This window comes from Streptosporangium sp. NPDC000239 (assembly GCF_040300765.1).
Taxonomy (GTDB): Bacteria; Actinomycetota; Actinomycetes; order Streptosporangiales; family Streptosporangiaceae; genus Streptosporangium.
The window spans coordinates 54,939-158,108 of sequence record NZ_JBEPEI010000015.1 but is presented as its reverse complement, the minus strand read 5'-3'; the positions used below and the strand labels follow the sequence as shown (position 1 = coordinate 158,108).

Annotated in this window: 93 protein-coding genes; 43 read left to right on the top strand and 50 right to left on the bottom strand. The window is 69.8% G+C overall.

Annotation, left to right across the window (positions count from 1 at the left end; translation table 11 throughout):
- Positions 1-1,964 (bottom strand): hypothetical protein (locus ABT340_RS30485; RefSeq protein ID WP_352014302.1); only part of this gene is annotated, 1,964 nt, incomplete at its 3' end.
- Positions 1,965-2,733: 769 nt separating this feature from the next.
- Here ABT340_RS30485 and ABT340_RS30480 point away from each other — a divergent pair.
- From ABT340_RS30480 to thpR, 3 genes are read left to right on the top strand one after another with little or no spacing between them, the layout of a single operon-like run.
- The gene (locus tag ABT340_RS30480) at positions 2,734-3,195 is read left to right on the top strand and encodes a MarR family winged helix-turn-helix transcriptional regulator (RefSeq protein ID WP_352014301.1); all 462 of its coding nucleotides are present in this window, start codon (positions 2,734-2,736) and stop codon (positions 3,193-3,195) included.
- Positions 3,102-4,715, top strand: a complete 1,614-nt coding sequence (locus tag ABT340_RS30475) for an MFS transporter (RefSeq protein ID WP_352014300.1) — start codon at positions 3,102-3,104, stop codon at positions 4,713-4,715. Before ABT340_RS30480 ends, ABT340_RS30475 begins: the two co-directional genes overlap by 94 nt.
- Positions 4,672-5,247, top strand: coding sequence for an RNA 2',3'-cyclic phosphodiesterase (gene thpR / locus ABT340_RS30470; RefSeq protein WP_352014299.1), 576 nt, complete (start codon positions 4,672-4,674; stop codon positions 5,245-5,247). Before ABT340_RS30475 ends, thpR begins: the two co-directional genes overlap by 44 nt.
- Before the next feature lie 141 nt (positions 5,248-5,388).
- On the opposite strand, the gene ABT340_RS30465 is transcribed toward thpR, so the two are convergent.
- The 3 genes from ABT340_RS30465 to ABT340_RS30455 form a co-directional block, all read right to left on the bottom strand.
- Entirely contained in the window at positions 5,389-5,667 is a 279-nt protein-coding gene (locus tag ABT340_RS30465) for a hypothetical protein (RefSeq protein WP_352014298.1), read from the bottom strand.
- A 371-nt stretch (positions 5,668-6,038) separates the two neighbouring features.
- Positions 6,039-6,356 (bottom strand): hypothetical protein, encoded by a 318-nt coding sequence (locus ABT340_RS30460; RefSeq protein WP_352014297.1) that lies wholly within the window; start codon positions 6,354-6,356, stop codon positions 6,039-6,041.
- A gap of 71 nt (positions 6,357-6,427) precedes the next feature.
- Positions 6,428-6,925 (bottom strand): hypothetical protein, encoded by a 498-nt coding sequence (locus ABT340_RS30455; RefSeq protein WP_352014296.1) that lies wholly within the window; start codon positions 6,923-6,925, stop codon positions 6,428-6,430.
- 99 nt (positions 6,926-7,024) lie between these two features.
- On the opposite strand from ABT340_RS30455, the gene ABT340_RS30450 reads away from it, so the two are divergent.
- Complete coding sequence (locus ABT340_RS30450) at positions 7,025-8,332, top strand: tetratricopeptide repeat protein (protein ID WP_352014295.1); 1,308 nt, start codon at positions 7,025-7,027, stop codon at positions 8,330-8,332.
- Between the two features lie 59 nt (positions 8,333-8,391).
- Here ABT340_RS30450 and ABT340_RS30445 read toward each other — a convergent pair whose 3' ends face one another.
- On the bottom strand, positions 8,392-9,360 hold the full coding sequence (locus ABT340_RS30445; RefSeq protein WP_352014294.1) for an aldo/keto reductase: 969 nt from the start codon (positions 9,358-9,360) through the stop codon (positions 8,392-8,394).
- 91 nt (positions 9,361-9,451) lie between these two features.
- Between ABT340_RS30445 and ABT340_RS30440 the strand changes: the two genes are divergently transcribed.
- Positions 9,452-10,498: a hypothetical protein gene (locus ABT340_RS30440; protein WP_352014293.1), complete on the top strand. Its 1,047-nt coding sequence runs from the start codon at positions 9,452-9,454 to the stop codon at positions 10,496-10,498.
- Positions 10,499-10,565: 67 nt separating this feature from the next.
- On the top strand, positions 10,566-13,931 hold the full coding sequence (locus ABT340_RS30435) for an SCO7613 C-terminal domain-containing membrane protein (RefSeq protein ID WP_352014292.1): 3,366 nt from the start codon (positions 10,566-10,568) through the stop codon (positions 13,929-13,931).
- 16 nt (positions 13,932-13,947) lie between these two features.
- Here the strand turns inward: ABT340_RS30435 and ABT340_RS30430 are convergent, their stop codons facing one another.
- Positions 13,948-15,204 (bottom strand): hypothetical protein, encoded by a 1,257-nt coding sequence (locus tag ABT340_RS30430; protein ID WP_352014291.1) that lies wholly within the window; start codon positions 15,202-15,204, stop codon positions 13,948-13,950.
- A 298-nt stretch (positions 15,205-15,502) separates the two neighbouring features.
- Here ABT340_RS30430 and lhgD point away from each other — a divergent pair, with 298 nt between their 5' ends.
- Genes lhgD through ABT340_RS30415 form a run of 3 tightly spaced genes read left to right on the top strand, consistent with a single transcriptional unit; the run spans position 15,503 to position 18,832 of the window.
- Positions 15,503-16,693, top strand: a complete 1,191-nt coding sequence (gene lhgD / locus ABT340_RS30425) for an L-2-hydroxyglutarate dehydrogenase (RefSeq protein WP_352014290.1) — start codon at positions 15,503-15,505, stop codon at positions 16,691-16,693.
- Between the two features lie 34 nt (positions 16,694-16,727).
- Positions 16,728-17,435 (top strand): response regulator transcription factor, encoded by a 708-nt coding sequence (locus ABT340_RS30420; RefSeq protein WP_352014289.1) that lies wholly within the window; start codon positions 16,728-16,730, stop codon positions 17,433-17,435.
- Positions 17,436-17,443: 8 nt separating this feature from the next.
- The gene (locus ABT340_RS30415; protein WP_352014288.1) at positions 17,444-18,832 is read left to right on the top strand and encodes a sensor histidine kinase; all 1,389 of its coding nucleotides are present in this window, start codon (positions 17,444-17,446) and stop codon (positions 18,830-18,832) included.
- A gap of 111 nt (positions 18,833-18,943) precedes the next feature.
- Here the strand turns inward: ABT340_RS30415 and ABT340_RS30410 are convergent, their stop codons facing one another.
- The gene (locus ABT340_RS30410; RefSeq protein WP_352014287.1) at positions 18,944-20,812 is read right to left on the bottom strand and encodes an efflux RND transporter periplasmic adaptor subunit; all 1,869 of its coding nucleotides are present in this window, start codon (positions 20,810-20,812) and stop codon (positions 18,944-18,946) included.
- A 178-nt stretch (positions 20,813-20,990) separates the two neighbouring features.
- Here ABT340_RS30410 and ABT340_RS30405 point away from each other — a divergent pair, with 178 nt between their 5' ends.
- The 7 genes from ABT340_RS30405 to ABT340_RS30375 all read left to right on the top strand — a co-directional run bounded on the left by ABT340_RS30405 (position 20,991) and on the right by ABT340_RS30375 (position 29,260).
- Complete coding sequence (locus ABT340_RS30405) at positions 20,991-22,136, top strand: efflux RND transporter periplasmic adaptor subunit (protein WP_352014286.1); 1,146 nt, start codon at positions 20,991-20,993, stop codon at positions 22,134-22,136.
- A complete protein-coding gene (locus ABT340_RS30400) occupies positions 22,133-22,885 on the top strand; it encodes an ABC transporter ATP-binding protein (protein ID WP_352014285.1) in 753 nt (250 codons plus the stop codon). The genes ABT340_RS30405 and ABT340_RS30400 overlap by 4 nt, the downstream gene beginning before the upstream one ends.
- Positions 22,882-24,141 (top strand): ABC transporter permease, encoded by a 1,260-nt coding sequence (locus tag ABT340_RS30395; protein ID WP_352014284.1) that lies wholly within the window; start codon positions 22,882-22,884, stop codon positions 24,139-24,141. The genes ABT340_RS30400 and ABT340_RS30395 overlap by 4 nt, the downstream gene beginning before the upstream one ends.
- A gap of 38 nt (positions 24,142-24,179) precedes the next feature.
- Positions 24,180-24,782 (top strand): hypothetical protein, encoded by a 603-nt coding sequence (locus tag ABT340_RS30390; protein WP_352014283.1) that lies wholly within the window; start codon positions 24,180-24,182, stop codon positions 24,780-24,782.
- 53 nt (positions 24,783-24,835) lie between these two features.
- Entirely contained in the window at positions 24,836-25,552 is a 717-nt protein-coding gene (locus ABT340_RS30385; RefSeq protein WP_352014282.1) for a response regulator transcription factor, read from the top strand.
- A gap of 262 nt (positions 25,553-25,814) precedes the next feature.
- Positions 25,815-27,608: a GTPase family protein gene (locus ABT340_RS30380; protein ID WP_352014281.1), complete on the top strand. Its 1,794-nt coding sequence runs from the start codon at positions 25,815-25,817 to the stop codon at positions 27,606-27,608.
- Complete coding sequence (locus ABT340_RS30375; RefSeq protein WP_352014280.1) at positions 27,602-29,260, top strand: GTPase; 1,659 nt, start codon at positions 27,602-27,604, stop codon at positions 29,258-29,260. Before ABT340_RS30380 ends, ABT340_RS30375 begins: the two co-directional genes overlap by 7 nt.
- A 46-nt stretch (positions 29,261-29,306) precedes the next feature.
- On the opposite strand, the gene ABT340_RS30370 is transcribed toward ABT340_RS30375, so the two are convergent.
- Positions 29,307-29,573 (bottom strand): hypothetical protein, encoded by a 267-nt coding sequence (locus ABT340_RS30370; protein WP_352014279.1) that lies wholly within the window; start codon positions 29,571-29,573, stop codon positions 29,307-29,309.
- A gap of 304 nt (positions 29,574-29,877) precedes the next feature.
- On the opposite strand from ABT340_RS30370, the gene ABT340_RS30365 reads away from it, so the two are divergent.
- Both ABT340_RS30365 and ABT340_RS30360 read left to right on the top strand, forming a co-directional pair.
- Complete coding sequence (locus ABT340_RS30365) at positions 29,878-30,399, top strand: hemerythrin domain-containing protein (RefSeq protein ID WP_352014278.1); 522 nt, start codon at positions 29,878-29,880, stop codon at positions 30,397-30,399.
- Between the two features lie 57 nt (positions 30,400-30,456).
- The gene (locus ABT340_RS30360; protein ID WP_352014277.1) at positions 30,457-31,365 is read left to right on the top strand and encodes a hypothetical protein; all 909 of its coding nucleotides are present in this window, start codon (positions 30,457-30,459) and stop codon (positions 31,363-31,365) included.
- On the opposite strand, the gene ABT340_RS30355 is transcribed toward ABT340_RS30360, so the two are convergent.
- Complete coding sequence (locus tag ABT340_RS30355) at positions 31,349-32,473, bottom strand: methyltransferase (protein WP_352014276.1); 1,125 nt, start codon at positions 32,471-32,473, stop codon at positions 31,349-31,351. The genes ABT340_RS30360 and ABT340_RS30355 overlap by 17 nt on opposite strands.
- Positions 32,474-32,765: 292 nt before the next feature.
- Positions 32,766-33,839: a hypothetical protein gene (locus ABT340_RS30350; protein WP_352014275.1), complete on the bottom strand. Its 1,074-nt coding sequence runs from the start codon at positions 33,837-33,839 to the stop codon at positions 32,766-32,768.
- A gap of 357 nt (positions 33,840-34,196) precedes the next feature.
- Between ABT340_RS30350 and ABT340_RS30345 the strand changes: the two genes are divergently transcribed.
- A complete protein-coding gene (locus ABT340_RS30345) occupies positions 34,197-34,718 on the top strand; it encodes a hypothetical protein (RefSeq protein WP_352014274.1) in 522 nt (173 codons plus the stop codon).
- A gap of 155 nt (positions 34,719-34,873) precedes the next feature.
- On the opposite strand, the gene ABT340_RS30340 is transcribed toward ABT340_RS30345, so the two are convergent.
- On the bottom strand, positions 34,874-35,722 hold the full coding sequence (locus ABT340_RS30340; protein ID WP_352014273.1) for an SDR family oxidoreductase: 849 nt from the start codon (positions 35,720-35,722) through the stop codon (positions 34,874-34,876).
- 122 nt (positions 35,723-35,844) lie between these two features.
- Here ABT340_RS30340 and ABT340_RS30335 point away from each other — a divergent pair, with 122 nt between their 5' ends.
- Both ABT340_RS30335 and ABT340_RS30330 read left to right on the top strand, forming a co-directional pair.
- Positions 35,845-36,453: a TetR/AcrR family transcriptional regulator gene (locus ABT340_RS30335; RefSeq protein WP_352014272.1), complete on the top strand. Its 609-nt coding sequence runs from the start codon at positions 35,845-35,847 to the stop codon at positions 36,451-36,453.
- A 103-nt stretch (positions 36,454-36,556) separates the two neighbouring features.
- The gene (locus ABT340_RS30330; RefSeq protein ID WP_352014271.1) at positions 36,557-36,844 is read left to right on the top strand and encodes a helix-turn-helix transcriptional regulator; all 288 of its coding nucleotides are present in this window, start codon (positions 36,557-36,559) and stop codon (positions 36,842-36,844) included.
- Positions 36,845-36,863: 19 nt separating this feature from the next.
- Here the strand turns inward: ABT340_RS30330 and ABT340_RS30325 are convergent, their stop codons facing one another.
- Together ABT340_RS30325 and ABT340_RS30320 are read right to left on the bottom strand one after the other, a co-directional pair.
- Positions 36,864-37,076, bottom strand: a complete 213-nt coding sequence (locus ABT340_RS30325; RefSeq protein ID WP_352014270.1) for a DUF397 domain-containing protein — start codon at positions 37,074-37,076, stop codon at positions 36,864-36,866.
- On the bottom strand, positions 37,064-37,942 hold the full coding sequence (locus ABT340_RS30320; protein ID WP_352014269.1) for a helix-turn-helix domain-containing protein: 879 nt from the start codon (positions 37,940-37,942) through the stop codon (positions 37,064-37,066). The genes ABT340_RS30325 and ABT340_RS30320 overlap by 13 nt, the downstream gene beginning before the upstream one ends.
- A 227-nt stretch (positions 37,943-38,169) precedes the next feature.
- Here ABT340_RS30320 and ABT340_RS30315 point away from each other — a divergent pair, with 227 nt between their 5' ends.
- The 3 genes from ABT340_RS30315 to ABT340_RS30305 all read left to right on the top strand — a co-directional run bounded on the left by ABT340_RS30315 (position 38,170) and on the right by ABT340_RS30305 (position 40,989).
- On the top strand, positions 38,170-38,649 hold the full coding sequence (locus ABT340_RS30315) for an ATP-binding protein (protein ID WP_352014268.1): 480 nt from the start codon (positions 38,170-38,172) through the stop codon (positions 38,647-38,649).
- A gap of 442 nt (positions 38,650-39,091) precedes the next feature.
- A complete protein-coding gene (locus tag ABT340_RS30310) occupies positions 39,092-40,069 on the top strand; it encodes an AraC-like ligand-binding domain-containing protein (protein WP_352014267.1) in 978 nt (325 codons plus the stop codon).
- Positions 40,070-40,308: 239 nt separating this feature from the next.
- The gene (locus ABT340_RS30305) at positions 40,309-40,989 is read left to right on the top strand and encodes a hypothetical protein (RefSeq protein WP_352014266.1); all 681 of its coding nucleotides are present in this window, start codon (positions 40,309-40,311) and stop codon (positions 40,987-40,989) included.
- On the opposite strand, the gene ABT340_RS30300 is transcribed toward ABT340_RS30305, so the two are convergent.
- Positions 40,976-41,893: a LysR family transcriptional regulator gene (locus tag ABT340_RS30300; protein ID WP_352014265.1), complete on the bottom strand. Its 918-nt coding sequence runs from the start codon at positions 41,891-41,893 to the stop codon at positions 40,976-40,978. The genes ABT340_RS30305 and ABT340_RS30300 overlap by 14 nt on opposite strands.
- 128 nt (positions 41,894-42,021) lie before the next feature.
- Here ABT340_RS30300 and ABT340_RS30295 point away from each other — a divergent pair, with 128 nt between their 5' ends.
- Entirely contained in the window at positions 42,022-43,728 is a 1,707-nt protein-coding gene (locus tag ABT340_RS30295) for a sensor histidine kinase (RefSeq protein ID WP_352014264.1), read from the top strand.
- 158 nt (positions 43,729-43,886) lie between these two features.
- Entirely contained in the window at positions 43,887-44,543 is a 657-nt protein-coding gene (locus ABT340_RS30290) for a response regulator (RefSeq protein WP_352014263.1), read from the top strand.
- A gap of 114 nt (positions 44,544-44,657) precedes the next feature.
- Here ABT340_RS30290 and ABT340_RS30285 read toward each other — a convergent pair whose 3' ends face one another.
- From ABT340_RS30285 to ABT340_RS30255, 7 genes are all read right to left on the bottom strand, one after another.
- Positions 44,658-45,311 (bottom strand): phosphatase PAP2 family protein, encoded by a 654-nt coding sequence (locus ABT340_RS30285; protein WP_352014262.1) that lies wholly within the window; start codon positions 45,309-45,311, stop codon positions 44,658-44,660.
- Between the two features lie 153 nt (positions 45,312-45,464).
- The gene (locus ABT340_RS30280; protein ID WP_352014261.1) at positions 45,465-46,637 is read right to left on the bottom strand and encodes a glycine C-acetyltransferase; all 1,173 of its coding nucleotides are present in this window, start codon (positions 46,635-46,637) and stop codon (positions 45,465-45,467) included.
- Complete coding sequence (tdh, locus tag ABT340_RS30275; RefSeq protein ID WP_352014260.1) at positions 46,637-47,665, bottom strand: L-threonine 3-dehydrogenase; 1,029 nt, start codon at positions 47,663-47,665, stop codon at positions 46,637-46,639. Before tdh ends, ABT340_RS30280 begins: the two co-directional genes overlap by 1 nt.
- A gap of 152 nt (positions 47,666-47,817) precedes the next feature.
- On the bottom strand, positions 47,818-48,897 hold the full coding sequence (locus ABT340_RS30270; RefSeq protein ID WP_352014259.1) for an SPFH domain-containing protein: 1,080 nt from the start codon (positions 48,895-48,897) through the stop codon (positions 47,818-47,820).
- 176 nt (positions 48,898-49,073) lie between these two features.
- The gene (locus ABT340_RS30265) at positions 49,074-49,508 is read right to left on the bottom strand and encodes an NfeD family protein (RefSeq protein WP_352014258.1); all 435 of its coding nucleotides are present in this window, start codon (positions 49,506-49,508) and stop codon (positions 49,074-49,076) included.
- A gap of 83 nt (positions 49,509-49,591) precedes the next feature.
- Entirely contained in the window at positions 49,592-50,314 is a 723-nt protein-coding gene (locus ABT340_RS30260; protein WP_352014257.1) for a TetR/AcrR family transcriptional regulator C-terminal domain-containing protein, read from the bottom strand.
- A gap of 52 nt (positions 50,315-50,366) precedes the next feature.
- Entirely contained in the window at positions 50,367-52,283 is a 1,917-nt protein-coding gene (locus ABT340_RS30255) for an ATP-binding protein (RefSeq protein WP_352014256.1), read from the bottom strand.
- Positions 52,284-52,413: 130 nt separating this feature from the next.
- Between ABT340_RS30255 and ABT340_RS30250 the strand changes: the two genes are divergently transcribed.
- Positions 52,414-54,030 (top strand): ABC-F family ATP-binding cassette domain-containing protein, encoded by a 1,617-nt coding sequence (locus tag ABT340_RS30250; protein WP_352014255.1) that lies wholly within the window; start codon positions 52,414-52,416, stop codon positions 54,028-54,030.
- Positions 54,031-54,139: 109 nt separating this feature from the next.
- Positions 54,140-54,448 (top strand): hypothetical protein, encoded by a 309-nt coding sequence (locus ABT340_RS30245; protein WP_352014254.1) that lies wholly within the window; start codon positions 54,140-54,142, stop codon positions 54,446-54,448.
- Between the two features lie 86 nt (positions 54,449-54,534).
- Here the strand turns inward: ABT340_RS30245 and fahA are convergent, their stop codons facing one another.
- The 3 genes from fahA to ABT340_RS30230 are packed head-to-tail and all read right to left on the bottom strand — an operon-like array spanning position 54,535 to position 57,589.
- Positions 54,535-55,671: a fumarylacetoacetase gene (gene fahA / locus ABT340_RS30240; protein ID WP_352014253.1), complete on the bottom strand. Its 1,137-nt coding sequence runs from the start codon at positions 55,669-55,671 to the stop codon at positions 54,535-54,537.
- Positions 55,671-56,423: a hypothetical protein gene (locus tag ABT340_RS30235; RefSeq protein ID WP_352014252.1), complete on the bottom strand. Its 753-nt coding sequence runs from the start codon at positions 56,421-56,423 to the stop codon at positions 55,671-55,673. The genes fahA and ABT340_RS30235 overlap by 1 nt, the downstream gene beginning before the upstream one ends.
- Positions 56,420-57,589 carry a homogentisate 1,2-dioxygenase gene (locus ABT340_RS30230; protein WP_352014251.1) on the bottom strand — a complete coding sequence of 390 codons (1,170 nt, stop codon included), beginning with the start codon at positions 57,587-57,589 and terminating at the stop codon, positions 56,420-56,422. Before ABT340_RS30230 ends, ABT340_RS30235 begins: the two co-directional genes overlap by 4 nt.
- A gap of 141 nt (positions 57,590-57,730) precedes the next feature.
- Between ABT340_RS30230 and ABT340_RS30225 the strand changes: the two genes are divergently transcribed.
- Complete coding sequence (locus ABT340_RS30225; RefSeq protein WP_352014250.1) at positions 57,731-58,093, top strand: VOC family protein; 363 nt, start codon at positions 57,731-57,733, stop codon at positions 58,091-58,093.
- Here the strand turns inward: ABT340_RS30225 and ABT340_RS30220 are convergent.
- Complete coding sequence (locus tag ABT340_RS30220) at positions 58,070-59,413, bottom strand: MFS transporter (RefSeq protein ID WP_352014249.1); 1,344 nt, start codon at positions 59,411-59,413, stop codon at positions 58,070-58,072. The two genes, ABT340_RS30225 and ABT340_RS30220, sit on opposite strands and share 24 nt — an antisense overlap.
- A 95-nt stretch (positions 59,414-59,508) precedes the next feature.
- Between ABT340_RS30220 and ABT340_RS30215 the strand changes: the two genes are divergently transcribed.
- Genes ABT340_RS30215 through ABT340_RS30205 form a run of 3 tightly spaced genes read left to right on the top strand, consistent with a single transcriptional unit; the run spans position 59,509 to position 61,610 of the window.
- Positions 59,509-60,408, top strand: a complete 900-nt coding sequence (locus ABT340_RS30215) for a LysR family transcriptional regulator (RefSeq protein WP_352014248.1) — start codon at positions 59,509-59,511, stop codon at positions 60,406-60,408.
- The gene (locus tag ABT340_RS30210) at positions 60,405-60,848 is read left to right on the top strand and encodes a MarR family winged helix-turn-helix transcriptional regulator (protein WP_352014247.1); all 444 of its coding nucleotides are present in this window, start codon (positions 60,405-60,407) and stop codon (positions 60,846-60,848) included. The genes ABT340_RS30215 and ABT340_RS30210 overlap by 4 nt, the downstream gene beginning before the upstream one ends.
- Positions 60,849-60,893: 45 nt before the next feature.
- Positions 60,894-61,610: a DUF981 family protein gene (locus ABT340_RS30205; RefSeq protein WP_352014246.1), complete on the top strand. Its 717-nt coding sequence runs from the start codon at positions 60,894-60,896 to the stop codon at positions 61,608-61,610.
- Between the two features lie 7 nt (positions 61,611-61,617).
- On the opposite strand, the gene ABT340_RS30200 is transcribed toward ABT340_RS30205, so the two are convergent.
- Positions 61,618-62,250, bottom strand: coding sequence for an IclR family transcriptional regulator (locus tag ABT340_RS30200; RefSeq protein ID WP_352014245.1), 633 nt, complete (start codon positions 62,248-62,250; stop codon positions 61,618-61,620).
- 232 nt (positions 62,251-62,482) lie between these two features.
- On the opposite strand from ABT340_RS30200, the gene ABT340_RS30195 reads away from it, so the two are divergent.
- On the top strand, positions 62,483-63,856 hold the full coding sequence (locus tag ABT340_RS30195) for a hypothetical protein (protein WP_352014244.1): 1,374 nt from the start codon (positions 62,483-62,485) through the stop codon (positions 63,854-63,856).
- Positions 63,857-63,952: 96 nt separating this feature from the next.
- Here ABT340_RS30195 and ABT340_RS30190 read toward each other — a convergent pair whose 3' ends face one another.
- The 7 genes from ABT340_RS30190 to ABT340_RS30160 form a co-directional block, all read right to left on the bottom strand.
- Positions 63,953-64,366, bottom strand: a complete 414-nt coding sequence (locus ABT340_RS30190; RefSeq protein ID WP_352014243.1) for a nuclear transport factor 2 family protein — start codon at positions 64,364-64,366, stop codon at positions 63,953-63,955.
- Complete coding sequence (locus ABT340_RS30185; protein WP_352014242.1) at positions 64,363-65,883, bottom strand: tRNA ligase subunit PheS family protein; 1,521 nt, start codon at positions 65,881-65,883, stop codon at positions 64,363-64,365. The genes ABT340_RS30190 and ABT340_RS30185 overlap by 4 nt, the downstream gene beginning before the upstream one ends.
- Entirely contained in the window at positions 65,880-66,941 is a 1,062-nt protein-coding gene (locus ABT340_RS30180) for a cupin domain-containing protein (RefSeq protein ID WP_352014241.1), read from the bottom strand. The genes ABT340_RS30185 and ABT340_RS30180 overlap by 4 nt, the downstream gene beginning before the upstream one ends.
- Positions 66,938-68,053, bottom strand: coding sequence for an aminotransferase class I/II-fold pyridoxal phosphate-dependent enzyme (locus ABT340_RS30175; protein ID WP_352014240.1), 1,116 nt, complete (start codon positions 68,051-68,053; stop codon positions 66,938-66,940). Before ABT340_RS30175 ends, ABT340_RS30180 begins: the two co-directional genes overlap by 4 nt.
- 596 nt (positions 68,054-68,649) lie before the next feature.
- Positions 68,650-68,850, bottom strand: coding sequence for an EF-hand domain-containing protein (locus ABT340_RS30170; protein WP_352014239.1), 201 nt, complete (start codon positions 68,848-68,850; stop codon positions 68,650-68,652).
- Between the two features lie 124 nt (positions 68,851-68,974).
- Positions 68,975-71,242, bottom strand: a complete 2,268-nt coding sequence (gene secD / locus ABT340_RS30165) for a protein translocase subunit SecD (RefSeq protein ID WP_352014238.1) — start codon at positions 71,240-71,242, stop codon at positions 68,975-68,977.
- 321 nt (positions 71,243-71,563) lie between these two features.
- On the bottom strand, positions 71,564-71,971 hold the full coding sequence (locus ABT340_RS30160; protein WP_352014237.1) for a hypothetical protein: 408 nt from the start codon (positions 71,969-71,971) through the stop codon (positions 71,564-71,566).
- Between the two features lie 107 nt (positions 71,972-72,078).
- Here ABT340_RS30160 and ABT340_RS30155 point away from each other — a divergent pair, with 107 nt between their 5' ends.
- On the top strand, positions 72,079-73,740 hold the full coding sequence (locus ABT340_RS30155) for an alpha-amylase family protein (protein WP_352014236.1): 1,662 nt from the start codon (positions 72,079-72,081) through the stop codon (positions 73,738-73,740).
- A 467-nt stretch (positions 73,741-74,207) separates the two neighbouring features.
- Here the strand turns inward: ABT340_RS30155 and ABT340_RS30150 are convergent, their stop codons facing one another.
- The 3 genes from ABT340_RS30150 to ABT340_RS30140 all read right to left on the bottom strand — a co-directional run bounded on the left by ABT340_RS30150 (position 74,208) and on the right by ABT340_RS30140 (position 76,981).
- Positions 74,208-76,073 (bottom strand): CASTOR/POLLUX-related putative ion channel, encoded by a 1,866-nt coding sequence (locus ABT340_RS30150; RefSeq protein ID WP_352014235.1) that lies wholly within the window; start codon positions 76,071-76,073, stop codon positions 74,208-74,210.
- Between the two features lie 132 nt (positions 76,074-76,205).
- Complete coding sequence (locus ABT340_RS30145) at positions 76,206-76,460, bottom strand: Rossmann-fold NAD(P)-binding domain-containing protein (protein WP_352014234.1); 255 nt, start codon at positions 76,458-76,460, stop codon at positions 76,206-76,208.
- Complete coding sequence (locus ABT340_RS30140) at positions 76,436-76,981, bottom strand: DUF4262 domain-containing protein (RefSeq protein WP_352014233.1); 546 nt, start codon at positions 76,979-76,981, stop codon at positions 76,436-76,438. Before ABT340_RS30140 ends, ABT340_RS30145 begins: the two co-directional genes overlap by 25 nt.
- 159 nt (positions 76,982-77,140) lie before the next feature.
- On the opposite strand from ABT340_RS30140, the gene ABT340_RS30135 reads away from it, so the two are divergent.
- Positions 77,141-77,647 (top strand): DinB family protein, encoded by a 507-nt coding sequence (locus ABT340_RS30135; RefSeq protein ID WP_352014232.1) that lies wholly within the window; start codon positions 77,141-77,143, stop codon positions 77,645-77,647.
- Positions 77,648-77,712: 65 nt separating this feature from the next.
- On the opposite strand, the gene ABT340_RS30130 is transcribed toward ABT340_RS30135, so the two are convergent.
- Positions 77,713-78,378 (bottom strand): TetR/AcrR family transcriptional regulator, encoded by a 666-nt coding sequence (locus ABT340_RS30130; RefSeq protein WP_352014231.1) that lies wholly within the window; start codon positions 78,376-78,378, stop codon positions 77,713-77,715.
- A 171-nt stretch (positions 78,379-78,549) separates the two neighbouring features.
- Here ABT340_RS30130 and ABT340_RS30125 point away from each other — a divergent pair, with 171 nt between their 5' ends.
- Complete coding sequence (locus tag ABT340_RS30125) at positions 78,550-79,362, top strand: alpha/beta fold hydrolase (protein ID WP_352014230.1); 813 nt, start codon at positions 78,550-78,552, stop codon at positions 79,360-79,362.
- Here the strand turns inward: ABT340_RS30125 and ABT340_RS30120 are convergent.
- Together ABT340_RS30120 and ABT340_RS30115 are read right to left on the bottom strand one after the other, a co-directional pair.
- Positions 79,359-80,609 carry an RNA polymerase sigma factor gene (locus tag ABT340_RS30120; RefSeq protein WP_352014229.1) on the bottom strand — a complete coding sequence of 417 codons (1,251 nt, stop codon included), beginning with the start codon at positions 80,607-80,609 and terminating at the stop codon, positions 79,359-79,361. The genes ABT340_RS30125 and ABT340_RS30120 overlap by 4 nt on opposite strands.
- A 38-nt stretch (positions 80,610-80,647) precedes the next feature.
- Positions 80,648-81,016 carry a YciI family protein gene (locus ABT340_RS30115; protein WP_352014228.1) on the bottom strand — a complete coding sequence of 123 codons (369 nt, stop codon included), beginning with the start codon at positions 81,014-81,016 and terminating at the stop codon, positions 80,648-80,650.
- 169 nt (positions 81,017-81,185) lie between these two features.
- On the opposite strand from ABT340_RS30115, the gene ABT340_RS30110 reads away from it, so the two are divergent.
- Positions 81,186-82,724: an MFS transporter gene (locus tag ABT340_RS30110; RefSeq protein ID WP_352014227.1), complete on the top strand. Its 1,539-nt coding sequence runs from the start codon at positions 81,186-81,188 to the stop codon at positions 82,722-82,724.
- 57 nt (positions 82,725-82,781) lie between these two features.
- Here the strand turns inward: ABT340_RS30110 and ABT340_RS30105 are convergent, their stop codons facing one another.
- On the bottom strand, positions 82,782-83,879 hold the full coding sequence (locus tag ABT340_RS30105; protein ID WP_352014226.1) for an acyltransferase family protein: 1,098 nt from the start codon (positions 83,877-83,879) through the stop codon (positions 82,782-82,784).
- A 593-nt stretch (positions 83,880-84,472) separates the two neighbouring features.
- Here ABT340_RS30105 and ABT340_RS30100 point away from each other — a divergent pair.
- On the top strand, positions 84,473-85,666 hold the full coding sequence (locus tag ABT340_RS30100) for an acyltransferase family protein (protein WP_352014225.1): 1,194 nt from the start codon (positions 84,473-84,475) through the stop codon (positions 85,664-85,666).
- Positions 85,667-85,701: 35 nt separating this feature from the next.
- Positions 85,702-86,904, top strand: a complete 1,203-nt coding sequence (locus ABT340_RS30095) for a cytochrome P450 (RefSeq protein WP_352014224.1) — start codon at positions 85,702-85,704, stop codon at positions 86,902-86,904.
- Here the strand turns inward: ABT340_RS30095 and ABT340_RS30090 are convergent.
- A complete protein-coding gene (locus tag ABT340_RS30090) occupies positions 86,894-87,742 on the bottom strand; it encodes an AraC family transcriptional regulator (protein ID WP_352014223.1) in 849 nt (282 codons plus the stop codon). The genes ABT340_RS30095 and ABT340_RS30090 overlap by 11 nt on opposite strands.
- Before the next feature lie 110 nt (positions 87,743-87,852).
- Here ABT340_RS30090 and ABT340_RS30085 point away from each other — a divergent pair, with 110 nt between their 5' ends.
- A complete protein-coding gene (locus tag ABT340_RS30085) occupies positions 87,853-88,221 on the top strand; it encodes a VOC family protein (RefSeq protein WP_352014222.1) in 369 nt (122 codons plus the stop codon).
- A 7-nt stretch (positions 88,222-88,228) separates the two neighbouring features.
- On the opposite strand, the gene ABT340_RS30080 is transcribed toward ABT340_RS30085, so the two are convergent.
- Complete coding sequence (locus ABT340_RS30080) at positions 88,229-88,663, bottom strand: MarR family winged helix-turn-helix transcriptional regulator (RefSeq protein WP_352014221.1); 435 nt, start codon at positions 88,661-88,663, stop codon at positions 88,229-88,231.
- Positions 88,664-88,716: 53 nt separating this feature from the next.
- On the opposite strand from ABT340_RS30080, the gene ABT340_RS30075 reads away from it, so the two are divergent.
- The gene (locus ABT340_RS30075) at positions 88,717-89,592 is read left to right on the top strand and encodes an alpha/beta fold hydrolase (RefSeq protein WP_352014220.1); all 876 of its coding nucleotides are present in this window, start codon (positions 88,717-88,719) and stop codon (positions 89,590-89,592) included.
- On the opposite strand, the gene ABT340_RS30070 is transcribed toward ABT340_RS30075, so the two are convergent.
- The 3 genes from ABT340_RS30070 to ABT340_RS30060 all read right to left on the bottom strand — a co-directional run bounded on the left by ABT340_RS30070 (position 89,559) and on the right by ABT340_RS30060 (position 91,822).
- A complete protein-coding gene (locus ABT340_RS30070; protein ID WP_352014219.1) occupies positions 89,559-90,740 on the bottom strand; it encodes a cytochrome P450 in 1,182 nt (393 codons plus the stop codon). The genes ABT340_RS30075 and ABT340_RS30070 overlap by 34 nt on opposite strands.
- 234 nt (positions 90,741-90,974) lie before the next feature.
- Positions 90,975-91,511 carry an SRPBCC family protein gene (locus tag ABT340_RS30065; RefSeq protein WP_352014218.1) on the bottom strand — a complete coding sequence of 179 codons (537 nt, stop codon included), beginning with the start codon at positions 91,509-91,511 and terminating at the stop codon, positions 90,975-90,977.
- On the bottom strand, positions 91,508-91,822 hold the full coding sequence (locus ABT340_RS30060; protein WP_352014217.1) for an ArsR/SmtB family transcription factor: 315 nt from the start codon (positions 91,820-91,822) through the stop codon (positions 91,508-91,510). The genes ABT340_RS30065 and ABT340_RS30060 overlap by 4 nt, the downstream gene beginning before the upstream one ends.
- 167 nt (positions 91,823-91,989) lie before the next feature.
- On the opposite strand from ABT340_RS30060, the gene ABT340_RS30055 reads away from it, so the two are divergent.
- Positions 91,990-95,031, top strand: coding sequence for a DEAD/DEAH box helicase (locus ABT340_RS30055; RefSeq protein WP_352014216.1), 3,042 nt, complete (start codon positions 91,990-91,992; stop codon positions 95,029-95,031).
- A gap of 74 nt (positions 95,032-95,105) precedes the next feature.
- Here the strand turns inward: ABT340_RS30055 and ABT340_RS30050 are convergent, their stop codons facing one another.
- The 5 genes from ABT340_RS30050 to ABT340_RS30030 all read right to left on the bottom strand — a co-directional run bounded on the left by ABT340_RS30050 (position 95,106) and on the right by ABT340_RS30030 (position 101,862).
- Positions 95,106-95,930: an NAD-dependent protein deacetylase gene (locus ABT340_RS30050; protein WP_352014215.1), complete on the bottom strand. Its 825-nt coding sequence runs from the start codon at positions 95,928-95,930 to the stop codon at positions 95,106-95,108.
- Positions 95,931-96,406: 476 nt separating this feature from the next.
- Positions 96,407-98,404: an ABC transporter ATP-binding protein gene (locus tag ABT340_RS30045; RefSeq protein ID WP_352014214.1), complete on the bottom strand. Its 1,998-nt coding sequence runs from the start codon at positions 98,402-98,404 to the stop codon at positions 96,407-96,409.
- Complete coding sequence (locus ABT340_RS30040) at positions 98,401-100,134, bottom strand: ABC transporter ATP-binding protein (RefSeq protein ID WP_352014213.1); 1,734 nt, start codon at positions 100,132-100,134, stop codon at positions 98,401-98,403. The genes ABT340_RS30045 and ABT340_RS30040 overlap by 4 nt, the downstream gene beginning before the upstream one ends.
- Positions 100,128-100,808: a TetR family transcriptional regulator gene (locus tag ABT340_RS30035; protein WP_352014212.1), complete on the bottom strand. Its 681-nt coding sequence runs from the start codon at positions 100,806-100,808 to the stop codon at positions 100,128-100,130. The genes ABT340_RS30040 and ABT340_RS30035 overlap by 7 nt, the downstream gene beginning before the upstream one ends.
- Positions 100,809-100,878: 70 nt before the next feature.
- Positions 100,879-101,862 carry an NAD-dependent epimerase/dehydratase family protein gene (locus tag ABT340_RS30030; protein WP_352014211.1) on the bottom strand — a complete coding sequence of 328 codons (984 nt, stop codon included), beginning with the start codon at positions 101,860-101,862 and terminating at the stop codon, positions 100,879-100,881.
- Positions 101,863-102,155: 293 nt separating this feature from the next.
- On the opposite strand from ABT340_RS30030, the gene ABT340_RS30025 reads away from it, so the two are divergent.
- On the top strand, positions 102,156-103,088 hold the full coding sequence (locus ABT340_RS30025) for an anti-sigma factor RsbA family regulatory protein (RefSeq protein WP_352014210.1): 933 nt from the start codon (positions 102,156-102,158) through the stop codon (positions 103,086-103,088).
- Positions 103,089-103,170 lie beyond the last annotated feature (82 nt).

The following is a 103,170-nucleotide window of genomic DNA, read 5'->3' as shown; positions in this document are numbered from 1 at the left end:
AGTGGGTCTGACTGTGCTGTTTGTACGGTGGTGCCTGAGGTGCCTGTCCATCCGGTGCCGTAGCTCCAGATGTATCCCGTGCCTTGTGCGGGTACGGAGGGGTCGTGCTCCACCTGGACGCTCAGTCCGACTTTGCGGCCGTCGGGGTCGGTGACCTTGGCCTCGAACGCCGGTGTCGGTGATGAGATCACGGTCAGTCCACCGCCCTGGTAGGTCCCGGGGGTGGCGCGCAGCGAGGTCACCGCAGGCCTGCTGACTTCTATCCTTGCCGTCTGCCATTCCGACCATGGGCCGTTCACGGCGGTGCTGCTACCGGTGTAGGTGGTGCCTCTGACGCGCCAGCGGATGAGCCAGCCGTCGGTGAGTGGGTCTGACTGTGCTGTTTGTACGGTGGTGCCTGAGGTGCCTGTCCATCCGGTGCCGTAGCTCCAGATGCGTCCCGTGCCTTGTGCGGGTACCGAGGGGTCGTGCTCCACTTCGACGCTCAGTCCGACCTTGCGGCCTTCGGGGTCGGTGACCTTGGCCTCGAACGCCGGTGTCGGTGATGAGATCACGGTCAGTCCACCGCCCTGGTAGGTCCCGGGGGTGGCGCGCAGCGAGGTCACCGAGGGTTTGCTGATGTCGACCCTTGCCGTCTGCCATCCTGACCATGGGCCGTTCACGGTGGCGCTGCCGGTGGTGTATGTGGTGCCTCTGACGCGCCAGCGGATGAGCCAGCCGTCGGTGAGTGGGTCTGACTGTGCTGTTTGTACGGTGGTGCCTGAGGTGCCTGTCCATCCGGTGCCGTAGCTCCAGATGCGTCCCGTGCCTTGTGCGGGTACCGAGGGGTCGTGCTCCACCTGGACGTCCAGCCCGACGTTACGGCCTTCGGGGTCGGTCACCTTCGCCTCGAACCACGGCCTGGGCGAGGAGAGCGTCCACAGACCCGCCCCTTGGTTGGTCCCGGGCCCGGCGTTCGGAAAGGTCACCGTGGGTTTGCTGATGTCCACTTTCGCCGTCTGCCACAGCGACCATGCGCCGTACAGACTTCCATGGTCGGCTGTCATGACCGATCCCCGGACACGCCAGCGGATCAGCCAGCCGTCCTTCAACTCGTCCGAGGGCATTTCCGCCCAGACGTAGGAGCCAGAAGGATCCGACACCCCGGTTCCGTAACTCCAGATCCGCCCCGTTCCCTGGCCTGCCGCCGAGGGATCGTGTTCCACCTCGACGCTCAGCCCGACGTTACGGCCGTCGGGGTCGGTCACCTTGGCCTCGAACCACGGCTCCAGCGACGAGAGCGTCCACAGGCCGTCGCCCTCGGTCCCCGGGCCCGCGTCCAGGGACGACACCGAGGGTTTGCTGACGTCGACCTTCGCTGTCTGCCATTCCGACCATGGTCCGTTCACGGTGGTGGCGCTACCGGTGTAGGTGGTGCCTCTGACGCGCCAGCGGATGAGCCAGCCGTCGGTGAGTGGGTCTGACTGTGCTGTTTGTACGGTGGTGCCTGAGGTGCCTGTCCATCCGGTGCCGTAGCTCCAGATGTATCCCGTGCCTTGTGCGGGTACCGAGGGGTCGTGCTCCACCTGGACGTCCAGTCCGACTTTGCGGCCGTCGGGGTCGGTGACCTTGGCCTCGAACCACGGCGTCGGTGAGGAGAGGATCCATACTCCCGAACTCTGCGTACCAGGTCCGGCTCTCAGGGCTGAAACGGTCGGTACCGACGCCGTCGCGGACGTCGTCGGAATTCGCGTTTTCCTCGCACCGGCGGTCAGCGCGCGTACGGGGGATCCAGCGGCTGGAGCGTGTCCTTTCGAGGGCGCTTGCTTCTTGAAGCCGGCACTCTGGGCATGAGTTTCCGACCGTTTCTTACCTTCGGTTTTCCTGCTTTTCTGCTCGGGTGCTTTTGACGCCCACGGCAAGGGCGGTGGGGATTTCAGCCCACCGGTGGCCGGTTCGTCCGTCATTTGATAAGGCTTCTGCACCGGTAGCGCACCCTTGGGGCGCTTCCATTTGCTCGTGGCGGGGCCACGGGCGGTCTTGAGCGGGCGCGTCGCCTCCGGGCCGACAAGATGGGGGAGTCCTCTGGCGGTTCCCGAGGACTGAACGGGAAGTTTGTCAGCTGCGCCTGAGCCTGGTGGGGCGGGAACATTCAGATGGTGCGGAACGGGGTCCGCCGCCACGGGCCGTCCCTGCAGCTGGATGAGTCCTGGGATCGCCGCGATCAGGAAGACCAGTGCCATGCGAACCATCCAGCGACCTGGCCCGGATGCTCCCATGCCGAATCTGCTGCTACGTATTACGCCGGCCTTGCGAATCCGTGCAGCCCGCATCGCCACGCCTGACCACTCCCGCCCGGTTAAGGGCATGCGGGGGAGACCGGCTTGCCCTGGTTATGGATATAAGGAGGAAATAAATATCCTCCGCCATCTAACTCGGCGAGTGATCACTTGGATAGATCGCCTGTGGGGCGACTTTTCTGATGGGATTGGCGGGTTTGTCATAACCTGGTATTCCGTCTGGTTAAATTGGTATGTTTGAGGCTTTCGTTGGCCTATGTGATGTAAGTCATACTTTTTCTTGCTACGGAGCGTGTTGCCGGGGTCGCGTTGCGGGGTCGGGGTGATCATCTGTGACCGGTCGGTCGGTGTCGCGACCGAGGGGCTCTGGCAGGCTCTGTACGGCTCACATCGAGAAAAGTTCGCGCGGAGGGAATCACATGAGCGGGTATATAGTTAGCAAAGGTAATGACTTATGCTAACGAACCCTCCCAGGAAGGACCCCGTCGCGAGCCTGCGCAGCGACGCCGGTCTGGCTTCGGCACTGCGCGTGTCGCTGGCACGCTTGAACAGACGCCTTCGCAGGCAGGCAGGGGGACACTCGTTGACCCCCACCCAGGTCGCGACGCTCGTCGCGGTGGAACGGCATTCCGGGATAACCCCCGGCGAGTTGGCCGAGCACGAGAAGGTGCAACCGCCCTCGATGACGCGCGTGATCGCCGCACTGGAAGAGCGGGGGCTGGTGTCACGCACACCGCACCCGTCCGACCGGCGGCAGGTGAGCGTGAGCGTGACCGAGCGGGGCTCGGCCCTGCTGAGGGAGGAACGCCGCCGCAAGGAGGCGTGGCTGACGCAGCGGCTGAAGGAGCTGTCACCGGAGGAGAGAGCCGTGCTCAGGCAGGCGGCTCCGATTCTGGAGAAGCTCAGCCGGAACTAGGCGACCCCGAGGAACCCAGGGCCTCGGCCGTCCGGCAGGACGCCGAGGCAGCCCCCGCGGCGACCCCCGAGGTCGCCGCTGAGACCACTCAGGAAGAGGCCGCCGGGACGGTCTCCAGGCCCTCTCCCCGCAGGCGCCTCGTCGGGGTGCTCGCCGTACCCGTGCGGAAGCTCGGCACGCGGGCCCGCCGCGGGCGGATCGCGCGGGCGGCGGCGGCCAGCGAGGTGCAGGCCGTCGAGACCGGGTCCGCGCAGGAGGTCCCCGAGACGCGGGGCGGGATGTTCCGCTCGCTGCGCGTCTACAACTACCGGCTCTTCGCCATGGGCGGCGTGGTCTCCAACGTCGGCGGCTGGATGCAGCGCACCGCGCAGGACTGGCTGGTGCTCGACCTGACGAAGGGCAGCGCCACCGCGCTCGGCGTGACCACCGCGCTGCAGTTCCTGCCGCAGCTGCTGTTCGGGCTGTGGGGCGGGATGATCGCCGACCGCTACCCGAAGCGGCCGGTGCTGATCGCCGCCCAGTCGATCATGGGTCTGCTCGCGCTCACGCTGGGCGTGCTGACCCTGACGGGGAACGCGCAGGTCTGGCACGTCTACGTGATGGCCTTCGCGCTCGGTCTCGTGCTGTGCGTCGAGGTGCCGACCAGGCAGTCGTTCGTGGTCGAGATGGTCGGCCGCAAGGACCTGCCGAACGCCATCGCGCTGAACGCCTCCAGCTTCAACCTGGCCCGCGTGGTCGGCCCCGCCCTCGCGGGTGTGCTGATCTACGCGCTCGGCGGCACCGGCCCGATCTTCGTGCTCAACGCCCTGTCCTTCCTCGCCGTGCTCGGCGGGCTGGCGCTGATGCGGACCTCGGAGCTGACCACGCCGGAACCGGTGGCCAGGGCCAAGGGGCAACTCCGTGAGGGGCTGCGCTACGTCATGGAACGCCCTGACCTGCTGTTGCCCGTCCTGCTCGTCGGGTTCGTCTCGCTGTGCGCACAGTCGTTCTCGATGTCGATAGCGCTGATGGCCCGCGAGGTCTTCGGCGCCGGTGCCTCGTCCTTCGGGCTGGCCTCCAGCATGTTCGCCGTCGGCGCGCTCGTCGGCGCCCTCATGGCGGCCCGGCGCGTACGGCCGAGCAGGAAACTGCTGATCGGCGGCGCGCTGTCGTTCGGCCTGTTCCAGGTCGTCACCGGACTGGCCCCGTGGTACCCGCTCTACCTGCTCCTGCTCGTCCCCGCGGGCGTCGCGCTGATCTCGGTCAACACGACCGCGAACACCAGCGTGCAGCTCGCGGCCTCTCCCGAGATGCGCGGCCGGGTGATGGGCATCTACGTACTGGTGTTCACCGGAGGCGCCCCGATCGGCGCCCCCGTGCTCGGCTGGATCGCCGAACTGGGCGGCCCCCGCACGGGCGTCGCGGTCGGCGGGGTCCTCACGATGCTCGGTGTCGGCGCGGCGATAATGCTGACCAAGGCGATCGGCAGGAGGTCCCGTGCGGTTGTTCGTGGGGGTGCTGCCGCCCCGGCGGGCGTGTGACGAACTGGCCCGCGCGCTGCGTCCCTTCAGGGGGGCGTGGCCCGAGCTGCGCTGGGTCGACCCCGCCAACTGGCACCTGACCCTGGCGTTCCTGGGCGAGGTGCCGCCGGAGGTGCTGCCGGAGCTGGAGACGAGGCTCGCCCGCGCCGCCTCGCGCCACGCGTCGATGACGCTGGCGCTGACCGGCGCGGGCGCCTTTCCCTCCGTCCGCCGTGCCAGGATCCTCTGGTCCGGACTGTCCGGCGCCCACCTCCCGCTCACCCGCCTGGCCGACTCCGTGGCGGCGGGGGCGCGGCGGGCGGGAGCCGTACGGGTCGACGACCGCAAGCGCTTCAGAGCGCACCTGACCCTGGCCAGGACACGCGCGGAGACCGACGTGAGCGACCTGGTCGAGGCACTCGGACCCTTCGCCGGAACCCCGTGGGAGGTGGGCACCGTGCACCTGGTGAGAAGCCACCTGGGATCCCCGGTCCGCTACGAGACACTCGCGGAGTACGCCCTGGCATCCCCGGCACCCGGTGAGCGGAGCTGAGCGCCGGAGCCTGGCTCGTTCCCGTCGCCGGCTCCTGCCCGTGGTGCCCGTGGTGCTCGTGCTTCTCGGGACCCCGCTCTTCTGAGGTCCCCGCGTGCCCGGCTCAGCACCCCTGGGAAAGGGGTGCTCCGCCCGCCATGACTAACAGCTCAGGCCCTGAATGAAGCCGTCCGCCTGGCCGACGCCGTGACCGGCGGCCCAGCCGCCGGCGTTCCACCAGTAGTCCAGGTAGAAGCCTCCGCCCGCGGGGACCAGGTAGAGGGCCGTTCGTCCGGGGGCTGAGTAGACCCACGTGTCCTGCTGCACGTGGCAGAGCATCTGCGCGTGCGCCGGCGTGACGCCGACCAGGGTGGCCGCGGCGACGGCGGCCGCGAGAGTGAGGGCGATCCGCTTCGGGGTGGAGATCATCGCGGTGCGCAAGGTGAGAGCCTCCGGGGTTCCGAAAAAGAGAGCCTGGCCAGGGCTTTTATTTAGGAAACTTTCCTGTCTGGAACATACCTGACCAGTCGCGCACGTCAAGGGATCCCGGACCGGTGATCCTTCCGGCACTCCGGGGCGTCGACCTCCCGCCGCGCTTCGCCGCCTTCTCCACGGGAATCCCGGGCCCGTGGTCCGCTACGAGACGCGTGAGGTACGCCCTGGCGGCGTCGGCACCCGGTGGGCGGAGCTAAGCTCCAGAGCGTGGACCGTCCCCGTCGCTGGCTCCTGCCCGTGGTGCTCACCCTGCTCGTACTCCTCGTGGTGATCGGCGCCCTCGTCACCTGACCTCGTGCCCTCCTACATGAGGGCCGCTAATGGCTGCCGTAGTTGATGGTGAGGATGGCCACCACCCTGTGCTCGTCGCCGTCGGACGATGTCTTGTAGCTGTCCGAGTACTGATAGTCGATGCGACCGGCGCCGCTTATCTCGTAGTGCACGGTCCTGGACCACCCTTCACCCTGCGGCTTCCCGGCCTTGCCTCGCAGGAAACAGGTCGAGGCGATCGGGTCGGACTCGCCAGGGGTCCGGCTCACGTGGTCCCAGAACTGCTGAGCGGCTTTGAGGCCCACGTTCGCCACGAGTTGTTCCCAGTGGCCGAGGAACTTGCGATGGACCAGGACCCTGTACACAGGACGCGCTTCTGGTCTGCCGCCTGGCCGCCTGGCGGGTGTGTACGGCCGGTAGGCGCTACCGCTGCCTGTCATCCACCTGTCCCGGTCTCTGAACCGTTCATGGCGTCCGGGCTCTCGGCTGGAACGTACTCATCGGAACGGTGCGCTCCCAGGAGAACCGATCGGCGTAGGGGGTCCGAGAGTTGACGCGCTGTCGCCTTCCACGCGCGAACGCACTCATCCAGGATCGCTGTGTCCTCATCGGCCTTGGCCGCGACGATGGCGTCCTGTAGTTCGGTCAGGAACTCCTCCATGTCCTCCCGGTCGAGCGACCGTAGCCATGCCAGTTCGCCGAGCTCGGACGTGCTGGGGATGCCTGTGTTTCTCCGTAGAAGAGTGCTGAGTTTGGCGTAGGCTCCGCCCCATTTGGCGAGGGCTTCGAGGCGGGACAGCGTACGCTCCGGCAGCATCACCAGACTTGTGCCGTCCGTGGCCCGTAGACGGGCGCGATCGCGCCGCGCCTCGTTGAGGAATTCCACTCGTTTGCTGCCTGTCAGGTCGGTCGCCTGGTAGATGATCTCGCTCATCGTGATGCACCTGCCTTTTGCGTACCTGCATTCATGCCCACGATCGTACCTACGATCCTACTAGGATGTCGCCTCGGAAGTGGTGGTCTGAGGTAAAGCATGGGGGAACTTCGAGTGCCCGACCGATGGCCTTTCGACGCTCAGGAGATCTATCTCTCCGACCGATCCAAGGAAACAGGTGGATGGCGGACGGTCAGCCTTGTCGTGGCCCTGCGCGAGATGCTGAAGGACGACCGGTTCAGGGGCGTGGCAACCGTGGAGAGGGCCGAGGTCTTCGAAGGGGCCGCACGAGAACTCACCCGACGAGGCCTGGATGCTGTCGCCCTGGTCCGCCATGGGCTGTACAGGGAGGTGGCCGGTGCCCTGATCGCGGGTATCGCCGCGACGAGCCTGGCCTCGGAGCGGTACGAGGGCTTCGATCATGAGTCCTGGGCGGAAGTCCTGAGGCTGCCGAACCGCATCCCGACCATCGCGGGACAGAGCCCGAGCGAAGCGGCCGACGCCTTCGGACACGTGATCGCCCCGCTTTTCCCTCAGATCATCTCCTGGATCTCAACCGCCTCGCTGCGGGACATGGTCGAGCTGAGGGCGCCCGAAACCATACGGGAGATCTCGGACAACGAGATAAATCAGTTCTTCGAGCTCCACACTCCCTATCGGTGGATGATCGACTACTTCTCCAAGACGTTCTACCGTGAGTGGACGACGGAGTCGCTCCACCTGACGCATCGCTGGCTGCAGGGATTCGAAGGACCGCCGTGCTCCCCTGAGCTGATGGATGATCGGCGGATCGATCCCGGGACTCTGGCGTTCGAGATCGCCGATCGTGCCGCTTCCAAGGATGATCGCGGATCTCACAAGGTGTCGCTCCGGAGAGTGTCACCGGCGCGCGGCAAGGAGGCGGCCGCCCTGGTGATGGGGAGCCTCGCGGGGGAGATGAGAAGGCACGCCGTGGGTCTGCTGCGCCAGGGGCGGACGAAAGAGGCGGCGGCGCTGTTCGAGTTCGGCGTGAAGGGAGCACCTGACAACGCCGAACTGTACAACGACTGGGGTTTCTGTCTTATCCCGGTGGAGCCGCACAGAGCGCTGAAGCTGCTCATCGAGGCGCAGGCGCTGGGGTACTTCTTCAAGCCCCTCAACATCTACAACCAGATGTGCTGCCTGGTTTCGCTTGGACGGCATCAAGCCGCGCTTTCCTTGGCGGCGAACAGCTGGGACTCGGTAAGGGCATGCCCACCGAGGTGCGGAAACATATGGCGCCTGGACGGGTTCTCCTGGGCGTTGGAGCACACGAAGAACGTATGTCGAGAAGTTGCCGATCTCGCCGTCTCGGTCGCCACCCGTCATGGTCGGCACGACCAGGTGAAGATCTGGAGCGAACGGATCGTCGCTCTGGGTGCCTCTTGAGGGGCGGGCGCCGACCGCCGGGGAGGGGTGAGAAACCCCTCGCCCGGGGTCAGGGGTTTCTACCAGGCGTAGTCCTCCGGGGCCGTCTTGTGGCCGGGGAAGATCTCGTTGAGGGTGGCCAGGGCCTTGTCGTCGAGGTTGATCTCCAGGGCCCTCGTGGTGCCGTCGAGCTGCTCGTGGGTGCGCGGGCCGATGATCGGGGCGGTGACGACCTTCTGGTGGAGCAGCCAGGCCAGGCCGACGTTGGCCGGGTCCTCGCCGAGCTCCTCGCAGAACGCCTCGTAGCGCTCGATCTTGGCGCGGTGCTTGTTCAGCTCCTCGACCATGCGCTCCGACGCGGAACGTCCCTTGTCGATCTTCTTGAGGATGCCGCCGAGCAGGCCGCCCGCCAGCGGGCTCCACGGGATCAGGCCCAGGCCGTAGTCCTCGCACGCGGGGATGACCTCAAGCTCGGGGGCGCGGACGATCAGGTTGTAGTGCGACTGCTCGGAGACGAGGCCGAGCGTGTTACGGCGGGCGGCGGCCTCCTGGGCCTTGGCGATGTGCCAGCCCGCGAAGTTGGACGACCCGACATACAGGATCTTGCCCTGCTGCTTCAGGACGTCCATCGCCTCCCAGAACTCCTCGAAGGGGGTGTTCCTGTCGATGTGGTGGGCCTGGTAGACGTCGATGTAGTCGGTCTGGAGCCGCTTCAGCGACGCCTCGGCCGCGCGGCGGATGTTCAGCGCGGAGAGCAGGTTCTCGTTGGGCCAGTCGCCCATCGCGCCGTAGAGCTTGGTGGCGATGACCGTCTTCTCACGACGGCCACCTCCCCGGGCGAACCACCGGCCGATGATGTTCTCGGTGATGCCCTCGCCCTGCTTCCAGCCGTAGACGTTGGCTGTGTCGAAGAAGTTGACACCCAGCTCGTGGGCGTGATCCATGATCGCGAAGGAGTCTTCCTCCGAGGTCAGGGGACCGAAGTTCATGGTGCCCAGGCAGAGGCGGCTGACCTTCAGGCCGGTACGGCCAAGCTGCGTGTATTCCATATGTCCACCCTAGGCACCTGGAGTGCGCTCCAGGCGAGACCTTGATCCGTGTCTCCCCCCGATCCGGTGCCCCACAGGGCATGATGGCGGGATGGGGAGTAGACCGGGGTATGTCGTGATTCGCGTGCTGGCCGCCGCCGTCCTGGCCGGGGCGACGCTGGCGCCGGGACTCGCGGCGGCGGACACGGACGAGGAGGGGCACCGGCTGTTCACCTTCAAGGACAGCCGGATCACCGAGTCGAGCGGGCTGGCCGTCTCGCCGACGCACCCGGACATCTACTACACCCACAACGACAGCTCCGACGGGCCGATCTTCTTCGCGGTCGGCGCGGACGGGCGCACCAGGGCGAAGTTCACCCTCCAGGGCGGGTCGGCCCGTGACTGGGAGGCGATGGCGGTCTCCAAGGACCCGAAGACCGGGCGGGGGGTGCTCTGGTTCGCCGACATCGGCGACAACTTCGACGGGGCGTGGCCCGACGTCTCGGTGTACCGGGTCCCCGAGCCGGCCACGATGCGCGACGCGGTGATCCCCGCGACGCGCTACCGGTTCAAGTACGAGGACGGCGGCCACAACGCGGAAGGGATCATGGTCAATCCGACCACCGGCCGCCTGTACGTGGTGAGCAAGGCGTTCGTCGGGGCGGTCTACGCGGCGCCGAAACGGCTGCGCACCGACAGGACCAACGTGCTGCGCAAGGTCGGCTCCGCCCCCATCATGGCCACCGACGCCGCCTACGCGCCCGACGGGTCGAGCTACGTGATCCGCACCTACTTCTCGGCGACCGTGTACCGCCCGTCGGGGGACCAGATCGCCCGGTTGTCGATGCCGCAGCTCGAACAGGCCGAGTCGATCACCTACACGCCGGACGGCAAGGCGGTGCTGACCGGCAGCGAGGGCAGGAACAGCCCTGTCTACCGGGTGCCGCTGCCCGAACGTGTCCTGCGGGAGACGGCACCCTCCCCGGCGCCGACCCCGACCGGTCAGGCCGCCCAGGCTGTGAAGCCCACGCTCGTCGCCGACGCGCGGGAGGCCGACGACCGTGAGGCGGGGGTGCCGAGCACGGCCGTGGCGCTCTGGCTGGCGGCGGCGGCCGGCGCGACCGGTCTGATCACCTTCATCGCGCGCCGCGTCCGATAAGTACCTAAACGAGATTGAGTACGGCTCCGCAAGCGGTTCGCAACCTGGGCTGGGCATCCTTCGTGTCATGCACGACCAGACAAGGCCCGGCTGCCCCGGGTGCGGCCTGCCCGTCACGGGAGCCTTCGAGCGCTGCCCGCGCTGCGCGCTGACGCTGAAAGGGCCCGCGGCGGCCGAACTGTGGCGGCTCGATGTGGAGTTGGCCGGGCTGCGGGCCAGGCAGACGACCCTGCTGGCCCGCAGGAACCACCTGCTCACCCTGCTGCGCGCGGAGAGCGCCCGCCCCGCGGCTCCGGTGGGACCCGGGGTCCCGGCGGGGCCCGCCGCTCCCGTGGGGCCCGCCGCTCCCGTGGGGCCCGCGGCTCCCGTGGGGCTCGCGGCTCCCGTGGGGCTCGCGGGGGAGGCCGCTCCCCGCAGGGACTTCTCCCCCAAGGCGGTGCAGAACCTGCTGCTCACCCTCGGCGGGCTGCTGCTGATCGTCGCGGCCGTGGTGTTCACCGTGGTCAGCTGGGGGCACATCGGCATCGGCGGACGAGCCGCCATCCTGGCCGGGGTCACCGCCCTCACCCTCGCCGCGCCGAGGTTCCTCACGAGCAGGAAACTGGACGCGACCGCAGAGACGATCGCGATGTTCGGCGTCGCGCTGCTCCTGCTGGACGGCTATGCGGCCCGGCAGGCGGGGCTGTTCGGCGCGGACGGCCCGCAGGCGCGCCACTACGCCGCCGCGCTGGTCGGACTGGTCGCGTTGTCCATGGCCGGATACTCCCGGCTGCTGCCGTTGCGGCTGCCGCTCCCCGTGGCCGTCGTGTTCGCCCAGATCCCGCTGCCGTTGCTCGCGTTCGACACGACGGCGCCGTGGTTCACCGCCTCCCTGGCGGCGGACGCCGCACTCGACGCCGCCCTCCTGCTGCTGCTCAGGACATCGGAGGGGAAGACGAAGAACGGGTGGGCGACGGCCAGGGTCTGCTTCGGAGTGACGTGGACGCTGGGCGTGCTCTACGGGCTCCTGGACTCGGTGCTGGAGTTCACCGGTGGGGGACCGGCCGTCGCCCTGGTCAGGGGCGTGCTGCTCGTCGCCCTGGCCGCCCTCGGACTCGTCGTCGCCGGACGGGCCGGACGGATCTCGCTCGGGTTCCTCACCGCCGGGTCGGCGCTCGCGCTGACCATGGGTCTGGCCGCCCCGGTCTGGCCGTCGCTGCCCTCCGGGTGGCGGGGCGTGCCGTACACCCTGGGGGCGCTCGTGGCCGTCGCGGTCGCGCTGTACCTGCCGGGCCTGAACGCGCGGATCCGGCGGGCCGGTGCCGTCTCGGCGGGGGCCGTGGCAGGGCTCACGGCGCTGCCCGTCGTGCCCTGGGTCGCCGCCGAGGTGCTCATGCCGTTCGGGCTGCTGGAGCGGGTGTGGGCGTGGCCCGCCGTCCTCGACGACGGGTGGGCCGGGCCGCTCGCCTCCGCCGCGGTCGTTCCCGCCCTGCTGGCCACGGCCCTGGCGGTCGCGGCCGTGCGGTGGCCGGTCACCGGTCCTCGCGGGGAGAGCACCCGGCGGTCGCTGGGCCTGTGCGCCGTGGTGACGGGTGCGGTCGCGGTGCTCGCCGTTCCCGGTGCCTTCGCGCTCGGCCGCCCGGCCGCCCTCGTCGTCCCGTCGGCCCTGGCCGTGGCGCTCGTGGCCCGCATGACCCTGACGGGCGGGGCGTGGTGGGCGCGGGCCCTCGCGGCGACAGCCGTACCGGTGACGCTGATCGGTGTCGTCACCGCGCTCGCCGGGCGGACCGAGACGTACGCCGCACTGGCCGTGGCGCTGGTGGCGTGGGCCGTGGCGACGGTCGCGGGCCGGGAGCCGGGGGTACGGGCCGTCGCGCTGGTCATGGCGGTGCTCTCGGCGACCGGCCTGATCTGGGCGGTCGCGGTGGGGACGGGCCTGCAGCCGGCGGCCGAGGGCCTCGCGCTCGCCCTGGCGGCCGGCTCCGTGCTCGCGGTGGCCGCCTGCCTGGTGTACGGCGCCGCCGTCACTCCGGAGGCCGCCACTTCGGAAGCCGTCGAGGAGGCGCCTTCCGACTCCGAGGAGGACGGCGCCAAGGAGGAGCCCAAGGGCGGGAGTCCGGTGGTCCGGCGTGACCCCAGGTGGGGGGCCGGGCTGGGGCTGGGGGCGACACTCGGCGCGTGCGCGGTGTCGTCGATCGCCGCTCCCCTCGCCGGGATCGTCGGCTTCTACCGGCCGTTGTTCTTCCCGTGGACGGGGCAGCGGTTCCTGCCGGCTCACCTTCCGATCCTCGTGGTGGTCGCGGCCCTGCTCACGGTCACGGCGGTCACGGTCTCCTGGCAGGTGGCGGGGCGCGGGACGGCGTCCAAGGCGGCCCTGGTCGCACTGCCGGTGCTCCTGGCGACGCTGCCGCTCTCGGTCGGTCTGCCGTACCCGGTGGAGGTCGGGCTGTTCGTCGTGGGGCTGGGGCCCGCGGCGTGGGCGGCGGCGCGTGGCCGTACCGGGTGGAGGTTCGGCGCGGTGACCGGACTGTGGACGGCGTCGCTGGCGCTCTCCTGGTCGCTCGTCGCCCAGACCGCCACGCTGGTCACGCTGCCGGTCGTGGCACTGGTCGCGGCGGCGACCGCGTTCCTCGGGCGGGAGCGGTGGGTGCGGGCAGGGGGCGCCTGTACGGCGACGCTGCTCGCCGGGGCGCAGGCGCTGGCCGTGGGCCTGGCGCTCGACTGGCCCGCGCGGACGGCGGCGTTCGGCGTGCTCGCCGTGACCTGCGTCGCGGCGGCCGTCGCGGGCCGCTTCAGAAAGGAGACGTTCGCGGCCGGGACGGAGGCGGCCGGATACGCCCTGGCCCTGGCCGGTCTGGCGCTCGCCGCCGACGGCCTCGCGACGGCCTCGCTGGCCTGCGCCGTCGCCGGGGTGATGATGACCGGTACGGCGTTGCGTCCCGACCGGCGCCGGGCGGGATACGTGGGGACGGCCCTGCTGCTCACAGCCTCCTGGCTGCGGCTGCTGGCCTCGGACATCACGGTGGTCGAGGCCTACACGGTGCCGTTCTCGCTGGTCCTGCTGGGGTTCGGCTGGTGGCGGGCGCGTGGGAGGGCCCGTTCCTCCTGGCTCTCGTACGGCCCGGCCCTCGGCTCAAGCCTGCTGCCCAGCGCGGTCGCGACGCTCAACGGGACGGGATGGGTCAGGCCGTTGCTGCTCGGCACGGTCTGCCTGGTCGTTCTGCTGGTCGGGGCGCGGGCACGGCTACAGGCTCCCGCGCTGCTCGGCGGCCTCACCCTGGCCGTCGTCGTCCTGCACGAACTCTCGCCGTGGATCGCGCGGGCCATGGTGACCGTGCCGCGCTGGGTGCCGATGGCGCTGGGCGGGCTGCTGCTCGTGGTGGTCGGCGCGACCTACGAGGCACGGCTACGGGACGTGCGCAGGCTGCGGGCGATGGTCGGCCGGATGCGTTGACCCGGCCGACCGTCGATCACCCCCCGGCGGGGGGTACGGCGAGCGCGGCCGGGGTCGTGACGGTGTCAGCGGTGGTGGCCTGGGTGATTCCGGTGGCCTCGGTGGTCTCGGTGGTCTCGGCGCGCTCGGCTGGATCGCCGGTGGTCCCGGGGGCCGAAGCGGCCGGGGCCGTGGAGGCCGGAGTCGTGGCGGTGCCAGTGGTGGCCGGGGTGGTCGAGGTCGTGGAGGCGGGAGTGGAGACGGCCGGGCCGGTCGGGGTGGAGACGGCCGGAGCGGAGACGGCGGGGGTGGCCGGGGCGGAGATGACCGCGACGATCCGGCCCTTCGTGCACGAACCGTCCCGGTCACAGGCCTTGACCGGCACCTCCCAGATCGCCGGGGCCGTCGGCCTGAGCGTCACCCGGCCCTCCGAGGTGATCGACACCTGGGGGCTCGCGGCGCCGTCCAGGAGGTAGGTGATCTCGCCGCCCTCCGGGTCGGAGGAGGAGAGGCCGCCGGTCAGTTCGCTGTTCGCCGGGCCGGTCAGCAACAGGTAGGGCGAGGTCGGCGGCACGTTTCGCACGCACGGGGGCTCGCACGAGATCTCCACCGAGTCGAGAAGATTGCCCTGGTCCGGCTGGTCGCCGGCCGTGGAGATGGAGACGAACTCGAACCGGGTGACGGTCTGGCCCGGCGGGACCGAGTACCTGCCCGTGTAGTGGCCCCACCCCGCGTTGTCGTCGGCTATGTCCGAGGTGTTCTGGCCCATGGGGACCTGGGTGACCCCGCCGATCCTGAGCTGGAGGACGTCCTCGCCCGCGGAACGCCCCCGGTGCGCGAGGTGCCAGGTCAGCGTCGCGCCGGGCACGGTCCTGACGTCCTGGGAGAGGGTGGCGGTCGCCGTACCGTTGACCTCGGCGAACTGCCTGCCCGTGTCGGGCCGTACGGAGGGCACGTCCGGGCCCCAGATCTCGATGAGACCGTCATCGGCCGAGGTGCTCCACCCGGGCAGACCGGAGCGCAGGTTGCCCTGTCCGTGCAGACTGCCGGGCTCCTCGAACCCACCGTTGACCAGCTTGCACGCGGGAGCGGACCCCGGTTCCGGGGCCGGAGCCGCTGAGCCCGGTCCCGGAACCGGGCCTGCGGCCGGAGTCGAGATGGCCGAGCCCGAGACCGACCCTGAGGCCGAATCCGAGGCGGGGACCGAGGCCGGAGTCGGGACGGGCGCCGGGGACGCCGAGGCCGGGGGGACGTCGACGGCGGCCCAGGCGGTCGCACAGGTCCATGTGGTCACGCAGAGGAGGGCGGCACTCAGGCACGCCCGGGAACGCGGTCTCTCCATCTGTTCTCCCCCGATCCGAAGGACACCTGGCCGGGGGGATCAGGCGCTGAGCGGGGAAAATGCTACAGCGATCATCGCGGCCTCCCACTGAGGGACGCGCGGGTCGCGGTGCCCCGACTGGAGCGCCGCGAACGTATGGTTACGATCCCCAGCAAGGCCCAATAAGGCGCGGTAAGTCCTTCACGTCAGGAGAAGGATGGCGCTAGCTTTCGCACATGGGCGTTCCGGCGGCGATCAGGGAGGTAGGGACGTGAAGGTCGGGGTCGTCGGTGCGGGGATCGTTGGCCTGGCCGTCGCCAGGGAGCTGGCGCTGACGCACGGGGCCACGGTGACCGTCCTCGAAAAGGAGGACCGCGTCGGGGCGCACCAGACCGGCCACAACAGCGGAGTGGTCCACGCGGGCATCTACTACAAGCCGGGCTCGCTCAAGGCCGAACTCTGCCGGGACGGGATGGCCCTGCTCAGGGAGTACTGCGCCGAGCACGCCATCGCCTACGACGAGGTCGGCAAGCTCGTGATCGCCTCGACCCCCTCGGAACGCGCCGGGCTGAACGCCATCGCCGAACGGGCCCGCGAGAACGGGGTCCCCGGAATCGCCGAACTGGACGCGCTCGGGCTGCGCGAGATCGAGCCGCACGCCGTCGGGGTGGCCGCGGTGCACTCCCCGCGCACCGCCATCGCCGACTTCCCCGCGGTCGCCCGCCGTCTGGCCAAGGACGTGGAGGAGACGGGCGGCTCGGTGCTGCTGTCCCACCCGGTGCGCGCGCTGCGGGAGACCGCCCGGGGCGTCGAGGTGATCGCGGGACGGCGCAGGCTCGCCTTCGACCGCCTGGTCGTCTGCGCCGGGCTCGGCACCGACAACGTCGCCAGGATGGCGAAGGCGACGGGGAACGTGCGGATCGTGCCCTTCCGCGGTGAGTACTACGCACTGGCCGGGGCCTCGAAGGACCTGGTCAGGGGCCTGATCTATCCGGTTCCCGACCCCCGCTACCCCTTCCTGGGCGTGCACCTGACCCGCAGGATCGACGGTGAGGTGCTGGTCGGCCCCAACGCGGTCATGGCGCTGGCGCTTGAGGGCTACTCCTGGCGTGACATCGATCTCACCGACCTGCGCAGGATCCTGACCTGGAAGGGCACCAGGAAACTGGCCGCCCGCCACTGGCGCACCGGGGTCAGGGAGGTGACCGGCTCGATGCTCAAGAGCTCGTTCCTGACGGCGGCGCGCCGCTACGTCCCCGAACTGACCGGTTCCGACCTGGTCAGGACGACCGGCGGCGTACGGGCCCAGGCCGTGGCAGGGGACGGGAGCATGCTGGACGACTTCGCCGTCGACGTGCACGGCCGGGTGGCGCTGGTGAGAAACGCCCCCTCACCGGCCGCGACCTCCAGTCTTGCGATCGCCAGGCACATCGTGGGGTTAACCTCAGTATTGACCAATTAACTCCTTTTTCATGTGGGCGAGTGAAGATAAACCCGTGACCGATTCTCCCGAGGCTCGCCTCCTGATCGTCGAGGACGAGCCCAACATCCTCGAACTGCTGGCCGCCAGCCTGCGGTTCGCCGGATTCGGGGTGAACACGGCGGGCAGCGGCACCGAGGCCGTCGCCGCGGTTCAGCGTTATCGTCCCGACCTCATCGTGCTCGACGTCATGCTTCCCGACATGGACGGCTTCGACGTCGTACGGCGGTTGCGCGGCGGCGGCAGCGACACGCCCGTGCTCTTCCTGACCGCTCGCGACGCCACCGAGGACAAGATCCGTGGGCTGACGGCGGGCGGGGACGACTACGTGACCAAGCCGTTCAGCCTTGAGGAGGTCGTGGCACGCATCAGGGCGGTGCTGCGCCGTACGGGGGCGGGGGACCTGTTCGCCAGGCCGCCCCGGCTCACCTTCGCCGACATCGAGCTCGACGAGGAGAGCCACGAGGTGTGGCGCGGAGGCAAGCCGGTCTCGCTGTCGCCGACGGAGTTCAAACTGCTGCGCTACTTCATGGTCAACGCGGGACGGGTGCTGTCGAAGGCGCAGATCCTGGACCACGTGTGGGACTACGACTTCCGGGGGGACGTCGGGATCGTCGAGTCCTACGTCTCGGTGCTCCGCAGGAAGATCGACAACGCCGATCCCCGGTTGATCCACACCCTGCGCGGCGTCGGGTACGTGCTCCGGCTGCCCCCGGGACACTGATGAGGCCGATGATCGGAGCCGCTCCGCTCAGGGTCAAACTGATCGCCGTCGTCCTCGTCCTGCTCACCATCGCGCTGGCGTTGATCGGCTTCGGCAGTGTCTCGATCATGCGGGGCTATCTCATCGACCGGGTGGACAGCCAGGCGCAGCTGAACGCGGACAGCGTGATACGCCGTCTGCACCGCAACGGCCCCTCCACACTGGTCGGCAGGCCGGTGCCGTCCGACACCCGGGTGGAGATCCGCGACCCGCACGGTGAGATCGACCTGCTGCTCCAGGGCACCGACGTGGAGAACAAACGGGGCCCCCACCTGCCGGCCTTCGTGAGGAGCTACCCGTTCGAGATCGACGAGTGGCGGGTCCACCGCTTCCCCCTCGACGACGGCGGAAGCGTCGTGGTGGCCGTGGACATGTCCGAGGTCAGGCAGATCGTCGGCCAGCTCGCCCTGGTCGAACTGCTCGGCGGGGGCGGCCTCATGCTGACGCTCGCCGGGGTCGGCGTGGTGATCATCAGGCGGAGCATGCGCCCGCTTGAGGAGATCGAGCGCACCGCCCAGGCCATCGCGGCCGGTGACCTGAGCCGTCGTGTCCCCGCGGCCAACCCGGCGACCGAGGTCGGCAGGCTCGGCCAGTCACTGAACAGCATGCTCGCCCAGATCGAGTCCGCCTTCGAGGCCAGGTCGGAGTCGGAGCTGTCGGCCCGCCGCTCGGAGGAGCGCATGCGCAGGTTCGTCGCCGACGCCTCCCACGAGCTCCGCACGCCGCTGACGTCGATCAGGGGGTTCGCCGAGTTCTACCGGCAGGCCCCCGAGGTCGATCCCGCGCCGCTGATGCGCCGGGTCGAGTCGGAGGCGGTCAGGATGGGCCTGCTCGTGGACGACCTGTTGATGCTGGCCAGACTCGACCAGCAGCGGCCCATGGCCATGCGCCCCGTCGACCTGCTCGCCATCGCCGCCGACGCCACTCACGACGCCCGCATCCTCGCGCCCTCCCGTGAGGTCACGCTCACCGTGGACGGCGCCGCCCTCATCGTCTCCGGCGACGAGGTACGGCTGCGCCAGGTCGTCGGCAACCTGATGAACAACGCCCTGACCCACACCCCGGACGGCACCCCGGTCCGCATGACGCTGTCGGCGCAGGGTTCCATGGCGGTCGTCGAGGTGACCGACGAGGGGCCCGGGCTCAGCGCGGAGCAGTGCGAGCGGGTCTTCGAACGGTTCTACCGGGTCGACTCCTCCCGGGGCCGTCGCGCCCCGGAGGACGGCGGCAGCGGCCTCGGCCTGGCCATCGTGGCCGCTATCGTGGACGCTCACGGCGGCGCCGTCGCCGTGGACTCCGACCTCGGCAAGGGCTCGACCTTCCGGGTGACCCTCCCCCTCGCCCCCGACTCGGCCTGACGACCACGGCGGGACAGAAAGCCGGACACGTCGGGCCGGACGGGGGCGGTACGGGATGAGCCGGCGGCCGGACGGTGGGACAGCATGGCCCCTCCGCCCGGCCGGGTTAGGTTACGAGAGGCCGCCGGGCCAGGTGCCGTCGGGGAAGCCGCCGGCGGTGGCTCCGGTGGGCAGGACCACCCGGTCGTTCTCCGCGAGGCCCGAGGTGATCTCGACGTACTGGTCGCTCCGCACGCCCGTCGTCACCACACGCTCGCCGCCGCCCTGCACGGTGACCCGCGAGACGCCGTCCTTGGTCCGTACGGCCTGCGCGGGCAGGTAGAGGGCGGCCTGGGACTGGGCGACGGTGACGGTGACCGTGGCGGTCTGGCCCACCAGGAGGTCGGCGGGGGCCTCGTCGAAGGCGATCGTGACGCCGTACCTCACGAGCTGGCCGGTGGTCGTCGCGGTCGGCGCGATGTGGGTGACCGTGCCGTCGTACTTCTTGCCGTCCCGGGTGGCCAGGGTGATCGTGGCGCGCTGCCCCAGCTTGAGGCTGCCGATGTCCGACTCGGTGAACAGTGCCTCGATCTGGAGTTCGTCGAGGTCGCCGAGGGTGACGAAGGCGCCGGTGCCCGCCTCGTCCCCGACGGCGCCCGCGACGGACATCACGGTTCCTGCGGCGGGGGCGGTGATCCGGACCCCGTTCAGCTCCTCGCGGGCGTCGGTCAGCTCGGCCTGCGCCCGCTTGACCTGGGCCTGTGCCTGGTCGACGCTGAGTGCCCCCTGCCCGCCGCCGATGCCGTCCGTGCCTTTTGCGCCGCCGTTCCGAAGGCGGGAGGCGTCCTGGCCCTGGGCGTTCTGACCGGTGCCGCGCTTGGCGCCCTGCCCGGTGCCCTGGCCGTTTCCGTTGCCGTTTCCTGTGCCGGTGCCGGTGCACGTGGTGGGGCCGGGGGTGGGCTTTCCTGTGGGCCTCGCGGTGGGCTTTCCACCGGGCTTCTCACCGGGCTTGGTGGTGGGCCTCGGGGTGGGCTTCGCGGTGGGGGTCGCCTCCGGGGCCGTGGGGGCCGGGTTCGAGGGGCCGGAGCGGGTCGGGGTGACCTCGGGGATCGCGGTGACCGTGACCGTCGCGGTCACGGTGACGGTGACCGTGGGGACGGGCGCGGGGTGGCCCGACCCCCCGCCGTGCCGCCTCGCCCTGGTGGTCGGCGTCGATGTCGGTGTCGGTACGGCGGTGGGCCCGGTCTTGACGAGGTATCCGGCGGGCACGACCGCACCCGCCCCGGCCCGGCCCGCTCCGCCACTGGGCAGGGCGGTCGGGGTGACGGCCGGGGCCTCGGTGGGGGTCACGGTGGGGGTCACGGTGGAGGGCACAGTGGGGGAGGGGGTGCCGCCCGGCACCAGTGTCCGGCCGGGCTCGGCCGTACGGCTGCGCCCGGGTGAGGGGTTCGGCGTGGCCGTACCGGTCGGGGACGGGGCTGGGGAGGCCGGTGGACACTGCGCCCCACCGGCCGTGCCGGAACCGGCCTGGCCCTGACCCTGACTTTGGCCCTGGGACTGCCCTTGGGACTGGCCCTGGCCCTGGGACTGCCCTTGGGGCTGGGCCGGGGTGGGGGAGGCGGCTCTATCCTCGGCGGCGTCCAGGGCCTCCTGGGCCGCCGCGAGCTGTGCCTTGGCCGCGCTGTACCGTTCGCGGGCCGGTGCCGAGCCGATGGCGGCGAGCACCTCGCCCCTGCGCACCTTGTCCCCGGCCTTGACGTAGACCTTCCTGACCGTTCCCGAACCGCCGAAGGCCAGTTCCCTGGTCCGTTCGTCCACGGTGTTGCCCGCCGCCGAGACCGCGGCGGTCACGGTTCCGCGCCGGGTGGCGACGAGTTCGGCCCGGGGAGCCCGCTCGGCGCCGTCGTCGAGGGCGTAGAACACGCCCGCGCCCACGAGGACGAGGGCGGCCAGGGCGAGTCCTCCTACGCGCGCGGGTTTCGGGAGGTTGGTCGGTCTCATGGCGGACCATCTTGGCGTGCCCGATTCACTACCTGCTCACAAAAACCTGAATATTTCCTGTATGTCCATATCGGTGGAAGGCTTGCAGGAAACACTCAGCAAGAGTTGGGTTTAGCCCAAGACTGATACGCCAGGGTCGAGCGCTGTGAAGCTGTCGACCAGGCGTAGGACGCTGCTCGTGAACGGGACCCTGGCGGTCCTGTTGCTGGGCGGCGTGGGAATCGCCTTCTCCTCTCTCGGGGGATCCACCTCCTCCTCCGCGGACGCCACCTCGGCCGCGGGCGGTGCGGCACGGGCCGTCACGGTGACCCGGAGTACGGTGACCGCCTCGGTCTCCGCGTCGGGCGCCGTGGAGAGCGCCCAGGCCCGCTCGCTGGGCTTCGGGACGAACGGCACCGTCAAGAAGATCTACGTCGAGGTGGGGGACAAGGTCAGGAAGGGGCAGATCCTGGCCAGGCTGGACGACAGCGCGGCGCGGGAGAGCCTGGACGCCGCCGCGGCGGCACTCGACTCCGCGGACGACGACACCTCGACCGCCGCCCTCTACGCCCAGTACGTCAACGCCAGGAACACCTACCGGGCGGCCGAACGCACGGTGGCGGCGACCGTCATCAAGGCGCCGTTCGCCGGTACGGTCACCGCCGTCAACGGCACGGTCGGCGGCCCCGCGAGCGGCGGCTCCGCGAGCTCCTCGGGTTCCTCCGGCTTCTCGGGTTCCTCGGCGGGCTCCTCGGGAGGTTCGTCGAGGACGGCGAGCGGCTCGACCGGAACGAGTTCGACCGGGTTCGTCGAGCTGGCCGACACCCGAAAACTCCAGCTCGTCGGCACCTTCACCGAGTCGGACATCACCAAGCTCAAGATCGGTCAGAGCGCCGCCGTCACGTTCGACGCGCTGCCCGGCGTCACCGCGACCGGCAAGGTCACCCAGATCCAGCCGACCGCCGCGACCAGCAACAACGTCGTCCAGTATCCGGTGACGATCTCCTTCGTCCAGGTGCCCGCCGAGATCAGGCTCGGCCAGACGGCCACGGTCAAGGTCGCCGTGGGACAGGCGGAGAACGTGCTGGCCGTCCCCTCGACCGTGGTCACCACGACGGGCGGACGCAGCACCGTGACCGTCCTGCGCAACGGCGCCCAGACCCCCGTACAGGTCGAGGTCGGGGTCAGGGGCGACACGCTCACCGAGATCACCTCCGGACTCGCCGAGGGCGACCAGGTCGTCCGCCCGGCCGCGACCGGGACCAACCAGCAGGGCGGCTTCCCCGGCCTCGGCGGCGGTGGAGGCGGCGGCAACCGTGGCGGCGGGCTCGGGGGCGTCAGATGACCGCCCCCGTCCTGGCGCTCACCGACATCACCAAGGTGTACGGCAGGGGCGACGCCGAGGTCAGGGCCCTGCGCGGGGTCTCGCTCACCGTCGAGCGGGGTGACTACGTGGCCGTCATGGGCGCCTCGGGCTCGGGCAAGTCCACGCTCATGAACATCCTGGGCTGCCTGGACGTCCCCTCCTCCGGCAGTTACCTCATCGACGGCGTGGACGTCGGGAGCCTGGACGAACGCAGGCTCGCCATCCTGCGCAACCGCAAGATCGGGTTCGTCTTCCAGTCGTTCAACCTCATCCCGAGGATGAGCGCGCTGGCCAACGTCGAACTGCCCATGGCCTACGGCGGGGTCACCGCCCAGGAGCGCCGGGCCCGCGCGCTGGCCGCCCTGGAGCAGGTCGGCCTGTCCGACCGGGTACGGCACGAGCCCAACGAACTGTCCGGCGGCCAGCAGCAGCGCGTCGCCGTGGCCAGGGCGCTGGTCACCTCCCCGGCCCTGCTGCTCGCCGACGAGCCGACCGGCAACCTCGACACCAAGGCGACCGGGGATGTGCTGGAGATCCTCGACGGACTGAGCGAGTCCGGCCGTACGATCGTGCTCATCACCCACGAGGACGACGTCGCCGCGCACGCCAAGCGGGTCATCCGCCTGGTGGACGGGCTGATCGTGGACGACCGCCGCCAGGCGCCGGTCGGCGGCCCCCCGCCCCGTTCGGCCGTCAGGCTCCAGTCCACGCCGGGAGGCGCCTCGTGAGCAGGCTGGAGATCCTGCGCTTCGCGCTGCGCGGCCTCGCCGCCAACAAGCTGCGCAGCTTCCTGACCACCCTGGGCATCCTGATCGGGGTCGCCGCGGTGATCCTGCTGGTCGCCTTCGGCGAGGGCGCCTCGCAGAGCATCCAGAAGAGCATCCAGCGGCTCGGGGCCAACACCCTGACCGTCTCCGCCTCCTTCGCCGGGGGCGGGATCGGCGGCCCCGTCGGGGTCGGGTCCTCCCGGCAGGGCAACGGCCCCCGTACCCAGGCCAGGCAGCTCACCCTCGACGACGCCAAGGCGCTGGCCGACCCCGAGCAGGTGCCCTCGGCCAGGAGCGTCTCCCCGGTGGTGAGCACCGGTTCGGCGACCGCCGTACGGGACGGGGCCAGTCACACGATCTCCCAGCTCGTCGGCACCTACCCCAGCTACTTCGAGGCGATGAACAAGCCCGTCGAGACCGGTTCCTACTTCGTCAACGACGACGTGCTCGCGGCGCGGAAGGTCATGGTGATCGGCAAGACGGTCGCCGACGAGCTGTTCGGCACGACCAGCCCGGTCGGCGAGCAGGTCAGCGTCTCCGGGGTGCCGTTCACGGTGATCGGGGTGCTGAAGACGTCGGGTTCCTCCGGCTTCGGCTTCCAGGACGCCGACGACGTGGCCATCGTGCCGCTGCCGGCCGTACAGCAGAGCCTGACGGGCTTCGGCGCGCTCAGCTCGATCGTGGTGCAGGCGACCGGGTCCGACACGACCACCTCGGCGCAGAACGAGGTGACCGCGGTGCTCAACCAGCGCCACGGCATCACCCCGACGGGTGGCGCGGACTACCGCATCCTGAACCAGGCGACCCTGCAGGAGACGGTCAGTTCGACCGTGGGGATCTTCACCAGCCTGCTCGGCGCGGTCGCCGCGATCTCGCTGCTCGTCGGCGGCATCGGCATCACGAACATCATGCTGGTCACCGTGACCGAGCGGACCAGGGAGATCGGCATCAGGAAGGCGATCGGCGCGCCCAGGAGCGCCATCCTCGGCCAGTTCCTGCTTGAGGCGACGGTGCTGAGCCTGCTCGGCGGGCTGACGGGTGTCGCGATCGCCTTCGTCGGCACCCGCTTCACGATCGCCGGCATCGAACCGGTGCTCGTGCCGTCGTCGATCGTGCTGGCCCTGGGTGTCTCCGTGGGCATCGGGCTGTTCTTCGGCGGTTATCCGGCGAACCGGGCGGCCAAGCTCAGGCCCATCGAGGCACTGCGCCACGAGTGAGCCACAGACGACCTGTACGACCTACGCGAGGAGAAGAGATGGGCGACGGCGCGGACGACAGGACCCCGGCGCGGGAGTTGCTTGAGACCTCCCCGTTCAAGGGCGACCTGGACGGTGAGCTCGCGGCCGGGCGTAAGCGTGGGATCTCCAGACTCACGCTGGTGCTCGGCGCGGCCCTCGCGCTCGTCGTCGGGGTGATCGTGGGCATCCAGGCGCAGAAGGCGTTCGGCGGGCCGACCGGCGACCGGACCGCCGCGATGCGGCAGGGCCCCGGTGGTTACGGGGTTCCCGGCGGTTACGGCGGACGCGGTGGGTTCGGCGGCCAAGGCAGTGGCCAAGGCAGCGGCCAAAGCAGTGGCCAGGGGAACGGCCAGGGCGGGTTCGGCAACGGACAGCGGGGCGGGCAGGGGGGTGTGACCGTCGGCACCGTGCAGAAGGTCGAGGGCGGCAAGGTCTACCTTCAGCAGCAGGACGGGACCGTCGTCACCGTGAACACCACCGACCAGACGAACGTGCGGATCTCCAAGCAGGGCAAGGTAGGCGACCTGACCACGGGCGGCACGGTCGTCGTGCAGGGCGCCAAGGGCGCGGACGGCTCCGTGACCGCGACCGCGATCAACGAGGGCGGGGTCCGACGATGACGATCTCCTCTCTCAGGAAACGTTCAGCCGGACCTGAGCTGCGTTCCAGGGGGGTGAGCAAGCCTCGTGATGTGCTGGACAAGGTCGAAGCCAGGTTGCTGATCGTCGACGACGAGCCGAACATCCGCGAGCTGCTCTCCGTCAGCCTGCGCAGATCCGGCTTCGAGGTGGTGACGGCGGCGGACGGCAGGGAGGCCGTGCACTTCGCCGAGCGGATCCGCCCCGACCTGGTCGTGCTGGACGTGATGCTGCCGGACATGGACGGGTTCACGGTCGCCGGGCGGCTGCGGGCGATGGGCGGGCAGATCCCCGTCCTCTTCCTGACCGCCAGGGACGCGACCGACGACAAGGTCACCGGCCTGCGGGTCGCCGACGACTACGTGACCAAGCCGTTCAGTCTTGAGGAGGTCCTGGCCCGCATCCGGGCCGTGCTGCGCCGTACGAGGGGGGATCTGGACCTTCCTGTCCGGTTGAAGGTCGCCGACCTGGAGCTGGACGAGGAGGCGCACCAGGTCTGGCGCGCGGGCAAGGCCGTACGGCTCTCGCCGACGGAGTTCAAGCTGCTGCACTACTTCATGGTCAACACGGGCAGGGTGCTGTCCAAGGCGCAGATCCTCGACCACGTCTGGAACTACGACTTCGGGGGAGACGCCGGGGTTGTCGAGTCCTATGTCTCCTATCTCCGTCGAAAGGTGGATATGGCCGAACCGAGGCTCATACACACCTTGCGGGGGGTTGGGTATGTCCTTCGGCCGCCTCAGAGTGGTTGAATATTCAGCGGACATTCAGCTTCGGCTCAAGTGACGCTGAGCTTCGGGTGTTCCAATGAACAGCGAGTGACCCCCGATCACCCCGCGGTCGCGCGGAAGGGTCGGGCTCGCCTCCAGCTGCGGGGGAGACGAGCTCGGACGTAGCCCTCACGCGGACTTCGGGGTTAAGGCCCCACCGCTCTACCGGGTTCGCCCCCGTGATCCGGTCGAGCGGTGGGGCAAAACCATGTCTAGGGGGCATTTACCGGGGAAAACCGCTCCTATGAGCCGGAGCGACGGGTTGCTCGCGGCGCTGCGCGAGCTGCGGCGCCATCTCGACCGCGACCTGTTCCCCCTGGCGGCCGGAGACGCGCGGGCCGGGCGCGCCGCCCAGAAGGAACTGGCCGGTCAGCTCGACGACTACCTGATCCCCCGGCTCACCGCGCTCGACGCCCCGCTGCTGGCCGTCGTCGGCGGCTCGACCGGGGCGGGCAAGTCCACCCTGGTCAACTCCGTCGTCGGCGCCGACGTCACCGAACCCGGCGTGCTGCGGCCGACCACACTCGCGCCCACCCTGGTGACCAGCCCCGCCGACGAGGCGTGGTTCACCGCCCAGCACGTCCTGCCGGGCCTGCCACGGGTGACCGGAGCCCGAGGGCAGCCGGGCACACTGCGCGTGGTCACCGCGCCCTCCCTGCCCGCGGGCCTGGCCCTGCTCGACGCGCCGGACATCGACTCGGTCGTGGCCGCCAACCGCGAACTCGCCGCCCAGTTGCTCGCCGCGGCCGACCTGTGGCTGTTCACGACCACCGCCGCCCGCTACGCGGACGAGGTGCCGTGGGGCTTCCTGCGCGCGGCCAGGGAACGCAGCACCGCGCTCGCGGTCGTGCTGTCACGGGTGCCCCCCGAGGCCATGGGCGTCGTCAGGAAGGACCTGGCCAGGCTCCTCGAAGAGAACGGCCTCGGCGGGACCCGGCTGTTCGAGGTGCCCGAGCTGACCCTGCCCGAGGAGAACGGCCGCCTGCCGCGCCCCGCCGTACGGGAGGTCGCCGACTGGCTGACCGGTATCGCCGCCGACTCGCGGGCCCGCGCCGAGGTGGTGCGCCAGACCCTGTCCGGGGCGCTGGAGAGCCTCGCCGTACGGGTGCCCGCCCTGGCCGACGCCGTCGACCACCAGCACGCCGCCGCCAGGGAACTGCGCTCGCTGACGGCCGACGCCTACACCTTCGGCCTGACCGCCTTCGACGAGGGCATGCTCGACGGGTCGCTGCTGCGCGGCGAGGTGCTGGCCCGCTGGCAGGACTTCATCGGCACCGGAGACCTGATGCGCTCCCTGGAGAGCAGGGTCGGCCGGTTCAGGGACCGCCTGGTCGCACTGGTCACCGGCCGTCCCGCTCCGGAGAACGACCTGCGGATCGCGTTGGAGAGCGGGGTCGAGGCACTGATCAGGGCCTCGGCCGACGGCGCCGCGGAACGCGCGCTCGACGCCTGGACCGCGCGTCCCACGGGCCGTGCCCTGCTTGAGGAGGCGGGGGTCGTGACGGCGGGACGCCTCGGCAGGGCCTCGGCCGACCTGCCCGCCAGGGCCGAGGCGGCGGTCAGGGGCTGGCAGGGGTACGTGCTCGACCTGGTCCGTGAGGAGGGCGCCGACCGGCGGAGCGTGGCGAGGTTCACCTCCTACGGCGTCAACGGCGCCGGGCTGCTGCTGATGCTCGCGGTGTTCGCCTCGACGGGCGGCCTGACCGGGATCGAGGTCGGCATCGCCGGAGGCACCAGCGTGCTCAGCCAGAAGCTCCTTGAGGCGGTCTTCGGGGACCAGGCCGTGCGCACCCTCACCGTCAAGGCCCGCACCGACCTGCGTGCCAGGGTGGCCATCCTGCTCAACGAGGAGGCCGACCGGTTCACCGGCCTCCTGGACGCCGTCGAACCACCGGGGGAGGCCGGTCCCGCGCTACGGGAGGTGGCGCGGGCCGTACAGGACCGCCGAGGGGAGCTTCCGGCGACCGGGGACGGACCCGGAGACGGGCCGCCGCGTGAGGTTCCCGGGGGCGGACCTGGGGAGGTGGAGGGGTGGTGAAGCTGCTGCGCCGTAAGGAGTCCGCCTCCCTCGACGACCGGCTCGACGCGCTGGCCAGGGCGGCGGACCTGGCCGACGGGCGACTGGACGAGGACGCGGTCGCCGGGGCGCGTTCCGTGGTCACCCGCGCGGGCGTACGGCGTGGCCTGTCGGTCGGGCACACCGTGGTCGCGCTGGCCGGGGCCACGGGAAGCGGCAAGTCGTCGCTGTTCAACGCGCTGTCCGGTACCGACCTGGCCACGGTCGGGGTGACCAGGCCGACCACCTCGACCGCGCAGGCCGCGCTCTGGGAGGGCGAGGGGGCGGCGCCGCTGCTCGACTGGCTCCGGGTGCCCCGCCGCCACGAGGTGCCGCACGTCGAAAGCGAGGCGGCCGGGCTGATCCTGCTCGACCTGCCCGACCACGACTCGATCGAGCCGTCGCACCGCGTCGAGGTCGATCGGCTGGTCGAGATGGTCGACCTGCTGGTGTGGGTGCTCGACCCGCAGAAGTACGCCGACGCGGCCGTCCACGACCGCTACCTGCGCCCGCTCTCCGGGCACCGGGACGTGACGGTCGTCGTGCTCAACCAGGTCGACCGGCTCAGCCGGGACGCCGCCCGGCGCTGTCTCGACGACCTGCGGCGGCTGCTCGGTGAGGACGGCCTCGGCGGGGTGCCGCTGCTCGGGGTCTCCGCGCGCACCGGGGAGGGCATGCGCGAACTCGGCGCCCTGCTGGCCGCCCGGGTCACCGACCGGCGCTCGTGGGCCGCCCGCCTCGCCGCCGACGTCGGTACGGCCGCCGCCCGCCTCGACACCGCCTCGGGAACCGGCTCCGGCCCCCGGGAGAACGTCGAAGGCCTGGCCGGACCGTTGACCGCCGCGTTGTCCGAGGCGGCCGGGGTACCGGTCGTCGTCAGGGCGGTGGCCACCTCGCACCGGCACCGTTCGATCGTCGCGACCGGCTGGCCGCCGACCCGGTGGCTGCGCCGCCTCCGTCCCGACCCGCTGCGCCGCCTGCGTCTCGCCGTCCAGGCGGAAACCGCCCGGACCGGGACCGCCCAGGCCGGAGGGCTGGTCGGCCGTACGTCGATGCCCGTCGCGTCCACCGTGCAGCGCTCCAGGATGGACACCGCGATCCGCAGGACCGCCGACACCGCCGCCGAGGGGCTGTCCGAGCCGTGGGCGACGGCCGTGCGGCGGGCGGCCAGGGCACACGGGGACGAGCTTGAGGACGGCCTCGACCGGGCGATCGCCGCCACGTCGCTCGGCTCGGCCCGGCGGCCCGTGTGGTGGCGGGTGGTCGGGGCGGCGCAGTGGCTGGTGTTCGCGGTCACGCTGGCGGGTGGCCTGTGGTTGCTCGGCCTGGCGGGCCTGGACTACCTCAGGCTGCCCCGGCCGGACCTGCCGACGGTGGGGGAGGTGCCCTGGCCGACGGCGCTGCTGGTCGGCGGCGCCCTGCTGGGGCTGCTGATCGCCGGACTCTCACGGCTGGCGGCCTGGGCGGGCGGCCGTCGCAGGGCGCGCAGGGCGGAACGGGCGCTGCGGGCGAACGTGGACCAGGTGGCCAGGGACCTCGTGCTGGATCCGATCGGCGACGAGGTCACCCGCTACCGGGACTTCACCGAGGCCGTCGCCTGCGCCCGTTCCGAGAACAGGAACGAGAAACGCTGAAGCGGGAAATTCCAGGGAGGCGTCCGTCGCGGAAGGTTCCCCCGCGTCAGCACTGGGCGGCATGACCGGCGTTGTAACCGTCCACCCAGCCTTTCCTGTCCCAGCTGTCCGATTCCTCGTAGGAGAAGCTCGCGGCCTTGTCGCACATGCGGGCCGAGTCGGCGTACCCCTTCTCGTAGGCCTGCTGGTAGGCCGGTGGCTTGTCACCGGGGGCCGTCACCCGCGCCGATGCGGTGCTGGCGGGGAGGAACGCGACGCCGGAGAGGGCGAGAGCGGCGAGAAGCGCCGGGCTGGGACGATGCCTGCGGTCCATGGAATCCTCCTCTGACCAGGCCCCCGGAACGTTCGCCGGAGGACACGATCGACAAGCCCAGAATACGAAGCGATTTGTCCGTTAAGTCGGATTTATGGATTTATTTGGAAGGCCTTTTCCGGCCCATATCCGGCAGCGCGGAAGCCCCGAACCCGGTCCTCGGAAAGATTGCCGTTCACGGGGGTTGGGCACGCAGGACGGGTTGACGGCGGCGGCCGGAGGTGATGGAATCCCGCCTCAGCGTCGCAGTGCACCCGGCAAGGAGATCGCCGAGGGCATGGAGGCGCCGAAACATGGGACGACCATGGAAACCCCCACCAACCCGGGCGATCGCCTCGCGGCGTTCGGCAACCAGCTGATCGAGGTGCACGACTGGCTCCGCGAGGAGCTGACCAGGCTCGGCGACGACGTCGACACCTACCTCGAAGGCCGCATGGAGCGGCCACGGCGACTGCGGGCGCACTGCCTGGCCTTCTGCTCCGCGCTGACCCTGCACCACACCGGCGAGGACGCCGGAGCCTTCCCCGCCCTCGCCGGGAGATTCCCCGAACTGCGCCCCGTCATCGAGCAGCTCGAACACGACCACCAGCTCGTCGCCGGCATCCTGCGCGACCTGGAGAACCTGGTCGAGGGACTCGGCGACCGGCCTCCCGGCCCCGAGGAGGCACGGCGGGTGCGCGACACCCTCGACGGCCTGACCGCCATCCTTGAGTCGCACTTCACCTACGAGGAGAGGAAGATCGTCGCGGCCCTCGACGCGCTCGGCTCCCCCGGCGACCCCGACTTCAGGCCGCCCGCCTGGCTCGAATCCCTCGGGAACGACTAGTCAGGAAGACCGTTTCCTGCAAGACGCCTGCCGTACGGCCCGGCGACGATGGGGGCCATGAGCATTGATCTCGCCGCGGCGACGTCCTTCATGGCCACCCACGCGCGTGTCCTCGACCGCCGGCGTTTCGAACTGTTGACGGGCCGGGCCGACCCCGGTGCCGTGCTGGCCGCGCTCGACGGCTACCGCAACGCCGACGGCGGTTACGGCTGGGGCCTTGAGGCCGACCTGCGCTCGCCGGAGAGCCAGCCGGGCGCCGCGTTGCACGCCTTCGAGGTGTTCGGGGACGTCGCCCCGGTCACCACCGGGCGGGCCGTCGAGCTGTGCGACTGGCTTGGGACGGTCACGCTGCCCGACGGCGGGCTGCCCTTCGCCCTGCCGTTGACCGTCCGGGAGGGAACCGCCCCCTGGTGGGCGGCCGGGGCCGCGACCCCGGGCTCGTCGTTGCAGATCACCGCCGTGACGGCGGCCGCCGCGCACCGCGTCGCCGTACACGACCGGGGGGTGGCCGGGCACCCGTGGCTGGCCCGTGCCACCCGCCACTGCCTGGACGTGATCGGGGCGATCGAGGAACGGCCCTCCGCCTACGTGCTGCTCTTCGCCGTACTGTTCCTCGACGCCGTGCACGACACCCACCCCGAGGCGGCCGGGCTCCTGCGGCGGCTGGGGGAGCACGTCCCCGCGGACGGCGTGGTGGCCGTCGAGGGCGGCACCGAGAACGAGGTGCTGCGCCCGCTGGACTTCGCGCCCCTGCCGGGCCGTCCCGCACGTGCCCTCTTCACGCCGGAGGTGATCGCCGCCGACCTGGAGCGCCTGGCCGGGGAGCAGCGGGACGACGGCGGATGGACCGTCGAGTACGCCAGGATCTCCCCGGCCGGTGTGCTCGACTGGCGTGGACACGCCACCGTCCACGCCGTCGAACTCCTGCGCCGCAACGGAACCCTGGCCCTCAGCGAACCGGCCTGAGCCGCCACAGTGAGGTGACCTCGGCGGCGCGGGCCGCGTGCAGCGGGTCCTTCGGATCGGTCGCCCCCGGGTGCCGGGGCCGTGCCTCCAGCCTGTCCGTCACCCGCAGCCCCGCCGACCCGAAGGCGGCCAGTAGCTCGGCACGGGTCCGCAGGGCCAGGTGTTCGGCCAGGTCGGACAGGATCAGCCAGCCCTCACCCTCCGGTTCGAGACGCTCGGCGAGCCCGTTCAGGAAACCCCGGAGCACACGACCGCCCGGATCGTAGACCGCGTGGTCGAGCGGGGAGCACGGCTCGGCGGGCAGCCACGGCGGGTTGCAGACGACGAGCGGAGCGCGCCCCGGGGGGAAGAGGTCGGCGCGCACGACGTCGATCCGGCCGGTCAGTCCCAGCCGTTCGACGTTGTCGCGGGCGCACGCCACGGCACGCGGGTCCTGGTCGGTCGCCACCAGCCGTTCGACACCCCGGCGGGCGAGGATCGCGGCGAGCACGCCGGTCCCGGTGCCGACGTCGAACGCCAGCGACCGCGACGGGAGCGGCGCGCGGGCGACCAGGTCGGCGTACTCCCCTCTGACCGGGGAGAAGACGCCGTAGTGCGGGTGGATCCGCCCGCCGAGCGCGGGCACCTCGACCCCCCTGCCGCGCCACTCGCAGGCGCCGACGACGCCGAGCAACTCGGGCAGCGAGACCACCGAGGGTCCTCGCGCGGGGCCGTACACCTGAGTGCAGGCCCGCCGTACGTCCGGGGCACGCCGCAGGGGTACGGCGTGCTCGTGGTCGAGCGGCACCAGCAGCCTGCCCAGGACGACGGCACGCCGGGAACGGGCCTGACGGTGCAGGTGGAAGGCCCGCGCCGGGGATATCGGGGAGACAGCCGCCTCGGACGGCGCCCGTTCCACGCGTCGCGCCATGGCGCGCATGAGCTGTCGGGCGTTGTGGAAGTCGCCGCGCCACAGCAGTCCTACGCCCTGGCGGGCCAGCCGGTACGCGGCGTCGGCGGTGAGCCGGTCGTCGGCGACCAGCACGCGGGCGGGCGGTGGCGAGCCGTTCTCGGAACGCCAGAGAGCGGACCGGGGCTCGCCGCCCTCGGTCCAGTGAATCGTGAGCACTCGGGGCTCCTCATGATCGAACCAGTGATGGTCATGAAGAGCGCCTCGTCGCGGTGTGGACGGTCTCCCGCCTGGTGACGGCGGGTTCTCGGCTCAGCGGGTGACGGCCTCCCGCGAGGAAGCGCGCGACGGGACGTCACCGAGCACCATGCCGGGCGGTGGGAAGGACACGATCGACCTCCTCGTGGGGACGGGAACAACAAGGTATGACAGACCGGCCTGTGGGCACTCCGCCGGGGAGCATGGGGCCGGAGCCAGGCGGTTCCGGCCCGCACCTCCACCCGCGAGCAGGTCACCCCCAGCGCTTGGCGGCGTCCTCCTCGGTGAGGCCGGCCAGGGCGACGAGGAGCCGGTGAAGCTGGTCGTCGCCCTGTGACCTCGCCTTCTTCGCCGCGAGATAGGCCTTGGGCTCGAACTCGTGGTTCGCCTGGGCGGTCTTCAGCACCTCGACGAGGATGTCCCGGACGTTGCGCTCACCCTTGATGGTGTAGCGGGTCAGCAGGTGCTCCACGTGGTCGGCGTAGCTGAGGAGCACCCGGGGGGCGGCGCCCGCCGAGACCACGACGGTGTCGCTGGGGCCGGCGATGTGGCACCTGGCGTGCTCGTAGAAGACCCTGGTGTGCGCCGCGCCGAGGTGGTCGAGCGCGCCCAGGACGCTCTGGACCGAGCTGCCCCTGCCGGTCAGCGTGTCCTCGGCGGTGAACAGGACGACGCTCAGCTCGCCGGGCGTGCCGAGAACGGCCCCGGCCTTGATCACGTCCGTGAAGAACTCCGTGACGCGCTCGGCGATCCGCTCCGGGGGCGTGCTCGAATCGGCGTGGGACAGGTAGGAGATGCCCGCCGTACGGCTCCACATGGCCAGCGCGGTGCAGGTGTGGATGCGCGTGGTCCACGCCCGCTCGGGGCCGACGTAGTAGTAGAGCTGCCTGGCCGGGAAGTCGGACTTGTCCTCGGCGTCCTGCTCGATCGAGATGCCCAGGTCGGACAGGTCGGCGGGGGCGCTCTCCGTCAGGTCCACGAGGTCGGTCCGGCGTGCCGGGGTGCCGATGACGAGTCCGAGCGCGGCCACCCTGTTCACCTCGTCGGGGGTGCCGTAGAACCGGACGCGGGTGCGCTCGGGGTAGGCGTCCCGTAACGCGGGGCTCAGCGGGATGAGCCTTCCGGCCTCGTCGTCGACGGCGTTCCCGGCGATGGTCATGCCGACCAGGCCCTGGGTGATGGAGCCGACGGTCCTGGGGCCGGCGAGGGTGTAGGTCACCAGACTCCCCACGGGGTGGTTCCTGAGGTCGGCCGGGATGTCGTAGGTCGCCTCGGTCTTGAGGTCGCGCAGAACCCCTGGGGTCATGAAGATGCAGCCGCTCGGCATGTAACGCTCCAAAGTGGGGGTGACCCGTTGCCGGGAATCCGAATGGTCCAGACGGGAAGGATGGGGTCGGCCCCGGACCCCAGGGAAATCCACGCTGGCGAAAGCGGACCGAAGAGGCGAATACGGACCCGCTAATTATGGATGACCGGGACTCTCGCAGCGTAACACCGGCAAGCCTCGCAGAACAGTGAGCGCTTTTCCTCCTCTGATGGCCTGTCTTGCCAGGGTCGTGGCGTGGTTTTCCGGGGGCCTCGGTCGGGTGCTCCAGATGCAGGCGATGGGCCTTTTCCGATAATTCGCCCCATATCCGGGGGATTGTCCAGCCTGGCGACATATACCGTCACGCGAGGACCGTGCATGGTCACGGCGGCGCGATGGTGCCGCCGCGGCCCGTCCGTCATATTGGAGGCGGGGGGTCGAGCCGCCGTGAAACCTGATGAGGAACGTCACTCACTCGACGACTACGTCGGCGTGGCCGTCATCGGCGTGGTCGCCCTGGTCCTCCTGGCCGGGTACGGCTGGATCGTCTCCGGCAACACGCATCAGGCGATGGAGAATCTCCACATGGCCCAACGCCAGGTGCGGGAAGCGGCGGCCGAGTTTTTCCGGGGTTTCACCGCCTTACCGGCGACGGCCCCGGAAAGCGCCTTCCAGGACGTCATGAAGGAACACGCCGCCGAGATCACGGCGTTCGACGTCCGTGCCGGTCGCACCGAGGTCTCGGTCCGCATTCACAAGTACTACGACACGCAGGTGGACCATGGCGGCCATCTGCGGTACTGCTTCGCCTACACCCTGACGCCCCCGGACGTGGGCAGGTCGACGTACCGGGAAATGGAATGCGCGCCCGGATGGAGCGCCTGGGACCTGGCGTTCTGACGCCCCTCTTTCCGGCCGCCCGGAATGGCCGCGCCGGCGTTTCTCCTTGCTGCCGCCGTCCGCTCGCCGCGGTCTGTCCGGACGGATAATCCCTGAAAAGCACAACGCTGAGTGAGAGATTATCCGCCCGCCGGATTCCGGTTTCCCGGCCCCGGTCACCCGGAGAGTCCCGGCGCCGGTACGGCGTGCTCGGCCGCCCGGCTGACCTCCTCCCAGCTCTCCCACGTCTCCATCCGCCGTCGGCAGACGTCGAAGGCCAGGTCGTAGACCATACTCCCGAGCAGCAACCGCAGCGGCGGTTCCGCGCTGTCGACCAGCTTCAGCACCGCCTCCGCGGCCAACTGCGGCTCGCTGTCGATCGAACCCTCCGCCCACTGCTTCTCCAGCTCGGCGCGGAGCGGGCCGTACGGCTCCGCGGGGGTGGTCATGGCCGGGTTGGTGTACAGGTCGGTCCAGTAACCGCCGGGTTCGACGATGGTGACCTTGACGCCGAAGCCCGCGACCTCCATGGCCAGCGCCTCACTCATGCCTTCGAGCGCGAACTTGCTCGCGCTGTACATCCCGGTGCTCGGGAAGCCGCCGAGGGCGGCGATGCTGGAGACCTGCAGGATGTGCCCGGCCCCCCGCTCCCGGAGATGGGGCAGTACGGCCTGGCAGACCCACATCGCCCCGAAGAGGTTGACCTCAAGCTGGGCGCGGGCCTCGGCCTCGGTGAACTCCTCGACCATGCCCATGGACAGGGTTCCGGCGTTGTTGACGACGATGTCGAGGTGGCCGAAGTGCTCGACGGCGCCGGCCACGGCGGCGAACACGGCCTCCCGGTCGGTCACGTCCAGGGACAACGTCAGCAGGCGGTCGCCGTACCGGTCGCCGAAGTCGTGCGGGGTGACGGTGCGGGAGACGGCGGCGACCCGGTCGCCGCGTTCCAGGGCGGCCAGGGCGAAGGCGCGGCCCAGGCCCCGGCTCGCGCCGGTGATGAACCAGGTACGTGGGGAGGTGCGCATACGGGAACTCCTCTTTAAGTGAACCGAGACGGTTCGTCTCGTTTGATGTCGGCAACCATAGGGGGATCGTGTGGGTATGTCAAGACGGTCCGTCTCGTCTTGCATTTTGCTAGGTTGGGCGCGTGACCACGCGACGTCAGAGCACGCCCAACTCCTCCCGGCGCAGCGACGCCTCCCGCCGGGCCATCCTCACCGCGGCCTTCGACCTGGTCGGCGAGGTCGGATACGCCAAGCTGAGCATCGAGGGCATCGCCGCGCGGGCCGGGGTCGGCAAGCAGACGATCTACCGCTGGTGGCCGTCGAAGGGGGCGGTGCTCTTCGACGCCTTCCTCGCGCTCGGCGAGGGGGAGGAAGGCGAGGCCGCGCTGCCCGACACCGGTGACCTGGAGGCCGACCTCAAGACGGTCATGCGCGCCACGGTCGCGGAGCTGAGCGATCCGCGCTACGACGAGCCGATGCGCGCGCTCACCACCGAGATCGCGCACGATCCCGGCCTGGCCGCCGTCTACCGCGAACGACTCGACGAGCCGATGAGGGAGATCAAGAAGCGAAGGCTCGCGGTCGCCCAGCGGGCCGGGCAACTGGCCGGGGACCTCGACCTCGACCTGGCCGTGGACGTGCTCTGGGGCCCCCTGCTCAACCGCTGGCTCCAGCGCACGGGCCCACTGACCCCCGAATACGCCGACAACCTCGTGGAAACCGCCCTGAACGGCCTACGCCCCCGGGGCTGACCCACGAAGTCTGGTGGGACCTCGATATCGATGGAAGAGTCTTACTTTTTGTGTTTGGGTAAACGCGAGGAGTTATAACGAACCGTGGGAGAGGGGAGGCGACGTGAGCCGACGGGAGCTCAGGGGGCGCCGGATGAACGAGCCGGACGCAGCCGAGGTCTACGAGGCGGCGCGTCTCGCCTACGAGCTGGGCAAGGTCGTCCGCGCGATGCGTGAGGAGCGGGGCTGGAGTCAGGACGACCTGGCCCGCGCGGCCAGGATGACCCGGACGGCGGTGGCCCGCTTCGAGGCGGGAGTGAGCATCCCCACGCTGCCGATCCTGGACCGGCTGGCCCGCGCGCTGGACGCCGAGCTTGAGATTCGTCTGGCCCCTCGGGCACCCGCCGCCTGAGGGGCCAGTGAAAGCCGGTTCAGCCGAGGGCGTCGGCCTTGAGGACGCCGACGAGGTTGGTCCATGCGGCCGGGGTGAGGATGAGAGCGGGGCCGGTGCGGTTCTTGGTGTCGCGGAGGGCGTGGTGCCCGCCGGGCAGGGCGGCGACCTCCACGCAGTTGCTCCCGTCGTCACCGGACAGGCTGGACTTGTGCCAACGGGCGGTGGAGAGGTGCCTGGTCAGGTCGTCCATCTGCGCATCGTCTCCTTGATCAGGTTGAGGGACTCGCGCCGGGGGAGGGCGTCGGCGCGGATCGCCTCGTAGCGGAACGCCAGGTTCTTCATGTCGGTCGCCCGGTCGGTGACACGGTCGTCCAGGCTCTGCGAGTCGATGTAGGCCACTGGACAGGTCTCCCTCGGCAGGTCCGCCAGGGTGAAGCTTCCCAGCAAGCCAAGCACGTTCCGCGCGGTGTAGGGAAGGATCTGTAGGGATACGCGCAGTTGCTCCCCGGCCTCAAGCAGTCGCTCGCACTGCCCCCGCATCACCTCGGGGTCGGCGATGGGGCGGTACAGCACGCCCTCGTCCAACACGATCCACAGCATCGGCGGCATCCGTCGCTTCAGGATCTCCTGCCGTTCCATCCTGGCCGTCACCTTGTCCTCGACCTGCTCGGTGGTGGCGCCGGGCTTGCGGCTCAGGATGGCCCGCGCGTAGTCCTCGGTCTGCAGCAGGCCGGGCACGATCAGGGCCTCCCATATGCGCAGGGTCTCGGCCTCGCGCTCGAACTCCAGCCAGGGCCGGAACCAGCGGGGGAGCTGGGCCTCGGCCCGGTTCAGCCGGTCGAGCAGGCCGGCGAGGGTCGTGCCGATGTTGAGGGCCTTGTCCACCCTCCTGGCCAGGGCCAGGGTCGGTGCGCGGTGGCCGTTCTCGATCATGCTGAGCTGGCTGACCGACAGATGGATGACGTTGCCGAGTTCTCGCTGGCTGAACCCCGCGGCGAGGCGGAATTTGCGAAGTTCTGTCCCGAATCTAATTCGCGGGGAAATGTGGGGATCGATGGGGTCTGTCGGTTCTGCTGCCGACTCCTGTTCCTGCTCCTGTTCCGGGGGGACGACCATCTGCAGCTCCTCTCGGCTTCGCGGATCGGTACCAGGCCATTGTGTAGGTGGATTTAGGAGGTTCGGCAGGCGTTCGCGGAACTGTGAAGGCAATGCGAACGGCTTTATGACCCCCTCGGCTCATGGCTTTGCGACCGTATGAGTGCCGCCCTGGAGCAGGACGGCGCCTTGGTCAACGAACCGAGTGAAACGGAAATCCAGCCCAATTCGGCTGGGGAAGGCGTCCCATGAGACCGGAGAAAAACAGCGAAACCAGCTTTCCCGATCACCCAGAGTCCGCTTCACGGGCGCGCGACGAAGTCCGTGAATGGCTGGGGGCGGACCATCCCGCCTACGAGAACGTCCGGCTCGCCGTGTCGGAACTGGTCACCGACGCCGTGCTGCACGCGGGCGGCGAGCCGGGGGACAGCTCGCTGACGCTGCGACTGCTCGCGCTGGGTGACCTGCTGCGGATCGAGGTCGTGGATCAGGGCTGTCCCATGGCGTCGCCGGAGAGCTCCCTCCTGTCGGAGAGGGGACGCGGCCTGGTCCTCGTCGGGCTGCTCTCCGGCGGGACTTGGGGCTGCCGCTCCCTTGAGCGGGGCCGTACGGTCTGGTGCGAGATCCCCGCGATCCCACGGGACCCTTTCCCCGGGCTTGAGGACTTTTTCGACCCGCCGAAATCCCTCGGCCTTCCCGAGGTGGGCGGGCCCGCCTTTCCCTCCTAGCCCGAGTGCGGCGGTCGCCGTATCTCCTGGAGTGCGACGGCATTCCCGGCCGGAACGGAATTCCGGCTTGGCGGTTCCCCCGTTCTCCGATCGCCTCCACGCGCGCCGCCTTCGCCGTACCCGTCGTCCGGTGTTCGCCTTCCGAAACCGGACGGCGAACCGCCGGTGGAAAGGAAACGGGCGTGTGCCGAGGGCCGGAGAGCCGGGACGCGGTGAATGGGTGTGAATGGAGAATGGGTTCGATCGCCCGTACGGTCCCGGTCGGCCGAGAGGGTGTTTCGGTCGGAATGATAATGACGTTTTGTGCAAGCCTCGCGTTAATTCACGAATGACGAAATATCCTGAAAAAAGGGGGTTGTAGGGCCGCGGTGAGCGGCCTCCGGTTCCGGTCAGCACGGACACGAACGGTAGGAAAATCAGTGACCTCATAAGGAGGACGACAGTGCGCACTGTGATTCACACTGATGGTGTCGCGCCCGCCGAGCGGTTCGAATACTGGCGGCATCTGGTCTCCCAGACGCTGCTGCCGCTGGAGGTCGTCAGCGAGTCTCCCGCCGACTTCCACGGGGAGATGCGCAGCATGGATTTCGGTGCCGTCCACATCTCCAAGGTCAGTTGCTCGGATATATGGACGCATCGCACTATGAAACACATCCGGCAGTCCGAACCGGAACTACTCCAGGTAGCGATTCCCCTCCGTGGCCACGGCGCGGTGGTGCAGGGTCGCGAGCACGTCGCCATGGGCCCGTCGAACATCGTGGTCTACAACAGCTGGAACCCGTACTCCGTACTGACGACGGGCGACGACGAGAGCACGATCCAGGGCATCTTCGCCATGGTCCCCCGCACGATGCTTCACCTGCCCGAAACCATGTCCGAACGGTGCACCCCCTGGGTCTTCTCCAGCAGGGAGGGGGTTGGCGCGTTACTCCTGGGATTCCTCGGCCGTCTCGTCACCGACGCCGACCGGTTCCAGCACGGGGAGGCCACCCGTCTCGGCGTGACCGTGCTCGATCTGCTGACGATGCTGCTCGCCGGGGAGAAGGGCACGACGCCCCCTCCCGACACCAGGCAACGCGTGCTGCTGGCGCGGATACACGCCTTCATCCATCGGCGGCTGGCCGATCCCGCGCTTTCGCCGGAGACCATCGCCGCGGCGCACAACATCTCCGTCCGGGCCCTGCACCGGCTCTTCCTGACCGAGGAACGCACGGTCGCCGCCTGGATCCGCGCTCTACGGCTGGACCACTGCCGCCGTGACCTGGCCAATCCCCAGCTCGAAGGCAGACCGGCCCACGCGGTCGCGGCCCGGTGGGGACTCACCGACGCCGCTCATTTCACCCGCGCCTTCCGCACCGCCTACGGCATCACCCCCCAGGCGTACCGGCGCCTGCACATCTCCGGTCGCGCACGGGCCTGACACTCACGGATAACGACCTGGCGCGTAGACGCAATGCCGTCAGAAGCGCACGCGGTTCACTCTTGTCCTGCGGCGGGCACCACGGACGACCGGCCCAACGGTCTCCTGCCTCCCGTGTCACGCCACACCCGCATCGGTGAGATCCCCGAACGCGGCCGTGAAGAGCGCCTTAGGAAGACGGCCGGGGACCTTCCGCGGAAGGCGTCGCAACCTCTCCACCAACGAAAGGACGACTGTCCATGCGTGCCATCACATCGGCAAGGCGTACGGCGCGGCCCCTGGCCGTGCTGTCGGGCGCCGCGCTGGCTCTGTTCCTCACCGCCCAGGGGGCAGGGGCCACGACCTCGCCCGACGATCCCACGAACGTGACTCCTTCCGGAGACTCCAAGAGCGTGACCCCGCCAGAGAACTTCGCGAACGCGACCCCGCCCGAGGCGCAGGCGGCCTTCGCCGAGCAGGGCAGAGCCGCGGGGCTGACCGAGGAACAGATCACCACACTGCAGAACAGCGCGAATCTCTACCTGTCCACGCTGGGAGGCAGACAGGTGGCTCTCAACAAGGTCGTCGTCGACGGGAAGGCGGACGTGTTCATCGCCCTCCCCGAAGAGGACGCCCCCCGTGACCTGTCCCCCGAGGCCGGGCTCGTCTCCGCCAGTGGTTGCGCCGGCGGCAAGGCGGCCTACGGACACTTCTGCGCCTGGCGGGAGCCCGGTTTCAGGGGCACCACGATCGACATGTACAGCTGCGGCAGATACCCCATCTCCCTCGTCGGCAACGGGTCCTGGGACAACAACCAGACGAAGGGCACGAGAGCGCGGATGTACAACAAGAGCGGCAAACTCATCTACACCACCCCGCCGGCCCACAGCAGGGACAGCAGCGGCGACTGGACCCCTGTGCACAGCGTCAGGAACTGCTAGCGGGGTGACCCGGCTCCGTCGCGACGTCCCGTAGGGCGTCCAGAAGGGGGACGAGCAGGGGGTGGTGCTCCGCGCCTCGCCGTACGGCGGCGAAGACACGGCGTTCGGGGCCCGAGACCGGGCGGACCGCCACCCCCGACAGGTCGGGGCCGCGCAGCGCCAGGCGCGGCACCATCGCCACCCCCGCCCCGGCGGCGGCCAGCGCCACGACGGCGCTGAAATCGTCCGAGGAGTGCGCGAACTCGGGGGTGAAACCCGCGTGCTCACAGGCCAGCGCGATCACGTCGTGGCAGGGGTTGCCGGGGTAGGGGCCGATCCAGGTCTCGCCGTGCAGGTCGGCCACCGTCACCTCCTGCCCCGCCAGCGGGTGCTCGCGGGGCAGGACCACGTCGAACGGCTCCGAGTAGAGCGGGATGCGTGAGAGCCTGCGGTCGGTCTCCGCAGGGGCACCCCGGTACTCGACCGCGACCGCGAGATCGACCGCGCCGTCCAGGACCATGGTGAGGCTCTGGTCCCCCTCCGCGTCCAGGACGCGCACCCGGATGCCGGGCTCCTTGTCCTTGAGCCTGCCGACGGCCGGGGCGACGAGCAGGCCGATGGCGGTGGCGAAGGAGGCCACCGTCACCTCCCCGGCCGTGCCCGCGGTGTAGGCGGCGATGTCGGCGTCCGCCCGTTCCAGCTGGGCGAGCACCTCGTTGGCGTGACCCAGCAGGATGCGGCCGACGGCGGTCAGTCGTACGCCCCGGCCGTCGCGTTCCAGCAGCCGGTGGCCGACCTCGTGTTCGAGGGCGATGAGCTGCTGGGAGACGGCCGAGGGGGTGAGGTGCAGCGCGGCGGCAGCGGCGGTGACCGTCCGGTGGTCGGCCACCGCGCGCAGGGTCCTGAGCCGTCGCGTGTCTATCACCTGCCCATTTTCGCCGGAATTATTTACAGACGGGTACAAACAGGGGTTGTTTCCGGCCCGCTGGAGGTTATCCACAGGTTGACTTTCGGCGATGGGAGCACCCTCCGGGGGTGGATAACGTTGCCGGGATGGCTACGGGGACAGGGGGAAAGACGCTCACGGCGGTGCTGCTGTGGGCGTCGTTGGCCGTGCCGGTGCTGCTGGCCGGGTTCACCTCAAGGACGGCCCATCCCCTCGCGTGGTGGGGGGCGTTCACCTGCCTGGCGGTGATCGGCGCCGGGGTGGCGCTCGGCCGTGCCCGGCCGCTGGCGGCGATGCTGCTGGGGTCGGGGCTGTGGCTGGTCGAGGCGACACGCGGCAACCCGTTCACGGTGCTGGCGGCGATGGCGGTGTTCGCCTACCTCGCCGGGGTCCGGATGGACAGGGCCGGTCAGGCGGTGGCCGCGCTCGGCGGGCTGCTGGTCCTGGCGGGGACGGTGACACCGCTGGTCAGCGACGCGGGAGCCGGGTTCGTCGCGGTCTCGGGCGCCGTGCTGGGCGCGGTCGTGCCGTGGCTGGCGGGACGCGCCCGCAGGCAGTACCTACTGTTGGCGAGGGAGGGCTGGGAACGGGCCGAGGAGCTCGAACGCGCCCAGCGGCTCATCGCCGAGCAGGCCAGGGCCCGCGAGCGCACCCGCATCGCCGGTGACATGCACGACCTGCTCGGGCACGAACTCGGGCTGGTCGCGCTGCGGATCGGTGGGCTTGAGGTGGCTCCCGGCCTCGACGAGCGCTACCGGCTGGCGGCGGGCGAGGCGCGCAGGGCGGTCACGGCCGCCTCGGAGCGGCTGCAGGAGATCGTGGACATGCTGCACCACGACACCGGGACCGCCCAGGAGGAGGGCGTCCCCGAGCTGGTCGAGCGGGCTCGGGCCGCGGGCATGCGGGTCGAGCTGAGGACCATGGGTGACGGCCCCCTTCCCAACGGCTCCCGCCCGGACGGCCCTCCCCCAGGCGGCCCTCTCTCCGGCGGCTCTCTCCCGTCGGCCATGGCCGAGCGGGCGTTGCGGCGGGTGGTGCAGGAGGGCCTGACCAACTCCGCCAAGCACGCCCCCGGTGCCCCGGTCATCGTGGCGGTCGAGCACCTGGCCACGGAGACCGTGGTCACGGTGACCACGGGTCCGGCACGCCGCCCCCAGGACCGCGCGTCCGGTGGACACGGGCTCGAAGGGCTCAGGGAGCGGGTCCGGCTGTGCGGCGGCTCCCTGCGGGCGGGGCCGAAGAGCGAGGGGTTCGGGAGGTTCGGGGAGCCGGCAAGGGGCGCGGGGCTCGGGAGAGGAGCCGGCCGGGAGCCCAGAGAGGGAGCGGGCATCGAACCGGCCGGGGAACCCGGCGAGGGGTTCGAGCTGAGCGCGCGCCTGCCCCACGCACCGGGACAGATCGCCGAGCCGGGGCCGGTCTCGGTCTCGGCGACCCATCTGGCCAGGGCACGGCTCAGGGCACGCCGCACGCGCGTCACCGCGGTCGCCACCGCCGTCACCGCCGTCACGGTGGTCACCCTGGTGGTGGTGGCCTTCATGATCTACGACGCCGCGTCCTCGGTGCTGACCCCCGAAGATTTCCAGCGACTGCGTCCCGGCCAGGACCAGACGGCCGTGGCGCGGGTGCTGCCCGGCCGTTCCCGCATCGACGGGCCGGTGCCCGGCGAACCGGCCAGGCCACGGGGGGCGGACTGCCGTTACTACGGCACCCACGCCAACCCCTTCGACGCCTCGCACCGTGAGCTGTTCCGGCTGTGTTTCGCGGGCGGGCGCCTGGTGAGCAAGGATTTCCTGCCCGCGAACCGGAGCCCGTAGAAGCCACGCGAGGGTTCCGCAGGGCCGCGTGAGGGTCCTGCGGGGACACGTGTGATGTTCGTGGGCTCGAACGGGGGTTCCGCGGGGTCATGTGAGGTGAAGAGGCCCACGGGTTCTCGTACGAGAGTTCGACAGGGCCGGGTGAGAGGGGGACGACGGTGGTGCGAGTGGTGCTGGCCGACGACGAGGCGGTGGTCCGCGCCGGGGTGCGGATGATCCTGTCGGCCGATCCGGAGATCGAGGTGGTCGCCGAGGCCGCCGACGGGCGGGAGCTGGTCGAGGCGGTGCGTGCCCACCGGCCGGACGTGGCGCTGGTCGACATCCGCATGCCGCGCCTGGACGGCCTGGCCGCCACCGCCGAACTGCGTGCCGTGGCACCCGCGACGGCGGTGCTGATCATGACCACGTTCAGCAAGGACTCCTACGTCTCCCGCGCCCTCGCCGACGGCGCCACCGGCTTCCTGCTCAAGACCGGAGACCCGAGGGAGTTCCTGCTCGGGGTTCGGGCGGTGGCCGGGGGCGGCGCCTACCTCTCACCCAGCGTGGCGGCCCGGGTCATCAGGGAGCTGACCGGTGACGACCTGTCCAGGACGGCGCAGGCCCGTGACCGGGTCGCGGTGCTGACCAACCGTGAACGGGAGGTGCTCGCGCTGATCGGCGCCGGGCTGTCCAACGCGGAGATCGCCCGCCGTCTCCACCTGGCCGAGGGCAGCGTCAAGACCTACACCAGCACGATCCTGGGCCGCCTGGGCGTGCGCAACCGAGTCCAGGCCGCGGTCGTCGCCCACGACGCCCGGCTGGTGCGCCGCGAGTGAGAGCGACCCAGGTCGGAAGCGTGATCATCCGGCCGGGTGTGGGCGACCCGGGCCGGAAGCGTGACCACCGGCTGGGTGGTGGCGACCCCAGCGGGAAGCGGGCCTCGGGTGTGGTCATCCGGTACGGCGGGCGGCCCGCGAGCGGGAGCGACCCGGGCCGGAGTGAGCCTCAGGTGTGAGACCGCCGGGGGCGAGCAGCAGCGGGCGCAGCGCCGCCAGTCCGCGCAGCCGTTCGACCAGCGCGGTCGCGGGACCGCTGAGCGCGAGCACCACGACCGGCGCCAGCACCCCGCCGAGCAGCAGCCCCACCACCACGTCATGCGGATAGTGCGCGCCGACGAAAACCCGTGACGCCCCGCCCAGCAGCGCCAGCACCACCACGTACGGCGCCAGCGCCCGCCAGGCGAGCACCAGCCCGGCCGCCGCTCCGGCCGCGAGCGTCGCGTGGTTGCTCGGCAGGGACCAGTCCCCGTACGGCGGGCACGGCACGATCGTGGACACCCCACGCAGCGCCCGGCACGGCCGATCCTCCCGCAGCACCACCTTGACGACCTCGCTGACCACGTAGGCGGCCACCGTACCCACCGGGCCGAGCAGCGCCAGCGCCATCATCCCGGCGGAGCCTCTCCTGGCCCGCCACCACGCCCACAGGTACAGCACGGCGAACACCACGAGCATCCCGTCGGTGCCCGTCTCCGCCAGCCCCCGAAACCACTCCGGCGTTCTCGCCGCGAGTTCCACGACGTCCCGATACAGTCCGTCATCCATGGCCCCTCCGCATATCCCCTGGTCAACGACCTTACGAAGGTAGGAATCAGGGGATATGGCACACAGCCGCCGATCGTCGCCGGTGTGCGTTGACTTTCGTCAACCGTCAGGAGCTTGCGGCAACCGTCGGTCAACCGTCAGGGCCGGGAGAGGTCACCTCCTGGCCGCGACGAACGCCTCCACGGCACGGTCCACGTCGTCGAGCGAGTGGGCCGCGGACAACTGGACCCGGATGCGGGCCTTGCCGTGCGGTACGACGGGGTAGGAGAAGCCGATCACGTAGACGCCCTGTTCGAGTAGCCGCTCGGCCATGGCGCCCGCCTCGGCCGCGTCGCCGATCATGACCGGGACGATGGGGTGGTCGCCGGGCAGCAGGTCGAACCCGGCCTCGGTCATCCGGGTACGGAACCGCTCGGTGTTGGCGCGCAGCCGTACCCGGGCGTCGTCGGAGGTGCTGATCAGGTCGAGGACGCGCAACGAGGCGGCGGCGATGGCCGGGGCGAGCGAGTTGGAGAACAGGTAGGGGCGGGACCGCTGGCGCAGCAGCTCGCAGATCTCCCTGCGCGCCGAGACGTAGCCGCCGCTGGCGCCGCCGAGCGCCTTGCCGAGGGTGCCGGTGATGATGTCCACGCGGTCCATGACGCCGTGCAGCTCGGGGGTGCCCCGGCCGCCGGCGCCGACGAAGCCGACCGCGTGCGAGTCGTCGACCATCACCATGGCCTCGTACCGCTCGGCCAGCTCGCAGATCTCACGCAGCGGCGCGACGTAGCCGTCCATGGAGAACACACCGTCGGTGACGACCAGCCTGCGCCGGGCGTCCGAGGCCTCCTTGAGCCTGGCTTCGAGGTCGGCCATGTCACGGTTGGCGTAGCGCAGGCGGCGGGCCTTGCTCAATCGGATGCCGTCGATGATGCTCGCGTGGTTGAGCGCGTCGGAGATCACCGCGTCCCGTTCGTCGAGCAGCGTCTCGAAGACCCCGCCGTTGGCGTCGAAACAGGAGCTGTACAGGACCGTGTCCTCCTGGCCGAGGAAGTCGGCCAGCCGTGCCTCAAGCTGCTTGTGCACCTCCTGGGTGCCGCAGATGAAACGCACCGAGGCCATGCCGAAGCCCCAGCGGTCGAGTGCCTCCCTGGCCGCGTTGACCACTTCGGGGTGGTCGGCCAGGCCGAGGTAGTTGTTGGCGCAGAAGTTCAGCACCTCGCCGCCTCCGGCGACGGCGATGTCCGCCCGCTGGGGGGTGGTGATGACCCGCTCGGGCTTGAGCAGCCCGGCGGCGGCGATCTCGTCGAGGGTGTCACGCAGGTCGGCGCGGACGTTGTCGAACATCAGGCGGTCCAATCCATGATGACTTTTCCGGTCTTGCCACTCGCCGCGGTGTCGAAGGCCGCGTCGAAGTCGCGGTGGGAGAAGCGGTCGGTGATGACGGGGGACAGGTCAAGCCCCTTCTCCAGGAGAACCGACATGGAGTACCACGTCTCGTACATCTCTCTGCCGTAGATGCCCTTGATGGTGAGCATCGAGGTGACGACGGTCGAGAAGTCGACCGCGAACTCCTCGGCGGGCAGGCCGAGCATGGCGATCCTGCCGCCGTGCGTCATGTTGGCGATCATGTCACGGAGCGCCCTCGGGTTCCCGGACATCTCCAGGCCGACGTCGAAGCCCTCGCGCAGGCCCAGTTCGTGCATGCCGTCCGCGATGGAACGTTCCGCCACGTTCAGCGCCAGGTTCACCCCCAGCTTGCCCGCCAGCTCCAGCCGTTCGGGGCTGACGTCGGTGACGACCACGTTGCGGGCCCCGATGTGCGTGGCGACCGCGGCGGCCATCAGCCCGATCGGCCCGGCCCCGGTGATCAGCACGTCCTCGCCGACCATCGGGAAGGTCAACGCGGTGTGTACGGCGTTGCCGAACGGATCGAAGATCGCCGCCACGTCCGGGTCGACCGGGGTCCTGTGCACCCAGACGTTGGACGCGGGAAGCGTCAGGTACTCGGCGAAGGCGCCGTCACGGTTGACCCCGAGGCCGACCGTGTTGCGGCACAGGTGCCGCCGCCCGGCCATGCAGTTACGGCACTTGCCGCAGACCAGGTGCCCCTCCCCGCTGACCAGGTCGCCGACCGCGACGTCCTCGACGCCGGGCGCCACCTCGACGACCTCGCCGCAGAACTCGTGCCCGACGATCAGCGGGGGCCGCAGGGTGTGCCTTGCCCAGGCGTCGAAATCACGGATGTGCAGGTCGGTGCCGCAGATGCCGGTACGCAGCACCCTGATCAGCACCTCACCCGCGCCCATGACCGGCTCGGGCACATCGGCCAGCCGAAGTCCGGGCTCCGCCCTCTCCTTGACCAGCGCTTTCATAGAAGATCCCCCCTCAGCTTCCGACCCTACGCACTGTGCCGGGCCGGTTCTTGAGGTGTCCATCGCGGTTTTCTTAACCCGTCCCACAGCATTGCTTCATGCTTGTGCCGAGCTGGGCTTTTCCTCCGCGACCGAGGGGATCTTCCAGGGATCTAGCGTTCGGCTCTGTCCCGGTTCCTCGTCTCCAGGGGGTCGGGCATCGCAGGCGCGCCGGGGCCGATCTGGCGGGGGCCGATGTCGCTCTCCGCGGCCTCGGCGACCGCCTCCGCGGCGGCCTGCTCGGCCTGGGCGGTCTCCCTCTCGGTCGCCTCCTTGGCGGCCTCGTCGATCGCGGGGGTCTCCCTGGTCGCGCTCGACCGGGGCAGCGACTCGGTGAAGGCCTTCGACACACCCTGGAGCGCGGAGGTGACCTCGCTGGGAATCACCCAGAACGTGTTGCCCTGGCCCTTGGCCAGCTCGGGCAGCACCTGGAGGTACTGGTAGGCCAGCAGCTTGGGGTCGGGGTCGTTGCGGTGGACGGCCTGGAAGACCTCGTCGATCGCCTGGGACTGGCCCTGGGCCTTGAGGATCGCGGCGCTGCGCTCACCCTCGGCGCGCAGGATCGCGCTCTGCTTGTCACCCTCGGCGGTGAGGATCTGGGACTGGCGCTGCCCCTCGGCGGTGAGGATCGCGGCGCGCTTGTCCCGTTCGGCGCGCATCTGCTTCTCCATCGCCTCCTTGATGGTCTTGGGCGGATCGATCGCCTTGATCTCGACCCGGTTCACCCTGATGCCCCACTTGCCGGTCGCCTCGTCCAGCACGCCGCGCAACTGGCTGTTGATCGTGTCGCGGGAGGTGAGCGTCATCTCCAGATCGAGTGAGCCGACGACGTTGCGCAGGGTGGTGACCGTGAGCTGCTCGACGGCCTGGATGTAGTCGGCGATCTCGTAGGCGGCCGCCCTCGGGTCGGTCACCTGGAAGTACAGCACGGTGTCGATCTCGACGACGAGGTTGTCCTCGGTGATCACCGGCTGCGGACGGAAGGAGACCACCTGCTCGCGCAGGTCGATCATCGGGTAGACGCGGTCGATGTAGGGGATCACGAAGTTCAGGCCGGGCTTGAGCGTGGTCTGGTAGCGGCCGAGCCGCTCCACGTTGCGTGCCCGGGACTGGGGGACGATGCGCACCGCGCGCAACACCGTGAACACGGCGAACAGCACGACGAGCAGTCCGGCGATCAGCAGCGGGTCCATGTGGTCACCTGTCGTCTACGAGTTGGAGGTCTCGTCCTTCGGGGCGGGAAGGGAGGCTGGAACGGCAGGGCATGCCGTTGTCGCGCGGGGAGGCTCGCCGCCGGGCGGGCCTGAGAACCGTGAACCTCAATGTGACCTCCTTTTCGTGGAGTCCCCCGCTTCGTGGCGGGAGGATGTCAATCCCGGGGATAGACGAGCGCTGTGGCGCCCTCGATCTCGATGACGTCGACGACGGCTCCCGCCGGGATCACCAGCGTCTCGTCGTACGCTCTCGCGGACCATTCCTCGCCGCCGATCCTGACCCGGCCGTCCCTGCCGGTCACCTCGCTCAGGGCGTAGGCGGACTTGCCGACCAGGGCCTGGACGCCGAACCGTCTGTCGGCGGGCGGCGGTTTGAGGTGGCGTCTGGCGATGGGCCGTACCACGACCATTCCCGCCACCGTGGTGACCGCGAACACCAGGAACTGAAGGGGAAGCGGCAGGCCGAGGGCGGCGGTGACGGAGGTGATCAGCGCGGCGCCGCCGAGCAGCCCGAGGGCGGTGGTCAGCGTGAAGATCTCAGCGACGCCGAGCGCCACCGCGAGAATCAACCAGATGACCCAGTAATCCATCTCCGGCCCTCCTTAATAATGAACGGCTCGGATGTCCAGGAGGTTCCCTTCCCTACGGTATGCCGATATTTGAAACCCGGTAGTCATTCCGCGGGGGTGTTTCGCCGCGTCTCGATGCCGTCGAGCAGGAAGTCAAGTCCGATGGTGAAGGCCGTGTCCCAGTCCTTGCCGATCGGCGGGCCGTACTCGGCGAGGGTGGGGTAACGCTCACGACGCGTCCGCAGGTGCTCCTCGGCCGCCTCCCGCGCCGCCCTCTCATCCCGTGCGAGCCAGGTGGCCTGCATCAGCGCCGAGCCGATGACGTAGTTGGACAGGCCGTACGCCGCGGCGGACAGGTGTGGTTCGGTGAAGCCCGCGGCGACCAGTGTGGCGTGCAGGAACTCGGCGCGGTCCAGGACGTTCGGCCCCATGAGGGGGCGGCCGAGCAGGGCCGCCGACCAGGGATGGCGTAGCAGCGCGGCACGCCACCCGCCGATCAGGGCCGTGACGTCCGCGCGCCACCGGTCCGCCCCGCCGCCCGAGGGCAGCCCGACGTCGCCGAAGATCGCGTCGAGGGCGAGGTCGAGCACGTCGTCCTTGGTCCTGACGTGCCAGTACAGCGTGGTCGAGCCGGTGCCGAGGCGCTCGGCGAGCCGCCGCATGGTCAGCCGCTCCGCCCCCTCCTCGTCCAGCAGCGCGACCGCCTCGGTCACGATGCGCTCCCTGCTGAGCGGAGGAGCCTCCCTCCTGGCCCGCGCCGGCCGGAACCACACCTCCCCGGCCCCCTGCCGAGCCGTACGGGATGCCCTCACCTCTTCGTCGTCCACACGACCGAGTTTAGTATCGACGGTCCGGTTGCTAGATCGTTGGTCCGGTCTCTTACGGAGCCGCCTGTCCGTGCACCCGCCGGAGGTATTCCATCGCGTGTTCCGCGGCTGGATCGTGGTTCAGCCGTTCACGGTAGAAGTGGAGCCGAGCCTCGCAGTCGTCGATGATCTCGCTCCAGGTGCGCGCCCAGATGCGGACACCGCCTCCCCACTCGGCGATGCAGCCCGGCGGTCGGTCCGGGGCGCTGGCGTCCCGTCTGACGATGTCCGTCATCTCGGTTGAGACGACCCAGAAGTCCCATGAGACACGGGCGTCGCGGAACTGGGGGTCGCTGACGATCGCCTCGGCGTAACTCTTGATCTGGGCGACCTCGCTCTGCCCGATCCTGACCCTGGGGGCCTTGAGCTCGACCACGAGGTGTTCCCGTCCCGTGCTGCCACGGTGCGCGCGTCCGAGCAGGAGATCGACGATGCCCGTCCTGCCGTCCTCGCGGCGGACAGGCGTCGCCCCGCCGACCTCCGAGCCACGGCCCAGTTCCTCAAGGTGGCGTGTCAGTACGGCGTCCAGGCTCTGGTCGCTGACCATCAGCGCGTAGGCGTCGCCGAAGATCCAGGTCTCACGCTCCAGGATCCTGTGCAACTCGCTCCGTTCCCTGACGGTCCGGCTGATCTCCGGCTCGAAGACCAGCTTCTTCAGGGCGGCCAGGAAGTCGAGCCGGTCGCTGACCTGCCCGGTCGCCTTGATCACCTCGGAGAGGCTCGTCCGCTGGAGGATTCGCCGGAGCTCCTCCTGTTCCGACTGGGGCAGCCGGAACAGTTCGTCCAGCACCGGGTAGAGCCCGCTCGGGTCACGGGCGATGATCTCCCGGAGGAGTCGCAGAGTGGTTCTCTTGCTCTGCGTCGCGCCGGGCAGGCGCCGGGAGATCCTGGTGGCCACCTCGTCGAACATCTCGCGTTCGACCGCCTGGGCCGGTTCCGCGGGCTCCTCCGCGTACGGATAGACCCCCTCGGACTTCCACTCGTGGATGAGCCTGGCGCGGCGTTCCTGCTCACGCCTTTTGACGTGCGCGCGCAGGCTCTCCCGCGCAAGCGCGAGAAGAGGACCGATCTCGTCCATCTCCGCCAGTGGCAGATCACCCCGGCGCTCGACGAAGCCGTCCCACAGCAAATACGCCGTGAAGTGGTAGCCGGGCGCCTGGATGCCGGGAGAGAGCTCGTCCAGGACGACGCCGCTGGCGTCGCAGAGGGCGAGCACTCGCCCGACGTCCTTGGGCCATTCGATGACACGCAGTACCGGTGCGGGGTGGACGTCCTCCGACCAGGGCACCGTGTATTCGGCCGTGTCCGTCCACACCATGGCCGGATCGAGGAGCGTGCCCTGGTAGACGATCCGCACGTCGGGGTTGGCCGCGAGGAAAGGAGCGAAGGTCGAGGCCAGTTGCTGGGCGGTGTCCTCGTGGGTGAGACGGGTGACGAAATCGGCGGGAACCGACGCCTCAACCCGCGTCCCGCACGACTCCTCGACGGTCTCCGGTTCGGAGATCTCGAAGTCGGCGGGCCGGTCGACCGCTCCGCTGATCACCGTTCGCTCGGTCCGACCGTCCACCGCTTTCGCGACGCTGATCCAGCGGACCTGCTCACCGAGCGCGAATGCACGGAGCCTGCCCTGCCCGCTGTGCCCGTGCAGCCCGCGCTTCAGTTCGGGGGAGACCTTGGCGGTGGTCTTCCAGGACCCGCCCAGGCCGCCGAAGTAGTTCGCACAGGAGGCGTTCGGCATGCCGTGACCGTTGTCGGTGACGCGGACCGACTCCACGCCGTTCAGTTCGTTGAGCTCAAGATCGATGCTGACGAGACTCGCCTCCGCGTCCAGCGCGTTCCAGACCATCTCCGCGACCGCGCCGATCGGGTCCCTCTGCTTGGCCAGGCGCAACAGATGGTCGGGTTTGGCCTCGATGTGAACCGTACGCACACGGTCACTATCCCAGACAGCGTGTGAGATCAGGCGAAAGATCACCGAGCCGGAGGAGTCTAGTATGGTGATCGACCACTGGATCAACGGTCCAGTGACTCGATCGTTGGTCTAGGGGGGAGGAGGGGTCGTGGGGCATGTCGAGGTTGAGCGGGTCGGGTATCGGTTGCCGGATGGGCGGGTGCTGCTCGACGAGGTGTCCTTCCGGGTCGGTGAGGGCGTCAAGGCCGGGCTCGTCGGCCCCAACGGGGCGGGGAAGACCACGCTGTTGAAGCTGGTCGCCGGTGACCTGCGGCCCGACTCCGGGCGGGTGGTCCACTCGGGTGGCCTGGGGGTGATGCGACAGTTCATCGGTGGGGTCGGGGACGACAGGACGGTGGGCGACCTCCTGCTGTCCGTCGCCCCCGACCCGATCCGTATGGCCGTCGCCACCCTGCGGGACGCCGAGGCCGTACTGGCCGCGCGGAACGACGAGCCCGCCCAGCTCGGCTACGCGCAGGCGCTCGCCGACTACGGCGACGCGGGCGGCTACGACATGGAGGTCGTCTGGGACACCTGCGCGACGGAGGCCGTCGGCGTGCCGTACGAGGAGCTTCGCGACCGGCCGGTGAACACCCTGTCGGGCGGCGAGCAGAAAAGGCTCGTCCTTGAGGCGCTGCTGCGCGGTCCCGACCAGGTCCTGCTGCTCGACGAGCCGGACAACTACCTGGACGTCCCGGCCAAGCAGTGGCTGGAACGGCGCCTGCTGGAGACCGCCAAGACCGTCCTGCTCGTCTCGCACGACCGGCGGCTGCTGGCCACCGTCACCGACCGGGTCGTCACCGTCGAGTCGCGCCGGGTCTGGGTGCACGGCGGCGGGTTCGCCACCTACGCCCAGGGGCGTTCCGCCCGGGTCGAGCGGCTCGACGAACTGCGCCGCCGCTGGGACGAGGAGCACGCCAGGCTCAGGCACACCGTGCACACCCTGCGGCAGGGCGCGACCGCCAACGACGCGCTCGCCTCCGCCTACCGGGCCGCCCGCACGCGGCTCGTCAGGTTCGAGGAGGCGGGGCCACCGGAGGCGGCGCCCAGGGCGCAGAACATCCGGATGAGACTGCGGGGCGGACGCACCGGCAAACGGGCGGTCCTGTGCGAGAACCTCGAACTGACCGGCCTGATGCGGTCCTTCGACACCGAGATCTGGTACGGCGAGCGCGTGGCCGTCCTGGGTTCGAACGGGTCGGGCAAGTCCCACTTCCTCAGGCTCCTGGCCCAGGCGGCGGACGGGGCGACCCCCTCCGTGCGCCACACGGGGACGGTGCGGCTGGGGGCGCGGGTCGTTCCCGGGCATTTCACCCAGACCGACGTCCGTCCCGACCTCTACGGCCGTACGCCCGCGGAACTGATCACCACCGGGCACGCGCTGACCCTGAACGAGGCCATGGCCGCCCTCGCCCGCTACGAACTGGCTCCGGCGGGTGCCAGGCCGTTCGAGACGCTCTCCGGCGGGCAGCAGGCCAGGCTGCAGATCCTGCTGCTCGAACTGTCGGGGGCGACCCTGCTGCTGCTCGACGAGCCGACCGACAACCTCGACCTGGCCAGTGCCGAGGCGCTTCAGGAGGGGCTCGACGCCTTCGACGGGACCGTGCTGGCCGTCACCCACGACCGCTGGTTCGCCGACGACTTCGACCGCTACCTGGTCTTCGGCGCGGACGGGCGGGTCCGCGAGTCGGCGGAGCCGGTGTGGGATGAGGGACGGGTCCGCTGAACCCGGCCCCTCGGACGGCTCGGCCGGGCCTCCGGAAGTGGAGGCTCCTGGTTTCTCGACCCCCCTTCAATTACTCTTTGTGGCCAGTCAACAACAAGGAGTGATCAGCTTGCGACGTGCAATGTCCACTACTCTGGGCGCTCTTGCCGCCTGTGCCGCACTCGTCCTGGCCACCCCGGGCCTGGCCTCCGCCGCGTCCGGAACCTTCGAGTACACCTCCGCCGGACTCCCGAACTCCTTGCTCACGCCGAAGGACAACCTCTGCTACGGCGTCGGTTACTCCGCCGGGGCCACCAACAAGACCAACCGTGACGCGCTGCTGTACGAGGGAAACAGCTGCCACGGCAGGGTCATCAAGGAACTCTCCCCGGGAAGCTCGACGGACACCCGGTTCGAGAGCGTGAAGTTCGTACACTGACCCGGCTGATGCCCGTGCCGTGCTCGTCGGAGCCGGTGTGGTTCGAGGGACGGATCCGCTGACCCGTCCCTCGAACCAGGAGCGACTCAGCGGGCGGGCAGGACGGTGCCGGAGACCTCGCCGAGGGTGATCACGGTGCCGCCGGGGCCGGGGGCCGTCGCGGTGATCGTGACCGTGTCGCCGTCCTCAAGGAAGGTCTTCGACGAGCCGTCGGGCAGCTTGAGCGGTTCCGTGCCGTTCCAGGTCAGCTCGATCAGCGATCCCCGCTGGTCGGGGTCGGCGCCGGAGACCGTGCCGCTGGCGTACAGGTCGCCGGTGCGCAGGCTCGCGCCGTTGACCGTCATGTGGGCGAGCATCTGGTCGGGCGTCCAGTACATCCCCCGGTACGGCGGTCGCGAGACGACCTCCCCGTTCAGCGCGACCTCCAGCGTCAGGTCCAGCCCCCACGGCTCGTCCCTGCGCAGGTAGTCAAGCGGCTCGGGGTCCTGCGTGACACCGGGGGTCCGCGCCTCCGACAGCGCGTCCAGCGGCGTGATCCACGGGGAGACCGAGGTGGCGAAGGACTTGCCGAGGAAGGGGCCGAGCGGGACGTACTCCCAGGCCTGGATGTCCCTGGCGCTCCAGTCGTTGACCAGCGTCACCCCGAAGACGTGGTCGGCGAACCGGCCCGACCGCTCGCCGAGGGCGGTCGGCGTGCCGACGACGAACCCCAGCTCCGCCTCGATGTCCAGCTTCGCCGACGGCCCGAACACCCCCGCGCCACGCTGTCCCGACGGCCTGACGACCGGGGTGCCGGAGACGACGACGGTTCCCGCCCTGCCGTGGTAGCCGACGGGCAGGTGGCGCCAGTTCGGCTTCAGCGGCTCCTCGTTCGGCCGGAACATCCGGCCCAGGTTGGAGGCGTGTTCGAGCGAGCAGTAGAAGTCGACGTAGTCGGCCACCTCGAACGGCAGGTGCAGCCTGACCTGGTCGAGCGGGACCAGGTGCGCCTCGACGGCGCCGGGGTCGGTGCGCAGCTTGTTCTGGAGCACCGTCCTGGTGTCCCGCCACGCGGCCGAGCCCCTGGCCATGAAGGCGTTGAGCGAGCCGGTGGCGAACACCTCGTCGTGCAGGACTCCGGCGAGATCCACGACGTGCTCGCCGTAGCGCACCCCGACGCGCGGGGTCTCCCCCTCGTGCCGGGAGAAGACCCCGTAGGGCAGGTGTTCGACACCCCAGGACATCACACGTTCTCCTCTACTGCGTTCTCGATGAGCCCCAAGGCTCGCAGGTCCTCGATCGGCGTGCTGGTGCTGCACGAACCGTAGGAGACCAGCAGCTGCCTGGCGCGGGTCGCGACGTCCTCGGAGACCTCGCGGGCCAGCCGTACCAGCTCGCCCACGTCCGTCGAGCCCAGCACGGCGGCCGGGTCACGGCCGTCGACGGCGGCGCAGACCGCCAGGACCAGGTTGAGGAAGCCGTGCCGGTCGACGCCGAGCGCCGGGTCGAAGTGGCGCACCGCGTTGTGCAGCCCGGCCGTGGCCTTGAACGGGATGCCGCGTTCGACGCAGTGGGAGATGAACGCGCCCAGATCCTGGGCGGAGGGGAAGGCAGTGGCGACCGTCCCGCCGCACCTGACCTTGAGCCCCACCCCCTGTGGCGGGTCGAAGGGCAGCTGGGCCGGGGTGACCTCGACGAACAGCCGGGCCTTGAGGTCACCGAGGTCCACGACCCTTCCGGGGACCTCGACCAGTTCGACGTCGAGACCGTCGAGCGGCGGCAGGTCGGGGGTGTCCAGGACGAGACCGAGCCTGATCGGGTGGTCCAGGTGCTCGCGCAGCTCGCCGATCCGGCTGGCCGCGCACAGGAAACGGTGGGTCAGCACCGGGCTGCCCGCCGCGAGGTCCGCCCGGTGCCTGGCCAGGGCCCTGGCCATGGGCAGCGCGGTCGGCGGGAAGAGCCCGGCGTCGTCGACCAGGGCGTCGAAGAGCGTCATCGGGCCCACGTCCAGGCGTAGGCGGGGTCCTCGACCGACAGGCCGGTCGAGCCGAGGTCGAGGGGCCGGAAGGTGTCCACCATCACGGCCAGTTCGCTCGTCTGCGTGTGGCCCTGCCGTACGGCCTCGACGGAGGCCTCGACGGCACCGGGCTGGGGGCCGTGGGTGAACCCGGCGGGGTGCAGCGAGATCGAGCCGACGTCGATGCCCGAGCCCTTGCGCGCGGTGTAGTCGCCGCCCGCGTAGAACATCAGCTCGTCGGAGTCCACGTTGTGGTGGTTGTAGGGGATCGGGATGGCCTCGGGGTGGAAGTCGAGGGGCCGGGGGCAGAACGAGCAGACCACGAAGTTCGGTCCCTCGAAGGTCTGGTGCACCGGCGGCGGGGCGTGGGTGCGCTTCACGACGGGTTCGAAGTCGCTGATGTTGAAGGCGTAGGGGTACAGGCAGCCGTCCCAGCCGACCACGTCGAAGGGGTGGTTGCGGTAGACGAGCCGGGTCAGCCCGCCGCGCGTGCGGACCAGCACCGGGACCTCCTCGCCCTCGGCGAGCATCGGCTCCTGCGGGGTGCGCAGGTCGCGCTCGGAGTAGGGGGCGTGTTCGAGGAACTGGCCGTACTTCGACAGGTAGCGCTTGGGCGGCCTGATGTGCCCGGCGGCCTCGATGACGAAGGCCGTGACGCGACCCTGGGGGACCCAGCGGTGGATCGTCCCGGTCGGCACGACGACGTAGTCGCCCTCCCCGGCTTCGAGCGCGCCGTAGGTGGACTCGAACGTGACCCGTCCCGAGGCGATGTAGACGCACTCGTCGCCCATGGAGTTGCGGTACAGCTCGCTGGGGGCCTCGGTCGCGGCGTACGACATGCGGACGTCGGCGTTGCCCGCCAGCAGGCCGCGCCCGGAGACCAGGTCACCGCCGGTCGGGAGGTCCTGGGTGCGGAAGTGCCTGGGGGAGAGCGGAAGGTTGGGGGTGAGCGTGGCGGAGGGGGAGGCCTCGACCGCCTCCGCCTTGATGATCGCCGTGGGCAGGTACCGGTGGTAGAGAAGTGAGGAGTCGCTGGAGAAGCCCTCCTCACCCATCAGCTCCTCGGCGTACAGCCCGCCGTCGGGCCGCCGGAACTGCACGTGTCGCTTGCGGGGAATCTCACCCACGACGCGGTAGTACGGCATCCGCTTCTCCAAGCTCGTCCGTTTATCGGACATTGTTGTCCTTTATACGTACAACCTTCCGTCAACGGGTGAGCCGATGTCAAACATGGACTCCCGTGTCGAGGTGAAGTATCTTGATGTCGAGATACTTAGGGGGTTGTGATGATTCACCACGTGCAGCTCGCCTGTCCTCCCGGGAGCGAGCAACTGTCCCGCGACTTCTACGAGGGGGTGCTCGGCCTGACCGAGATCCCCAAGCCTCCTCTCCTCGCGGCCCGTGGCGGATGCTGGTTCAGGGGGCACGGCATCGAACTCCACCTGGGCGTCGAGGCCGACTTCCGCCCGGCCCGCAAGGCGCACCCCGGCCTCATGGTCGAGGATCTCGACCACTGGGCCCGGCGTCTGGGCGAGGCCGGTTACCCGGTCGACTTCGCCGACGACTTCCCGGGGATGCGCCGCTTCCACAGCGCCGACCCGCACGGCAACCGCCTGGAGTTCCTCTCACCTGAGGGAGGGCGTCCGTGAACGCCCGAGGGTGAGCGCGGCGACCGCGCAGAGCAGGGCGGGTACCAGGAGGGCGCGGGCCGTGCCGGCGGGGGCCGGGGTGAGCAGGGCGCCCATCACGGCGACACCGAGGGTGGCGCCGACCTGCCTGGCCGCGTTGAGCAGGCCGCCCGCGGTGCCGGCCGTACCGGTGGGGGCCGCCGCGACGACCGTGGTGACCAGCGCGGGCAGCGCGAAGGAGACCCCGAAACCGGTGCAGAGCAGACCGGCGACCAGGAGCGGGTAGGCCGACCCGGTCGTGACCGCGACCGCGAAGATCACACCGCCCGCGGTCAGCAGGGCCAGGCCTGCGGTCACCGGCCCGCGCGGCCCCGACCTGGCGACGATCCTGCCGGTGACCAGCGGGTTGACGGCGAACGGCAGCGTCATCGGCAGGAAGGCCACCCCGGTTTCGAGCGGGGACAGCTCCAGGGTCCGCTGGAAGAGCAACGGCAGCACGAACAACACCCCGGCCATCGTGAAGTTGACCGCAGCACCGGCCAGCAGCGCGGGCGTCATACCGGGGGCCCGCAGTACGGCGGGCGCCAGGACCGGCTCGGTGCCGCGCCTCTCAAGCGCCGCGAAGGCCACCCCGGCGGCGACGGCGGCGGCACCGGACCCCAGCGCGTGGACCGGCTCGCCCGAGCCGAGCGCGATGAGCGCGTCGGTGCCCAGCCCGAGGGCCACGCAGACCGCGAGCTGGGCGGGCCAGCCGATCCCGCGGTCGCCGCGCGGGCAGCGCACCGCGCGCCCCGCCGTCAGCGCCAGTACGGCCGCCGCCAGCGGGACGTTGATCAGGAACACGGCCCGCCAGCCGGACAGGCCGACCAGCAGCCCTCCGGCGATCGGCCCGGCGGCAAGCGCGGCCCCGCTGACGGCCGCCCACACCGACAGTGCCCTGGCGCGTTCGGCGGGAACCGGGTAGAGCGTGCTGATCATCGCCATGGAGGCGGGCACGCAGGCCGCCGCCGCGGCGCCGAGCAGCGCCCGCGCCGCCACCAGCGTCCACAGGTCGGGTGACAGCGCGCTCAGCAGCGAGCCGACCCCGAAGAAGGCGACGCCCGCCCGGAAGACCCGGTGCGCGCCGAACCTGTCGCTGATCGCCCCCGCGGACAGCAACAGGGCGCCGAACACGACGGTGTAGCCGGACACGGCCCACTGCAGGCCCGCGACCGAGCCGCCGAGCGAGCGTGCCAGATCAGGTTCGGCCACCGAGAGCACGGTCATGTCGAGCAGGACCGTGAAGTAGCCGAGGGAGATGCCGAACAACGCCAGGGAACGCCTGGCGGAACCGATGGTCATGCGGGTCACTGTCGTGGGCCGGGCCGTACGGCTCCACCGGAGAGAACGCAGGCTCCGTTCGGAATATCCGAACGCTCGCCGGGGGTTCGCCCGACATGGAGCTTCGCCAGTTACAGGTCTTCGAGGCGGTCGCCAGGCACGGGACCGTCACCGACGCCGCCAACGCGCTCGGCAACGCGCCCTCCTCAGTCTCGGCGCAGATCCGCGTGCTGGAGAGGTCCCTGGGAGTGGCGCTGTTCGAACGCGGGCCCAGGGGGATGGGCCTGACCCCGGCCGGCGAGCGCATGCGGTCGTGGGCGCGGCGACTCCTCGACCAGGCCGAACAGGCCAGACTCGACGTCGTCGGAGGCGGGCGGGAGCTGCGTCTGGGCGCGCTGGAGACCATCGCCGCGACCCACGTGCCCGCGATCCTCACCCGGCTGGCCGTGCGGCGCCCCGAACTGCGGGTCGAGGTGAGCTCCGACGCCGCCAGGGACCGGCTGCTGGCCGGCGTCGCCGAGGGTGACCTGGACGCGGCGCTGCTGCTGGACGCGGGGGAGGGGCTCGGCGGGCTCGGCTTCGGCCTGCCGTCGGCGCCGCTCGACTTCCTCGACCTGGAGACCGTACGGCTCGTGCTCGTCGCCGCCCCGGGGCACCCGCTGTCCGGGAGGCGAGAGGTGACCAGACGGGACCTGCGCGGCCAGGACCTGCTGGTCAACGTGCCCGCCTGCTCGTTCTGGCTGGCCGGGGAGCGCCTGTTCGGGCAGGACATGCGCCGGGTCAGGGCGGGCGGGGTCTCCGTCATGCGCGCCTGGGCCGAACGCGGTCTCGGCGTCACCCTGCTGCCCGACTTCGCGGTCTCCGCCCAGCTCGACGAGGGCACCCTCGTACGGCTCGCCGTCGAAACCACCCCGCTGGCGCTGCGGCTCGTCTGGCGCGCCGACCGGGAGGACGTCCCCGGCCTGCGCGAGGTCCTGTACGCCGTGGCGGACCCAGGCCGTAGGTTGGGCGGGTGAGCACGTGGAGCGCGGAGCGGCGGATCTCCTCGGCGACCGGTTACCTGCTCCTGCGCCTGGGCGGTCTCGTCCGCGACCGGGTCGAGGACGAACTGCGGCGGTGGGGGATAACGGGCAAGGAACTGCGGGTGATGAGCCTCGCCGGCGACCGGGAGGCGTCACAGCGTGACCTGTGCGGACTGTCCGGCCTCGACCGCACGACGATGGTCGCGGTGATCGACAAGCTGGAGCGGCTCGGCTACGCCCGGCGGGCCCGCAGCGCGGCCGACCGGCGCAAACAGCTCGTCCTGCTGACCGAGGAGGGTAAACAGGCCGTCGAGGAGGCCGTGACACGGATGACCGAGGTGGAGGCCGACTTCCTCTCGCCCCTCGACCCGGCCGAACGCGAGCTGCTCAACGAGATGGTCGCCCGGCTCTACACGGTCCACAGCACCTCGTGAGATTACTGACCGTTTTGGTGTGACTACATAGGGAAATGGTTCCTTATGTGGATAGCGGGGGCGGCCCCTGGACTGAAGATCGACTGGGCCAGGATGCCCACCTACAACACGATCATGGCGGTCGCGGCGGGTGTGGGGCTGGTCCTGGTGGTCGCACTCGGGCACAAGGTGCTGCGCGGCAGGATCAACGACCACTTCGAGGGCTGGGCGCTGGCCTTCGGGGTGCTCGGCCTGATCCTCACGACGACCGGCCTGCACATGACGCTCACCTGGCCGCTCGCCGGGCAGGGCTTCCCCTTCGACAACATCGTCTTCGGGGAGCCCGCACTGGCCTTCGGGGCGCTGCTGTTGTTCGCGGCCTTCTACCTGTGGCGCAAGGGCGTGCTGCTGGCCGCCGCGCTGGACCGCCCCGCCCTGCTCGCCCGCACGGCGGGCCCCGTCTCCCTGTTCGTCGCGGGCATGGGGCTCGGGTGCTTCGGCATCGCGGCGGCCGGATGGACCTACACCCTGTTCGCCGCCCCGCCCCAGGAGCCCATCTCCGGGGCCTTCGCCGACATGCCGTTGCTTGAGGCGACGTTCATCTCCGGCCTCTACGTCCTGGTCGGCCTGGGCGCGGTGCTCTTCCCGCTGGCGCTGCGGGCCAAGGGGGGAGGGCTCACGACCGTCGTCGGGGTGTGCTGGGGGGTGGCCGGAATCGCCTTCACCCTGTTCGGGGCGCTGAACTACTTCACCCACATCGGCCTGATCGTCAACACCATGTAGACCGGGCTCAGGCCAGGGACCGGGACAGTTCGACGGCCGAGGCGGCCACCCGGGGGCCGACGACCTCGGGGTCCAGCGGGGTGAAGGAGACCACGCCGACCGACGCCTCAAGCCACGGCAGCCCGGGCACGGGCGCCGCGATGCCCCTGGCCCCCTCCTGGAGGTGCCCCTCGGTGACCACATGGCCCGTACGGCCTTCGCGCAGGGCGAGCACGGCCAGTCCTGCGGCCCCCTTGGTCAGCGGGTGACGCGACCCCTCGCGGTAGGCGACGTGCATGTCCGTCCACGACGGTTCGACGACCGCGACGGCCAGTCCGTCCTCCCCCTCGGCGACCGTGAGGTGCGCGGTCGCCCCGACCTCCTCGGCGAGCCGCCGCAGGGCGGGCAGGGCGCCCTCACGCAGCAACGGCTGTACGGCCCTGGCCAGGACGAGGACGCCGAAGCCCAGGTGGAGACGGCCCTCACCGTCCCGCCTGACGAACCCCTCGTTCTGCAGGGTGGTGAGCAGGCGGTAGACCGCCGGGCGGCTCAGCCCCAGCTCCGCGGCCAGCTCGGTCGGGGTCCGGCCGGGCCTGCCGTCGGAGAGCAGGCGCAGCAGGCGCAGACCGCGCTCAAGGGTCTGCGAGGACTCCGCGGCCATCAGGGCGTCCACAGGGCTGGGAACATGCCCCGATTATCCGTGGTGTCCCAATGTGATGTCCGCGCGGCCTCCGCCGTACGGAACCGTCGGTATGGCATTTCGGTATGGCCAAGCTGAGCTGACTGGGATATGGCAGGTTTCTGGCTATTTCCTGACTAAGCCTGTTGAGGGATCGGAGATCTGTATAGGGTGCGAAACGATCGTTTTGACTGGATCACTGGGAGTTCGGGACATGCGAATCAACCTGCGACGGACTCTTGCCGTCGGCGCGGCCGTCGCGGTCATCGGAGCGCTGGCGCCGGCTGCGGCGGCCTTCTCACAGGACGACGATCGCAGCTGCAACGATCTGATGGGTGACGACGCCCCCGCCTTCATCGTGTGCCGCTGGCTGGCCAAGCCGGACGAGGCATACGACATCGTGAAGTTCTGGAGCGCGAACGACAACGCCAACCTCAAGTCCGCCACCGCCACCGACGGCCAGTTCATCGACTGCTCGGCCCCGGGAAGCTCCTGCCCCCAGCTTGAGGGCGACGGCACCGTGGGCGACGAGAACACCCCGCTCCCCGAGGGCGCGGACGCCGACGGCGCGCCCGAGTGCGAGGCGGGCCAGGAGTGCGCGGTCGGCGGCTACCAGGAGGGCGGCGACGGCACGCAGAGCGCGCCCGAGCAGAGCAGCGGCCTCAAGCCCACCGGCCAGGCGAACACCGCCCAGAACGCCACGGCCCAGACCGCCCAGCAGGCGGCCGCCACGGTCCCGACCCCGCAGGAGGTCACCGCCGCCGCGCAGGGTCCCGTCGGCCAGGTGATCACCACCGCCAAGGGCACCGGCCTGCGCGTCTGGATCGACACCGAGCTGGCCGACGACTGGAAGGCGGGGGCGCAGAACTTCTCCGCCGCCGTCAAGCGGGTCGCCGCCCTGGCCGCCCGCCCCGAGGTCGCCGGAATCCGGTTCAGCTCCCAGCTCGGCTACAACTCGACCTTCAAGACCGACGACGAGGTGCTGGCCTTCGTCACGGCCGCCTCCGCCGCGCTGCGCCAGGCCGCGCCGGGCAAGCGTCTCGGCGTCCACACGGTCGTCCCCGAGCTGGCCTGCGGCGGTGACGAGGCCTGCAAGACCGAGATGCGCAAGCGCTACCCGCTGCTGGCCCCCGAGCGGGTCGAGTCGCACCTGATCTCCGGCCGGGTCGACCAGCTCTCCCTCGACAACGGCCTGACCTACGGCGGCTACACCACCTGGAAGATCACCCCGGAGCAGGCCCAGGCCAACCAGTGGATCCAGGTCCGCGCCCGCGCCTGGGACGCCCTGGGCCAGGTCGCCGCCGAGGAGACCGGCCTGGTCGGCCAGGTCACCGCGGAGCAGATCGCGGCCAGGGTCTCCAAGCCCGTCCTGGACGGCTCCGCCCAGCAGGTGAACGTCTGGACCCGGGTCCAGGACGCCAAGGGCACCGTCACCCGGCTGACCGCCTGGGACGAGTTGAAGAAGCTCGCCCCGATCCAGCGTCGCATGGCCGCCGTCTACACCCCGGCGACCCCCGAGGTGGACACGGCGACCGACCTCAAGAAGATCGCCGAAACCTTCAGCCAGGTCTACCTGACGATCGCCTGACCCTCCCAGGCCGAACGCGGAAACCCCAGCCCACGACCCGAACCGTGGGACTGGGGTTTCGTGTTTCCACCGAACGGAGGAGCGCCCTGGGGCCGGTCAGAAGACCGGGCGCCAGGAGCTGCCCACGCCCTTCTCCGCCTCGAAGGCGGGTCTGGCCGTCACCGTGTCGTAGATGATGTGCAGCGCCGTGACGCGCCCGTCGTCGGCCAGTTCGAGGACGTCGACGCACTCGAAGTTCGCCGGCTGCCCCGAGGGCAGGGTCCAGTCGAAGCGGAACCAGATGGTCACCAGCGGGGCTCCGGTGACGGTCCTGCCCTGCGTCGTGCCGAGCAGCAGCAGTTTGGCGCGGCCCGTGTCGGCGAACAGCGCGGGGTAGAACTCCGCCGCGGGCATGGGGCCGTACAGGGGGGAGTGGACGATCCCTCCCTCCTGGTACAGGCCGAGCACGGCGTCGAGGTCGCCGCGTTCGAGCCCGTCAAGGTAGGCGTGAGCGAGTTCTTCCGGGGTCACGGTCTTTCACCTTCTCTGAGATCGTCGCTGTTCGGGGTCGTGAGGCGTTCGAGGATGTCGAGGTCGAGCTCCATGGCGCTGGTTCCCGGCGGCAGGTCCATGGCGCCGACCGTGTCGGGACTCAGCTGCCCGGCGTGGCCGAGCACGGTGGGACCCGCGAGCAGCGCGACACAGCGTCCGGGCAGCCACGGCGGAGGACCTCCCTCCCGGGTGGTCAGCCGCAGGCCGTCTCCTGAGGCGCCCGCGACCGTGCGGGCCGCGTCGACCAGCTCAGCCCAGCGGGGTTCTCCCGCCAGCGCGGCCGCCAGGTGGTACGGCTGCGCGGGGACGAGGTCCCGCAGCGCCCGCAGGTCGGCCTCGCCGGGCCGGGCCCCGGTGGGCACGCGGGGCGCCCGGGCCATGAGGACCGGGGAGGTGAAGACCGTGCCCTGCTCGAACAGGCCGAGGTTCGTCCGGCCGCGTGCGACGTCCCGGCGCAACGCGCCCAGCAGGCCGGGCAGCAGCGTGGTGCGCAGCTCGGGTTCGCCGGCGTCGAGCGGGTTGACGAGCGTGAGGGTGCGTCTGCGCGGGTCGTCGGCGGCCAGGCCGAGGGCGTCCCAGGCGGCGGTTCCGACGAAGGGGGAGGTCACGGTCTCGACGTATCCGGCCGAGGCCAGCGCCCTCCCGGCCGCCCGCCTGACGGTTCCGGGGCGGGGCGGACCGGGCGGCTCCTCGGGCAGCGGCGTCTCACCGAGGGCGCGGATGTCGTCGAGGCCGTGTTTGAGCATCAACGTGCGCTCCACCCCCACGCCGAAGGCGAATCCGCCGTACTCGGCCGGGTCGACACCGCAGGTCGCCAGCACCCTGGGGTGGACCATCCCGCAGCCGCCCCACTCGACCCATCCCGCTCCCGAGCAGGTACGGCACGCCCGTTCGGGAACGCCGCGGCAGACCGCGCACACCACGTCGATCTCGGCGGACGGCTCGGTGTAGGCGAACCAGTGGGGCCGCAGCCTGGTCACCACGCCGTGGCCGAACACCGCCGACGCGAAGTGGTCGAGCGTGCCCGCCAGGTCGGCCATGGTCAGGCCGCGGTCCACGACCAGCCCCTCGACCTGGGTGAAGACCGGGCTGTGGGTGGCGTCGGGCGGGTCGGGGCGGAAGACACGCCCGGTGCAGATCATCCGGATCGGCGGAGGGGAGGAGAGCATGCGCCTGATCTGCACCGGGGAGGTGTGTCCCCGCAGCACCAGGCCACAGCCGCGTCCGTTGTCCGACGGGTCGGCGACGTAGAAGGTGTGGTCCCGGTCGCGGGCGAAGTGGCCCTTGTCCATGTTGAGGGCGTCGAAGGCGAACCACTCGGCCTCCACCTCGGGCCCGTCGGCGACGCGGTAGCCCAGGTCGGCGAAGACGTCCACGATCCGTTCGGACATCACGGTCACCGGATGCCGGGCGCCGGGCGGGGCGCAGGAGGCGTACGGCGAGGCCGTACCGGTGTGGGGGGCGGGAACACGCCCCCCGGTCGCGGCTATCATCATCCGTCCTTCAGGGTCCAGGCGGCGATGCGCTCGTGGACCAGGTCCATCTGGTCCCACGCCCGCCTGCAGGTCTCGGCGAGCGCGGGAAAGGCCGAGGGGGGCAGGGCCGTCAGGTGGGCCCTGCCGACGTTCCTGTGGTCGTCGTCCGCCTGGGCGTGCAGGGCGAAGTAGCCGCCCTCCTCCTGGAAGATCTCCGAGGTGGTGAGACCGAACAGGTGGCCGCTCGACTCGACGACCATGTGCACGAGCACGATCCGCTGGGCCTCGTCCATCTGGTACATCTGGGCGACGAACCAGCTTCCCGCCGCTTCGAGGATCGGGTCGTAGACGTCGGTGCCCGCGTCGTACTGTTCGAGCAGCAGGCGGTCGTGACCGAGCTCCTCGCGCAGGTGCTCGCCGTACTCCGCGCGCAGGCGCTCCTCGGAGCAGGTGGCCTGGCGGGCGTGGAGCATCCGCTGGAAGTAGGTCGCCCACACGTAGAGAGCGGCCAGGAAACGCGCCCGAAGCACGGGTTCCCTGGTCAGCCTGCCGCTGTCGAACAGGGTGAACAGCGCGTTGCCCCGGTGGCGCAGGAGCAGCGTCTCGTTCAGGCGTTCGAGCTCGGCCAGCGCCTCCCCGGAGCCGCCGAAGCTCGCTCTCGGCGTGTGCCCGTCCTCGTAGAGACCGGCCCCCTCGAACTGCACGGACAGACCGTGGAACTCCTCACCGGGACGGGTGCGGAAACCGTGGTCGCTCTCCGGAGGCACACACACGACGTCCCCCTCGGACAGTTCGCGTTCGTCGGAGCCGAGCAGCAGCACCGAGCCGCTGCAGACCAGGATCATGGACTTGGTCGGATGCCGGTGCACGGCCAGGCTCTCCCCGTCGCGCAGCCGTACCCAGGCGAAGGACGGTCTGCCCGCCTCGGGCAGGAAAGCGGCCAGGGCGTCGTTGCGGCGGAAGTCGCGTTGCTGGCCGAGCTGGTGGATGTCGCCGTCGATCCTGACCGAGGTGATGGCGCGGATGTCGTGGCGGGCGACGGTCGTCACGGACAGCGCCGTGGTCGTCTCGGTGCTCATGCCTGGAGTCCTCTCCCCCGGATCGCGGCGATCCCGCCGCGCGCCATGCGGAACGTCGTTTTCCTCACACCGACCGAGGGCTCCTGCGCCGTACCGGCGGTCCCCTTGAGTACGGCGAGCAGCCGGGTGTTGTCCATGGGCCGTCCCACGGAGACGCGCACGTGCCCAGGCCAGCCCATCGGCTCGGGCAGCGTGTCGAAGCCGGCCCGCCAGAGTTCGTCGGCGAGGGCGTGTTCCCCCTCGACCGTGACGAAGCCCGCCTCGGCGAAGACGCGCCCGACTCCCGGGCATCCGGCGAGCCCGGCCGCCAGCCGGTCGCGCTCCCCGGTGAACGCCGCGATCCGTTCGCGCAGCCGCGTCGGCCGTGACAGCTCGGCGACGGCCCGCGCCGCCACCGGTCCCGGCAGGGCGTACGGCAGCCGCGTCTTGCGCAGCGCCGTGAGCAGGTCGGGATGGGCGAACACGGCGCCGAGACGCAGAGCCGCGAGGCCGAGCGCCTTGGACATCGACCGCACGACCACGAGGTTGGGGTGCTCGGGGATCAGGTGCCGGTACGACACACGCCCAGAGCACTCGACGTAGGCCTCGTCGATCACGACCAGGCCGTGGAAGGACCCAAGGAGCGCCAGGACGTCCCGCCGGTCCAGGCAGGTGCCGGTCGGGTTGCCCGGGTCGCACAGGATGACGCCCTTGACCGGGAGTGCGGCGAGCCGCTCGACGTCGAGCCGGTCGAGCCGCTCTCCCCGTAACGGGACGGGCAGGCGGGCGATCCGGTAGACCGTGGCCAGTTCGTCGAAGAGCGCGAAACTGGGCGGGGTCACGGCGACCGCGTCCGAGGCGGGTTCGAAGAACGTCCTGAAGACCAGGTCGAGGCCGTCGGCCGCGCCTCGTGTGATCAGGACGCTTTCCGGCCCCCACCGCCACCTGGGGCGGGTGAGGCCGTCGGGCACGGGCTCGACGACGTCGAGCGCGCGGGTGTAGGCGGCGACCAGGTCGTCGTTCCCGTTGTCGGGATAGTGGCGGTGCGGTCCGCCGAAGGGATTCTCGTTGTCTCTCAGATTGACCAGGTCGTGGCGTTCCCGGCGGGGCGCCGTGGGGAACGTCGGTCGCATCGACCGGATCACTTCACGTGCGAGACCTCCGGCCATGTCTCACCTCCTGCGGAGAAAGCCGGATGGAGGACCCTGGAGACCGATCGGTCGTATGCCTGGGAATCTCCGGCTGGCTCCGCGCTGTCGCGGTGAGTCGGCGGGAGGTCGGCGAGGGGACGACCGATCCGCTGCGCAGGATTGGGGTCAGCTCACGCTGGAAAGCTGAACCGGGTGTGCGTGTGGGAGTCTTTCGTGGTGCGTACGGTGCTCGGAAAAGGCGTTCAGGGGGGCGTTTCCGGGGGCACGGTGCTCATGGGCCGTGCCGTGAGCGGGCGGACGACGTGACCGTGTGACGCATTGAACCTCACCTCATCGCTACATTATGAAGCTCATTGGCTACTTTAAGTTATTAGGTCGTGAATGGAGAGTCAATAGCCCGCAAGGGCAGGAGCGAATGCTTTGCCATATCGCCGATGCACCACCGAATTTCATCTATTCAGGCGGCGTATTAGCGGATAAATCCACTTGAAGTGGTAAATGTCCGGCGACTATGGCGGAAGGTCGGGCGGGGGGCCGTCACGGCCCCCACGGCCCTCGATGAGGAGAAACGGGGGAAATCAGCCGAGATATCCGGCGAATTCCTCCAGGGAGATGAGGCCGTCGCCGTCCTGGTCGATCCTGGCCACGGCCTCGGCCGCCCCCTGAGGGGTGAGCGGCTGACCGAGCACCTCCATCAGCCGTGCGAGCTCGGGCGCCGAGATGAGGCCGTCGCCGTCCACATCGATGATCCTGAACGTCGTCGCGTAGTCTTCCGCCACGGTGTGTCTGCCTTCCAGAGGTCGGGGGGAACCGGATTCCCAGCACATTAGCGGCCCGTCCCCTCCCCGAGGAGGGGCCCGCCGAACCTCGGCGCGGGCCCCGCCCCGGGCGTCCTGAGAAGGCTCAGAGGACCGCTCCCGACCCCTCCCTCGTACGGCTCCGCGTGGCCTTGGGACGCGGCGGCGCCGCCTTGCCGCGCCGCTCGAACTCGATCGCCAGCGGCGCCGCGACCAGCGCGGAGGACAGCGTGCCGACGACGATGCCGATCAGCAGCGCGACCGCGAAGTCGGTCAGCGAGTCACCCCCGAGCACGGCCAGCGCGCCGAGGATGAACAGCGCGCCGAGACCCGTGTTCACCGTACGGGGCACGGTCTGCAGGATGGCGGTGTTGACCACCTCGGCGAACGGCGCCTTGCGCCGCGCCCCCCACAGCTCGCGGACCCGGTCGAAGACCACGACCTTGTCGTTGACCGAGTAACCGATCACGGTGAGCATCGAGGCCAGGAAGACCCCGTCGATCGGCTTGCCCAGCCAGGCGAACGCGCCGATCACGGCCGCGGCGTCCACGACCAGGGCGAGCACCGTCGCCAGACCGAACGTCCAGCGGAACCGGAAGGCCAGATAGGCCAGCTGCGCGGCGAGCGCGACACCGAGCGCGATCATGGCGTTCCTGCGCAGCTCCTCGCCCAGGCTGGGGCCGATGAGCTCGTCACGCTGCTTGGTGACCGTACCGCCCCCGCCCTCCAGCGCCGTCTCGATACGCGCCTGCTCGGCCTCGCCGATCCGGCCGGTCCGCACCGAGACGCCCTCGTCCGAGGACTGCACGACCGCGTTCGGGAACCCGGCCTCGGAGACCAGTTCGCGGGCGGCGTCGGCGCTCAGCGGCTTGGTCGTGGAGTACTCCATCAGCCTGCCGCCGGTGAACTCGACGCCGAAGTCCAGCCCCCTGACCGTGATCCCGCCGATCGCCGCGACCATCAGCGCCGCGGTGACCAGGAAGTACGGCATCCGCCTGCGCATCAGGGCGGGCTGACGCTCGGTCAGCCACCTGCGGACCCGGCCGACGTCCGCCAGACCGGTCAGCTTGGGCCGCCTGGCGACCGGGGACAGGTTCACCGCCCACTGGGCCAGCACCCGGGTGACGACCATCGCGGTGAACAGCGAGGCCACGACGCCGATGACCAGCGTGACGCCGAAGCCCCGCACCGGCCCCGAGGCCAGGAAGAACAGCAGGCCGGCGGCCAGCAGCGTCGTGATGTTGGAGTCGGCGACCGCGCTCCACGCGTTGCGGAAGCCCTTGTCGAGCGCGGGCCGCAGCCGGGGCTTGACGGCGTACTCCTCCCTGGCGCGCTCGAAGACCAGTACGTTCGCGTCGACGGCCATGCCGATCGCGAGCACGAAACCCGCCAGACCGGGCAGGGTGAGCGTGGCGCCGAGCGCGACCAGCGCGGCGTAGGAGATCAACGCGTAGCAGAGCAGGGCGATGGTGGCGATCGCCCCCGCCAGACGGTAGGTCACCACGATGAACAGCGCGGTGAGCAGCACGCCGATGACGGCGGCCTGGGCGCTGGCCAGGATGGCCGCGGCGCCGAGCGTCGGGCCGACGGTCCGCTGTTCGACGATCTCGACGGGCACGGGCAGCGAACCGCCCTTGATCAGCGCGGCCAGGTCCTGCGCCTCCTCGACGCTGAAGGAGCCGGTGATCTGCGTCGAACCGCCCGTCAGTCCGACCCGGCAGCCGACGCCCTCGTTGACCTGCGGAGAGATGAGGACCTTGTCGTCGAGCACGATGGCGACCCTGCGCTTGGGGTCGCCGGGGGCGTTGCAGGCGGCCTCGCCGGTCAGCTTCGCCCACTCCTCGCCGCCCTTGTCGCGGAAGTCCAGCGTGACGAACCAGCCGCCGCCGCTCTGCGGGTCCGTCCCCGCCTCGGCGCCGCTGACGCCGTCCCCGGTGAGCCTGGCGGGGCCGACGAGCAGCTTGGCGCCGTCCTCGTCGGGGATGACGAGCCGGCCCTTGCCGGGAGTCGTCTTCTCGTCCGCCATGCCCTCGACGGCGTGGAAGGTCAGCTGCGCGGTCTTGCCGATGACCTCGGCGGCCCTGGCCGGGTCCTGCACACCGGGCAGTTCGACGATGATGCGCCGCTCGCCGGAACGCGACAGCGGGGCGTCCGCGACACCGAGCGCGTCGGCCCTGCGCCGCAGCACCTCAAGGGTGCGGTCGGTGGCCTCGGCGTCGGCCTTGGCGGTCGGGGAGTCCCTGGTCTCCAGCACGATCTGGGTACCGCCGCGCAGGTCGAGACCGAGGCGTGGCGTCATGGTGAACGCCACGAAGAGTGAGATGGCGATGACGGCGAGCGCCGTCACCGCGCGCACCACGGGGGCACGCGACATGGAAGCCTCCACAGGCTTGGAAGAAGTCCTTGGGTTACGGCCCGCGGGTGCGCCGGAGCGCCGTTGAGGCATGACCAGGGCATGAGCAAAGGCACTGGCAAAGGCACTGGTCAGGGTGCTGGCAGGGCATCCGCGGGCGCGCCGGGACGTTCGCGGGTACGGCGAAGCCCGGAAAGGTGTTCCGGGACGTCCCAGGCGGTTCGACCGTCAGGGAACGGGCCGGACGGCGCCGTCACTCCGGACGTGCCGGGGTGCTTCGCCGTCCCGAACGTCCCGGACGGTGTCGTGCGCCCGGCGTGTGGCCGGGCGGTCAGGTGGCGCTCAGGCGCCTGTGGAGGTGGCCGGAGGGGCTCTGGCGGGGCCGGTCCCCGGTGCCGGGGATGGGAAGGGAGCCTCGCCCGTGGCGCGGGGTCGTGGCCCGGTCGGCAGCAGGGCGGGTGTGAGGTCCGCCTGCGGGACGACGGCCGGGTGACCGCCGCTTCCCGCCGGTCCGGCCAGGATCGAGAGCAGGGCGGAGGTGAGGGTCCCCGGGATGTGCGGGCGCTCTCCCGCCGACGACTCCTGGGAGAGCGGGCGCCGCTCCGCGATGATCGCGAAGTGCCGGGGGGCGGCGGCCGTACCGGTGAGCGAAGCCGGGGAGGGGAAGGCGCCGGGGCCGGCCGCGACGAGCAGCGGGAACAGCAGGCTGAGCAGCCACCCGAAGGGCGCGCCGTGCCTGAGCTGCCGCATGGTCCCCTCCACAGTCCGGCCTCCACCGTAGCCGTACCGGCGCCATAAGGGGAACGATCACTACTTAATACCCCCATAAACGGGTAAAGCCCGGGTAGTGCGGGCGCATGCGACTGACCCACACTGCTGATCTGTGGTGGAAGAACGCCGTCGTCTACTGCCTCGACGTCGAGACGTACAAGGACGGCAACGGCGACGGCGTCGGAGACTTCAGGGGACTCACCCAGCAGATCGACCATCTCGACCGTCTCGGGGTGACGTGCATCTGGCTGATGCCCTTCTTCCCCACCCCCGGCCGTGACGACGGCTACGACATCACCGACTTCTACTCGGTCGACCCCCGCCTGGGCACCCTCGGCGACTTCGTGGAGTTCATGCGGACCGCCAGGGACCGGGGTATCCGGGTGATCGCCGACCTGGTGGTCAACCACACCTCCGACGAGCACCCGTGGTTCCGGGAGTCCAGGTCGGGCCGGGACTCGCCGAAGCGCGACTGGTACGTCTGGCGGGACGAGCCAGGACCTTTCGACCCGAAGGCGATCGTCTTCCCCGACAAGGAGGACAGCATCTGGGAACTCGACGAGGGGAGTGGCCAGTACTACCTGCACAGCTTCTACCGCTTCCAGCCCGACCTGAACGTGGGCAACCCCGAGGTCCGCGACGAGATCGCCCGCATCCTCGGCTTCTGGATGGAGCTGGGCCTCTCCGGCTTCCGGGTCGACGCGGTGCCGTTCCTGATCGAGGGGGCCGGCGGCGACCCGCACTCCTTCCTGGCGGACCTGCGCGCCTTCATGAACCGCCGCGACGGCGGCGCGATCCTGCTGGGCGAGGTCAACCTGCCCTACCCGGACCTGATGGCCTACTTCGGTGACGGCAACGGCAACGAGGTCACCATGTGCTTCGACTTCATCGGGATGCAGCGTCTGCACCTGTCGATGGCCCGGGGCCGTCCCGCCGCCCTGGCCGAGGCCCTGCGCGAACGGCCCGCCCCGCCGAAGGACTGCCAGTGGGCCACCTTCATCCGCAACCACGACGAACTGACCCTGGACAAGCTCACCGACGCCGAGCGTCAGGAGGTCTTCGACGCCTTCGCCCCCGAGAAGGACATGCAGGTCTTCGGCCGGGGGGTACGGCGGCGCCTGCCACCGATGCTCGACGGCGACCGGCGGCGGCTCGCGCTGGCCTACAGCGTGCTGTTCTCCCTGCCCGGCACGCCGGTGCTCTTCTACGGTGAGGAGATCGGCCTCGGTGAGAACCCGGAGGGGGAGGGCCGGATGGCGGTCAGGGTCCCCATGCAGTGGACGGCCTCGGGAGGGTTCTCACCCGTCGCCGAGCGGACCCCCGTCTCCACCCCGGCCGGGCCGTACGGCCCGCGTGAGGTCAACGTCGAGGCCCAGCGCCGCGACCCCGACTCGCTGCTGCGCTGGATCACCCTGCTGATCGAGCGTTACCGGGAGTCTCCGGAGCTGGCCTGGGGCGCCTACCGGGTCCTGGAGACGGCGGACGAGGCGGTGCTGGTCCACCGGGCCGACGCCGAGGGCGGCACCGTGGTCGCCGTCCACAACTTCGCCGACCGCGAGGCGAGGGCCGAGTTCGTCCTGGACGGCCTGGACGAGGGGCAGATGCTGACCGACCTGCTGGTCGACGGCACGCTCGACCTGCCCCCCGACGGGAGGGTGAGCTTCACGCTTGAGCCGTACGGCACGCGCTGGCTGCGTGTGTCGGCGCCCGACGAGCCCCTTGAGGACGCCTCGGCCAAGGGGAGCTGACCGCTGCGGGAGGTGGCCGTCGTGGGCCGGGTGCGGGGCCACCCGTGGGACCGCATATGCTTCGCATGGCCAGATTTATGGATTTAGTGGGACTTAAAGGGAGAAATTGACCGTGTACAAGGAGTTCGCCGTCGAAGCCGTGGTGTGGCTGATCCCCGTCGTCGTCCTGCTGGGCCTGGCCTTCATGATCACTGCCTGACCGTCGGTCTCCCCGGCGGCCCGGTGCCCGTTCCGCATATCAGCTTTTATGACCGTAAGTTCGGAAAAGCCGCTGAACGGCCACTGGATTCGCCTGAATCGGATCACCGGCGGGGTCGCCGTGGCCCCTCCGCACCTCTCCCCGCTCGTCGTGCCGCCGGCCATGACGGCGGCGGCCCTGGCCGGGCGCCGGGCGCCCACGGGGAGCCGAGGACGACCTCGGCTCCCGGCCAGGACGCTCAACCACGCCACGGCCAGGCGGGGACGCCTCAGCGTTCGGCCAGGACGATCACCGAGTCACCCTCCCCGAGGGTGACCGGGCGGGACTTGTCGGGGTTGAGGACGACGCCGAAGTGCGGCGCCTCGTTCGCCCGCTCCGCCAGCCGGTAGCCGATCGCCGTCTCACCCCGGCGTCTGGCCGACTCGATCACCGTGGCGAAGCCGACCGGCGTGTCCTTACGGACGTACCGGGTCGCCGGGCGCGGATAGATCTCCGACCCCCTGGAGTCGAAGAGGTAGCCGAACACCTCCGCCAGGTGCCGGTTCTCGGCGAGCTGGGCGAGCAGCAGGCCGATGACCGTGTCGCTGATCACGATGTCGTCGGCCTCGGTGACCTCGGCCAGGCTCCGGTTGTTCTCGTCGTGCATCTCGCTGACGATCGAGTACCGCTCGCCGAGCGCGGTCTGCATGTCCCTCAGCTGCAACAGCGTCATCAGGGTGCGGGTGTCGGCGTGCTCGGCGGGGTAGCGGTCGTCGGAGAGCACGATCACGTGCTGGTAGACGCCCAGGCCCAGCGATTCGAGCGCGTAGCGGTCGGTGGTCTCGCACTCCTTGGCGTTGACCGTCAGGTTGGCCAGCCCCTCGAAGGGGACCGCGGCGTCCGGATGGTCGGAGGCGATGTCCAGCGCGGAACCGGGTGCCACGTAGCCGTCGAGGTAGTGGACGACCTGGCGGCCCCTGCCGTTCCAGTTGAGCACGAGCGTCCGCTCGGGGCCGGGCCTGACGTGCGGGGCCTCGACGATCGCCTCCTCGTCGGCCTCGGCGCCGCCCTCGGCGAGGTGGATCAGCGAGTCGTCCTGGGCGATCACGATGACCTCGTCCCGCGCGGTGATCACCGTGTCCGCCGGCGGGTTCAGCATGACGCCGCCGGGGCCCCGCAGCCCGATGACCGTGGCCGTCCGGTAGGCCGGGAGCGCCTGGCCGTACGTCAGGCCGGTGAGGTCGGGGTCGGAGCGCAGGTAGATCTCTCCGGCGTCGAAGTTGAGCAGGTCCATGCAGACGACCGACATGCCCGACTGCCTCGACGACTGCACGATGAGCCGGGAGGCGGTGTCGTCGGAGTCAACCAGGTGGACGTCGGGGCCGCCCGCGAGCCGGGCGGCGGCCATGTTCGCGGTGCGGGCGATCGCGGCGACCACGGGAGGGTGGTCGCCCGCCCGCTTGGCCAGCGCGAGCAGCGTCTTGATGACGTGCGCGTCCGGGTCGTCGCCCTGAGGGGACAGGACGACCACCGAGCGGGCGGCGTCGAGGTTCATCAGGTCGAGGTCGGTGGGCTCGGTCGGCCGCCCGGTCCTGCAGACCAGCTTGGTCCTGCCGAGGTCCCCCACGTGGCGGCGGATCTCGTCCTCCATCCGGGACTTGTCCCGGTCGGCGAGGACCGTGATGACCGACCCCCTGCCGCTCGCGTGCGCCTGGATCAGCTCGGTGACGATCGTGAAGACCTGCTCGGACCAGCCGAGGACCACGATGTGGCCGTTCTCGATGATCCGGGACCTGCCCTCACGCAGCTGCTCGAACTTGGTCTTGAGCCCGTTGGAGAGCACGCCGACCAGGGCGCTGACGATGAACAGGCCACCCATGGAGGCGATGAACATCAGGGCGACGAACAGGATGCTTCCGGTGTCGCTGGCGACCTTGCCGGGACTCAGCGTGCGCATCAGCGAGACCCACAGCATGCCGGGCAGACCGCTGTTGCGCGCGGCGTCCTTGGGGGTCAGCCACAGGCTGAGCAGGCTGACCAGCACGATCAGCCCCAGCGAGATGAGGGCCAGCCAGCCGATCAACGCCACCGTGCCCCGCGACATGGTGTTGTCGAACCAGTACCGTAACCGCTCCCGGACCGTCGGCCTTGACACGGACCCCTCCCCGTAGGTGAACACCGGACCAACAATCGCACAAAAGTTGCATGTCGCTCTGGTGTTCGCAAATTCATGAAATATAGCGCGTTTTCCGTGTTTCTCGTGCCGTGCCGGGGCGGGGCCGGAGCTTTACGGCCGCCGGGCCGGCAGCACGACGATCCGTCGCAGGTCGACGTGTCGGGGGCGGCTCGTCGCGCAGGCGATCAGGCCGGCGCCGTCCTCGGCCGAGAGCGCGCCGACGGCCTCGAACGTCCGGCCGAGCCGGCCGTCGAGGATCGGCTCCGGGCCGCCGGTGTGCACGACCGTGCCGGGCTCGGAGCCGGTGGGTGAACTCGCCCTGACCACGCGGGGCGCGTCCCTCAGCCGGTCGTGAGCTTCGTCCACGGCCCCGGGGGATGGTCGTCCCTGGGCAGCCACAGCGAGGGCTGCAGGTCACGCAGCCGGGGCGTCGCCTGGGCGTCCCAGGGGAACAGGCCCGCCCTGTCCGGCCAGACGACCTCCATGAAGGACAGCGGGGGCCTGCGGTAGAAACGCAGCGCCACACCGAACAGCGAGCGGTACCAGCTGTGGTCGACCGTACGCGTGACGACCGGGTAGTTCCTGATGACGTCGTCCCGCTCCTGGCCGTCCGCCATCAGGTGACCGGCCGCGACCCGGTCGGCGAGGGTGTTCAGGCAGCGGCGCATCACCTCGACGTCCAGCCCGAACATGGCCGCCTCCGGCGACCTGAAGGTGTGCCACAGCCCGACGGTGAACGCCCACCCGGGGCCGTCCTCGTCCTCGGGGACCATGACCACGGCCCACCCGTCACGCTCGACCCTCCGTACGGTGCCGCGGTCGAACTCGTCGAGTTCCTCGTCGTGCGCGGCGCAGAGCGGACATTGGCAGATGAGCCGGTCGAACATGCCTCTGAGCGTAGTGGTCAGGTGGTCTGCCGCATTTGAGGGGCTTGCCAAGGTTGCGTGTGGGGGTGTCCCGGCCTCGCGAAACTGTCGGTGGCGGCCCCTAATCTGTCGGAGCAGGGTTCCCGCCGGGCCCCGCTGGACGACCTGAAGGGCCCACCCGTGACGACCCACAACGACACCCTCACCGGTGAGCGCGCCGACCTGCTGGAGACGCTGAGCGCGCACCGGGCCTTCCTGCGAGGCACGGTCGACGGCCTCACCGACGAGCAGGCCGCGACGCGCACCACCGTGAGCGAGCTGTGCCTGGGCGGGCTCATCAAGCACGTGGCGAACGTCGAGGCCCGCTGGATGCGCTTCGCGACCGGTGACCCCGAGGCGATGACGATGAACGAGACCGACTGGACCGGCCAGTTCCGCATGCTCGACGGCGAGACGCTCGAAAGCCTGCTCGCCGCCTACGAGGAGGTCGCCCGCACGACCGACGAGCTGGTCGCGACACTCGACCTGGACGTCTCGTATCCCCTGCCGCAGGCCCCGTGGTTCCCGCCGAACGCGCGCAGGTCGGTGCGCCGGGTCCTGCTCCACCTCATCGCCGAGACCTCCCAGCACGCGGGTCACGCCGACATCATCCGCGAGTCCCTCGACGGCGCCAAGAGCATGGGCTGACCCCCCGCGGGTCCCGTGCCCGGGCGCTTTCGGCGGCGGTCCACCTGCCCGGTGGGCCGCCCGGCTCAGTCTGAGGGCACACCTTCACCGCACGGCACGCCGCCCTCCGGGCCCTTCGGAGCCGCCCCCTGCGGGGTCCCGGCCTCGGCCGCCTCGAAGAGGCCCACGAGGGTCCGCAGCCCCTCCAGGATCTCGGCTCCGGTCGGCGCCTGCTCCGGGTCGGCCAGCCACTGCATCATCACGCCGGACAGCAGGGCCAGCTGCACCGAGCCGAGGGTGCGCGTCGTGCCCTCCTGAAGCGTGTCCTCCTCCACTCCCAGCAAGATCGAGGCCAGCCCCCGGCGGCCCTCCCGCTGGCCGTCGGCGAGATACCTCCGCAGCTCCGGTGAGTGCTCGGCCTGCACCAGCGCCTCGACGCTGGCCGCCCACAGTTTCCTGTGGGTGCCGAACGACTTCGACAGCCGTGTCCACAGGGCCTCGTACCGCTCCTCGGGGGTCGCGGTGAGGTCGTCGTAGACGGCGGAGGCCGTCTGCCCGGTCTCCAGGCCCCACTCGTCGATCGCCTGGATGAGCGCCGCGTTCAGCAGCGCCTCCCGCGAGCCGAAGTGGTAGCCGATGGCCGCCATGCTCACCCCGGCCGCCGCCGCGATGTCGCGCACGGTCGTTCGCGCCCACCCCTTCTCCTCCAGGCAGCGCCTCGCCCCGGCGAGCAGGTCCTCGCGATTTCCCATAGCGGGATGCTACTCGCCCTGTTCACGGCGCCACGCTCTCTTGCGCAAATGCCTTAGGCATATGCATTGCGCAAATGCCCAAATCGCCGGTATCTTCATGACAGGCGAGAGAGCGGGCCGTACCGGCACCCGCTCGCGAAGCCGTACGGAAGCCGAGTTGAGGAGAGAACCATGAACCATGTCATCGCGCCGACGGTGGCCCCGGTGCGGGCGGGGCTGGACATCGCGGGCCGCCGCCTGTCCTACGTCGACTTCGGCGGGCCGGGGCGTCCGCTGCTCGCCCTGCACGGGCACCTGTCGGAGGGAACGAGCTTCGCCGCCGTCGCCGCCGGGCTGGCCCCCGAGTGGCGGGTCATCGCACCCGACCAGCGGGGACACGGCGAGTCCGACCGGGCCGCCGACTACTCCCGCGAGGGCTACCTCGCCGACATCCTCGCCCTGCTCGACCACCTCGGCCTCGACCGGGTGGCGGTGATGGGCCACTCACTGGGCGGCATCAACGCCTACCACCTCGCCGCCCGTCACCCCGAGCGGGTCACCGCCCTCGTCAACGCGGACGCGCCGGTCGTCCTCGGCATCGACGGGGAGCCCAACCCGCTGGCGTTCCTGGAGAGCCTGCCTTACCAGGCGCCCACCCGTGAGGCGCTGGTCGAGGCGCTCGGCGAGGCCGCCCCCTACTTCACCGAGACCCTGCGGGAGAACCCCGACGGCACCTGGCGCCTGCCCTTCCACCCCCAGGACATGCTCGCCTCCGAGGAGCTCAACCGGGGTGACCACTGGGCCGCCTGGCTCGCCACCACCTGCCCCGCCCTCGTTATCCGGGGCACGAAGGGCAGCGTCATCCCCGCCGACCAGGTCCAGGCCATGATCGACCGCCGTCCGAACACCCGCCTCGCCGAACTGGCCACCGACCACTTCGTCTACGCCGGCGACCCCGAGGGCTTCACCGCGGCCGTCCGCGGGTTCCTCGGCTCCCTGGCCTAGGGTCCCGGGGTCAACCCCCCGAGGCGTTCGGCCTTCGAGCGCAGGTAGCGCTGCTCGGGGATGCTGGCCGTGTGCCGGGCGGCCAGGAGATACTCCTCGTGGGCCGCACGCGGGTCGTCGGCCATCTCCAGCAGGTGGGCGCGCACCGCGCGGAAACGATGGTGCCTGGCCATCCGGTCGTCGCCCTCCAACTCCTCAAGGAGCAGCAGACCGGCCCTCGGTCCCTCGGTCATGGCGACGGCGACGGCCCGGTTGAGCGTGACCATCGGGTTGGGCGTGAGCCGTTCGAGGATCTTGTAGAGGATCGCGATCTGCGTCCAGTCGGTGTCCTCGGGGTCGGCCGCCTCGGCGTGCACGGCCGCGATGGCGGCCTGGAGCTGGTACGGGCCCAGACCGGAGCGCGACATGGCCCCGGTGACCAGCGCCGTGCCCTCCGCGATCGCGGCGGCGTCCCAGCGAGACCTGTCCTGCTCGGCCAGGGGAATCAACGCGCCGTCGGCACCGGTCCTCGCGGGTCGCCGCGCCTCGGTCAGCAGCATGAGCGCCAGCAGCCCGGCCACCTCCCCGTCGTCGGGAAGCCGCCGCAGCACCGCGCGCGTCAGCCGTACGGCCTCGCGGGTCAGGTCGGTCCGGTGCAGGTCGGGGCCGCAGGTGGCGGTGTAACCCTCGTTGAAGATCAGATAGAGCACCTGGAGGACCACGCGCAGCCGTTCGGCCCGCTCGTGCTCCGGCGGCTCCTCGAAACGCGCGCCCGCGGCCCTGATGCGCTGCTTGGCCCGGCTGATGCGGGGCGCCATGGTGGCCTCGGGGACGAGAAAGGCACGGGCGATCTCCGCGGCGGTGAGCCCGCCGACCGCGCGCAGGGTCAGCGCCACCTGGGAGCCCGGGGTCAGCGCGGGGTGACAGCACAGGAACAGCAGGGTCAGGGTGTCGTCCCGGTCACCCCACGAGTGCTCGTCGGGTCCCGGCACGACCTCGGGGAGCTGCGCCGCGACGGTGGCCTCGCGGCGGCGCCTGGCCTGCTCGGCGCGGAGCAGGTCGACCAGGCGGCGGGAGGCGACGGTCGTCATCCACCCGCGCGGGTTGTCGGGGACCCCTTCGACCGGCCACTGCTGCGCCGCGGCCAGCAGCGCCTCCTGGACGGCGTCCTCGCAGAGCCCGAAGTCGTCGTACCTGCGGGCGAGCGTGCCGAGAACCTGCGGCGCGAGCGAGCGCAGCAAGTCCTCGAATCCGTTCGCGGCTGTCATGCCCCTCCGCTCACCTCAGGGCGGTCCGGCCTCCAGTGTCACACCGGGCTTCCCGCGGAGAACATGATGGGCCGGACCTCGATGCCGATGCCGGGTACGGAGGCGTCCGGGATCATCGCGGCCAGTTCGAACGCGCGCTCCCTGCTCTCACAGTCGATCATGTAGAAGCCCGCGAGGTACTCCTTGGTCTCCAGGTAGGGGCCGTCGGAGACCACCGGGACACCGCCGTTCACCCGGACGACGGCGCTGGTCGAGGGGCCTTCGAGCACCTGGTGACCGACCAGCTCGCCGGACTCCTCGACCGCTTTGATGAACGGCTGGTGGCCGTTCATGATCTCCTTGCGTTCCTCCTCGGTCAGCGAGTCCCAGATCTCGGGGTTCATGTGCATGATCAGCAGGAACTTCACGGGGTTCTCCTCTCGGCCCGTACCGGCTTTCCACGGTGAGGTCGGAGACGGCGTCGAATTCTTGACTCCCCGGCGCAAGATCTGAGAACCCGTTCCGACCTCTCAGTGAGAGGTAACCCTATCTGTCACCTCCTCACCAACGGGACGCATCCACGAAGAGGAGCCCAATATGTCCGTCAGTAATACGGAGGAGACCGAGCCAAAGGCGACAGGCCGCACCTGGATGGGGCTGGCGGTGCTGGCGCTGCCCACGCTGCTGGTCGCGCTGGACATGAACGTGCTGTTCCTGGCGTTGCCGAGGCTGACCGCCGAGCTGGGCGCCGACAGCGTCGAACAGCTGTGGATCACCGACGCCTACGGGTTCATGGTCGCCGGACTGGTGATCACGATGGGCACGCTCGGCGACCGGATCGGGCGGCGCAAGTTGCTGCTGACCGGGGCGGTGTTCTTCGCGATCGCCTCACTGGCCAGCGCCTACGCGCCCAACCCGACGGTGCTGATCGCGGCCAGGACGGTGCTGGGCATCGCGGGCGCGACGGTGATGCCGTCCACCCTGGCCCTGATCACCAACATGTTCCGCGACGGCCAGGAGCGTGGCAAGGCCATCGCCGTGTGGGCCACCTGCAACTTCACCGGCGCCGCGCTCGGCCCGGTGGTCGGCGGCATCCTGCTCGACCACTTCTGGTGGGGGTCGGTGTTCCTGATGGCCCTGCCGATCATGGTGGTCGTGCTCATCGCCGGGCCGCTGGTGCTGCCGGAGTTCCGCCCGCCGCAGGCCGGACGGCTCGACCTCACCAGCGTCCTGCTGTCCATGCTGGCGATCCTGCCGATCGTGTACGGGATCAAGACCCTCGCCACCGGGAACGGCACGGCCACCGTGTCCGTCGTGGCGATCCTGGTCGGCCTGGTGTTCGCGATCGTCTTCGTCCGCCGCCAGCTCCGCCTGGAGAACCCGCTGCTCGACCTGCGCCTGTTCACCCGGCGCTCGTTCGCCCTGGTCGTGCTCGCGCTCTCGCTGGCCGGGATCGTGATGGCCGGTGTCGGCCTGCTGGTCACCCAGTTCCTGCAGAGCGTGCTCGGCTACTCCCCGCTGGTCTCGGCCCTGTGGTTCGCGCCGATGGGCCTTGCGGTCGCGGTCGGCACGATGGTCACCCCGGCCTTCACCAAGTCCCTCAAGCCCAGCGTCGCCATCGCCGGTGGCCTGGCGGTCTCCACGCTCGGCGCCGCCGTACTGATCGTGGTGAACTCGACGTGGGGGCCGGTGCCGGTCGTGATCGGCATCGCGATCCTGGCGGTGGGCACCGGGCCGCTCTTCACGATCGGCACCGGGCTGGTCGTCGGTTCGGTCCCGCCCGAGCGCGCGGGCTCAGCGGCGGCCATGTCGGAGACCGCGAACTTCCTCGGTGGCGCGCTCGGTCTGGCCCTGCTCGGCACGATCGGGGCGGCCGTCTACCAGCACCAGATGACCGGGGCCGTCCCCGAAGGGGTGCCCGCGGCGGCGGCGGAAACCGCCCGCGAGACCGTCGCGGGGGCCTCCTCCGTCGCGGCGAGCCTGCCCGCCGACCAGGCCGGCGAACTGTTGCGGCAGGCGCACGGCGCCTTCACCGCGGGCCTCAACGCGGCCGGTGTGCTCTCCACCGTCATCTTCGGTCTCTTCGCCGTTCTGGCCGCGGTCTTCTTCCGCAGGGCGGGCGGTGAGCAGAGCTGACCACGCCCCGAGTCCCCGGTCCGCCGTGTCGGGCGGACCGGGGCCCGGACAGCCGTCTCACACCGGCGCGCCCACCTGACCACCGCCGGGCCTGGCCCGCCGGGCGCCGCCCGCCGTACCGAACCGGCGCATGACGGGTCCCTCGAACAGGCGGAACGTCAGCCACGACACCAGAAGCGTCACGGCGAACAGCAGCGCGCTGATGGCGAGGGCGACCGGGGTCGGCCACGCCTCACCCGCGCCGAGCAGGTCATGACCGGTGATCAGGATCAGCCGGTGCCACATGTAGAAGGCGAAGGACACCTCGCCGAGCCACACCCACACCCGCCCGGAAAGACCGGTGCGCCTGCCGTCCCGGTCGGCGACGGCGCCGTTGGCGATGACCAGCCCGAGCGGGACGCACAACGCCGCGACGAAGGCGTAGGTCGGCGGGATCAGCGGGGTCAGCGCGTAGACGACCACGCTGAGCAGCACGGAACCGGTGTAGCCGAGGGGGATCCTCCTGCCGGTCAGCACCATCTGGGCGAGGAGGATGCCGAAGACGAAGTCCAGCATCCGCACCGGCGGGAAGTGGTAGATGAACCAGGTCTCCCACTCGGTCACCCCGAGGATCGGGTACGGCTGCTGCGCGGGCAGCAGGCCGGAGGCGAGCGGGACCAGGAAGATCACCGCCACCACGCCGACGGCCCACATCCACAGCCGTTCCGGCCTGATCCTGCGCACGAGGCCGAGCAGGAAGGGGAAGCACAGGTAGAAGAACGCCTCACAGGAGAGCGACCACGCCACCGGGTTGACGCCGGTGATGGTCCGCGCCTGCGGGAAGAACGCCTGCAGCAGGAACAGGTTGCGTACGGCGTCCGCCAGGCCGACGGCGTTTCCCACCAGCAGGGTGATGACCAGGACCGCGGCGAGGAAGGTCAGCACGTGGTTCGGATAAATCTTGAAGAAACGTCGCCGCCAGAACCTCCGCGGCGTGTCGTCGGGGCGCGCCGACCAGGTCAGCACGAATCCACTGAGCACGAAGAAGAAACCGACACCCGCTCCTCCGCCGAGGGCGAGCATTTTGAAGAGCATCGGGTGAGAGGCGCCGGAGGCGAAAATCCCCTCGACCATCACGTGCAGGGCGAAGACCATGGTTGCGGCGACGAATCGCATTCCCGTGAGTGAGGGAAGACGAGACGGAAGTCCGGTTGGGCGGGGTTCTGACAGGCTCGACGACTCGACCATGTGGCGCGACTCCAAACAGGCCCCCTCCCGTTCGGCGGGGGAGAGCCGGTGTGCGGTTGGTGCGAACTCTCCGTGCCGTTCCGACGGCCGGGCGGGGTTTTTCGAGTGCGAGGTCCGGTTACCGACGGCAGGGCTCTGAGCAGGGACTTCTCTCAGGTCTTCCAATCCGGTACGGCATGGTGACGCCTCCTCATGGCCTTCTCCGTGGCCCCTTCGCGGCCCTTTCGCGGCTCTTTCCGTGTGCGGGCGCTCGATGGCCCGGCACATCCGTCGCGGCACCCGTCCCCGATCCGGGCCGTCCGCGAGGAGCCGTCCTCACGGATATGTCGGAGCCGGGGTCGCGTTCTTGACGTCCGCCGTCGTTCTTTTCGGGCTTCACAGCATTTTCAAAGAAATCGGGCCGGAGAAGTTGTGGCACTGTCAAGGAACCGCGGTCGGTTCCGACCTTTGAGCGGGAGGAAATCTCCGCCGGGAGACCGGGGCCCGCCCCGGCCCGTCGACTTTCGGGAGAGTGACCGCCGATGACCGCCACGCAGGAAGTAACTCCAGGAAACCTCTCGTCGCTGACCGGCCTGCGCGCCGTCGGCATGCTGTTCGTCTTCGTCGCCCACGGCGCCGCGGCCTCGGTGTTCGCCGACAAGGGCGTCGCCGCCGGTTACAACACCCTCATCGACAACGGGGTCCTCGGCTTCCTCGCGGTCTCGTTCTTCTTCGTGCTCAGCGGGTTCGTGCTGACCTGGTCGGCCAGGCCGGGCGCGCGCCGCTTCTGGCGGCGGAGGCTGCTGCGCGTCTTCCCCAACCACCTGGTGGTGCTCGTCGTCTCGGCGCTCACCTTCGTCGCGGCGGGGGAGACGATCAGGCTCGTCCCGGCGGTCGCGAACGTGTTCCTGGTGCAGAACTGGTGGCCGGACGCGGACCTGATGTACTACCAGCTCAACGGCCCCACCTGGACGCTCTCCGTCGAGCTGCTGTGCTACGCGGCCTTTCCCCTGCTGTACGCGCTGGTCAACCGGATCAAGCCGGGCAGGCTGTGGTTCTGGTTGGCGGGCGTCGGGCTGCTGGCCCTGGCCATGCCGCTGCTGAGCGAACCGTTCCTGGCCGGGTACGGCCCGAGCAAGGTCTTCGGGGTCGGCTCGTGGCCCCAGCAGTGGTTCCTGTACTTCTTCCCGATCACCCGCTCGCTTGAGTTCGTGCTCGGCATGATCCTGTGCAGGATCATCCAGACGGGCCGCTGGGTCCGCGTCCCGGTCGTGGTCTCGGCGCTCTGCGTGCTGGCCGTCTACGTCGTGCTGTACTTCCTGCCGCAGAACTTCGTCTTCGCCGCGCTTTATCCCATCCCGATGGCCCTGCTCATCGGCTCGGTGGCGACGTCGGACCTCGCGGGCCGTTCCAGGGTGATGAACAGCAGGCTGATGGTCAGGCTCGGCGACCTCTCCTTCGCGTTCTACATCGTGCACATCCCGGTGCTGTTCTCGGTGCACGCCGCGTTCGCCGGGGAGTGGGTCGGATACGCCAACCACTACACCCGGACCCAGTGGAACACCCCGACCGGGATCGCCTTCCTCATCGGCGCCTACCTGCTGTGCGTGCTCGCGGCCTGGGTCCTGCGGACCGTGGTCGAGATCCCGGCGATGCGCCGCTGGGGCGGGAGCCGTACGCGGGGGACGTCCGGCCTGTCGCGGCCGAAGGCCCCGGGGCCGCAGCTCCAAGCGTGAACACCGTCGACCGTCACCCCTCCAGGAGAGAACCGATGACCGACGCGACCTATCCGACGCTGTCCTATCCGATGCGGCGCACCTGCCCGTTCGAACCGCCCCCCGGCTACGCCGAACTGCGCGAGCGCCCGACGATATCCAAGGTCAGGCTGCCGACCGGTGCCCTGGCCTGGGCGGTCACCCGCTACCGGGACGTCAGGGCGATGCTGGCCGACCCGAGGTTCAGCTCGGACATGCGCCACCCCGGCTTCCCCGTCCTGTACGAGCACCAGGTGCCCGCGCCGGAGTTCTCGACCTCGCTGATCGGCATGGACGCGCCGGAGCACACGATCGCCCGGCGGGCCGTGGCCGGGGAGTTCACCGTCCAGCGGCTGCGCCGGCTGCGGCCACGTGTCCAGGAGATCGTCGAGGAGCACGTCGAACGCATCCTGGAGGGGCCGCGCCCGGTCGACCTGGTGCGGGCCTTCGCCGACCCGGTCCCGCTCATGGTGATCTGCGAGCTGATCGGCGTGCCGTACGCCGACCGTGACTTCTTCCTCAAGATCTCCTCGACCGTGATGAACGCGCCCTCGCCCGAGGAGGGCGGGCGGGCCATGGTCGAGTTGACGGACTATCTGGACGCGCTGGTCGGCGACAAGGAGCGCGCCCCGACCGACGACGTGATCGGCAGGCTGGCGGCCAGGCCGGGGGAGCCGGGCGTCCCCGGGCACAAGGACCTCGTCGGGATGGCCTTCATGCTGCTGATGGCCGGGCACGAGACCCCGGCGAACATCATCGCGCTCGGCACCCTGCTGCTGCTCGAACACCCCGACCAACTCGCCGCGCTCCGCGCCGACCCGGCGAGGACCCCGGCGGCCGTCGAAGAACTGCTGCGGTACTTCACGATCGCCGAGATCGCCACCTCCCGGGTCGCGACCGAGGACGTCGAACTCGGCGGCGCCGTCATCAGGGCGGGGGAGGGCGCCCTGGCCCTCATCACCGGGGCCAACCGGGACCCGGACCAGTTCGCCAGGCCGGACGAGTTCGACATCGGCCGCGGCAACCACCACCACGTGGCGTTCGGCTTCGGCGGCCACCAGTGTCTCGGTCAGCACCTGGCGCGCCTGGAGCTGCAGATCGCCTTCGACACACTGTTCGCGCGGATCCCCGGCCTGCGGCTCGCCGAACCGGTCGAGGCGCTGCGCTTCAAGGACGAGGCCATCAACTACGGCGTCTTCGAGCTCCCGGTCACCTGGTGATCGCCGTCTGACCCCGGCCGCGCCGCCCGAGCAGGCGGCGCAGCGCGGTCGGGGTGTGACCAAGGTGCTCGCGGACGGTCCTGGTCAGGTGGGCCTGGTCGGCGAAGCCGAGGTCGGCGGCGAGGGCGGCGAGGCCATGCGCCGTGCCCTCGCCGCCCTCGTCGCTTTCGCGGTTTTCGCCGCCTTCGCCGTTTTCGATGCGCCGGATCACCCGGCCGACACGGACCCGGTTGCGGTATCGCGTCAGTGAGACGCCCATCTCCCGGGAGAAGACACGACTCAGCCGGTACGGCGAGGCGCCCAGGAGAGCCGCCAGCGGGCACAGCCCGGTCGCGTCGGGGTGGTCCGCGACGATCGCCTCACGGGCCGCCGCGACGAGCGCCCGGTCGGCGGGGCTGGCCGGACGGCCCTGACGGTGGCCGGTGGCCGCGGCGACCAGCCCGAGCAACTCCTCGGCGAGCGCGTAGTCGACGTCGCCGCCGCGCGCCGCGGCGAGCAGCCGCCGGTGGGCCAGGTCGACCCGGGCGTCCACGTAGACCGTCGTGCCGGTCCACGGCCCGTCCCACAGACGCGGGGAGACGGCCACGGAGGTGCACAGGTCACCGCCCGCCGGATGGGCGAACCGCTCCTCCTCACCCGGCGCCGCGAGGTAGGCCATCGTCGGGTCCAGGTCGGCCTCGACGCCGTCGGCCCACCGCCTGAACCTGCCGCGCCGTACCAGGACCAGCCGGTGTGCCCCGCCGGGATCGGGCGCCGACCACCGGGTGTGGTGGGCGCGGCAGGTCACCGTGGACACGGCGAAGTGGGGGCGGACGGCGAGGGGCACGGCGGACAGCACGGGGGGACGTTACCCGGCGGGTGCGACAGAAACGGCCCGCAAGAATCTTCAAGACCATAACCGGCGTAGGCGGGAAGCTGGTTACGTAAACGACGACCACAGGAGCCACGATGACCGCTCTCGCGGGACCGACCGTCACCATCACCGCCATCATCATCGACTGCGCCGACCCCCGGGCGCTCGCCGAGTTCTACGGCAAGGCCACCAGCTGGAGGATCACCTACAGCGACGACGAGACCGCCTACCTCGGGGACGGCCCGATCCAGCTCGCCTTCCAGCGGATCGAGGACTACCGGGGCCCGGGGTGGCCCGACGCGGCCAAGCACGCCCACCTGGACTTCAGGGTCGCCGACGTGGAGGCCGCGACGAAGGAACTGCTCGCGCTCGGCGCGACGAGGCCCGGTTTCCAGCCGGGTGGGGACGGCTGGACGGTCCTGGCCGATCCCGAGGGGCACCCCTTCTGCATCAGTGCCGGCTGAGGCTCCCTCAGCCGGGGGCGGGGACGTGCGAGGCGTAGAGCGCGCGGAGCAGGTGGTTGAGCCGCTCGCGAGCACGCCGGTCCAGCGCGTGCAGGAAGCGGTCCTGCTCGGCCGCCGCCGTGACGGCGAGGGCGCCGAGCAGGGCGTTCCCGCCCTCGGTGAGGGCGACCGTACGGCGGCGCCGGTCGGTCTCGTGCGTCCTGCGCTCGACGAGCCCCCTGGCGGCCAGGGAGTCGAGGACCGGCACGATGTTGCGGGCGTCCACGGCGACCAGCTCGGCCAGGCGCCGCTGGCCGATGGGCCCCTGCGCACCGAGCGTCGCGAGGACGACGTACTGGGCCTGGGTGAGGTCGTGGCCCGTCAGGAAGGCGGCCCACGACCGCGCCGCCAGCGACCCCAGCCGCGCCAGCAGGAAACCCGTGCCCCGCTCGAAGTCACTCACGCGGTCCAGCCTAGCCGATAGACATGTTTCATGTCGTTTGGTAGACATGAAACATGTCTATTGAGGAGCGGCACACCCACGTGCCGATCGCCGGATCCCCGCTGCACGTCGTCGAGACGGGCGACCCCCTGGGCAGGCCGGTGCTGTTCCTGCACGGCTGGCCGGAGTCATGGCGAACCTGGCGGGGCGTGATGGAGGCGGCGGGGACGGACGCCAGGCTCCTGGCCGTCGACCTGCCGGGGATCGGCGACTCCACGGGGCCTGCCCCCGGCGGGTCCAAACTCCGCCTGGCGGGGATGGTGCACGAACTCGTCCTGAGCCTCGGCCTCACCGACCTCACGCTGGTCGGTCACGACGCCGGCGGCATGATCGCCTACGCCTACCTGCGACGGTACGGCGCCGCCCGGGTGGTGATCATGAATACGGTGATCCCCGGTGTGGCCCCCTGGAAGGACGTCCTGGCGAACCCGTACATCTGGCACTTCGGCTTCCACGCCGTGCCCGCCCTGCCGGAGACCCTGGTCAGGGGACGCCAGGCCGCCTACTTCGACTACTTCTACGACGTGCTTTCCGTCGACCCGGCGAGGATCACCCCGGAGTCACGCCGCGCCCACGCCGCCGCCTACGCGCGTGACACGGCGCTCACCGCGGGGTTCGACCTCTACCGCGCCCTCCCCCAGGACGCGCTGGACAACGCGGCCCTCGCCGAGGCGGGGCCCGGTCGGCACACCCCTCCTCTACCTGCGGGGCGACGGCGAGGGCGGCGACATCACCGCCTACGCCCAGGGCTTCAGGGAGGCAGGCGTCCTGCGGCCGGTCACCGCGCTGATCCCCGGTGTCGGCCACTTCGCCCAGGAGGAGGCACCCGCCCAGGTCTGGAAGCTCATTCACGACTTCACCAGGTGACGGGCAGCTCGCGCACGCCGTAGATCACCGAGTCGACACGCAGACCGAGCTCCTCGACCGGACGGGCCAGAGCGAGGCCGGGGAAGCGGGCGAACAGCCTGGAGATCGCGACCTCAAGCTCGACCCTGGCCAGGTTCTGGCCGAGACACTGGTGCGGGCCGAACCCGAACGCGACATGGAACCTCGGATCACGCCGCAGGTCCAGCCGGTCGGGCTCGGGGAAGGCGCGCTCGTCCCTGTTGGCCGACAGCAGGGAGAGCACCACCCCCTCACCGGCCTGTACGGTCACCCCGCCCACCTCCAGCGGCGCCGTCGCCATCCGCGCCATGGGCCCCTGCGTGATCGTCAGGAACCTCAGCAGCTCAGCCACCGCGGGACGGACGAGGGCCGGGTCGGCGCGCAGCTCGGCGAGCTGCCCGGGGTGGTCGAGCAGGGTCAGGACGCTCAGCGCCAGCGCGTTCGCCGTGGTCTCGTGCCCGGCGATCAGGAGCACCCGCGCCATGCCGAGCGCCTCGTCATGGGTGAGCTCGCCGGCGTTCACCCGCGCCGCGATCCTGCTGAGCAGATCGTCCTTCGGCTCACGCTCCCTGTCGGTCAGGAGCCGGTCGAGATAGACGGCGATCTCGGCGAAGGCGGGCCCCGCGACCTCGGGCGGGTTGGAGGACAGGATGGCCGCGCTACGGGTCTGGAAGAAGGCGTGGTCCTCGTACGGCACGCCGAGGAGCCCGCAGATCACCAGCGTCGGCACCGGCAGGGCGAAGCGCCGGACCAGGTCGGCCGGGCCGCCGCCCTTCTCCAGGTCGTCGAGCAGGCCGTCGACCACGCCCTCGATCGTCGGCCGCATCGTCTCGACGCGCGGGACGCTGAACTCGGAGGTGAGCATCCGCCGCAGCCGTCCGTGCTCGGGGTCGTCCATCCGGGTGAACGACAACTCACCCGGCTTGGCGCCGGGCAGCAGCTGGGGGAAGCCGGCGAGCCTGTCGTCGGCGCTGATCCGGGGGTCGGCCAGCACGGCCCGGACGTCGGCGTGGCGGCTCAGCACCCAGTGCTCCTCGCCGTCGGCGAAGTGAAGGCGGCAGGGTGGCTCCCCGCGGAGCTCGGCGAGTTCCGCGGGGACGCCGTACGGGTCCGGTCGGTGGATGGGAAACGTACGTGCGGTGGGCCGGTCCATGGTGCCCCTTCCTCACAGGCGGGAGGCAGTGTCCCTCAGTCAACCGGCTCGAATCATATGCAGCCGGTAATGCCTGGAGAAGGGGCGAAAAAAACAGAGCATTTTCCGATAAATGGACTTGAAAGGGGCGGCTTTTCTGTTCTCTCTTCCTGACACCCGGGAGCAGGTTCGTACGGTTGGTGCGTCTACGGTACGGGCGCGGCATGGAGCGCCCGGATCGCTCGGTTCAGCCGGTCACACGGCCTTGAGGCAGTGCTCCTCGACGGTCTCCAGCTGCCTGGCGTAGATCTCGCGCAGCCCTTCCCAGCCGTGGTCACGCGCCTTCTTCCCACGGATTGGACCCACCGGGTATCCGTCGAGCAGGTGTTCGGCGACGTTGAAGCACAGGTGCCAGCCGGCCGCGACCTCCGGCATCCACCTGCGCTCCTTGAGCGTGTGCCGCAGCGTTAATCGTGTCCCGGAGCCGAGCGCGGCCAACTCCCAGCGCAGCCGGTCACCGCCCCAGGTGTATTCGAGCAGAGTCGGCGGTTCCGCGCGGCTCACGAACTCGGACATCCCCGCGGAGATCCCCGGCCCGTCGTCGAGCATCGTCAGCGTCGTCTCACCGACCGTCCCGAGGTCCCTGTCGGCGGTGTAGGGAGACCATTCACCCAGTTGGGCGGGGTCTGTGAGCGCTGCCCACACGCTCTCTGGTGAGTGCCGCAGGTCCCGGACGAAGACGAGAGTCCACCGTCCCCCGTCGGTCTGATAGCCGACCTCGGAGTTCGTCACTGCTCCTCCTGGTTGTCGAGATGGCGTTCAAGGGCGTCGAGATGCCGCTCCCACAGCCGGCGGTACGGCGCGAGCCACTCATCGAGCGCCTCGAACCGCCTGGGCTCGATCCGGTAGATGCGCTGCTGCGCAGCCGTACGACAGGAAATGAAACCGGCCTCCCTCAACACCTTCAGATGCTTGGACATGGTTGGCTGACTGACCGCGAGCACGTCAACAAGCTGCCCGACACTGCTCTCCGCCCTGAGCAGCCGATCGAGGATCCGTCTCCTCGTCGGCTCAGCAAGCACAGCGAACACATCCACAGGCACCCCCCAAATATGCCTCGCCGGGAATATACCTGACAAGCCCTACGGCAAGGCATGAGACGAACGGCTGTTCTAGGAGGGTGCCGAGGGACCAGGGGTGTTTGTCGCACTTGCGGTGAACATCGTGGATCCGACTTCGGAGACACCCAGACCGCTTAGATTATTGGCTTGTGAGTGATCTCCCTGTAGGGGCCTACGAGCAACTTGTTACGAGCGTCCTAAGCTCGCGCTTGCGTGCTCTTCCTGACGAGCTGGTGGAGACTGTCCCCATCGAGCCGGCTGCCGCGGAGGACTACCTCGTACGGCACATTGCCAGCCTGACCCGCCATGCGCTTCGCACAGCGACCTCCCCTGCGCAGCAACTTGATCATGCAAACCGCATCGCCGAAGCGATCATCACGGGGTTCCTTGGCACGGAGGACGAAGGCGAACAAGTCCTTCACCCCGCACAGTTGCTCACTGAGGTACGGCGACCGTTCGGGGCGCCTGGGAGCTCGAAGCCATTGGCCCGACCGGCGACCCCGCTGTCTGCCAGCGCTCTGCTTGTGAACGGACACGGTCAACCGAGCATTGGCTCCGAAGTTGTGAGAGAGTTTGCCACTGCCGATCGTGTTGATCTGGTATGCGCATTCATTAAGTGGTACGGGCTGCGCCTCATCGAAAATTCGATTAAGGAGTTTGTCGCCAGAGGCGGTGAGCTCCGAGTGATTACAACGACCTACATTGGTGCTACTGACAAGGTCGCTCTGGATCGTTTAGTTGAACTGGGAGCAACCGTTAAGGTCTCGTACGAGACACACAGTACGAGACTTCACGCTAAAGCATGGATGTTTCATCGGAACACTGGTTTCTCAACAGCCTATGTAGGATCATCCAACCTCTCCAAAGCCGCGCAAATAGACGGCCTTGAATGGAATGTGCGGCTCACTCAGGTTGAACAGGCACATCTACTTTCAACGTTTACTGCCACCTTCGAACAGTACTGGGCTGATCCAGCATTTGAAGATTATAATCCGATCCGAGATGGAAATCGTCTGGCTGAAGCTCTAAGAAGGGAAGGGGGATCAGCTTCTACTGATCTACCGCTAGAGATCGCAACGCTAGACGTTATGCCGCGTTGGTATCAAGAGGAGGCGCTTGAGGAGCTAGAGGCTGAGCGTGAAGTGCACGGCCGCACACATAATTTAGTTGTCATGGCAACAGGTACAGGGAAGACTGTCGTTGCTGCGCTCGATTATCGACGGCTTCTGAATGCGAAGAAGGTCGATAGCCTGCTCTTTATTGCGCACCAAGAGAAAATATTGGACCAGAGTCGGGCAACGTTCAGGCAAACGCTTAAGGACGGGGAGTTCGGCGAAAAGCTTGTTTCTGGCCGTCGGCCAAGCAAGTGGAAACATGTCTTCGCCTCCATTCAGTCGCTATCCAGGATCGACCTTGACGAGCTTGATCCGTCACGGTTCGATATGGTGATTGTGGATGAATTTCACCATGCAGAAGCTCCCACGTATCGTCGTCTTCTTAATCATATTAAGCCGCGTTATCTCCTCGGGCTTACTGCTACCCCTGAGCGTACCGATGGCGTGGATGTTAGGGCCTTCTTTGAGGGAAAGATCGCATATGAGCTGCGACTGTGGCAGGCGCTCGACCATCAACTCCTTTCCCCATTTCATTATTTCGGTATCCATGATGAAGTATCGTTGGCTGACGTTGCGTGGCGTCGAGGACGTTACGACGAGGCGGCGCTTAGTGAGATTTATGTCGGGAACCATGCTCGCGTCGGCTTGATTCTAAAAGCCATAACTGGAAAGATTGCCTACCCCAAGAAGATGTGCGCACTTGGGTTTTGTGTGAGTGTGCAGCACGCCGAATTTATGGCCGAACAGTTCACTAAGTACGGCCTCCCCTCTCTAGCTATAACTGGAGAAGTTTCGCACCATGATCGTTATCTGGCGGTGCAGCGCCTAAGAAAAGGGGAGATTAACGTTTTATTTACTGTTGATCTGTTTAATGAGGGCGTGGATATTCCTGAGGTTGATACCGTCCTATTCTTGCGCCCTACGGAGAGCGTGACAGTTTTCTTGCAGCAGCTCGGGCGCGGTCTACGTCGCCATCCCAATAAGACATGTCTTACTGTTTTGGATTTTGTTGGTCATCAGCATGCCGAATTCCGCTTTGACCTACGCTTGCGTGCAATAACTGGGGTATCGAGACGACAGCTTCCTGAAGCTTTAGCGAACCCCGTTCTTCCTGCTGGATGTCACCTTCAGCTTGACAGTGTAGTGACCGAGTTGGTGCTCGAAAATGTGCGTCGCTCGCTCCGCCTACCGTGGAAGGATCTTGTTTCTGAGCTCCGCTCGATGCCAGAGGCGTCGCTAGCCAGCTTCTTGGAAGAGACGGGGTTTGAACTAGAAGACCTTTATCGGTCAGGGAAGGGGGGATGGGCTGAGCTTCGCCGTCAAGCTATGAATCTCCCTACCGTAGAAGACGGGGCTGATCGGAAGCTTGGTCGGGCGATTGGACGGCTACTTCATGTTGATGATCCATTGCGACTGGATCTGCTCCGTAATGGGTCCGCTGACGATCCGCGCTTGCTGGCCATGCTGCATGTTGCACTGCTAGGAGGTGACGTCTCCTTCGGTTCGGGAAAAGAGATACGAGACTTGCTAGCAAGTCATCCTCAACGGCGAGAAGAGTTGCGGGAGATTGCTTCTGTCCTTGAAGAGCGTATGCATAGGGTAACAACAGAAGTGGAAGGTCTGCCGCTTCGGCTTCATGCACGCTATTCAAAGAATGAAGCATTGGCTGCATTCGGTGTAGATCGCCCAGGGAACGTGCGTGAGGGTGTTAAGTGGGTACCCGCAGCAAACGCTGACGTTTTCTTTGTCACTCTGAGGAAATCTAAAGGATTTTCCCCGACAACAATGTACAATGATCGGGCGATTAGTTCGACGCTCTTTCATTGGGAGTCGCAGAGTACAACGCGTGCATCATCACCGACGGGGCAGCGTTACGTTAGTGGCGAATCGACGGTTCACCTCTTCCTTCGCGAGAATAAAGACGAAGAAGGTTTTTTGGGTGTGCCGCCATTCTTCTACGCTGGGCCGGTTACCTATGTCTCCTCGGAGGGGGACCGGCCGATGCAAATTATCTGGAAGCTGGACCATGCTCTACCTGCAGACATCTTCCGGCAAGCGAGTCTTTTCACTTCTTGAGCTGATCATTTGGGTGCAGCATGGAGGGCTAAAGCCCCTCCGACAAGCCCATTTATGCTGATAAATCCGTTGTTTCAGGTCAAAGACTGGACGAGTTCCGGGAGGATCGTGCCCAAGGGGGCGTTGAGGGTGAAAGTGGCGTAGGGGTCGCCTCGGGTCTCGCCCTGGTTGACGATCACCACGGGGATGCCGAGCCTGGCGGCGTGCAGGACGAATCGGCGGCCCGACAACACCGTCAGCGACGACCCGAGGACCAGCAGCAGCCGTGCCTTCGCCACGAGGGCGTAGCACGTGCGCACCCGGTCCGCGGGGACGCTCTCCCCGAAGAAGACGACGTCGGGCTTGAGCGTTCCCCCGCCGCACGCCAGGCACCCGACCACCCGGAACCCGCTGACCTCGGCGTCGTCCAGCTCGACGTCGCCGTCCGGGTTGATCGTGGTGGTCTGGAAACCGAAGGAGGGGTTCGCCTGGCGCAGGCGACGGTTCAGCTCCTCGCGCGGGGTCGAGTCGCCGCAGTCGAGGCAGACCACGTGGTGCAGACTGCCGTGCAGCTCGACGACCTCCCGGGCGCCGCCCGCCTGGTGCAGGCCGTCGACGTTCTGCGTCATGATGCCGGTCACCAGGCCCTGCTGCTGCAGGCGCGCGACCGCGTGATGGCCGTCGTTCGGCGCGGCCTGGGTCATCGTCCGCCAGCCGACGTGGCTGCGGGCCCAGTACCGTCGCCTGGCCGCCTCACTTCCGATGAAGGTCTGATAGGTCATGGGGGTGTGCCGGCTCAGTGAGCCCTGCGGACCTCGATAGTCGGGGATGCCTGACTCCGTGGACATCCCCGCCCCGCTCAGGACGACGACGCCCCCCTCGCCCAGCAACCCCGCCAGCCTGTTCCTGCCCTCGTTCACCCTTTCATGGTGCCTCACCGGGCACGCCGTACGGGCCCGGCGTCAGAGACGATCGATCTTGGCTCGCGACGGCCTACCCTGGGCGTATGGCCCACGCGAAGACATCCTTTGTCTGTCTGCCTTGCCGTGCCTCGTACAAGCAGCCCTACCCCGGCCCTGGTCACCGGGACCGGCCCTGCCCGCGCTGTGCCACGGCGCTGATCCATGTCGGTTCCGCCTTCGCGGCCCCACGACGGCGGGACAGGGAGGCCTGGCGGGTGCTCTCGTTGTTGCTGCACTCGGGCGTCCGCTTCCACAAGAGCTGTTGCGGTGGCCCGGGCTACCGTCCGCGTACGCTCAGCGAAGCACGTGCACGGATGGCGTACGCCCGCACGAGCGGAGAGCCGTTCGCCAAGGCTCTGACGCGCTACGAACTGCCCTGACGAAGCACCGGGGCGGCGGGCGGAACACCCGCCGCCCCGGTGCTTCCGGTGGGATCAGGTGGTCGGGACCTCGCTTTCCGCGGCGGTCAGGGCGCCGGCGAACTGGGCCGAGTAGAGGCGGTGGTAGGCGCCTGCGGTGGTGAGGAGTTCCTCGTGGGTGCCCTGTTCGACGATGCTGCCCGCCTCCATCACCAGGATCAGGTCCGCGTCACGGATGGTGGACAGGCGGTGGGCGATGACGAAGCTGGTGCGGTCGGAGCGCAGCGCGGCCATGGCGTGCTGGACCAGGACCTCGGTGCGGGTGTCCACCGCGCTGGTCGCCTCGTCGAGGATCAGCAGGGACGGGTCGGCCAGGAAGGCACGGGCGATGGTCAGCAGCTGCCGTTCACCGGCGCTGATGTTGCCCCCCTCCTCGTCGATCACGGTGTCGTAGCCGTCGGGCAGGGAGCGGACGAACCGGTCGACGTAGGTGGCCCGCGCGGCGGCCTGGATCTGCTCCTCGGTCGCCCCGGGGTTGCCGTAGGCGATGTTCTCCCTGATGGTCCCGCCGAACAGCCAGGTGTCCTGGAGCACCATGCCGACGTGGGAGCGCAGGTCGTCCCGGCGCATCGCGGTGATGTCCACCCCGTCGAGGGTGATGCGGCCCGCCTCCAGCTCGTAGAAGCGCATGACCAGGTTGACGAGGGTGGTCTTGCCCGCGCCGGTCGGGCCGACGATCGCGACCGTGTGCCCGGGTTCGGCCACCAGCGACAGGTCCTCGATGAGGGGCCGCTCCGCCTCGTAGCGGAAGGACACGTGCTCGAACTCGACGCGGCCACGCCGTACGGTCGGCGGCACCGGGTCGGCCGGGTCGGGGGTCTGCTCCTCGGCGTCGAGCAGCTCGAAGACCCGCTCGGCCGAGGCGACCCCGGACTGCAGCAGGTTGGTCATGGAGGCGACCTGGGTGAGCGGCTGGGTGAACTGCCGGGAGTACTGGATGAAGGCCTGCACGTCGCCCAGGCTCATCGCCCCGGTGGCGACCCGCAGGCCGCCGACGACCGCGATGGCGACGTAGTTGAGGTTCCCGACGAACATCATCGTCGGCATGATGATGCCGGAGATGAACTGGGCGCCGAAGCTGGCCTTGAACAGCTCCTCGTTCCTGGTGCGGAACACCTCCTCGACCTCGGGGCCCCGGCCGAACACCTTCACCAGCTCGTGGCCGGTGAAGGCCTCCTCGATGTGGGCGTTCAGGGTGCCGGTGTGCGTCCACTGCGCGACGAAAAGCTTCTGCGAGCGCTTCATGATCTGCCCGGTGAGGATCGTCGAGACCGGGATGGTCACCAGGGCGATCAGCGCGAGCAGCGGCGAGATCACGAACATCATCACCAGCACGCCGACCACGGTCAGCAGCGCGGTCAGCAACTGGCTCAACGTCTGCTGCAGGGTTTGGGAGACGTTGTCGATGTCGTTGGTGACCCGGCTGAGCAGTTCACCGCGTGGCTGGCCGTCGAAGAAGCGCAGGGGGAGCCGGTTCAGCTTGTCCTCGACGTCGGAGCGCAGCCGGAACACGGTCCGCTGCACCACGTCGTTGAGCAGGTAGCCCTGCAGCCAGCCGAAGACCGACGCCGCGACGTAGAGCGCCAGCGCCCAGGACAAAGCCGTGGCCAGCGCGCCGAAGTCGATGCCCTGACCGGGGACGACGTCCATCCCGGAGAGCAGGGCGGCGAAGTTCTCGTTGCCCGAGGCACGGGCGCTCTGGACGGCCTGTTCCGTGGTCGTCCCGGCGGGCAGGTTCCTGCCGATCACGCCGCTGAAGATCAGGTCCGTGGCCTGGCCGAGGATCTTGGGGCCGATGACGCCGAAGACCACGCTGATCACGGCCAGGCCGATCACCGCGACGATCCGCACGCGTTCCGGGGCCAGCCGCCGTATCAGCCGGCGCATGGAGGGCCCGAAGTTCATCGACTTCTCCACCGGCATCCCCCCGCCGCCGAAGGGGCCGCGACCGAAGGGGCCGCCTCCCGCCGGGGGGCGCGGACGCGCGGTCGTCATGGGCCGGTTGCCGCTCATGCCGCCCTCTCTTCGGTGAGCTGGGATTCGACGATCTCGACGTAGGTCGGGCAGGAGGCGAGCAGTTCGTCGTGGGTGCCCCTGCCGACGACCACGCCGTCGTCGAGGACGACGATCTGGTCGGCGTCGGCGATGGTGGAGACCCGCTGGCCGACGATGACGACGGCGGCGTCGGCGGTGCGCGGGCGCAGGGCGGCGCGCAGCCGGGCGTCGGTCGTCAGGTCGAGAGCGGAGAAGGAGTCGTCGAACAGGTAGATCTCGGGCTTGCTGACCAGCGCCCTGGCGATCGAGAGACGCTGGCGCTGACCTCCGGAGACGTTCGTGCCGCCCTGGGTGATGGGCGCGTCGAGTCCCTCGGGCATCGCCTCGACGAAGTCACGGGCCTGGGCGACCTCAAGCGCCTCCCACAGCTCCTCCTCGGTCGCCTCGGGGTTGCCGTAGCGCAGGTTGTCGGCGACGGTGCCGGTGAACAGGTACGGTTTCTGCGGCACCAGGCCGATGCGTGCCCAGAGCATCGCGGGGTCGAGGTCGCGCACGTCGACGCCGTCGACCAGTACGGTGCCCGCGGTGGCGTCGAAAAGGCGGGGGACGAGGGAGATCAGCGTCGTCTTGCCCGACCCGGTGCTGCCGATGACGGCGGTCGTCTGCCCGGCGGTGACGCGGAAGGAGACGCCGGACAGGACCGGGGCCGCGGCGCCCGGGTAGCGGAACTCGACGTCACGCAGTTCGAGCTCGGCGCGGGTGCGCACCTGCCGTACGGGGTCGGCGGGCGGGGGAACCGAGGAGTCGGTCCGCAGCACCTCGCCGATGCGCTCGGCGCAGACCGCGGCGCGCGGGATCATGATCGAGATGAAGGTGGCCATCATCATGGAGCCGAGGATCTGGATCAGGTACATGAGGAAGGCGGTGAGCGCGCCGACCTGCATCTCCCCGCTGTCCACGCGGAAGGCGCCGAACCAGAGCACGGCGACGCTGGAGGCGTTGAGGATCAACATGACGACGGGGAAGATGAGCGCGGTCAGCCGTCCGACGCTCAGCGCGGTCGAGGTCAGCGCGTCGTTCGCCTCGGCGAAGCGCCGGGTCTCCTCACGCTCCCTGACGAAGGCGCGCACGACGCGGATGCCGGACAGCTGCTCGCGCAGCACCCGGTTGACCTCGTCGATCCTGGTCTGCATGGCGCGGAACTGGGGGACCATCCGGGAGACGAGCAGGCCGATCGAGACCAGCAGCACCGGGACGCAGACCAGCATCAGCCAGGACAGGCCGACGTCCTGCCGCAGCGCCATGATGACGCCGCCGACGCACATGATCGGCGCGGCGACCAGCATGGTGCAGGTCATCATCACCAGCATCTGGACCTGCTGGACGTCGTTGGTGGTGCGGGTGATCAGCGAGGGGGCGCCGAAGTGGGCGAGCTCCCTGCTGGAGAAGCCGTTCACCCGGTGGAAGACGGCTGCCCTGACGTCCCGGCCGAAGCCCATGGCCGCGCGGGCTCCGAAGTAGACCGCGGCGATCGAGCAGACGATCTGCACCAGGGACACGGCCAGCATCCAGCCGCCCGCGGTGAGGATGTAACCGGTGTCGCCGGTGGCGACGCCCCGGTCGATGATGTCGGCGTTCAGGCTGGGCAGGTACAGCGAGGTGATGGTGCTGACCAGTTGCAGTACGACGACGGCGATGAGGGTCGAGGTGTAGGGCCGCAGGTGGGTGCGCAGCAGGCGGCTCAGCATTGGGGGTCTCCACGTGGGGTCTCGTGGTCCGGGGTCTCCGGAGGGAGGAGATGGTCGTCGTCGTGCCGTCGGCGGATGCCGTCCAGCAGCATGGAGACGATCTCCGCGGGAGGTAGGGGGTCGTCCTCGACGAGCTTGGGGTGGCTGCCGGCGACGGTCAGCAGTTGCAGGCGGCGCGCCGCCTCAGGGGCGGTGCAGCGCAGCAGGTCGCGGTCGGGGACGATCAGGTTGACGATCGCCTGCCTGATGGCGGCGTGCGGGTCGCAGTCCTCCTCGCCGCGCTCGGCTCTGCCCTCACGGGCGATCCGGGTCACCCCTTCGGCGCCGAGCGCGTCCACCAGCCGGAAGACGTGCGTCGTGTGGTGCTGCAGGATCTCGACGGCGGCGACGAGCCGCGCCCGCAGCGGGGCCGTACGGTCGACGGCCGTCAGGTCGCGGATCAGCGGCGTGGAGTCGATGGCGCTGATGATGGCCGCCTTGACCAGCTCGTCCTTGGTGGCGAAGACACGGAAGATCGTGCCTTCCGCCACCCCGGCGGCCTGGGCGATCTGCCGGGTGCTGACGTCGGGACCCTCGGCGAGGATGAGCGCGAGAGTGGAGGCGATGAGCGCGGCACGCCGCTCGTCCGGCGGGAGCGGCGAGGCGCGGGAGGAGGATGGAGAGGTAGAGATCACGCGAATCACCCTATATGAGTGAGTGACTCACTCACTCATATTTATTGGGCGTTGACCGGACGGGAAGGCGTCAGTGGGAGCGCCACTTGGCCAGAAGCTCGGCCTCCCGCTCCCGGGTGATCGTGATCTCGGTGGAGAAGGCGGCCTCGGCGGCGCGGATCTCCCGCACCGAACGGCCGAGCGGACGCGGATCGAGTCCCGCGGCGCGGGCCGCCGCCGGGTCGGCGGTGTTGGCCGTCATCCACTCGTCGCCCTCCGACCACAGCGGCAGGGAGGCGCCGTTCTCCCCCTCGGAGAACAGGAAGTCCGCGCCGACCCAGGTCAGGGTCGTTCCGGGCGGCCCGAACTCGGCCAGGATCGCCTCCAGCATGTCGCCGAAGGAGTACGGCGGCGCCGGGCTGACCGCGTGGAAGACCGTGGGAGCGGCGGGGTCGAGCGGCCGGTCGAGCAGGGTGACGATCCAGGAGGCCAGGTCGCGCGCGTCGATCACCTGGATCGGGTCCGCGGGGTCGCCGGGCGCCAGGACCTCACCGCCTTCGGCGATCCGGTTCACCCAGTAGGTGAAGCGTCCGGTGTGGTCGTGGGGACCGATCACATAGGTCGGCCGTACGACCAGTGTGTTCCGGCCGAACCTGGCGGTGGCGGTCCGCTCGCACAGCGCCTTCAGTGCGCCGTACGTCTCGTTGGTCACCTCGGTGGGGACCGGGCCGTCGATCTCGGCCAGCGGTGAGTCCTCGGCAAAGCCGGGGGCGGGGGGCGGGGTGTAGACGGAGGTGCTGGAGATGAGCAGGTAGCGCCCGGTGGACAGCGTGTCGGCGAGGAGGTCGACCTGTGTGGGCAGGTAGGCGCTGACGTCGATCGTCGCGTCCCACGTCCTGTCGCGCAGGATCGACAGGTCGGTGTTGCGGTCGGCCGTCAGGTGCTCGGCCTCGGGGAACAGGTCGGCTCCGGTCCTTCCCCGGTGCAGCAGGGAGACCTCGTGCCCGGCCGCGAGGGCCGCCTCGGTGATGTGCCGTCCGACGAACCTGGTTCCACCGATGATCAAAATTCGCATGGCCATAATTTTGTCGTATATGTCGGCTGTGTGGTGGGGAAAATTCCCGAGTGTTCCCGCAGGTATGGTCGATAACATGAAATGTCGGAAAAAGGCAGGTAGGGAGCTTTTGTGATGTCTTTTGGCGGTCGTCGGCTTCGCTGAGAAAGGCGGCAGGGGGTACGTTGGACGGTACCCCTTCCCTACTTCAGGATCATCGCCATGGCAATTCGGCCAGAGCTGGGATCACCGGACAGCTGCCGCCTTCCGGGGCCCGTGCTCGCTCGTCACTCATCGGTTGGCGCGGAGGCGTGATGGACACCGCGACAGCCGAACTCGATCCTTTTGTCCATCCTGCCCTTTTCTATCGCGGTGACCACGAGTATCTCCAGGCGACCCTGCCGTTCATTCGTGGCGGCCTGGCGGCGGGAGAACCCGTGGCGGTCGCCGTCCCCGAGCGCAATCTCCGGTTGCTGCGGACCTGGCTCGGCCCGCTGGCCTCGTCGGTGTGCTTCCTCGACATGACCAGGGAGGGCCGGAACCCGGGCCGCATCATCCCCGCCGTCCTGCGCGCCTTCGCCGATCCGCACGAGGGCCGCAGGGTGCGGATCGTCGGGGAGCCGGTCTGGCCGGGTCGCTCGACGACCGAGTATCCCGCCTGTCTCCAGCACGAGGCGCTGGTCAACCTGGCCTTTCCCGGGCGGGCCGTCACGATCATGTGCCCGTACGACGTCGAGGCCCTGGAGCCCACGGTCGTCAGGGACGCCGAGACCACCCACCCCGTCCTGCTCGACGGCTCCGGGCTGCGGGTCAGCGACGCCTACGCGCCGGAACGCGCGATCCGCGACGCCAACAGGGTGTTGCCCGACCCGAGAAGGGCCGAGGTCCTGAGCTTCGGGGGCGGCGAGCTCGCGCGGGCCCGTGAGTTCGCCGTCGGGCACGCCGCCCAGGCCGGGCTCCGCGGTGAGCGCCTCGACGACCTGCGGCTGATCGCGGGTGAGCTGGTGGCCAACAGCCTCGACCACGGCGGCGGCAGGGGAGTGCTGCGCGTGTGGACCGAGGGCGGCCAGGTCGTGCTGGACGTCAGGGACGCCGGGCACATCACCGACCCCCTCGCCGGGCGCGGACCGGTCGATCCCGGGCGGCGGCGCGCGTGCGGGCTGCTCGTCACCAACCTGCTCAGTGATCTCGTCCGCGTCCACACGGGCGAGGGCGGAACCACCGTCCGGGTGTACTTCACGGTCTGACCATTCGACGAGGGGATCCAGCCGGGTTATATACGAAGTTGACAGGCGGACGCCGCTTTTTTGCCGCTGACGGATTACCAGT

Coding starts and splice junctions, on each gene's coding strand:
- ABT340_RS30480 (WP_352014301.1), top strand. CDS start 2,734: ATGCTAACGAACCCTCCCAGGAAGGACCCCGTCGCGAGCCTGCGCAGC.
- ABT340_RS30455 (WP_352014296.1), bottom strand. CDS start 6,925: ATGAGCGAGATCATCTACCAGGCGACCGACCTGACAGGCAGCAAACGA.
- ABT340_RS30450 (WP_352014295.1), top strand. CDS start 7,025: ATGGGGGAACTTCGAGTGCCCGACCGATGGCCTTTCGACGCTCAGGAG.
- ABT340_RS30445 (WP_352014294.1), bottom strand. CDS start 9,360: ATGGAATACACGCAGCTTGGCCGTACCGGCCTGAAGGTCAGCCGCCTC.
- ABT340_RS30440 (WP_352014293.1), top strand. CDS start 9,452: ATGGGGAGTAGACCGGGGTATGTCGTGATTCGCGTGCTGGCCGCCGCC.
- ABT340_RS30435 (WP_352014292.1), top strand. CDS start 10,566: ATGCACGACCAGACAAGGCCCGGCTGCCCCGGGTGCGGCCTGCCCGTC.
- ABT340_RS30415 (WP_352014288.1), top strand. CDS start 17,444: ATGATCGGAGCCGCTCCGCTCAGGGTCAAACTGATCGCCGTCGTCCTC.
- ABT340_RS30410 (WP_352014287.1), bottom strand. CDS start 20,812: ATGAGACCGACCAACCTCCCGAAACCCGCGCGCGTAGGAGGACTCGCC.
- ABT340_RS30400 (WP_352014285.1), top strand. CDS start 22,133: ATGACCGCCCCCGTCCTGGCGCTCACCGACATCACCAAGGTGTACGGC.
- ABT340_RS30390 (WP_352014283.1), top strand. CDS start 24,180: ATGGGCGACGGCGCGGACGACAGGACCCCGGCGCGGGAGTTGCTTGAG.
- ABT340_RS30380 (WP_352014281.1), top strand. CDS start 25,815: ATGAGCCGGAGCGACGGGTTGCTCGCGGCGCTGCGCGAGCTGCGGCGC.
- ABT340_RS30370 (WP_352014279.1), bottom strand. CDS start 29,573: ATGGACCGCAGGCATCGTCCCAGCCCGGCGCTTCTCGCCGCTCTCGCC.
- ABT340_RS30365 (WP_352014278.1), top strand. CDS start 29,878: ATGGAAACCCCCACCAACCCGGGCGATCGCCTCGCGGCGTTCGGCAAC.
- ABT340_RS30360 (WP_352014277.1), top strand. CDS start 30,457: ATGAGCATTGATCTCGCCGCGGCGACGTCCTTCATGGCCACCCACGCG.
- ABT340_RS30350 (WP_352014275.1), bottom strand. CDS start 33,839: ATGCCGAGCGGCTGCATCTTCATGACCCCAGGGGTTCTGCGCGACCTC.
- ABT340_RS30345 (WP_352014274.1), top strand. CDS start 34,197: ATGGTCACGGCGGCGCGATGGTGCCGCCGCGGCCCGTCCGTCATATTG.
- ABT340_RS30340 (WP_352014273.1), bottom strand. CDS start 35,722: ATGCGCACCTCCCCACGTACCTGGTTCATCACCGGCGCGAGCCGGGGC.
- ABT340_RS30325 (WP_352014270.1), bottom strand. CDS start 37,076: ATGGACGACCTGACCAGGCACCTCTCCACCGCCCGTTGGCACAAGTCC.
- ABT340_RS30320 (WP_352014269.1), bottom strand. CDS start 37,942: ATGGTCGTCCCCCCGGAACAGGAGCAGGAACAGGAGTCGGCAGCAGAA.
- ABT340_RS30315 (WP_352014268.1), top strand. CDS start 38,170: ATGAGACCGGAGAAAAACAGCGAAACCAGCTTTCCCGATCACCCAGAG.
- ABT340_RS30305 (WP_352014266.1), top strand. CDS start 40,309: ATGCGTGCCATCACATCGGCAAGGCGTACGGCGCGGCCCCTGGCCGTG.
- ABT340_RS30295 (WP_352014264.1), top strand. CDS start 42,022: ATGGCTACGGGGACAGGGGGAAAGACGCTCACGGCGGTGCTGCTGTGG.
- ABT340_RS30285 (WP_352014262.1), bottom strand. CDS start 45,311: ATGGATGACGGACTGTATCGGGACGTCGTGGAACTCGCGGCGAGAACG.
- ABT340_RS30280 (WP_352014261.1), bottom strand. CDS start 46,637: ATGTTCGACAACGTCCGCGCCGACCTGCGTGACACCCTCGACGAGATC.
- tdh (WP_352014260.1), bottom strand. CDS start 47,665: ATGAAAGCGCTGGTCAAGGAGAGGGCGGAGCCCGGACTTCGGCTGGCC.
- ABT340_RS30270 (WP_352014259.1), bottom strand. CDS start 48,897: ATGGACCCGCTGCTGATCGCCGGACTGCTCGTCGTGCTGTTCGCCGTG.
- ABT340_RS30265 (WP_352014258.1), bottom strand. CDS start 49,508: ATGGATTACTGGGTCATCTGGTTGATTCTCGCGGTGGCGCTCGGCGTC.
- fahA (WP_352014253.1), bottom strand. CDS start 55,671: ATGTCCTGGGGTGTCGAACACCTGCCCTACGGGGTCTTCTCCCGGCAC.
- ABT340_RS30235 (WP_352014252.1), bottom strand. CDS start 56,423: ATGACGCTCTTCGACGCCCTGGTCGACGACGCCGGGCTCTTCCCGCCG.
- ABT340_RS30230 (WP_352014251.1), bottom strand. CDS start 57,589: ATGCCGTACTACCGCGTCGTGGGTGAGATTCCCCGCAAGCGACACGTG.
- ABT340_RS30225 (WP_352014250.1), top strand. CDS start 57,731: ATGATTCACCACGTGCAGCTCGCCTGTCCTCCCGGGAGCGAGCAACTG.
- ABT340_RS30220 (WP_352014249.1), bottom strand. CDS start 59,413: ATGACCATCGGTTCCGCCAGGCGTTCCCTGGCGTTGTTCGGCATCTCC.
- ABT340_RS30215 (WP_352014248.1), top strand. CDS start 59,509: ATGGAGCTTCGCCAGTTACAGGTCTTCGAGGCGGTCGCCAGGCACGGG.
- ABT340_RS30205 (WP_352014246.1), top strand. CDS start 60,894: ATGTGGATAGCGGGGGCGGCCCCTGGACTGAAGATCGACTGGGCCAGG.
- ABT340_RS30200 (WP_352014245.1), bottom strand. CDS start 62,250: ATGGCCGCGGAGTCCTCGCAGACCCTTGAGCGCGGTCTGCGCCTGCTG.
- ABT340_RS30195 (WP_352014244.1), top strand. CDS start 62,483: ATGCGAATCAACCTGCGACGGACTCTTGCCGTCGGCGCGGCCGTCGCG.
- ABT340_RS30185 (WP_352014242.1), bottom strand. CDS start 65,883: ATGATGATAGCCGCGACCGGGGGGCGTGTTCCCGCCCCCCACACCGGT.
- ABT340_RS30180 (WP_352014241.1), bottom strand. CDS start 66,941: ATGAGCACCGAGACGACCACGGCGCTGTCCGTGACGACCGTCGCCCGC.
- ABT340_RS30175 (WP_352014240.1), bottom strand. CDS start 68,053: ATGCGACCGACGTTCCCCACGGCGCCCCGCCGGGAACGCCACGACCTG.
- secD (WP_352014238.1), bottom strand. CDS start 71,242: ATGTCGCGTGCCCCCGTGGTGCGCGCGGTGACGGCGCTCGCCGTCATC.
- ABT340_RS30160 (WP_352014237.1), bottom strand. CDS start 71,971: ATGCGGCAGCTCAGGCACGGCGCGCCCTTCGGGTGGCTGCTCAGCCTG.
- ABT340_RS30155 (WP_352014236.1), top strand. CDS start 72,079: ATGCGACTGACCCACACTGCTGATCTGTGGTGGAAGAACGCCGTCGTC.
- ABT340_RS30140 (WP_352014233.1), bottom strand. CDS start 76,981: ATGTTCGACCGGCTCATCTGCCAATGTCCGCTCTGCGCCGCGCACGAC.
- ABT340_RS30130 (WP_352014231.1), bottom strand. CDS start 78,378: ATGGGAAATCGCGAGGACCTGCTCGCCGGGGCGAGGCGCTGCCTGGAG.
- ABT340_RS30125 (WP_352014230.1), top strand. CDS start 78,550: ATGAACCATGTCATCGCGCCGACGGTGGCCCCGGTGCGGGCGGGGCTG.
- ABT340_RS30120 (WP_352014229.1), bottom strand. CDS start 80,609: ATGACAGCCGCGAACGGATTCGAGGACTTGCTGCGCTCGCTCGCGCCG.
- ABT340_RS30110 (WP_352014227.1), top strand. CDS start 81,186: ATGTCCGTCAGTAATACGGAGGAGACCGAGCCAAAGGCGACAGGCCGC.
- ABT340_RS30105 (WP_352014226.1), bottom strand. CDS start 83,879: ATGCGATTCGTCGCCGCAACCATGGTCTTCGCCCTGCACGTGATGGTC.
- ABT340_RS30100 (WP_352014225.1), top strand. CDS start 84,473: ATGACCGCCACGCAGGAAGTAACTCCAGGAAACCTCTCGTCGCTGACC.
- ABT340_RS30095 (WP_352014224.1), top strand. CDS start 85,702: ATGACCGACGCGACCTATCCGACGCTGTCCTATCCGATGCGGCGCACC.
- ABT340_RS30085 (WP_352014222.1), top strand. CDS start 87,853: ATGACCGCTCTCGCGGGACCGACCGTCACCATCACCGCCATCATCATC.
- ABT340_RS30075 (WP_352014220.1), top strand. CDS start 88,717: ATGTCTATTGAGGAGCGGCACACCCACGTGCCGATCGCCGGATCCCCG.
- ABT340_RS30070 (WP_352014219.1), bottom strand. CDS start 90,740: ATGGACCGGCCCACCGCACGTACGTTTCCCATCCACCGACCGGACCCG.
- ABT340_RS30045 (WP_352014214.1), bottom strand. CDS start 98,404: ATGAGCGGCAACCGGCCCATGACGACCGCGCGTCCGCGCCCCCCGGCG.
- ABT340_RS30040 (WP_352014213.1), bottom strand. CDS start 100,134: ATGCTGAGCCGCCTGCTGCGCACCCACCTGCGGCCCTACACCTCGACC.
- ABT340_RS30030 (WP_352014211.1), bottom strand. CDS start 101,862: ATGCGAATTTTGATCATCGGTGGAACCAGGTTCGTCGGACGGCACATC.
- ABT340_RS30025 (WP_352014210.1), top strand. CDS start 102,156: ATGGACACCGCGACAGCCGAACTCGATCCTTTTGTCCATCCTGCCCTT.